The following is a 115,343-nucleotide window of genomic DNA, read 5'->3' on the forward strand; positions in this document are numbered from 1 at the left end:
CCTTTCAGGGACTGTCCCGGATGCGCGGATACTAAGACTTTCCAGCCCGGCTGGCGCCTTGGTTAGTAGCTAGGCGAAGGTTTCAAGGTCAAGCGCGCCGCGGTCGCAGCGGCCTCTAACGCAGCAGTTCGTCCACGATGTCGGCGGCGACCTGCTCCGGGGTGGAGAAGGGGCTGCGCTCGCGCATCATTTCCAGATACCGCTCATCAAAGGCCTTGAGCATCGGGGTCTCGGTATAGCCCGGCCGAACGCTGCGAACCGTCAGCCAGCCATAGTCGGCGGCCAGCGCGTCCAGCAGACCGGCCAGACCCGCCTTGGCGATGACATAGGCGCCCATCGAGCCCGCCGCGGGCTTGCCCGGCTCGGCCAGCGCCGAGGTCAGAACGCCCAAAACCCGGCCCGACTTGCGGGGGCGGAAACAGCTTTTCACCACCCCGGCCAGCAGGCGCTGGGGACCGGCGACGTTGACCTGCCATTGCAGGGCCATGGCCTCGGGCGAAATCTTGCCGAAGGGCTCGATCTCGGGCGGGGGCGAGCCGGCCAGCACCAGTCCGACCGGCGGCGACTCCATAGCGGCCAGCGCCGCCGTCGCGGCTGTGATCGAGGCGTCGGAGGTCAGGTCCAGATGCAGGATGCCTCCACCGGTGCGGTCCGCCACGGCCTCCGCCGCTTCACGGTTGCCCGCATAGCCGACGACCGGAATGAAGCCGCGCGCGGCCAACGCATCACAGACCGCCGCCCCGATGCCGCCGCTGCCGCCGGAAACCAGAATTGTCTCAGCCATTGCGCAGCACCGCCTCCACCGTCGCCTTGGCGACCACCTTGTCATTCGAGGTCATCCGGACCTTCATCACGATCAGCCCGCCGGCTTCCGAGGTGTCGGTGATCGTCGCCGTCAGGGTGACGGGGCGGTTCACATAGACCGGGTTCGAGAAGCTGACCTTCATGCCTGCGAAGACGCCGTGCAGGCCGGGCATCTCCATGCCGACCAGCCGCGACAGCTGGGCGCTGAGAAGGGCGCCGTAGACGACCCGCCCCTCGAACCCCTTGGACCGCGCGAAGGCGTCGTCCATGTGCAGGGGAGCCACGTCGCCGGACAGGCGCGCGAAGGCGGCCATGTCCTCGTCGGTGACGGTGAAGTGCCAGGACACCGACCGGCCTTCGGTCAGATCGGTCCATTGCAGTTCGGTCGCGGTGGTCATCGTCTCAGTCTTCAACGCGGGTGCAGATCAGGATGCACGAGATGCTGACGCCACGCTTGATCGCCCGCTCCAGCGTGTAGCCCGTGACCGGCAGGTTATGGGCGATGTCTATGCGGAATCCCTGCGCCTCGACGAAGCTGTGGAACTCCTCGATCTGGCGCCACAGATAGATGTGGTCGGGCGCCGGGCTGTTGATCGGCACATGGATGAAGATACGGCCGCCGCGCTTCAGGGCGGCATGCAGGCTGCGCAGCGCCAGATCTGGGCGCTCCAGATGCTCCAGCACTTCGCTGATGACGGCGGCGTCGAACTCGTTGTGGCGCTCAGGCGCCTTCAGGATGTCCTGCTGGACCAGAGCCACCTCGCGGGTGACACCGAGCGTGTGCAAAGCCTCGCGAGTCTCGATGATGCTGCCTTCAGAGACGTCCCACGCTTCCAGCGCGGCGACATTGGGCTGCATCGAGGCGAAGTACAGGAAAATGCCGTGGCCCGGCCCGATCTCCAGATAGCGGCTGTCGGGCGCCAGCGCCGTCAGGAACTCCTGCCGGAAGACGTCGAAGGCGCGGGCATGCTGGTCCCAGATGATCTGCGAAATCATCAGGCCGCGCATGTAGCGGCCCATGTATTCGACATTGCTGTAGACTTCGTCATAGGCCTCCTGGAACGTCGACAGCCGATAGCTGCCCTCGCGCTGGAAGTGGATTTCCTCCTCCAGAAGCCGTTCAGACACCCAGCGATAGTCCTCGACATAAAGGGGCAGTTCACCCTCGCCGATGCTGCGCAGGGAGACGGCGGCCAGTTCCTCGGTGCGGGCCAGGAAGGCGTCGTCATCGTCGGCGAAACGCTTCTCGACGTATTTCTGATGGTCTGGCCAGAAGGTCAGAAGGGCGCCGACGATGGCGCTCAGGCCGGGGTAGGGCGCGAGCTTTTCGGCCAGTTCCGTCACGGATATCCCCTCGTCTTTCCTGACCGCGTCTCCAGTCAGCCGGAAGGGCCTAACCGCTGCCCGCCGGTGGTGCAAGGCGAGGGGACGGCCCTGCGTCAGTTCAACGGCGATCCGTCGTGCCGTCCGCCGCCGGGCGGCATGAACCGGCCGTGCCAGTCCTCGCCGTCCGGGCCCAGCGCGCGCAACCGCTCGCCCAGCTTGCGGCCCAGCTCGGCGGTGGCCGGATTTGGCCGGGCCGGGTCGAAGCCTTTGAACGAGAAGAAGTCGGCGTCGAAGCTGCCCTTGAGCAGATTGGCGATAATGCGGGCCTGACGATCCCGCAGCGGCTCGGGCGACGCGCGCCCTGCGACGGTGGCGGGCAGGGTCTCCAGATCAGCGGTCCCGCGCAGGACCACGAAATCGTCGGCGGTGACGTAGTAGGCCTCGCCCGTCACCGAGATGTTACCCAGCAGGGCCGCCTGAAGTCCCAGCGTCCCGGTCGCGGTCACGTTGACGCCGCAGCGGGCCAGCAGGGCGTTTCCGCTGACCTCGTAGGGGACGATCACCACGTTCGGGAAGGCTTTGAGGCGGTCCAGCAACCGGGTCTGGCGGAAGCCGAATTGCAGCGGGTGATCCTTGACGATGATCTGGTAGCCGGCGGCGGTCATCCGGCGCGCGATCTCGACCAACATGTCCTCGTGGCGGACCAGATCGAGATCGTCGATCCAGTAGTCGATGGCGGCCTCGGGGAAGAGCTGCAGGCCGTAGAGGACGCGCCTGTCTTTCGGGAAGGTCTCGACCTTCGCTTCCCAGTCGCTTTCCACCATGCCGGTGACGCGCACGTCGGACCATTTCGCCTTGTGGCCGAGCCACGGCTGGGCGTCCATGTAGTGGGTATTCAGCCGGTCGCGCCGGGCCCAGGCGTAGAGCTGGAAGAAGGCGGCGCGGATGCGGAAATAGCCCAGCGTCTTCAGAAATCGCAGGGGGGTATAGGCGGCCTGCCCCTGCACATAGGCGGGGGTGAAAAGAGGGTCGGCGATCTCGCGGATGCGGGCCTCGACATCGGCGGCGTCCGGCTCGGCGCAGGCGGTGATCAGCTTGCCCCGGTGCATCAGCATGCACATGCCCGGCAGGGCGCTGGCCGTGACCTCGAAATAGGGCAGGCCGCGCTTTCGGGCGAGGCGGGCCAGAACGTCCTGATTGTAGTTGTCGATCGGGAAGCTGATCACATAGTCCGGCCGGATCGCCTCCAGTTGAATGTGCATGGCGTCCGCCATCGCCAGCGCCATGGCCGAGGCCTTGCGCACCGGCAGCCAGCGCAGCACCCTGCACCGGGCGATGACGTCCTTCACCTCGGCTGCGCTCAGCAAGGGAGAGGCAATGTCGCCCGCGGCGTAACGGCTCCGGTAGGCGGCGTAGTAGTCCTCCGTGATCGAGGCATCGCCCTGATCCCGGCGGTCTGTCAGCACCGTCACCTTGTCGAAGCCCAGATTGGCGCCGACATGGATCCACCAGTCCTGGGTGCGGTGGATGGCGTAGATCAGGGCGGTGGTCATGACTGCAGTCTTCGGACGGCCCGGCTGACGAGCACGAGGTAGAGGGCCGAGGTGGCGATGGTGGCGAAAGCGGCGCCGTATACCCCGAACCGCCAGGTCAGGGCCACCAGCAGCACCGCGCCCACCGCGAAGGCGACGCCCTGCGAAATCAGAATATGCCGTTCGTCATGGCGGGCGTTCAGGATCAGGGCGTGGAAGTCGGCGGCGGCCCGCAGCATGAAACCGATCAGAAGCACCCCCATCAGGGCCAGACTCAGATGGAAGCGCTCGGACCAGACGTGACCGGTCATGACATCGGCTCCCCACGCCATCAGCAGCAGCAAGGGGACGCCTACGACCGTTTTCAGATACTCGCGGAGCACCCGGCGACGCAGATGTGGAATGTCCTGCGTTTTCGCCTCGGTGAAGATGGCGGGGGTGATGCGATTGAACGAGGCGATGTTGAAGGCCTGATAGGCGAACGACACCAGCAGGGTGTGCCGGAAGTACTGGCCGGTCTGTTCAAAGCTCATCAGCCCGCCGACGGCCAGCCGGTCGAATTGCAGGATCAGGATGGCGATCAGGCCGATCAGGAAATGGGTCAGCGACGCCCTGTGCTGGCCCAGGATATCGACGTTGAACCGGAAGGGTTCGGTCCGCGCCGCGGCCGCGTTCAGCCGGGCGAACAGGACCAGCAGGGCCGTGGTGCACATCACCGCCCCGATCGCCCAAATCTCCATGACGAACATCAGGTCGAAGCCGTCGCGAGCGAAGATCGCGTGGTACAGGACCATCAACGCCAGCACGCTGTTCTTGGCCGCGACCACCACCAGCATCGGATAATAGCGGTGGTTGATCAGGGCGTACTGATAGGCCTGATTGGACAGGTGCTCGCCCAGCACCACGACCACAGCCAGCCCGATGACCAGCCAGCCGGGCTGGGTCCACAGGGCGATGGCCAGCACGAACAGCGGAACCATGACCGCCCAGTTGAACGCGAAAAATTTCAGCGCCTGCACGACATAGCGGTCGAAGACGCCGTGATCCTCGCCGGCCGAGCGGCGCTGGATGTCGATGTGGCGCTCGAAATTGAAGGCGAAGGCGAACAGGCCGACCAGGGTCGCGATCAGGCCGAACCGGCCCGCCTGCGCGATCTGCAGGCCGTAGGTGGCCGTCAGGATGAAGGCCGCGCGGGTGCCCACATCGACCAGCTTCACCCCGACCAGAAACAGGTCGCGTCGGCGTTGGGTGGTCACCAGGCGGTCCACCCGCCGTCCACCGCCAGCACCTGACCGGTGACATAGGAGGAGGCCTCGCTGGCCAGGAACAGAAGCGGCGGCGCCATCTCCTCGCCCCGGGCCATCCGGCCCATCGGGACCCGCGAGGAATACAGGTCTCCGAACACGGAGTTCTGGCCGCTGGAGACGCCGCCCGGGACGAGGCAGTTCACCCGGATGCCCTTGTCGGCCCAGTGGGTCGCCAGCCATTTGGTCAGGCCGACGACGGCCGCCTTGGACGCCGAATAGACGGCCGGGGTGTTGATCGGGCCGCCGAGATAGTCCGAGCCTTCGTAGATGCGGCTGTCAGGCCCGACGAGGCCATAGATGGAGGCGGTCTGGATCACCCGTCCGCCGCGTCCGGCCTTAAGCATCTCCCTGCCGACCGCCTGCGCCATCAGGAACATGCCGTCGATATTGACGCTCATCACCTCGCGCCAGACGTCGAGACTGTAGGTCTCGAACGGCTCGAAGAAGGCGCGCACGTCGGCGGTCTTGGTGGCCGCATTGTTGACCAGCACGTCGATGCGACCGAACCGGGCCATGACCGCATCCACCGCCGTCTGCACCGACACGGGATCCGACACGTCGCAGCCGAAGCCGGCGCAGGCGTCGCCGATCTCCGAGGCGGCGGCTTTCGCCGCGTCCTCGAACAGATCCACGACCGCCACCTGCGCGCCCGCCTCGGCCAGTGCGCGGCAGAACAGCCGGCCGAGGATGCCCGCGCCGCCGGTGACCAGCGCAACCTGTCCGTCCAGTCGCGTCACAGCGAAGGTGGGCGCGGTCATCAGTTATGCGTCCGGAAGACCGGCTTGATCGCCGGGCCGTTCAGCTGCGTTTCCACGCCTGCGTCGAGCGCCTTTTTGTAGACGCCCAGCGCGCCGTCGAAGGCATCCAGCGTCGTGGCCAGTTCTGCGTCGCCGTGGGCCTGCGAAATCGCCAGCCAGGGCATCATCACGCCGCGCTTCAGCATCTCCTGCGAGAACAGGGTGCGCATGGGCAGGGAGGGCGCGCCCGAGGCGTCGCGGGTCACATAGTTCAGGGCGACCGCCGGACCTTCCATGAAAACGTGGTCCTGCAGGCCGTGGCGGCCCGCGACATCGGCGAGACCCGCCTTCAGCTTCGCGCCGTAGGCCCAGATATGGCCCGGGACGTCGTCGGCGGCGTTGATGCGTGTGGCCTCGACGAAGGCGCCCAGGGCCGGCATTTCCGCGCCGTGGGTCGAGGACAGCAGGAAGGTCCGCTCCATCCCCGGCTTGTCGATGGAGCCGACCTCCATGAACTCCCGCTTGCCGACGACCGCGGCCAGTGAGAAGCCGTTGGCCATCGCCTTTCCGTAGGTGGCCAGATCAGCCTCGATCCCGAACACTTCCTGCGCGCCCTTCAGATGCCAGCGGAAGCCGGTGATCATCTCGTCCAGTATGAACAGGGCGCCGTTGGCGTGGGCCAGATCGCGCACCTGATGCAGGAATCCGCCGGCATGGTGGTCGGGCCCGGAATTCGGTTCGGGCGGCAGGCCCGGATCACCGTTGGCGAGGTGCGGCCAGATGTGGGTCGAGGGCTCCAGCATCACTGCGGCGATCTGGTCCGGATACTGGTCGAACAGGGCCTTCAGCGAGCCCATGTCGTTGTAGTCGAAGACCAGGGTGGTCGCCGCGTGATCATCCAGTGTGCCGCGCTTGATCGCGGTGACGCCGATGAACCAGTCGTCGAACGAGAAGAAGGGATGCTGGCGCGGCACGCAGACGTAGCGGCGGCCGGTGTAGGCGCGCGCGATCTTCACCGCGGCGGTGGTGACGTTGGAGCCGTTCTTGCCGAACTTCACCATCTCCGCGCAGGGGATCAGGTCGCAGATCAACTCGGCGGCTTCCAGCTCGATCTCGGTGGCGCGGGTCAGGTTCACCCCGTTCTCGATCTGGCGAATGGCGGCGGCGTTCACCCGGTCATCGGCATAGCCGATGGTCACCGCGCGCAGGGCCATCCCGTAGTCGAGATACCGATTGCCGTGAGTGTCCCAGACATGGGCGCCCTTGCCCCGGCTCAGGACCGGCGGCGCGATGGACGGAAACTGGTCGTCACCCCGCGAATAGGTGTGGGCGCCGCCCGGGATCGCCTTGTGCAGGCGCGCGCGCAGGGCGGCGAAATCGGCTTGGGTGTTGCTTTTCGGGTCGGTCGTCATCGTCTCGGCATCCTCACACCCGCCACAGCGGGTAGGGCTTGTCCTGGCGTTTCAAGGTCGCGGTCTTGGGGCCGCCTATGTAGAGCGTATGGTCGGGCAGGTCGCGGTCCAGCACCAGAGATTCCGTCGCGATCTGGCAATGATCCCCGACGGTGCACCCGCCCAGCACCGCGCTGCCCGGGCGCAAGGTCACATGCTTGCCGAAGGTCGGGTAGACGTCGTGGTTCGAGCCGACGCCGCAGCGCTGGTAGGCGACGAAGAAGTCGCTGTAGTTCCCGCGTCCCAGCACCGTCGCCAACGGGTGCACCAGCAGGAAGACCGACGGCAACGACACCTCATAGAAGGCGTCGATCCCGTGCAGCGCCTTGTTCAGCAGGAACAGTTTGGAGCAGGTCGAGGCGGGGCCGCCCTGCCGGAACAGTTCGTTCGACAGCAGGTACAGCCACATCGCGTACTGGTCGCCGTGCAGGTGGCTGAACACCGCCGTCTCGCCGTCGAAGAAGTACTTGTTGTCGACGTGGCTGAAGCAGTGCTCCAGCCGCGACAGGGCGACGATCACGGCGGACATCAGGTCGTCGGCCTCGACCACGTCCGGATCGGGGAACATGGCGTTGACCTGATGGGCGGCGTAGGCGGCCAGCCCGGGAGCGTCCAGACTGGAGCGAACACGCAGGGTCATGCGGCGGTCTCCATGTTCGGTGCGGCCTTCTTCGCCCGCGCCAGCTTCCACAGACCATGGATGGGCGCGATCTGACCGTAGAGGAAGCCCTGCGGAATCTGCTCGTGATGCAGACCGTAGCTCAGGGGCTTGTCGCCACGCGGGACATAGGTGCCGAACATCCGGTCCCAGATCGCGAAGACGCCCGCGAAATTGCGGTCGATATGCTCCGGCGCCCTGGAATGGTGGGTGCCGTGGAAGCTCGGCGAGACGATCAGCCAGCCCAGCGGGCCGTAGGTCCAGGTCTGCCCCGAGTGCTCAAGGCATGATCGCAGCACCATGAACAGATACAGCGCCAGCGGCACGGCCGCCGAGCCCGTGATGACGCCGATGGGAAACAGCATCACCATGTCCAGCAACCGGTCCAGCAGGGGGAAGCGGAAGCGGGTGAAGACATTCAGCTCGCTCTGCGAGTGATGCACCTTGTGGAACTGCCAAAGCACCGGCCAGGCATGCTTCCAGCGGTGCAGCCAGTAGGCGGCGAAGTCCGTGACGATCAGTGTGACGACGAGCTTCAGCCACAGGGGCGCGGCGGCGATGGCGTCCAGCCGAAGCCAGGGCAGGTCGCCGTCGATGGTCGCGTTCAGTCCCGCAGCCACCGGCGCGAGGATCAGCAAGGCCTCCAGATGGCTGAGCTCCAGCACGGCGTAGAGCATGTCGGTGCGGACATTGCGCGAGGTGTAGCGCTTCCAGACATTCCGCCGCTGGATCAGTTCAGCGACGACGACCGCCGTCAGCGCGACCGCCAGGATGATGTAGAAGGGAAGCTCGGCGCCGATGTTGCGCGCGGCGGCGTTCACCGCCTTGATCGCCAGAGCCTGTATCCCCCCGAAGTCCATCAGGACCGGCTGCCCTTCTGGTTGCGGACATAGACGCCGTTGGTGGCCAGATAGGTCCGCACCTTGATCGGGCTGTGATCGGTGAAGATGAACATGGAAGAGATGGTGATCGCCGAGGCGCCCGCGTCCAGCGCCGCCTTGCAGTCCGCCAACGACCCGGCGCCCGACGAGGCGATCAGGGGGATCGACAGCCTGTTCGACAGGTCGCCGATCAGATCCAGATCATAGCCGTTCATCATGCCGTCGCGGTCTATGGATGACATCAGGATCTCGCCTGCGTGCAGGTCCTGCATGCGCTGGGCGAACTCGATCGGATCCTGGCTGGTCGGGGTCGTGCCGCCACGCCCGACGACGCGCTTCTTTCCGAACTCGTCGGCCTGATAGTCGATGGAGACGACGATGCACTGGTCGCCGAACCGGCTGGCGGCCTGGGTGATGAAGTCCGGGTTCTCGATGGCGGCGCTGTTGATGCTGACCTTGTCGGCGCCGCTCTTCAGCAGGCTTTCGATCTGCTCCAGCGTGGTCACGCCGCCGCCGACGGTCAGGGGCACGAAGACCTCCTCGGCCACCCGTTCGATGACGTTGCCGGTGACGACCCGTCCCTCGTTGGTTGCGTCGATGTCCACGAACAGCAGTTCGTCCACGCCGTAGGAGTCATAGACCTTGGCGGTCGAGACCGGGTTCCCGGCCTCGCGCTGATCGTCGTGGAACCGGCGCATCTTCACCAGACGGCCGCCGCGGATCAGGAATTTCGGGATGATCCGTTTCTTCAGCATCAGAATTCGTGCGCCAGCCAGTTCTGCAACAGCTGCAGGCCATTGTCTTGGCTCTTCTCCGGATGGAACTGGGCCGCGACCAGATTGCCCCGCCGCACCGCCGCGGTGAAGGGGCCGCCGTGGTCGCAGGTGCCCGCCACGTCCGCCGGATCGGCGCAGACCATGTGGAAGGAGTGGACGAAATAGTAGTCGCTCTCGCCCGAAGGCAGGCCCTTGAACAGCCACTCGTCCGGGGCGAAAGAGACGGCGTTCCAGCCGACGTGCGGCACCTTGGCCGGGCGCTGCACCTGAAGCGGGCGGATTTCCGCGTCCAGCCAGCCCAGACCTTCATGCTCGCCGTGTTCGAAGCTCTTCCTGGCGAACAGCTGCATGCCCAGACAGACGCCCAGCACCGGCTTCTTCACCTCCAGCGCCAGCCGGTTCAGCACCGGGCGCAGGTTCTTGGCGTCGATGGCGGCCATGGCGTCGCCGAACGCGCCGACGCCGGGCAGGACCAGCCGGTCCGCCTCTTCCAGCTCGTCGAAGTCGGCGGTCACGACCGCGTCCTCGCCGATGTACTCGAAGGCGTTCATCAGCGAACGGACGTTGCCCATGCCGTAGTCGATGATGGCGATGGTCATCGGGCGCGCGCTCCTACTTCGGTGGGCCGACCTTGAGGTCGCTCAGGTCCGTGCGGTCCCATTTGTCGAAGTCCGGCATGACGTCGCCGGTCTCCAGATTTTTGCGATCAAACTTCCACGGGTGGACCTGGTGCGGGGCCAGGATGTCGTAGAACTCGTCTTCGGTGATCTGCAGGTGTTGCAGGAACCAGTCCATGGAGGCCGGGCGCTTGCCGTCGTACCTGGCCTCGATCTCCAGCGCCTCCTCGCGGGTCTTGCGACCGTTGCGGATGTCGATGGACAGCAGGTGGTTCGCCCGACCGTAGCCGCGCTTCACATATTTCGACCAGTCGCGCATGCCCTGGAAGGTGCACTCGATCTTTTCGTAGTCGTACTCGGGCGGCACGCCCTCGACTTCCTGCCCCTTCCAGCCGAGCTCCTTCTTGATCAGCTCGACGTTCGCCTTGGTGTCCCACTCGATGTAGTTGCCCAGGCAGATCGACTGGACCTTGAGTTTGATCAGGTCCTTGCGCTTCGGATAGTCGAACATCCACAGGTCGCGGCGCTCCACCCGCCCCTGCAGGAACTCATACATGTCGTCCGCCGTGATCCCCTGGTTCATCAGGCGGTTGAAGCGCTTCTCGTCGACCTCCTCCATCTCCTCGAAGGTGTACCAGCTGTGGTACTCGGCCGTGCTCTCGCCCCAGAACAGCAGCGGCACCTCGAAGCGGACGGCCATGTGCATGACGCCCGAATAGATGCCGGTGTGGCAGTGCCAGCAGAAGTCGCCCCGGCGCTTGAAGCTCTCCAGCATCAGCTCGCGCACGACGTGGAAATTCGGCGTGAACTCGACCACGTCGCAGCCCAGCTGCTTGAAGACCGAAGTGTTGTTCTCCTCGACCAGCGGCCGGTAGCCCCAGTGGTTATAGCGGACCACCAGCGGCTTAAGTTTCAGCACCTTGATGATGTAATAGAGCTGGAAGACCGAGTCCTTGCCGCCCGAATAGGGGACGATGCAGTCGTACAGGCCCTTGCCCTTGTGGGCGGCCACGATCTCGTCGAGCTGGCGGCCACGGTCGGCCCAGTCGATCTTGTCCTGCTTGAACTCGACCTGACGGCAGACCGAGCACACCCCCTCTTCATCGTAGGTGATGGTGTCGACCGTCTCGGGGGTCAGGCAACGGGTGCACTTGCGCATGGTCATTCCGCGCCGGACGCAGAGGCCCGGCTTTCTTCAAGGATCGTATCAAGGTTCGAGGCGATCGCCTCGATGCAGATGAAGTCGACCAGATCGTCGACCTCGTGCGCCTTGTGGCGCGCGCTCTCATAGCCGAGCGTCCGGGTGTGGCAGAAGCCCTGCTCGCGACGCAGGGCCTCGACGGTCGAGATGTAGAGCGTCCCGTCCAGCGAGAAGAGGGGCTCGATGTCCTGCCGGCGCGGCATCTCGCCGAAGGTGGCGGAGGCGTAGGGAGTGATGCCGCCCTGACCGTTCTTGCGGACGGCGAAGGCGGGGTGGGTCGCTTCCAGCTTCGACACGCCGACGATGGCGTCCGCGTCGGCGGCGACCAATCGGGCCAGCGCGGCGTCCACGTCCGATCCTTCGGTCAGCGGCGAGGTCGGCTCCAGCAGCACGACGTAGTCGTAGACCTCGCCCTCCGCCGCCAACGTATCGACGGCGTGCAGGATGAAGCCGATGGACGGGGCGGTGTCGCTGGCCAGTTCGGCCGGACGCAGGAAGGGGGCCTCGGCGCCGTGGGCGACCGCGATGTCGGCGAACTCCCGGCTGTCGGTTGAAATGATCACCCGGTCCACATGGGCCGAGGCGCGCGCGGCCGCGATGGGCCAGGCCAGCAGGGGCTTGCCCGCCAGCATCCGGACGTTCTTGCCCGGCAGGCCCTTTGAGCCCGACCGCGCCGGAACGATGGCCAGAACGCGCTTGCCGTCGATCATTTGCCACCGGCTCCCGCGATGTCCGGGGCCTTCACGAACGGGGCGCGGGCGCGCTGCACCGAACGGTCCAGCACCTTGTGCGCGAAGAACAGGGCCTTGGGGTAGTTGAGTCCGTGCGCCTGCTGGCTGGCGCGGATTTCGTCGTTCTGGCGGATGATGCTGGAGGCGTTGCCGCCGGTCGCGCCGCCCGAGCGCATCCGCACCCAGATGCTGGGGATGTAGAGCGACTTCACCCGCGCCACATAGAAGGTCCGCAGCATGAAGTCGTAGTCGGCCGCCAGCCGGTAGGTGGTGTCGAAGCCGCCGACCTTGTCGTACACGCTGCGGCGCAGGAACAGGGTCGGGTGGGCCGGGATGAATCCGCGGCGCAGGTTCTCGACCGTCGCCGGGCGCGACTTCCAGTGCCGCTCGATCTTCGAGGTGTCGACCGGGTCGACATAGACCAGATCGCCGTGCACGGCCTCCAGCTCCGGGTCCGCCTCGAAGGCCGCCATGACTTCCGACAGCGCTTCGGGCGTGCAGTAATAATCGTCGGAGTTGATGAAGCCGATGACCTCGCCGGTCGCTCGCGACAGGCCCTTGTTATAGGCATCGTAGATGCCCTTGTCGGGCTCGGACACGGCGGAGGTGACGCGCTGTCCCTCGCGGGCGACGATCTCCATCGTCTCGTCCTTCGAGCCGCCGTCCACGACCAGATATTCGAAGTCCGGCCAGGTCTGGGCGTTCACCGACCGCAGGGTGTCGGCGATGGTGCGCGCGCTGTTGTAGCTGGCGGTGATCAGGGAAAGCTTGGTCATCACTCTGCTCCGGGCGCCGGCAGGGGCGGCGCCGCGCGGTCCTTGTCCGACAGGATCACCGTCGTCACCCCCAGCAGGGCGGGCAGACGGTCGGCGATGGAATAGGCCGTCTCGGACGCCTCATCGTATCCGCCGTCGCAGACATACTCAAACAGGGTGTCTTCCAGCGCATAGAAGCCGTGGGCGTACTGCGCGTCGATGCGGACCCAGCCGTCCTCGGGTGTCAGGGTGGTGGTCTTCAACTCCAGCGCCGGATCATCCAGATCGACGATGATGTCGACGATCCGGCCCTCGACCACGCGGATGACCTTGGTCTGGGGTGAAGGATCGCGCTGGACATGCAGGCCGCGGAAAACGCCCTGTTTCGAGAACGAGCGCTTCAGCACCATGGCGTCGCTCTCGTAGAGAACTTCCAGCCAGCCGCGATTGTCCTCGCGGCGATGCGCCTTGCGGTCGAGGCGGATGAACGGACCCAAGGCGATCAGCTCCAGTCGGCCGACTTGAGCAGCAGGGCCTTGCGGGCGGCCAGCAGATCGGCCTCCATCATCTCGTCCACCATCTCCTCGAAGGTGATCTCGGGCTCCCAGCCCAGTTTCGCCTTCGCCTTCGAAGGATCGCCCAGCAGGGTCTCCACCTCGGTCGGACGGAAGTAGCGCGGGTCGACGCGAACGATCGTCTGGCCCTCCTTGATCGCCGGGCATCGGGTCACGGCGTGGGCGGGATCGACGGCGGCGACGACGCCGACCTCGTTCACCCCTTCACCTTCCCAGCGCAGGGTCACGCCGATACGCGCGGCCGAGACCTCGACGAAGCGGCGCACGCTGTACTGCTTGCCGGTGGCGATGACGTAGTCGTCCGGTTCGTCCTGCTGCAGCATCATCCACTGCATGCGGACGTAGTCCTTGGCGTGGCCCCAGTCGCGCAGGGCGTCCATATTGCCCAGATACAGGCAGTCGCTCAGGCCCTGGGCGATCTCACCGAGGCCCCGGGTGATCTTGCGGGTGACGAAGGTCTCGCCGCGCCGCTCGCTCTCGTGATTGAACAGGATGCCGTTGCAGGCGAAGATTCCGTAGGCCTCGCGGTAGTTCACGCACATCCAGTAGGCGAACATCTTGGAGACCGCATACGGGCTGCGCGGATAGAAGGGCGTGGTCTCCGACTGGATCGGCTCCTGCACCAGTCCGTACAGCTCCGACGTCGAGGCCTGATAGAATTTGGTCTTCTTCTCGAGACCCAGCAGGCGGATCGCCTCAAGCAGCCGCAGGGTGCCCAGCGCATCGACATCGGCGGTGTATTCCGGGGTCTCGAAGCTGACGGCCACGTGGCTCTGGGCGCCGAGGTTGTAGATTTCGTCCGGCTGCACCTCCTGAATGATCCGCACCAGATTGGAGGTGTCGGTCAGGTCGCCGAAATGCATCTGGAAACGCACGTCCGCATCGTGCAGGTCCTGATAGATGTGGTCCACGCGGTCGGTGTTGAACAGCGACGACCGGCGCTTGATGCCGTGAACCTCATAGCCCTTCTCCAGCAGGAGTTCCGCCAGATAGGAGCCGTCCTGGCCCGTGATGCCGGTGATAAGCGCGGTCTTCTTGGTCGTCATCAGGCCTTCCAGACAGTCTCAAACGGGAGGCGCGCGGACGCTGCAGCGTCGCCCGGGAGCCCCCGTTTCGGGCTTTGCCGACGCTCAACGCACAGCGTCGGTGCGTGATCCGTCGGCCGCGAACTGTCTAGGCGTGATTTGTGACAATGGCCAGCGACGGCGCCGCGGTGCAGCGTGACACCTTCTGACGCGGGCCCTAGGAGGCGCCCTCGGAGGAGACCCCCAGTATGAGTCGTCACAAGAGCCGCTCGATCGGCCAGCGTTCGCTTTCGCCTGAAACCCTGATGATGGGCTATGGCTATGATCCCGCCCTGTCAGAGGGCTCCATCAAAGCCCCGATTTTCCAGACATCGACCTTCGTCTTCCGCTCGGCGGAGGACGGCAAACGGTTCTTCGAGGTGGCCTACGGCCTGCGCGAAAAGGACCCCGAGGAGGCGCTGGGTCTGATCTATTCGCGGATCAACAACCCCAATCTCGAGATTCTGGAAGACCGTCTGGCCGTCTGGGACGGCGCGGACAAGGCGCTGGTCTTCTCCAGCGGCATGGCGGCCATCTCCACCACCATTCTGGCGCTCAGCCGTCCGAATGACGTGGTGGTCTACACCGCCCCGGCCTACGGCGGGACCGAGTATCTGTTTGACCGCATCCTGCCGCGCATGGGCGTCCAGACCGTCAGTGTCGCGGACTGCGGTGAGGGCGAAGGCCTGACCGGCGCGATCCATGAAGCGGCGGAAACCGCAAGGGCGCGGGGCGGGCGGCTGGCGGCGGTCTATGTCGAGACCCCGGCCAATCCCACCAACCAGCTGATCGATCTTGAAGCCGCCGCGGCGGCGATCAAGGCGTTGGGACAGGCCGAGCCGCCGCCGCTGGTCGTGGACAACACCTTCCTCGGCCCGCTCTGGCAGAAGCCGCTTGAGCATGGGGCGGACCTGATCCTCTACTCCCTGACCAAATATGTCGGCGGCCATTCGGACCTGATCGCGGGCGCCTGTCTCGGCCGCGCCGACCTGATGGGGCGGGTGGCCGAGATGCGGACCATCTGCGGCACGATCAGCGATCCGCACACCGCCTGGATGCTGATGCGCAGTCTTGAGACGCTGCACATCCGCATGGAGCGGTCGCAACAGAACGCGGTCGAACTGGTGAACCGCCTGCGCGGCCATCCCGGGATCGAGGCGGTGCTGGACGCGGGCGGGGCCGAAAGCTCTGCGGCCCAGCAGGCTATCTTCGCGCGCCAATGCTCGGGTCCCGGCTCGACCTTCTCCCTGCGGCTCAAGGGCGGGGAGGCGGAGGCCTTCCGCATGCTGAACGCCCTGCAACTGTTCAAGCTGGCGGTGTCGCTGGGCGGGACCGAAAGCCTGGCCTCCCATCCCTCCAGCACCACCCACTCGGACTATTCACCCGAGGCCAAGGCGCGCTGCGGCATCGGCGACAATCTGGTCCGCTTGTCGGTCGGCATCGAGAATGTGGACGACCTGTATGCCGACCTGACGCAGGCGCTGGGAGCGGTTTAAGCCGCCCCGGCCCTGTTCGTGACGAGGTCGTCGACGACGGAGGGGTCGGCGAGGGTTGAGGTGTCGCCCAGGGCGGTGATTTCGTTCTCGGCGATCTTGCGCAGGATGCGGCGCATGATCTTGCCGGATCGGGTCTTGGGCAGGCCGGGGGCCCACTGGATGACGTCGGGGGCGGCGATGGGGCCGATCTCGTGGCGGACCTGGGCGATCAGGGCGGCCTTCAGATCGTCGGTCGGCTCGACGCCCTTGTTCAGGGTCACATAGGCGTAGATGCCCTGACCCTTGATGTCGTGGGGGAAGCCGACGACGGCGGCCTCGGCCACGTCGTCGTGCAGGACCAGCGCGCTCTCGACCTCGGCGGTGCCCATCCGGTGGCCCGAGACATTGATCACGTCATCGACCCGGCCGGTGATCCAGTAATAGCCATCCGCGTCGCGGCGGCAGCCGTCGCCGGTGAAATACTTGCCCGGATAGGTGCTGAAATAGGTGTCGAAGAAGCGCTGGTGGTCGCCATGGACGGTGCGCATCTGGCCCGGCCAGCTGTCGGTGATGACCAGATTGCCCTCGGCCGCGCCCTCCAGCACCCGCCCTTCGGCGTCCACCAGTTGCAGCTCGACGCCGGGCAGGGGTCTGGTCGCCGAGCCGGGCTTCAGGTCGGTCGCGCCGGGCAGGGGAGAGACCAGTATCCCCCCGGTCTCGGTCTGCCACCAGGTGTCCACGATCGGGCAGCGGCCCTCGCCGACCACCTCATGATACCAGCGCCAGGCCTCGGGATTGATCGGCTCGCCGACCGAGCCCAGCAGGCGCAGGGAGCTTCGGCGGGTCGCCTTCACCGGCCCGTCGCCCTCGCGCATCAGGGCCCTGAGCGCGGTGGGGGCGGTGTAGAAGATCTCCACCCGGTGCTTGTCCACCACCTGCCAGAAGCGGCTGTGGTCCGGATAGTGGGGCACGCCCTCGAACATCAGGGTCGTCGCGCCGTTGGCCAGCGGGCCATAGACGCAATAGCTGTGGCCGGTCACCCAGCCGACGTCGGCGGTGCACCAGAAGACCTCGCCGGGGCGATAGTCGAACACCAGCTCGTGGGTCCATGACGCCCAGAACAGGTATCCGCCGGTGGTGTGCAGCACGCCCTTGGGCTTGCCGGTCGAGCCGGAGGTATAGAGGATGAACAGCGGGTCCTCGGCGTTCATCGGCTCGCAGGGGCAGTCGGCGCTGACCGTCGCCTTCGCCTCATCATAGAGAATGTCGCGGCCGGCGATGATCGGCACGTCGGCGCCGGTGTGCCGGATCACCAGCACCTTCTCGACCTTGGCCTCGGGCGCCACCTTCTCCAGCGCCGCGTCGACATTGGCTTTCAGCGGGATGCGCTTGCCGCCGCGCACGCCCTCGTCGGTGGTGATGACGACCCTGGAGCCGCAGTCCTCGATCCGGCCCGCCAGACTGTCGGGCGAGAAGCCGCCGAACACCACCGAATGCACCGCCCCGATGCGGGCGCAGGCCAGCATCGCGACAGCCGCGGCGGGGATCATCGGCAGATACAGGGTCACCCGGTCGCCCTTCACCACGCCCATGTCCTTCAGGACATTGGCCATGCGGCAGACCTCGGCGTGCAGTTCGCGATAGGTCAGGCGCCCGTCGTCGGTGGGGTCATCGCCTTCCCGGATGATCGCCGTCTCATCGCCGCGCTCGGCCAGATGCCGGTCCAGGCAGTTCCAGGCGACGTTCAGCACCCCGTCGGCGAACCAGCGAATGCGGAAGTCCGCCTGGTCAAACGACACGTCCTTGATCTGCGTCGGCGCCCTCATCCAGTCCAACCGACGCGCCTGCTCCGCCCAGAAACCCTCCGGCGTCTCACGCGCCGAGACACGGGCGGTGTCATAGCCGTGCGCGGTCATGCGCGCGCGCTGGGCCCACTCGGACGGGACGGGATAAAGATCAGGGCCTTCGGTCACGGCTTTCCTCACTCAATGTTCTTGTCGGACCATTCCGGCCCCGCCGACGGGTCGAGCCGCCGGACTCCGCCACCGAACAGCAAGCCGGAGCCCCGGTCTATCCCGCAGCGACAACATGGGGCGCGCCATCTGTCGCGAAAGTGCGCCAGTCCCCCATCGGCGCTCGCAAAAGTAGGTCTTGGATTTACGTCTGGGTTGTGGTGCCGTCTTCGGCGCCGCACGGGCGACTCAGGAAACGGCAGGACGGCCCCGCATGGCCCCGGTGAAGAACGTCACGATCTCGAACGGATCGGTCACCTATTACGATGAGGTGGAAGCGGGCCTCGTGGACTTTGAATCAGCCCCGGCCTTCTTCGAGGCGTCCTTCATGCTGGACGCCGAATCCGAAGCCGACGGTCTGAAGGTGCGCAACATCTTCCATCTGCGCACCCGGGTCGCGGGTTTGCCGGAAGAGACCCCCTACGCCGAGGTCGAGGCGCGGGCCTTTGAGCAGCTGGCGCCGATGCTGGCTGATCTGGCGCGTCAGATTGAGGCCGGGCGCGGCAAGGCCTAGCGGACGGCGGCTGCGCCCCGTCCCGCGACCAGACCCTTCACCTCGGCCAGAGAGGTCATGGTCCTCCCCGGACTCTGTCGGAACGGAGCGTGACCAGATTTTTGAGCGTTGCCAGTCACGGGCTTTCAGTGATGGCTGATGGGCGGATAACAAGGGACTGGAAGGCTGCGAAGGATTCCACGATGTCGGTAATCTTAGAAAAAGAATCGCAAATATACATGAGGCTGATGGAGGAGGTAAAAGGGAGAAGCCGAATAGCAGCAGACAAGATTTTGCAGGTCCGTTCACTGCCGATGTCCGAAGGGCAAAAAATGGTCGAGACCGAAAGCGCTATACTCCAGATTCGTTTTATCTGTGAGCTATTGGCGCTATCATCTCTGGCTCTTCACAGTGGGTTGGGTCTGTCCAATACCCTGCGGAAAAGTTGGCACGCTGATAACATTTTTACCATGTTATCGGACGTAAATCCCAACTCATTCCAGACCCCAATTGTCCTTACAAGGAAAGACGACGGTACGTTTCTATACGATAACAGAAAAATTCCGCTGGATCGATATGGCGTAAAGAAAATCTATGAGAGATGTGGTGGGCTGTTACACCGGGGAGTCTTGAAGCAGGTGCTTGAGGGCAAGGATAGAGCCTACAACCTCGATCAGCTTGATATCTGGATTAACCGCATCGTAGAGCTTCTTTCACCCCATAGTATTTTGTTCTCAAAACAAAATACATGTATGATCGTCATGATGAGCGTGCCTCCGAACGATCGTGTCCAAGCCTATATTGTTGTTGGGAAACAGCCGGGGCCGCTTATTCTGCCTTAGCTTAAAATCTAGCGGACCGCCGCGGCGCCCTTGCCTTCGACCCGTCCCATGACCTCGGCCAACGAGGTCATGGCGTTGTCGCCGGGCGTGGTCATGGCGATGGCCCCGTGGGCGACGCCGTAGTCGACCGCCGCCTGCGCGCCGAGGCCCTGCATGAAGGCCCAGGCCAGCCCCGAGACGAAGCTGTCGCCGCCGCCGACCCGATCCAGCACGGCGATCTCCGACACCGGCGTGGCGTAGCGCTCTCCGCCGATCCACAGCACCCCGCCCCAGCGGTTGATCGAGGCCGAGATCGGGTCGCGCAGGGTGGCGGCGAAGACCTGCACATCCGGCAGTTCCGTCGCCAGCCGCGCCACGAGGGCGTCGAAGGGGCGGCTGTCGGCCGGGTCAGTGCGGGTGTCCGGCGTCTCGATGCCCAGGCAGGAGGCGTAGGCGTATTCGTCTCCGACCAGCACATCGACCAGTCCGGCGATCTCGCGGTTCACCCGGCGCGCGGCGTCCGGGTCCGGATGGCTGGACCACAGGCTGGCGCGGTAGTTCAGGTCATAGCTGACCACCACCCCATGCCGCTTCGCTGCGCGAATGGCGGCCAGCGTCGTCTCGGCGGTGTCTTCCGACAGGGCGGCGAAGATGCCGCCGGTGTGCAGCCAGCGCACACCTTCAACGCCGAACAGATGGTCCCAGTCCACCTCGTCCGGTTTGATCTGTGAGGCCGAGGAGTTGGCTCGGTCGGAGCAGCCCAGCGCCCCGCGCGGGCCGAAGCCGCGCTCGGTGAAGTTCAGGCCCACGCGGGTGTTGCGTCCGACGCCGTCCGCCTCACGCCACAGGATGTGGGACACATCAACACCGCCCTGCAGGATCAGGTCCTCGACCAGCGCCCCGGTCTCGGTGCGGGGCAGGGCGGTGACGACCGAACTGCGCAGGCCGAAGGTCTTCCGCAGGCCACGGGCGACATTGTACTCGCCGCCGCCTTCCCAGACCTGGAAGGTCCGGGCCGTGCGGATGCGACCCTCGCCGGGGTCGAGACGCAGCATGACCTCGCCGAGCGCGACACAGTCCCAGCGACAGTCTTCGGCGGGCCTCAGGCCCTTCAGGTCAGTCATCTATTTCAACAGCGAGGGCAGCCAGAGCGAGATCGCGGGCACGAAGGTGACCAGCATCAGCACGGCGGTGCAAGCCAGATAGAAGGGCCAGATCGAACGCAGGCTGTGGGTCATCGGCACCTTGGCGATGGCGCTGCCGACGAACAGCACCGAACCCACCGGCGGGGTGATCAGGCCGATACCGCAGTTCAGAAGCAGGATCACGCCGAACTGAACCGGGTCCACGCCGAAAGCCTTGGCCACCGGCAGGAAGATCGGGGTGCAGATGATGATCAGCGGCGCCATGTCCATGAAGGTGCCGAGCACCAGCAGGATGATGTTGATCAGCAGCAGGATCAGGATCGGGTTGTCGGTCAGGGTCTGCAGCAGGCTGACCATCATCGACGGAACCTGCAGATAGGCCATCAGCCAGCCGAAGGCGCCCGCGCAGCCGATGATGAACAGCACCGCGCCTGAGGTGCGCGCCGCGCCGGTGCAGGCCGCCTTGAACGCCGACCAGCTCATGTGACGGTAGACGATGCCGGTCACGACGGTGGCGTAGACCACCGCGATCGAGGCGCTTTCCACGGCGGTGAAGATGCCCGCCCGGATCCCGCCGAAGATGATGCCGACCAGCAGCAGGCCCGGAATGGCGGCGACCAGTCGCGTCAGCACCGCGCGGAAGCCGGGGAAGGGCTCGGCGGTGTAGCCCCGGCGGCGGGCCAGCACATAGGAGACGATCATCAGCGACACGGCCAGCAGGCCCGCCGGGACGATGCCCGCCGCGAACAGGTCCGAGATCGACACCCCGCCCCCGGCCGAGGCCGAGTAAAGGATCATGTTGTGCGACGGCGGAACCAGCAGGGCGACCAGCGCCGCGGAGATGGTCACATTGACGGCGTAGTCGCTGTCATAGCCGCGCTTCTGCATCTGCGGGATCATGGTGCCGCCGATGGCCGAGACGTCGGCGATGGCGCTGCCCGAGACGCCGCCGAACAGGGTCGAGCCGACGACCGTCACCTGGCCCAGGCCGCCGCGCACATGGCCGACCAGCGAACCGGCGAGGGTGATCATCCGGTCGGACAGGCCGCCCTTCATCATCAGTTCGCCGGTGAAGATGAACAGGGGGATGGCCAGCAGGGCCACCGAGGTGATGTCCGAGCCCATCTGCTGGAACACCACGATAGGCGGCAGGGCCAGATACAGCACGGTCGCCAGCGTCGCCGCCAGCAGGGAGAAGGCCACCGGCACGCCGATCGCCAGCAGGATGGCCAGCAGGCCGAACAGGATGATGTATTCCATGATCAGTCCTCCGCCTCGACGGCCTCAGGGGCGCGATAGTCGCCGGTCAGAAGCCGCTCGATCGCGAACAGCAGGATCAGGCCGCCGCCGACGCACAGGCCGGCGAATTTGAGACCAGAAGGCAGGGGCGCGCCGGCCATGTTGACGGACCAGTCGTCGATCATCAACGTGCCGCCCAGCCAGAACAGTCCCGCGCCCGAGGCCGCCGCGATCAGGCGCGTCATGGCTTTCAGCGCCGACAGCACCTTTTCGGGCAGGGCGTGCTGCAGGGTCTGGAAGGCGAAATGCGTTTCGCGCCGCACGGCCACCGAGGCGCCGAACATGACGGCGAAGCTCATCAGCAACAGGGCCAGGGGTTCGGTCCAGCCGGGGCTGTCGTTCAGCACATAGCGGGCGAACACCTGCCAGGCCTGGATCAGCGCCATGAGCACCAACGCCACGCCGGCGAGGCCCAGCACAGCTGTTGCGAGTCCGTCCAAGGCGCGGACAATACCGCGTCGGGCTTCAGTCATTCCCGGTTCCCCTCCCAGAGCGCCGATGGTGTGTGCGCGGTCGTTCAGGCGACCGCTGCGATACGTTCGTGGAGCGCGCGCAGGCGCGGCTCGGCAAGATACTTGTCCAGGACAGGCCGCACGGTGGCGGCGAAGGCGTCTCGGTCGACCTGCGCGACCTGTACGCCGGCGGCCAGAACCGTGGCGCGGGCCTCGGCTTCGCGCTGGTCCCAGGCGGCGCGCATGATCGGCACCGACCGGCGGGCGACGTCGCGGACCAGCTCCTGATCCTCGCTCGACAACCGTTCAAGGCTGGCCTTCGACATCAGCAGGGCGTCCGGCGAGAAGGAATGTTCAGTCTCGCTCCAGTACCGCGCCACCTCGAACTGACGACTGGACTGATAGCTGGGCCAGTTGTTCTCGGCGCCGTCGATCAGATGCGTCTGCAGCGAGGAGAAGACCGCGCCGAAGGTCAGCGGCGTCGGGTTGGCGCCCATGGCCCGGATCGAATCCAGGAAGATGTCCGACTGCGGCGCCCGCATCTTCAGCCCGCGCATCTGGCCCGGCTCGGTGACCGGATGACGGACGTTGTAGAAGCTGCGCGGCGCCGCGTCGTAATAGGCCAGCCCGACAAGGCCGCGTCCCTCGAACACGTTGAGCAGTTCGCTCCCGATGTCCCCGTCAACCACGGCGCGGACGTGCTGCACCGAGCGATAGACATAGGGCAGGGCCAGCAGCCGGGTCTCGGGGAAGGCGTTGTTCAGGGCCGCCACGGCGACACGACAGATGTCCACCGCCTGGAAGCGGGTCAGGCCGATGGAGTCGTCTTCGGTGCCCAGTTGGCCCGCCGGAAACTGACGGATGCCGATGCGGCCGTCGGTCAGGCGCCCCAGTTCCTCACCCATCCATTTGACGGCGGCGACCGTGGGGTAGTCGGCGGGGTGAACGTCTACGGCGTTCAGGATCGTCTGGCCGCCGGTCGCGCGCGGGGAACAGGCCGAGAGGCCCAGTCCGGCGACGCCCGCAAGGGCCAGGGTGCGACGGGTCAGACTCATGCGGCGTCTCCCTTCGCCGTGATCGCCACGCAGGCGATCCGGCCGTCGGCGCCGAAATCGGCGACCGCCGATTGGCCGACGAAAATCTGATGCACCCCGGTCGCGGCGCCGGTCGAGATCAATTGCCCGGCTTCCAGCCGCCGCCCGCGCCGATGCATCAGGTTCAGCAGGAAGGCCAGCGAGTCCAGCGGGCCGTTCGGAATGGAGGCCGCGCCGCCGGTCCCCATCACTTCGCCGTCGATCAGGGTCTTGCAGGTCAGGCCCGCCAGTCGCGACCGCCAGTCGGTGATCTCGGCGCCCAGGATCAGGCCGGCGTTGTTGCCGAAGTCCGAGGCTGTGACCGCCGGGCCGTGACCGTTGATCCCGGCGAAGGGACTGCCCGCGATCTCGACGCCGGTGAAGGCCCGTCCGACCAGTCCGGCGGCGCTCTCAGGCGTCCAGCCGTCCTGATCCGGCGCCGTTTCCGCCAGTTCGAGCACATACTCCGCCTCGACCGCCGCGAAGCCGCCGTCGATGACGCCGAACGAGGTCGGCTGGCCGTCGACGGCCTTCCAGACATTCCTTGAAAAGATCGGCCCCGCCAGTCGCCCGGCGCCGAATTGCGCATCGAACGGCGGCGGGACGCGGCCCAGCTTCCAACCCGCGATACGGTCCGGCCACAGGTTGATCGCCTCGTCCTGAACGGTGTAGGCGGCGGCCAGAGAGTCCGGCTTTTCGCCCGGATAGGCGGGCACAGCGGTGGCCGTCCGGCGCGCGTCCGTGAAAGTCCGCGCGATCAGCGAACTGCTTGAATTGTCGTGTGCGTGTTTCACGCATCCTCCCATTTGCGATGGACATTGCGCAGGAAGGAAACCGGTGTCAATTTGAATCCGGCGTCGCGATGGGCGACGTTGTCAGCACAAGGCCGCGGTCACAGTCGGTCAGGCTACAGGATGGAAACATGACCCTCGCCCGTTTGATCGCCGTCGCGGCCGCGCTTGTCCTGCCGCTCGCGGCGCCCGTGGCCCCGATGGCCCAGACCGCATCGCCCGCGGCGATGGAGGCGGCCTTGCCGGCCTTTCCCGGCGCGCTCGGCTGGGCGGCACAGACCCCCGGCGGACGGGGCGGTCGCATCATCCGCGTGACCAATCTGAACAGCGAGGGGCCGGGCTCCCTGCGCGAGGCGATCGAGGCCGACGGTCCGCGCATCGTGGTGTTCGAGGTCGGCGGGGTGATCGATCTGGATCGCAAGACGCTGAAGATCACCAATCCCTTCATCACCATCGCCGGCCAAACCGCGCCTTCGCCGGGCGTCACCCTGATCCGGGGCGGCATCGACGTCGGCGGCCATGACGTCATCATCCAGCACATCCGTGTGCGCCCCGGTTCGGCCGGTCAGGAGTGGATGAGCGGCTGGGATGAGGATTCGATCTCAACCCAGGCGGCCTACAACGTCATCGTCGACCACTGCAGCCTGGAGTGGGGTACGGACGAGAACCTGTCTGCCTCAGGCCCGCGCTTCACCGGCGACACGCCCGAGGAATGGCGTCGCGGCACCAGCCACAACATCACCTTCTCGAACAACATCATCGCCGAGAGTCTGGCCTATTCGACCCATTCGAAGGGCGAACACTCCAAAGGCTCGCTGATCCACGACAACGTCACCGGCCTGCTGATCGTCAACAATCTGTACGCCCACAACTATGAGCGCAGCCCCCTGTTCAAGGGCGGTGTGCACGGTGTGATCGTCAACAACCTGATCTACAATCCGGGCCCGCGCGCCATCCACTACAACCTCGCGCCCGAGGAGTGGCTGAATCATCCTTATGAGGTCGGCAAGATGACGGCCATCGGCAATGTCCTGCGCGCCGGTCCCTCGACCCCGACGGACCATCTGGCCTTCCTGATGATCGGCGGCGCGGGTGATCTGGAATACTATGGTCGCGACAATATCGCCGTGGATCAGGTGGGCGAGCCGCTGCGCATGTTCGGGCGGTACACCACCACTTCGGCTCGCATTATCGAGACCCGCCGTCCGCCGGTCTGGTGGGAGGGGCTGACCCCGATTCCGGCTGTGCAGGTTCAGGTCTCGGTCCTGTCGCAGTCGGGCGCCCGTCCGTGGGACCGCGACCAGCGCGACGTCCTGCTGATCGCCGAAGTGGCCGAAGGCCGTGGGGAGATCATCGACCACGAGCGCGAGGTAGGCGGCTACCCGCCGGTGGTCGAGGCGACCCGCAAGCCCTTCAACCCCGATGACTGGGATCTGCGCTTCATGACCCCCCTGCGGGACGAGGTGCTGGACCGCCCGGCGCGTCGTCGGACCACCTGACCGCTGACAGGCGGAGCGACGCGGTCTAAAGACGGTGTTCGATCAGAGAGACTCAACCGCGTGAACGATACCCGGCGACCCGGCGGCAAACCCGCCACCATCAACGACATCGCTCGCATGGCGGAGGTGTCCAAGAAGACGGTGTCGCGTGTCATCAACAACTCTCCCTTCGTGAAGGAGGAGACGCGCAAGCGGGTTGAGGCGGTGATCGCCGAGCATGGCTTCACCCCCGATCCGCAGGCGCGCGGACTGGCCTTCCGCCGGTCCTTCCTGGTTGGAATGATCTACGACAACCCCAGCCCCAACTACGTCGTGAACATGCAGCAGGGCGTGCTGGACGGGGTGCGCGGTTCGGGTCTCGAACTGGTGGTCCACCCCTGCAACCGGGCCTCCGAGACCTTCCTGGACGACGTGCGCGGCTTCGTCGTGCGGCAAAAGCTGTTCGGCGTGGTCATGCCGCCGTCGGTGTCGGAAGACGACCGGGTCATCCAGATTCTCAAGGAGGTCGACTGTCCCTACGTCCGCATCGCCTCGGTGTCGCTGGACGAGCCGGCCTGCATGGTGGTCACGCACGACCATCGCGGCGCCGCGCAGGCGGCGCGGCATCTGGCGGAACTCGGCCACACCCGGGTCGCCTTCATTTCCGGTCCTGATACCTTCCGCTCGTCGTTCGAGCGGGGCCGGGGCTTCCGCGAGGGGCTGGCCGACCACGGCCTGACGCTGGACGATGCCTACACCCGCAAGGGCGCCTATACCTTTGAGTCCGGTGTCGAGGCGGCGCAGAGCCTGCTGGCCATGGACGCCCCTCCGACCGCCATCTTCGCCGGTAACGACGAAATGGCCATAGGCGTCATGAAGGCCGCGCGTGACAACGGCCTCGACGTGCCGCGCGATTTGTCCATCGTCGGCTTCGACGACCTGCCCATGGCCTCGCGCGTCTGGCCCAACCTGACCACCGTCCGCCTGCCCATCCGCGACATGGGCCGGATGGCGGCCGAAAAGCTGACGGCCGGCCTGCGTGGCCTCGACCCGGCGACACTGGCCCAGCCGGTGGTCGATCCCTCGCTGATCGTGCGGGAATCGACGGCGGCGCCGAAGGCTTAGGCCGACGCCCCCGCCACATAGCTGAACCGGTCCAGCACCACTGCGCCCTCACCTGTGCAGAAGATGGCCGGGCGCAGGCTCAGGAAGCCGCCGAAGACGTTGTGGTTCAGGCCCGAGACCTCCATCCGCGTCGGGTGGCGGACCCAGCTCGCGCCGTTGTCGGTCGAGTAGCGATAGGTGATCACATTGCCCCGGTTCTCGATCCGCAGACGCACATGGTCCCCCGTCAGCGGCACATCGGCCCAGTCCTGGGTCTCGGCGTACTGCCATGACCGCAGCGCCCGTCCGTTGAAGCTGACCCCGACGAAGGCCTTGTGATTGTAGAACAGCAGCAGGCCTGCCTCGGCGCGCCCTTCCAGCCGCAGCCCGACCTCGACCGTGTAATCCCGGTCGCCGGCCAGACAGGCGAGCGGGGATGAGTCCGCTGGCGATGTTCCGCTACCCGCCAGTCGCAGGCCGCCCGCGACCCGTTGCATCCGCCTGTCCTCGTGCTCGCCCGGCTGGTGGAAGCTCCACTGGGTTCCCATCCGGGCGGTGCTGAAGTCGTCCGACAGGGGCATTCCGGCCGGGGAGGGCCGACCGCCGCGCGGCTTGGACAGGGGGCGGGACAGGTCGCCGCCCAGCGCCCGGAACCAGCCGTCCGCAGTCCACTCGATGGGTTCCAGCAGAGTCTGGCGGCCCAGCGTCCGGAAGCCGTTTTCATAGCCGTGGTAGATCATCCACCAGTCGCCCGCCGGACCCTCGATCAGGGTGGCGTGGCCGCGCGACCACCACGGCTCATCCTCCGACAGGGTGCGGACCAGCGGATTGTTCGGGCAATGCTCCCACGGGCCGTGCACGGACCTGGAGCGCGCGGCGATGACCATGTGGCCGGTGACCGGACCCGCGGTGCCGCCGACTGCGGTGACCAGATAGAACCACTCCCCGCGTCGCAGCAGCTTGGGGCCTTCGGGCGCGAAATTCTCGGTGATCCATTCATCAGGGAAGCGCCAGGGATCGTAGGCGTTCTCCAGCGCGCCGACGGTGGCCAGCCCGTCGTCGGTCAGCCGGATCTTGCGGATGCCGTTGACGAACAGATAACGCTTGCCGTCCTCGCCGACGATGTGGCCGGGGTCGATACAGCCCCGGATGCCCAGATCGACCGGATCGCTCCACGGCCCGGCGATGTCATCGGCCCAGATGGCGTAGATCGACCAGCCGCCGCCGGTCGGATTGGCCGGGATGTAGATGAAGTACCGGTCGCCGTGTTTGCACAGATCAACCGCCCAGATGTCCCCCAGCGGCTTGTGCAAGGCCGGGCCTATCGGCGACCAGTTGACCAGATCGGTCGACCGCCAGATCACCAGTCCCGGATAGGACAGGAAGGACGAAGAGGTCATGTAATAGGTGTCGCCGTCCTTCAGGACGGTGGGGTCCGGATGGTCTCCGGCGACGATGGGGTTCAGATAGGTCCCGTCCCCCAGATCGGCGCGCCGCTGCCCCTCGATCCCCGGCGTCCAGACCGGTGTCGCCTGCGGTCGGGCCTGCGCCTGTCCGCCCGCCGCCAGCAGGGGCGCAGCGGCCACGGCGCCCGTGGCGCCGAACAGTTGTCTGCGGTCGATCATCCTGCCCTCCGTCACCCCGTCAAATGCGGGGTGTTAGCGCTACCATAGCAGCGCTTTCGCGGAAGGGCAGGGGGATGATTGCGGTGGTCGGCCTCGGACAATCCCCGCCGTGTGAACGCCCTTAAAGGACGCTCTTGATGTAGTCGCGGATGGCTTCGTCGGTGGCGTTGGCGAAGAAGTATTCCTGGAATTTCTCGCCCGCGATGGCGGCCTTCAGCAGGTCATGATCGACGGTCTTCAGCACCGTCAACATGTCATGGCAGGTCACGGCCTTTAGATCCTTCAGAATGCCGCGGTTCTTGCGCATGATCTCGGCGCGTTCCTTCGGATACCCTAGGCCCCGCTCACCCTCGAACAGCTTGCGGTAGACGTCCTGCAGGTTCAGCTCGGCCGCCCAGCCGAAGCCCTTGGCGTAGGGCATGGCGATGGCGTTGCCGTCATTGATCTGGCCGAACAGGAAGGCGTCCGTCGGATCGATGATCAGGCCGCAGAAGACGCCCGGCATGGCGTTGGCCGCCAGCATCGAACCCGTGCCCGTGCCGCAGCCCGTGACCACGAAATCCGCCGCGCCCGAGTTCAGCAGGATACCCGCCAGCAGGCCGTTCATCACATAGGTCAGCGAGGCTTTGTCCTCTGCCGAGTACATGCCGTAGTGGAACACCTCATGGCCCAGCGGCTCGGCCACCGCGGTCAGGGCGTTGTGAACGATCTCGCTCTTGGCGGCCTGGCTGTTCTCGATGATCAGGGCGATTTTCATGGTGTTCCTCCGGGCGGGATAGTGGGCGCAGCGGCGAGGCCGCTCCAGTCTTGTGCCCGTTTGCATCGGCTTATGACACCGGTTACCTATGCATTCAATCCGCATCAAACAAGTCGGGGAGGGAAGCATGTCGGCCAGAGCGCATCCGTGCGACACCCCTCGTCTGACCGGTGGTGCGCCCACCCTTCACGAGGCCTGCTGACATGACTCCGTTCGATCTCTCCGGCCGCGCGGCCCTCGTCACCGGCGCCAATACCGGTCTGGGGCAGGCGATCGCCGTTGGCCTTGCGAAGGCGGGGGCGGACATCGTCGCCGTGGGTCGCTCGGCCCCGACCGAGACCGCCGAACTGGTCAGGGCCTCGGGCCGCACCCTGCACGCCGTCTCCGCTGACCTGTCCTCGACCGCCCCTATCGCTGATTTGGTGGCTCAGGCCGTCGCCGCCGTCGGCGAGATCGACATTCTGGTGAACAACGCCGGCATCATCCGCCGCAACGACAGCCTCGACTTCACCGAAGAGGACTGGGACGCCGTCATCGACACCAATCTGAAGACAGCCTTCTTCCTGTCTCAAGCTGTGGCCCGCACCTGGGTCGAGGCCGGGCGGGGCGGCAAGATCATCAACATCTGCTCGATGCTCAGCTTCCAGGGCGGTATCCGCGTGCCGTCCTACACCGCCTCCAAGAGCGGTCTGGCGGGCCTGACCCGTCTGCTGGCTTGCGAGTGGGCGTCGAAGGGCATCAACGTCAACGGCATCGCGCCGGGCTATTTCGCCACCAACAACACCGAGGCCCTGCGCGCCGACGGGGTCCGCAGTCGCGACATCCTCGCCCGTATCCCGGCCGGGCGCTGGGGCGATCCGTCCGACCTCGGCGGCGCGGCGGTTTTCCTCGCGTCCGACGCCTCGGCCTACGTCCACGGCACGGTGCTGGCCGTCGATGGGGGCTGGTTGGCGCGCTAGCCCGCCAGTTCGTTCAGCCAGTCTTCCAGATTGGTGAAGCCGTCGCCGTTGCTGTCGTTCGACCCATCGGCCGCGCTGGCCGGGTTCAATCCGTGGGCGCGTTCCCAATCGTCGGGCATTCCATCCCCGTCGCTATCTATCCAGGGCGTGCCCGGCTCCAGCTCCGGCCAGCCGCCGACCTGCTCCTGACTGTCGATGATCCGTCCCGTGCGGTCGCGCACCCCCGCGATCACCCGCGCATCCACGGCGTCCCGCACCCGGCCGGCTCCCGCGCGATCCAAGACGGACAGCGCTGCGGCCTCGGCCGTCTGGCCCGCCGCCTCCGCCCAGTCGGGGCGCGCCGCCAGCCGATAGTTGGGCCGGTCCGAATCCTTCACCAGCGACCAGGGATCGGCAGGCGTCACCCCGTCCATGCTGTTCCCCTCGAACCAGGCCCGCCCCAGCGGGTTCGATTCCTCGAACGCCCGGCGGCCCGTCGAATCCGGCCCCGGAATGTAGGCGTTGCCGATAAAGGCGTAGGTCGACAGGCTTTCGGTGTCGGCGTTGTAGCCGGCGTGTGAGCCGCCCCAGTCGTAGAAGACGTTCGAGCGAAACTCGAATCGCGGGCCCTGCGGATCGACGGAGGGCGGATTGTAGTTGCCGGGCCGGGGCATCCGCGCCCGGTGCATGGCCCACAGATTGTGGTGGAAGGTGAAGTGCGCGCCGTGCCCGCCACGCACCAGCGAGCCGTAGCCGTGATCCCCCTTTGCGTGGCCCGAGTGGTTCAGCGACTCGGCGATCACCGACCACTGCACCGTCACGTCGTACAGGCCCCGCTCGGGCGGATCATAGCGACTGCCCGCCGACAGGGTCTCGTCCACCGACCAGCTGGCCGAGACGTGGTCGAGGATGATCCGGCGGCCCCGCTCCAGCGAGACGGCGTCCGATTCGATGCGGCTCTCGTCGCCCAATCGCGAGCGGATGTGGCGCACTACGACATCGTCGGCGGCGATGACCAGCGCATGGTCGCGCAGGGTTATGCCCCCGCCGGGCGCCGTCTGGCCGGCGATTGTGATGCGCCCGCGCCGGATCCGTAGCGGGGTCTCCAGCCGGATCGTGCCGCCGATGTCGAAGATGATGGTGCGCGGCCCTTCGGCCTCGACCGCGGCGCGCAGGCTGCCCGGACCGGCGTCATTCAGGTTCGTCACCCGCAGCACCGCGCCGCCCCGTCCGCCCTGTGCGTACCGTCCCGCGCCCTCCGCGCCGGGGAAGGCGACGGTCGTCTCCTGTGCAACCGCGGTGTGTGTTCCGAAGGACACGACAAGCGCTGCCGTGGCGAAACCTGTGACGACTTTGTGTCGAAGTCCGCTTGCGAAACCATCGGTCATCGGGTTAGGCTCATTTTTGATACCGGTGTCAGCGCACATTGCGCACCAATATGACACCGGTGTCAAACGGGAAGGCCAACGATGCCGGACCGCAAAAACAGATAGACCGGGGCCACCCCGGCGTCCTGTATGCCCACTGGGAGGGAGCATATGTTGCAAGCCATTCGGCCGGGGATGACCCGCGCCCTTCGTCGTAGCCTGTTCGTCGGTGCGTCCGGTCTGGCTGTCGCCCTGTCGCTGGGCGTGGGAGCCGCCGCCGCGCAAACCACGCCGCAAACCACGCCGCAATCCGCACCGCAGGACGATGTCGCCGAGATCGACGAAGTCGTCGTCACCGGCTTCCGCGCCAGCCTGAACGCGGGTCTGGACGCCAAGCGTCGCGAAACCAGCATGGTCGACGTCATCGTCGCCGAGGACATCGCGGACTTCCCCGATCTGAACCTCGCCGAGTCCATTCAGCGGGTCCCGGGCGTGGCCATCGACCGTGACGCCGGCGAAGGCCGTTCGATCACGGTGCGTGGTCTGGGCTCGGACTTCACCCGCACCCGCATCAACGGCATGGAGGCCCAGGCCACCGCCGGCGGCACCGACTCCTCGGGCGGCGCCAACCGCGGTCGCGGCTTCGACTTCAACGTCTTCGCCTCCGAGCTCTTCAACTCTATCACCGTGCGCAAGACCGCCGCGGCCGAGACCGAGGAAGGCTCGCTGGGCGCCACGGTCGATCTGCAGGCGTCACGCCCGTTTGACTACAAGGACGGCTTCACCGCCGCCATGTCCGCCCAGGCCGGCTACAATGATCTGTCGGAGGAATATAACCCGCGCCTGGCCCTGCTGCTGAGCAGCACCTTCGGCGAGAACGATCAGTTCGGGGCGCTGGTCTCTGTCGCCTACAGCCAGCGCAATCTGCTGGAAGAAGGCTTCAGCTCAGTCCGTTGGGCGCCGGCTGTCGGCACCAACAGTTCGGGCGGCTTCTGCTCGCCGGTGGGTGTCACCCCTGTGAACCCGTCCGGTACGGCCAACGGCGCCAGCGCCGCCAACTGCGCCACGGGCGTGGCCCGCCCGGCCAATACGGCCTCGAACGTCGCCGCCTATACCACCGCCAACCAGAACAGCGTCTTCATCCCGCGCCTGCCGCGCTACGGTCGCCTGACCCACGAGCAGGAGCGTCTGGGCGTCACCGGCGCCTTCCAGTGGCGCCCGGCCGAGACCACGCTGTTCTCGCTGGATGTTCTGTACTCTTCGCTCGACGCGACCCGTCAGGAAGACTTCCTGGAAGCGCTGTCCTTCAGCCGTAACGCGGCCGCCGGCGGCCAGACCCAGGTCCACGTCCGCGATGCCGCGGTCGAGAACGGCATGCTGGTCTATGGCGTGTTCGACAACGTCGATGTCCGCTCCGAGAGCCGCTACGACGAACTGTCGACCGAGTACCTTCAAGTCAGCCTGACGGCCGAGCACGACTGGACCGACCGCCTGCACAGCCGCTTCTACTACGGCCGCGCGGAGTCGAATTTCGAGAACCCGATCCAGACCACGGTCACCCTCGATCGCTCGAACATCCAGGGCTATTCGTGGGACTTCCGCGGCAACCCGAACGCGCCGGTCATCGACTACGGCTTCGACGTCGCCAACCCGGCCAACTGGCAATGGCGCCCCTCGACCAACGCGGTGCCGCGTTCGGAAATCCGGATTCGCCCCAACGGCGTCGATACGGTCTTCGAGTCCTTCCAGACCGATATCAGCTATGACGCCAGCGACTGGCTGACCATCAGCGCGGGCCTGAACTGGAAGAGCTACACTTCGGACTCCTACGAGTTCCGTCGGGCGGATGAGACCGTCGTTCCGGTCCTGCCGGGCGGTACGACCGTGGCCGACATCACCAGTGTGCTGACCGGTTTCGGCTCGAACCTGATCCCCGGCGGCACCGCGTCCAGCTGGGTCCGTCCGGACCTCGGCGCCATCGCTGACCTGTTCAATATCTACTGCAACTGCAACACCGGCGTGCCGGGCGGGGACTTCACCCTGACCAGCATCACGAACGGCAATGCGCGCGGCGGGAACCGGTCGATCAAGGAAGACGATCTGGCCGCCTACATCCAGGCGGACTGGGACACCGATCTGTTCGGCCGTCCGTTCCGCGGCAATGTGGGCGTGCGTCAGGTCAGCACCACCCTGAACGCCACCGGCTACAGCTCGACCGGCGGCGGCACCTTGGTGACCGGCGAGAACCAGTATGACAACACCCTGCCGTCGCTGAACCTCAGCTATGAGCCGGTCGACGATCTGATCATCCGCTTCGGCGCGGCCTCGGTCATGGCCCGTCCGCAGATCGGCAACACCCTGGCGGGCACCAACTATCTGGTGCCGACCACCTCGCTGGCCGCCTCGGGCCCGAACTACACGGCCACCATCGGCAACGTGAAGCTCCAGCCGTTTGAAGCCACCACCTACGACCTCAGCATCGAGTGGTATTTCGCACGCGAAAGCCTGCTGTCCTTCGCCTACTTCTACAAGGACATCGACACCTACATTCAGATCGTGCGTCAGGACCTGGCCTATTCGGACCTGACCGCCCTGAACCCGTCGGCCTTCGCGCCGGGCTTCTGCACGGGCACCTGCTCGCCCTCGACCATCTTCCAGCTGACCGCCGCGGTGAACACCGAGGGCGGCCCGCTGAAGGGCTTTGAGATCAGCTACCAGCAGCCGTTCACCTTCCTGCCGGGGCCGCTCGAGAACCTCGGCGTGCAGGTCAACTACACCCACGTCGAATCCGAGATCGACTACTGCAACAACGCCCTGTGCACGACCTTCGTCACGGCGGACCTGATCAACCTGTCGCCGACGTCCTGGAACGCGACCCTCTACTATGAGGACGACAAGTTCTCGGCGCGGGTCTCGGGCGCCTTCCGCGACAGCTACATCCAGAACGTCCCGGGCCGGAACGGCAATGTGGTCGAGGGCAAGATGGAGACGTTCAACCTGGACGCCTCGGCCTCATACAATCTGACCGAAGACCTGGAGTTGACGCTGGAGGCCCTCAACCTGACGGACGAGGAGAACCACCAGTACGTCGGCGACGGCGCGGATCGTCAGAGCACATCCGTCTATCACCACACCGGCCGGCAGATTTACGTCGGCGCCCGCTATCGCTTCTGATCACTCCTGAACCGAAGCGCACTTTCGCCGCCGACCGGGCCCCCGGTCGGCGGCGTTTCTTTGACTGGGTGAGGCCAGCAGGTCAGTCAGGTCGGCCCAGACGCTTTCGGTCGTCGGAATGCGCCCGGCGCCGCGTCCACGCGCGGTGAAGACGCGACCGTCTCCGGTGGTCACGCGCAGGGCGTTCCACTCGTCCGGCAGGTCGGCGAACAGGCTGTCGCCGTCCACCGCCGTGAAGGCGACGGCGGCGCTGTCCGTTCGCACGTCCAGTCGGGAAAGCTGGCGGACGCGACCGGGGAGGAGCGCCGCGTCCGCCGACAGGGTCTCGCGAGCGATACGCTCGGGCGAGATCCCGCCGTCCAGGGCCTCATGCGCCAGAATGGCCAGCTTGGCCGAGGCGTCGAGGCCCGATAGGTCCGCGGTCGGGTCTTCCTCGGCGAAGCCCGCATCGCGCGCGGCGATCAGGGCCTCGTCGAAGGCCACGCCCGCGGCCAGTCGGTTCAGGATGAAGTTGCAGGTGCCGTTCAGAACGGCCTCGATGCGCACGACCGGGCCATGCGCCCGGGCCCGGCGCACCGTTTCGATCAGGGGCGAGCCGCCGCCGACGCTGGCGGAGTAGAGCAGGCGCGCCTCGTGCGCCTCGGCCAGTGCGGTCAGCGCCGCCGGATCACCGCCCACCGCCTGCTTGTTGGCGCTGACCACATCGACGCCGCGCGACAGGGCCGCCCGGATTAGGGCAAGGCCCGTCGAGGCGTCGGAGATCGCCTCGACCAGCACATCCGGCTCGCGCGCCAGCAGGGCGGCGGGGTCGGCCAGCAGAAGGGCCCCGGGAACTGCCGGGTCGCGGGGCTTTTTCGGATCACGCACCAGAACGCCGACCACCTCGAACCGGTCGTCTGTCGACAGGCGCGCCAGCACGCCGCCGCCGACCACGCCGCATCCGGCCAGCGCCACGCGCAGCGGACGCGCGGGTATCGTGCGCGGATGAGCGATGGCGGTCTCCGGACCCGCGACGATCGAAACCGGCGCATTCAGCAGGGCCTGACCCGGCTCCGGGCGCGCCGTCGTCACGCCGATCAGGTCCAGCGCCTCCGCCAGTCTCGCCGAAGCGTCGACGCCGCCCGAGGCGACGGCGACCACGCGACGCCCGCGACGGACCTCGCGATAGACCGCGCTGGCGGCCTCGGCCGTGTCGGAGACATCCAGTTGCAGCAGGGCGACGGGCTCATCAGAGACGTGAGCGGTCAGGTCCGCGCCGGAGACCGGACGGGGCAGGGGCAACGAAGCGGCGGTCATGTCAGGCGGCCTCGGCTTCCAGCGATGTACGGGCGACGACGGCGTCCAGCGCCGCCGACAGATCGGCCAGCAGGTCTTCCGGATGTTCCAGACCGATCGACAGGCGCAGCAGGCCGTCGGTGATCCCCGCGGTGGCGCGCGCTTCGGGCGTCATGGCGGCGTGGGTCATCAGGGTCGGGTGGGCGATCAGGCTTTCCACCCCGCCCAGCGACTCGGCCAGGGTGAAAACCTCCAGTTGGTCCACCAGCGCCCGCACCGCGTCCAGATCGGCCAGTTCAAAGCTCAGCATGGCGCCGAAGCCCTTCTGCTGGCGGGCGGCGATCTCGTGTCCCGGGTGGCTCTTCAGGCCCGGATAGTTGACGCGCTTCACCGCCGGGTGGGCGTCCAGCCATTCGGCGATCCGCTCGGCCGTCGCCTGCTGCCGCTCAACGCGGGCGAACAGGGTGCGCACGCCGCGCAGGGTCAGATAGGCGTCAAAGGGCGAGCCGGTCACGCCCAGGCAGTTGGCCCACCAGGTCAGCTGTTCCAGATCGGCCTGATCCTTCGCCACCACGGCGCCGCCGACCACGTCCGAGTGGCCGTTGATGTATTTGGTGGTCGAGTGGATCACCAGATCGGCGCCCAGGGCGATCGGGTTCTGCAGGGCGGGCGACAGGAAGGTGTTGTCCACCGCCGACTTGCAACCGACCGCGCGGGCGCGGGCGCAGATGTCGGCCACGTCCACCACGCGCATCAGGGGGTTCGACGGTGTCTCGATCAGGATCAGTTTGGGGTTCAGGGCGAAGGCGGCGTCCAGGGCCTCGCGATCATTCTGGTCCACGAACTGGACGTCGAAATGGTTGCGGCGCGCGCGGGCGCACAGCAGACGGTGCGTGCCGCCGTACAGGTCATGCGGGGCCAACAGCAGGTCGCCCGGCTCCAGCGACGACAGGGCCAGATCGACCGCCGCCATTCCGGTCGCCGTGATCACCGCGCCTGCGCCCCCTTCCAGCCTGGCCAGCGTCTCGCCCAGCACGTCGCGGGTCGGATTGCCCGAGCGCGTGTAGTCGTACTTCCGCTTACCCTCGAGGCCGTCGAAGCTGTAGTTCGACGACAGGTACAGCGGCGGCATCACCGCCCCGTGCGCCGGATCGTTGTTCACGCCGTGCCGGGCGGCGGTGGTACAGGGATGGGCTTCGCTGGAGCAGGTCATGCGGCGATCTCGTCAGGCTGGCGGGCGTACAGGGGTGAAAGGGCGTCGTGGAGCGTGCGGCCGACCAGCTCGCGCTCCTTCAGAAAGGCGTCGTGGCCGAAGATGGAGCCCGCTTCGTCGAAGCGACGCAGGGCGGGGGCGCGGGCGGCCAGCTCGCGCAGGTCTTCGATCGGGACCAGCCGGTCACTGGTGAAGCCCAGCAAGGTCAGCGGGCAACGGATGGCTTCGGGCGCGACCGCGTGGCGATCCAGAGAATCCGACAGGGAGATCCAGCGGTCCGCGCTGGTCGCCTCGGCGTAGTCGGCGCCGCGCGAGATCAGGTACTCGCACACCGGATAAGCCTCGCCGGCCTGCGCCGGGGCGATGGTGGCGAAGCGCCAGTCGAACTCGTCGGCGGTGCGATAGGTGGTCATCGCCAGTTCGCGGGCCAGCGACACACCCTCGGCCTCACGACCGCAATCGCGGGCGAAGGCCAGCACCCGGCGCTGCACCCCGCGCCAGGCGGTAGCCGCCGGATGGGCGCGGTGGGCGGCGGAGATCACGATCAGCTCACCGATCCGTTCGGGGAAGGTCGCGGCGAAGGCCTGACCCACGCAACCGCCGTAGGAGGCGCCGACGAAGGCGTCGATGCGCGCCTCGTTCAGGCTGTCGAGCAGCACGGCCAGCAGGCGGGCCTGATCCTGGGTCGTGATGGTGACGCCCGGCTCCGTCTTTCCCGGCAGAAGATCGAAGGCCAGCACCCGCACGCGGTCCAGATCGACCGGTCCGCCGTGACGCACGGCCCACGACCACCAGCGGGCGGCGAAGCGGCCGCTTGAGATGCCGCCGGTGATGACGACCAGCGGTCCCTTCGTCGGGCCATGGATGCGGCCGACCAGCGTGTCCGCCGACAGACGCTCGCCCGAGGCCAGCCGGAAGTCGGCCGGAATCGCGGCCGTCACGTCACGGCCGGGAGCCTCGTCGATGATCCATTCGGTGGTGGACGCCACTGTCCGCTCCGGTTCCACTCAGCGAAACCGATGGGGCGAACCAACATCTGCGAAGAAAGACCCGTGAAGTCGTCTGGCCCCGTGAGGGACCACTCGCTTCACTCATCTCTCGCGGCTTCCGAAGACGCCCCGCAGGAGTTGGCACCATCTCCAATGATCGGGTGGATCACTGGAAGGTTGCCCCGGCGTCAAAGGGCCTATCCCTCAGCCGGTCTTGATGAGTGTCTTTACGGTGACGAACGCGGGCGGGCTCGTCAATCCCCCAAAAATGCTGCGACTGCGAATTCGCAAGCTGAGCCGTAAATGAGCACGATTTTGATCGCTATGGATCGTATGGCGACAACAGTTTTTCGTTTGGCGAAGTCAAGTGCGTTGCGAACGCAACAAAAATTCCTGAATCTTCTTCCGCCCACTTGCGGATTTCGCAGGTGCGGTAAACAGTTTGCAAATGCGTAACGGCATCCTTTTGGGGGATTGAGATGACACGACTTCGCGGCGGCCTTGCTCTCGGGCTCGGTCTTTTGACATCGGTAATCGCGACCGCGGCCAGCGCCGCGCCCGCGCCGGCTCCGGGCCTGCTGGGCCATCAGGTTCCGCTGGAACTCGACGGCGCTGGCACCGCCTGGCTGCTGACCTCGGCGGCTCTCGTTCTGCTTATGACCCTGCCGGGTCTGGCGCTCTTCTACGGCGGCATGGTTCGCCGCAAGAACGTCATCGCCACCATCACCCAGTCAGTCGGCGTCTTCGCCGTCGCCACCCTGGTCTGGTTCATCGCCGGCTACTCCATCGCCTTCGGCAAGGCGGGCGCCCTGGGCGGGTTTGACGGCGACACCGTCAACCAGTTCATCGGCAGCTTCGACGCCTTCTTCCTGAACGGCGTGGGTATGGAGACGGCGCACAGCCTGCTGCCGGGCATTCCTGAATTCGTCTTCCTGTCGTTCCAGCTGACCTTCGCGATCATCACGCCCGCCCTGGTCACCGGCGCCTTCGCCGAACGTCTGAAGTACACCGGCCTGCTGCTGTTCACGGCCCTGTGGTCCCTGCTGGTCTATGCACCGATCGCCCACTGGGTGTGGGGCGGCGGCTTCCTCGGCGGCGCCGGGGTGCTGGACTTCGCCGGCGGCGCGGTCGTGCACGTCAACTCGGGCGTGGCCGGTCTGGTCTGCGCGATCTTCCTCGGCGCCCGGAAGGGCTACGGCAAGGAGCCGATCGTGGCCCACAACCCGGTTCTGACCATGATCGGCGCCTCACTGCTGCTGGTCGGCTGGATCGGCTTCAACGCCGGTTCGGCGGGCGGCGCCAACGCGCTGGCGGGCGTGGCCCTGATCAACACCATTCTCGCCGCCGCCGCCGCTTCCATCACCTGGAAGATCGTCGAGGTCATCGAGAAGAAGAAGGCGTCGCTGATCGGCGTGCTGTCGGGCATCGTCGCCGGTCTGGTCGCCATCACCCCGGCCGCCGGCTTCGTGGACCCGAAGGGCGCGGTCATCATCGGCCTGATCGCCGGTCCGGTCTGCTACGCCTCGTCGGTGTGGATCAAGAAACTGCTCCGCTACGACGACTCGCTGGACGCCTTCGGCATCCACGGCGCGGGCGGTCTGGCCGGCGCCCTGCTGACCGGCGTGTTCGCCTCGACCGCGATCAACAGCCTGTCGGAAGGCGCTGACGTCATGACCCAGCTGATCGGTCTGGGCTGGACCATCGCCTACAGCGCGGTGGGCACCCTGGTCATCCTGATCATCTGCAAGTTCACGACCGGCCTGCGTGTCAGCGCGGAGGCGGAAGAAGAAGGTCTCGACACCCACCTGCACGGTGAGGCGCTGGAGACCGTCTGAGCGATCGTCGGGGCGGGAGCTCTCTCCTCCCGCCCCGGCCCCAGTAAGCGTTTGCGTGCCGATCATCGACCGAACAAATTGGGGAACAAGAACAATGAAACTCGCCTATTGCGCCGCGGCCTTCGCCGCCGCCCTGCTCGCGACCGGCGCGGCCTCGTCGGCCAGCGCCCAGGATGTCAGCTTCAACGCCGCCGTCACCTCCGACTATGTCTTCCGCGGCTATAGCCAGACGGATGAGGAAGCGGCGATCCAGCTCGGCGTCGACGTCACCTTCGAGTCCGGCTTCTATGCCGGGGCCTGGGCCTCGAATGTGGACTTTGGTGACGACACCGACGCCGAAATCGACATCTACGGCGGCTATCGCACGGAAGCGGGCGGCTTCGGCCTCGACTTCGGGGTGGTCGGCTACCTGTACGTCAACGATCCGTCGGGTTCGGACTACAGCTATGTCGAGCTCAAGGCCGCCGCCTCGCGCGCGGTCGGTCCGGTGACCTTCGGCGGCGCCCTCTACTACTCGCCGGACTTCTTCGGCCTGGATGGGGAGGCGACCTACGTCGAGGCCAACATCGCCTACGCCCCCATCTCCAAGCTGAGCCTCAGCGCGGCGGTCGGCTACCAGTATCTGGACGTCAACGATGACTACAGCACCTGGAACGCCGGGGGCGCCTATTCGATCACCGACAACATCGCGATCGACGTGCGCTACCACGGCACCGAAGTGGACACGCCCCTGTCGGATGACCGCGTCGTCGGAACGCTGAAGTTCCTCTTCTAAAGATCCGGGCGTCCCTTCCGCCCGGCCGCGACCGGCAAGACCTTGCCTCTTTGGCGGGTCTTGCCGGTTTGTATTTTCCGGCGAACAGGATGAATGCGCAAGGACAGCATGGAAATTGCCTGATCTGCCTGAAGCCTCTAGAACTTGTGCAGTTGCGAAGAGGGCTTGCCTTGGCGTCCGTGAACCAGACTTTCGTTGTTGTCCCCAGAACCGGCCCGACCAAGGTGTCGGCGACCGATCGCGTGCACAACCACGCCGAAATTTACGCGGACTTCGCGCCTGACGCGGGCAAGGGGCAGGCGAGCCGCTGCGCCCAGTGCGGCGTGCCCTTCTGTCAGTCCGCCTGTCCGCTCCAGAACAACATTCCCGACTGGCTGCGCCTCGCCGCCGAAGGTCGCGCCGAGGAAGCCTGGCGCCAGTCCGAGGCCACCTCGACCATGCCCGAAATCTGCGGTCGCATCTGCCCGCAGGATCGGCTGTGCGAGGGCTCCTGCACGCTGGAACAGTCGGGCTGGGAGACGGTCACCATCGGTTCGGTCGAGCGCTGGCTCGGCGATCAGGCGTTCGAGAACGGCTGGGTGGATCCGATCCGCCCTCGCACCGAAAAGGGCCAGTCCGTCGGCATCGTCGGCGCCGGCCCGGCGGGGCTCGCGGCGGCCGACCGTCTGCGCAGCGCGGGCTACGCGGTCACCGTCTACGACCGCCATGACCGCGCCGGTGGCCTGCTGACCTACGGCATTCCCGGCTTCAAACTGGAGAAGCACGTCGTCGGCCGTCGCGTGGATCGCCTGATCGACGGCGGGGTCGCGTTCAAACTCGGCGCCGATGTCGGTGGAAGCCTGCCCTTCGCTGATGTGCGCGCCGCCCATGACGCCGTGCTGGTCGCCACCGGCGTCTATCAGGCCCGCCGCCTGACCGCGCCCGGCTGCGGCTCCGACGGCGTGGTCGCGGCGCTGGACTATCTGATCGCCTCGAACCGCAAGGGCTTCGGCGATGCGGTCCCGGCCTATGACGACGGCCCGCTGAACGCGGCGGGCAAGAAGGTCGTGGTCATCGGCGGCGGCGACACCGCCATGGACTGCCTGCGCACCGCCGTCCGTCAGGGCGCCACGTCCGTCACCTGCCTGTATCGCCGCGACCGGGAGAACATGCCGGGCAGCGCGCGCGAGACCGCCAACGCCGAGGAGGAGGGTGTCGTCTTCGAATGGCTGGCCGCGCCCCGCGCCGTGCTGGGCGGCGCCTCGGGCGTCACCGGCGTGCGCGCCCAGCGCATGGCGCTGGCGGCCCAGTCGGCGGACGGCCGCTGGTCGGTCGAGCCGGTGCCGGGCGGCGAGTTCGACGTCGCCGCCGATCTGGTCATCGAGGCCCTGGGCTTCGAGCCGGAAGACATGCCGACCCTGTTCGGGGAGCCTGATCTGGCCCTCACCGACTGGCGCACCATCCGCACCGCGGGCCACACCAAGGCCACCACTCTGGAGGGCGTTTTCGCCGCGGGCGACATCGTGCGTGGTGCGTCTCTGGTGGTCTGGGCTGTCCGCGACGGTCAGGACGCCGCCGCCGAAATTGATGCGTGGCTGTCCTCGCAACGGAGGGCTGCCGCGTGACCTTTGACCTGACGAAGTTCGAGGCCGACCGGCAGAAGCTGATCGACGCCCACGCCTATGATCCGGCGTCCGAGCGGGACGCCTGCGGTGTCGGTCTGGTCGCCGCCATCGACGGCAAGCCGCGCCGCGAGGTGGTCGATCTGGCGCTGAAGGCCCTGTCGGCCATCTGGCACCGGGGCGCCGTCGATGCGGACGGCAAGTCGGGCGACGGCGCCGGCATCCTGATCGGTTTGCCGCGCGCCTTCTTCGAGGCCCAGGTCCGCGACGCGGGCCACGACCCGCGCTCCGGCCCCATCGCCGTCGGCATGATCTTCCTGCCGCGCGTCGATCTGGGCGCGCAGGAGCAGGCCCGCACCATCGTCGAGCGCGAGGTCATGGCCTCCGGCTTCTGGCTGTACGGCTGGCGTCAGGTGCCGCACCGCGCCGAGGTTCTGGGCCAGCGCGCCGCCGCCACCCGCCCGGAGATCGAGCAAATCATGCTGGCCCCGCCCGAGGGGCTGGAGGGCGAGGATCTGGAACGCGCCCTGTACCTGCTGCGCCGCCGGATCGAGGCCCGCGCCACGGCCGCCGGGCTGCAGCATTTCTACGTCTGCTCCCTGTCGGCGCGGTCGGTGATCTACAAGGGGATGATGCTGGCCGAGGCGCTGGCCGACTTCTATCCCGACCTGGCCGACCCGCGCGTCGAGGCCAATGTCGCCCTGTTCCACCAGCGCTACTCGACCAACACCTTCCCCGAGTGGCGGCTGGCCCAGCCGTTCCGGATGCTGGCCCACAACGGCGAGATCAACACCCTGCGCGGCAACGCCAACTGGATGCGCAGCCACGAGATCCGCATGACCGCCGAGGCCTTCGGCGCCGACGACGAGACGGTCAAGCCGGTGATCCAGCCGGGCGGCTCCGACTCCGCCGCTCTGGACAATGTCTTCGAGGTGCTGGTCCGCGCCGGACGCCCCGCGCCCATGGTCAAGGCCCTGCTGATCCCCGAGGCGCCCATAGAGGGCGTTATCTCCGACGATCACCGCGCGCTGTACGCCTACTGCAACTCGGTCATGGAGCCGTGGGACGGTCCGGCGGCGATCTGCGCCACGGACGGTCGCTGGGTCGTGGCGGGCAAGGACCGCAACGGTCTGCGCCCCCTGCGCGCCGCCGAGACCGTCGATGGCCTGCTGATCTGCGGCTCGGAAGCGGGCATGACCGGCGTGTCCGACGACCGCATCGCGCGTCGCCTGCACATCAACGGCGGTCGCATGATCGCTGTCGATCTCGAAGCCGGGCAGCTGTTCGACGAGACCCAGACCATCGACCGTCTGGCCGCCAAGCATCCCTACCGCGAGTGGCTGTCCAACATGGTCGCGCTCGAGCCGCTGGTCGGTCCCGGCGACGAGCCGCGCAAGCTGCAGGGCGAGACCCTGACCCGCTTCCAGGCCGCGGTCGGCTGGACGCAGGAGGACATCGAATCCCTCCTCGACCCCATGGCCGGCGACGGCAAGGAGGCGGTCGGCTCCATGGGCGACGACACCCCGCCCGCGGTTCTGTCCGAACAGACGCGGCCCTTCGCCCACTATTTCCGTCAGGCTTTCGCACAGGTCACCAACCCGCCCATCGACTCCCTGCGTGAAGCGGGGGCGATGAGCTTGCGGACCCGGTTCAAGAACCTCGGCAACATCCTGGCGCAGGACGAGACCCAGACGCGGGTCTTCGTGCTGGACAGCCCGGTCCTGACCACCGGCATGTACGAGCGGATGCTCGATGTGGTGGGCGCGGGCGCGACCACGGTCATCGACTGCACCTTCCCCACGCCTGCCGAGGGCGAACGCGAGGGCGAGGCCCTGCGCGCCGCTCTGGATCGCATCCGCGATGAAGCCGTCGCGGCGGCGAAGGGCGGAGCCGGGCTGATCGTCCTGACCGACGAACGGGCGGGCGAGGATCGCCCCCTGATCCCGATGATTCTGGCGACCTCGGCGGTGCATGGCCGTCTGGTCGATGCGGGGCTGCGCTCCTACTGCTCGCTGGTGGTTCGCTCGGCCGAGGCGATCGACGCCCACGCCTTCGCGGTGCTGGTCGGCTGTGGGGCCACGGCGGTCAACGCCTGGCTGGCGCAGGAGACTTTCCTCGAACGTCTGGAGAGCGGCCGCTATCCCGGCCTGTCCCTGCGCGACGCCTGCCTGAACCACCGGGCGGCGGTCGAGGCCGGTCTGATGAAGATTCTCGCCAAGAAGGGCATCTCGGTCATCTCCGCCTATCGCGGCGCCTGCGAGTTCGAGGCTCTGGGCCTGTCGCGCGCGCTGGTGGCCGAGTTCTTCCCCGGCATGACCTCGCGCATCTCGGGCGTCGGTCTGGCGGGCATCGAGGAGCAGTCGGTGGCCAAGGCCGCGCGCGGCTTCTCCACCGACCGCGCCCGTCTGCGCATCGGCGGGGCCCACCGCATCCGGGCGGGCGAGGAGACCCACGCCTGGGACGCCGAGATGATCCACCGCCTGCAGGACGCCACCACGCGCGGCGACTACAAGCGATTCAAGGCCTACAGCCGTCGCGCACGGGAACTGCCCGCCACGGCCCTGCGCGACCTGCTCGACTTCCGCGAGGCGGTCCCGATCGCCATCGACGAGGTCGAGAGCGTCAACGAAATCCGCAAGCGCTTCGTCACGCCCGGCATGTCGCTGGGCGCCCTGTCGCCCGAGGCGCACGAGACGCTGAACATCGCCATGAACCGCATCGGCGCCCGCTCGGTATCGGGTGAGGGCGGCGAGGACCCGGAGCGCTATCACCCGCGTCCGAACGGCGACAATCCGAACAGCGCGGTCAAGCAGATCGCCTCGGGCCGCTTCGGCGTCACGGCCGAATATCTGAACCAGTGCCGCGAGATCGAGATCAAGGTGGCCCAGGGCGCCAAGCCCGGAGAGGGCGGACAACTGCCCGGCTTCAAGGTCACCGAGTTCATCGCCCGCATGCGTCACTCGACGCCGGGCGTGGGCCTGATCTCGCCGCCGCCGCACCACGACATCTACTCGATCGAGGATCTGGCCCAGCTCATCTACGATCTCAAGCAGATCAATCCGGTCGCGCGGGTGACGGTGAAGCTGGTGGCCTCGTCCGGCATCGGCGCGGTCGCCGCGGGCGTCGCCAAGGCCAAGGCCGACATCATTCTGGTCGCGGGCCACAACGGCGGCACCGGCGCCTCGGCCATGGGCTCGATCAAGCACGCGGGCATGCCGTGGGAGCTGGGTCTGTCCGAAGCCCATCAGGTGCTCAGCCTGAACGGCCTGCGCGGCCACGTCCGCCTGCGCACGGACGGCGGCATCAAGACCGGGCGCGACGTCGTCGTCGCCGCCATGCTGGGCGCCGAGGAATACGGCATCGGCACCGCCAGCCTGATCGCCGTCGGCTGTCTGATGGTCCGCCAGTGTCACTCCAACACCTGCCCCGTCGGCGTCTGTGTTCAGGACGAGCGCCTGCGCGCCATGTTCACCGGCACGGCGGACAAGGTGGTCAATCTGTTCAGCTTCATCGCCGAGGAGACGCGCGAGGTTCTGGCCTCGCTCGGCCTGCGCTCGCTGGATGAGGCCGTGGGTCGCACCGATCTGCTCAAGCAGATTTCGCGCGGCAGCGCGCATCTGGACGATCTCGACCTGAACCCCCTGCTGGTGCGGGTGGGCGAGGGGGATGCCCGTCAGGCGCCCGACGCCCCGCGCAATGCGGTGCCGGATGCGCTGGACGCCCGCATCGTGCTGGACGCCGAACCCTTCCTGGCCCGGCGCGAGAAAATGCAGCTGACCTATTCGGTCGCCAACACCCAGCGCTCCATCGGCACCCGGCTGTCATCGCACATCGTGCGCAAATACGGCTCGGACCTGCCGGACGGCCACCTGACCCTGAACCTGCGCGGCGCGGCCGGGCAATCGCTGGCGGCGTGGGGCATGACCGGCCTGCGGATCATCCTCGACGGCGAGGCCAACGACTATGTCGGCAAGGGGCTGTCGGGCGCCGAGATCATCGTCCGTCCGCCGTCATGGCAGGCGGGCGCGGCGGTCATCGGCAACACCTGCCTGTACGGCGCGACCGGCGGCAAGCTGTTCGCGGCGGGCGCGGCGGGCGAGCGCTTCGCCGTCCGCAACTCGGGCGCCACGGCGGTGATCGAGGGCTGCGGCGCGCACGGCTGCGAATATATGACCGGCGGCGCCGTGGTGGTGCTGGGTTCGACCGGCTGGAATTTCGGCGCCGGCATGAGCGGCGGCGAAGCCTTCATCCACGACCCCGAAGGCACCGCCCACCTGCGCCTCAGCGACGCCTCGGTGATCACCGGCGTGGTCATGGGCGAGGCCGGCCAACGCCTGCACGAACTGGTGACCCGTCATGCGGTCGAGACCGGCTCTCCGCTGGCCCGCAAGCTGCTGGAGACCTGGACGGTGGCGGTCACCCATTTCCGCCACATCCTCCCGCGCGAGGAAGCCGCGGCGGTGAAGGCGAAGCGGGCCTAGCGACCCGCCGCCTGCTCCCCCACCCACGCTTTCAGCGCCTCATCGTCCGCCATGGCGCCGGGGTAGGGGATGTCCGGCGTGTAGGGGCCGAAGTCGGGCAGGCCGACAGCGACCTTCTGCAAGGTCGAGAAGTCACGCAGGCCGGACGGGAGGACGATGGTCCGCACCTCCATGTAGCGGCTGGAAACATCGGTCGCCTCGCCGACGTGCAGGGCGCCCAATCGCCGGAACAGTTCGGTGGTCATCAGGCAGGAGCTGAAGCAGTGCCGGTCGGTGATCAGGACCACATGGCGGTCGATGGGCGCCCGCGCCGCCTCGTCGGCCAGATCAGCGGTCGCGGCGCAGGCGGGCAGGTCCGGCCAGAAGGCCTGACCATCCGTCAAGGCCGCCTCCATCCCCTCGACCACCTCGGTCATTCTTGCCGCTGTCTCCGGATTGCGGGTCGCCTGACTGTCCCGCAAGGCTTTCAGGGCGGCGGTGTTGTCTGCCGACACGCGCCAGTAGGCGCCCTGACAGTCCGAGCTGCGGCCCTTGGCCTGCCGGACATGATCCGGGCCGAACAGCGTTTCCGCAATGGCGTCGCCGTACCGGGAGTCGCCCCCGCCATTGCCGCGCAGGTCCAGCACCACGACCCGCGCGGTCTTCAGTGAGGCCTCGGCCTCCTGCACCGCCGTCACGACGGCCCCGGCGTTGTTGTCCAGTCCGCTCAGTCGGATCCAGTAGCCGCCGTCCCACGGCGTCAGGGCATAGCCGTCTGCGGCCCGGCTCTGGATTGCCTCGATCCGCTCCTCGACGAAGGTCACGGGACCGCGTCCCCAGCGGAAGCTGATCGTCTCGGACGATCCGTCCGTCTTCTCGAACACGCAATGCTCCGGGCGTTTCAGGAAGGGATTGCCGTCGTCGGTCAGCAGCCGCCCCGCCGCCTCCGCCCGTTGCGCTTCGTTCGGTGCGCCCGCCACGAAAGCGGTGATCCGTGCGTCGGCCCAGTGCTCCGCGTCCACGCCGTCGCAGCTCACCAGCCGGGCGTTCTCGATGTCTGGCAGACGCGCCTCGGGCAGCAGCGACCCGACCCGCCACGCCTGTCCTTCACGCTTCAGCAGGATGCCGGTCCAGTACAGGGTCTTTCCATCGACGCGCGGTCGGGACCAGATGTGGCCGTCGGCGAAATCGGCGGCCAGTCCGGCCATCAGGGCGCTGTAGCCCTCGAAGCTGCGCACTTCGGGCAGGCGCTCGTGCACGTGGGTCCTGGCGGCCGTCAGCCGCTGCTGGAAGACGGTGTCGCCCAGTTCGGGCCGCGCGCCGGGATGGTTGTCGGTGATCAGGCGCAGGGCCGCCGCGCTGTCCGCCTCGGCCATCTGGCGCCAAAGGCCAGCACTTTCGGAGGCTGTGTCCTGCGCCTGCGCGGGCATTCCCGTCAGGGCCATTGCAGCCGCCAGCGCCGTAAGCGTTCTCACCGTCTCTGTCCCCCGTCCACGTGGGGCCTTGATGGGGCAGTGCGCCCGGCGGGACCAGTTAAACTCCGGTAAGGACGAGGTTCCGACCATGAAAAAGGGGAGGCTGTTTCCAGCCTCCCCTTCGTCATTTCAGCCTGGACCGGAGGCCTCAGCTTTCGGTCTCCCATCCGCCCGCCAGCGCCTTGAACAGGGCGATCTGGTAGGTGGTGACCTGGGCGTTCGAGGCGGCCAGCTGGGCGTCGGCGGCGGCCAGCGTCCGCTCCGCGTCCAGCACCGTCAGGAAGCTGTCAGCGCCGGCGTTGAAGCGTAAACGCGACAGGCGGGCGGCGTTGGCGGCCTGATCCCGCGCCGACTGGAGGGCCGACCGGCGGTCCAGCTCGTTGGCGTAGTTGGCCAGAGCCGTCTCCGTCTCCTGCAGGGCGACCAGCACCGTCTGGTCGAACGTCGCCAGTGCGGCGTCCGAACCGGCCGAGGCCTGTTCGATGCGCGCGCGGGCGGCGAACACGTTCGGGAACGACCAGCTGATCAGCGGACCGACCGAGAAGCGGAAGTTCTCGCTGTCGCCCAGACCGCTGCCGTCCAGCGACGTCGCGCCGGCCGAACCGCCCAGGGTGATGCGCGGGAACAGGTCCGCGGTCGCCACATTCACCCGCGCCGCCGCGGCGGACAGGTTGCGTTCGGCCTGACGGATGTCAGGACGACGGGCCAGCAGGGCCGCACCGTCGCCGACCGGGATCGGCTGGCTCAGTTGCGGCGGGGTCATGCAGGCGCGGGCCGCCGTGCTGGCTTCCGCCGGGGTGCGCCCGGTCAGGGTGGCCAGACGGAACAGGGCGCCGTCGCGCTGGGCCCGCAAGGGCGGCAGGCTCGAACGGGTCGATTCCAGCGCCGAGCGGGCCCGGGCGACGTCCAGTCCGTTGCCCGAACCGGCGTCCAGCAGACCTTGCGTCAGGCGGACGGTGTCCGACTGCAGCTCGATGGTCCGCTCCGCCACGGCGATCTGGGCGTTGGCCGAGCAGGTGTCGGCATAGGCCCGGGCCGTTTCCGCCGCGACCGTGACCCGGACGATGTCCAGAGCGGCCTCGGCGGCGGCGGCGTCCGCGCGGGCGGCGCGGATGGTCGACTCGACCCGGCCGAACAGATCGACCTCGTAGGAGACGTCCAGACCGGCCGTATAGGTGTCCACGTCGGGCGCGTTCTCGCCGGGCGGGAGCGTCCCCGCCGGCAGGGTCGCGGCCGAGGCGCGGCTGTTGGTGTAGCCGGCCGAGGTCGTCGTCGTCGGGAAGCGGCCGACACGCGCCTCGCCCAGCGCCGCGCGGACGCGACGCAGGTTGGCGGCGGCGGCCTCAAGCTCGTTGTTCTCGGTCAGCGCCTCCTGGACCAGACCGTCGAGGGTCGGGTCGTTGTACAGGCGCCACCAGTCGTTGCGAGCCGAAGAAGTCGAGACCGCCGGTGAGGCGGTCCCGATGAAGGCGCCCGACGCTGAGGGGGGAAGGGTAGCGTCAGGCGCCTTCGGCCCGACCGCGCACGACGCCAGCAGGAGGCTGGCCCCGGCGGTTGCGGTCAGGAACCGGAGAGAGGGTCGAACAGTCATCAGGCGTCTCCCGAGCGGACGGTCGCGGTGTCCGCGTCTTGCGGGGGAAGGGGGGGGGGCGCTTCCTTGGTCGTCTTCGGCGCGCCCGGCAGCCTGGAGGCCACCCAGCGCATGACGACGTAGAAGACCGGCGTGAAGATCAGACCGAAGAAGGTCACGCCCAGCATGCCGGAGAAGACGGCGGTGCCCAGCGACTGACGCATCTCCGCGCCCGGACCCGTGGCCAGCATCAGCGGCACGACGCCGAAGATGAAGGCGAACGAGGTCATCAGGATCGGGCGCAGACGGGTCTGGGCGGCGCGCACTGCGGCATCCCAGCGGTTCATGCCCTCGTCCTCGGCCTGCTTGGCGAACTCCACGATCAGAATGGCGTTCTTGGCGGCCAGGGCGATCAGCACCACCAGTCCGATCTGGACCAGGATGTTGTTGTCCAGACCCCGAAGGTTGACCCCCAGGATCGCGGCCAGAAGACACATCGGGACGATGAGCACGACCGCCATCGGCAGGGTGAAGGCCTCATACTGCGCGGCCAGCACAAGGAAGACGAAGACCACGGCCATCATGAAGATCATGGTCGCGCCGCCCGACGCCTGCTTCTCCTGCAAGGCCAGACCGGTCCACTCGTAAGAGAAGCCCGGCGGCAGGGTGGCTTCGGCCAGTTTCTCCATTTCGGAGATGGCCTGACCGGACGACACGCCCGCCGCCGCCTGACCTTGCAGCTCGGCTGCCGGGAACAGGTTGTAGCGGACGATACGCGACGGACCGGAGTCCTCCCGCAGGTTAGCCACCGAGCCGATCGGCACCATGGCGCCCGTGGCGGAGCGGGTCTTCAGGTTGGCGATGTCCGCCATGTCGTCACGCGACGTCGGCTCCGCCTGCGCCGTCACCCGGAAGGTGCGACCCAGGAAGTTGAAGTCGTTGACGTAGGACGAACCCAGATAGACGCTCAGGGTGTCGAACACGGCCGACGGCTGCACGCCCATCATCAGCGCCTTGTCACGGTCGACGTCGGCGGCGATGCGCGGCGAACCGGTGTTGTAGGTCGAGAAGACCTGCTGCACCTGATCCGGCGCCTGGGCGGCGGCGCCCATCATGGCGAAGGTCGAGCCTTCCAGCGCGCGGTAACCCGCGCCGGAGGTGTCCTGCACCATCATCTGGAAGCCGTTGCCGTTGCCCAGACCCTGAACCGCGGGCGGGGCGATCACGAAGATCTGCGCGTCCTCGATGCCCATGGTGGCGCCGGTGATGGCCCCCGCCAGGGCGGCCGCGCTCTGCTCGGCCGTCTTGCGATCATCGAAGGCGTTCAGGCGGACGAAGATGGTCGCCGCGTTGGAGCCGAACGAGAAGCTGGTGCCGTCCAGACCGGCGAAAGCCACCATGCCCTCGACGCCCTCGGTCGACTTGATGATGTCCGAGGCGCGCTTCATCACGGCTTCGGTGCGGTCCAGCGACGAACCCGGCGGCAGTTGCACGACGCCGATCAGGAAGCCCTGATCCTGCTCCGGGATGAAGCCGGACGGGGTGTCGACCAGACGCCAGGCGGTCAGGCCCAGCAGACCGACATAGATCACCAGCACGATGCCGACGGTGCGCACGAGGCGGGCCGTCAGGCGACCGTACTTGTCCGACAGCCAGTCGAAGCCTTCGTTGAACTTACGACCGGCGAAGCCGACGTAGTAGACGATGGAGCCCCACAGGCCCGGCTTGCGGTGGTGGTCATGTTCCTTGTGCGGCTTCAGCAGCAGCGCGGCCATGGCCGGCGACAGCGTCAGCGACACCAGCAGCGACACGACCGAGGCGGTCGTGATGACGATGGCGAACTCGCGGTAGAAGATGCCCGGGATGCCCGGCACGAACATGGTCGGCACGAACACCGAGACCAGCACCAGACCGATCGAGATCAGCGCGCCCGACACTTCCTGCATGGAGCGGTAGGCCGCCTCCTTGGGAGACAGTCCCTCGCGGATGTAGCGTTCGACGTTCTCGACCACGACGATGGCGTCATCGACGACGATGCCGACCGCGAGGACGAGGGCGAACAGGCTCAGCGAGTTGATCGAATAGCCCAGCAGCATCTGGACGGCGAAGGTCGCCACCAGCGCCACGGGGATGGCCACGATCGGAATGATGGCCGCGCGCCAGGTCTGCAGGAAGACCAGCACCACGAGCACCACCAGGATGACCGCTTCGAACAGGGTGTGCTGCACGGACTCGACCGAGGCCGCGACGAACTCCGTCGGGTTGTAGGCGACCGAGATCGCCATGCCCTGCGGCAGTTCCGCCTTGAAGGCCTCGACCTCGGCCATGACGCGGTCAGCGGTGCCCAGCGCATTGGCGCCCGGTTGCTGCACGATGGCGATGCCGACGCCCTGCTGGCCGTCGAAGAAGCCCTTGATCCCGTAGTCCTGGGCGCCGAGTTCGACACGGGCGACGTCACGAACGCGGGTCACACGGCCTTCGGCGTCCGTCTTGATGACGATGTTTCCGAACTCGCCGGGATCGCTCAGACGGCCCTGGACCTGCACCGGCAGCTGGAAGGCCGCGGCGTTGGTGGGGAAGGGCGGCTGACCGATGGAACCGGCGGCGGCCTGGACGTTCTGGGCTTGCAGGGCGGCGACGATGTCCGGACCGGTCAGGTCGCGCGCGGCGGCCTTGGCCGGGTCGATCCAGACCCGCATCGAGTAGTTGCCGCCGCCGAAGATCGAGACGTTGCCGACCCCCTCGATCCGCAACAGGCGGTCCCGCAGCGTCGAGTTGGCGTAGTTCCCGACGTAGTCGTTATCCAGCGAACGGTCCGGGGACGTGAGCCCCAGGATCATCAGGAAGCCCGATTCCTGCTTGTTCACGGTCACGCCGATCTGGCGCACCTGAGCAGGCAATCTCGGCTCCGCCAGCGCCACGCGGTTCTGAACCAGAACCTGCGCGGCATCCAGATCGGTGCCCGGGTTGAAGGTCACGGTGATCGCCACCGTCCCGTCCGATGTGGACGAGGATGACAGGTACAACATGCCCTCGACCCCGTTGACCTCCTGCTCGATCGGGGCGGAGACGGTCTCCGCCACGGTCTCGGCCGAGGCGCCCGGATAGGCGGTGTTGATGGTGATGGTGGGCGGCGCGATCTCCGGATACTGCGACAGAGGCAGCAGCGGATACGCGAACACCCCGATCAGGGTGATGAACACCGAGATCACGGCCGCGAAGATCGGCCTGTCGATGAAGAAGCGTGAGATGTTCATTGTCGGATCAGTCGCCCGAGACGCTGGCGGTGAACGTGGCGGTGGAGGCCGGGGCGGCGGTGGTCACGGGCGCTTGCGCCTGTTGGGCCACCGGTTCGATGCGGCCGTTGCGGGCCTGCACCTTCACGCCCGGCTGCTGCACACGTTGCAGGCCGCTGATGATGACACGGTCGTTGGCTTGCAGGCCGCCGCGGACGACCCGCAGGCCGTCGACCAGCGGTCCGAGTTGAACCGTGCGCGGGGCGACCGAACCGTCGGCGGCCACGACATAGACGACGCGGCGGGCCTGATCGGTGGCGATGGCGGCGTCGGGCACCAGCATGGCCTGATACGAGCCGGCGCCGGCCAGACGGGCCTGACCGAACATGCCCGGCTTCAGGAAGCCGTCGGCGTTCGGCACCAGGGCGCGCAGGCGGATGACGCCCGAGGCCGTGTCGACCGCGTTGTCGGTGAAGTCCAGCGAGCCGGTGCGGGTGTAGCCGCTTTCGTCCTGCAGGCGGATCTGGATCGGCGCGGCGCCGTTCCGGGCCTGACGCTGATACTTCAGCAGCACGGCTTCAGAGCCGTCGAAGACGAAGTGGATCGGAGCACTGGAGACCACGGTGGTCAGGACGTCGGCCTGCGACGAACCGCCGGCGACCAGATTGCCCGGATCGACGCGCCGGTCGGACACGCGGCCCGAGATCGGGGCGGTGACGCGGGTGAACTCCAGGTCCAGCTGGCGGGCGCGCACCGCGGCGTTGGCGGCGGCGACCGCGGCTTCGGCCTGCTGCACGGCGCCGCGACGGGTGTCGACCTCGGCCTGCGAGACGGCTTGCGACGCCAGCAGGGTTTCCGAACGCGTCAGCTCCGTGCGGGCCAGGTTCAGTTGCGCCTGCGCCTGCGCCAGCGTCGCGCGGGCCGAGGCCATGGCCGCCTGGGCCGGACGCGGGTCGAGAGTGAACAGCAACTGGCCGCGCCGGACATAGTCGCCGTCGCGGAAGTGAACGCCCTGGATGTAGCCGCCGACGCGCGCACGCACCTCGACGGACTGGGTCGCTTCAAAGCGGCCCGTAAACTCATCCCAATCCTGCACCGCGCGCTGCAGCGGGACCGCGACGGTCACCTGCGGAGCGGGAGGCGTCTGCGCCTCGCTGGATTGAGAACAGCCATAGAGCGCGGCGGCCATCAGGGCCGACGCGGTCACGATCTTCACCGTGCGCATGAACGCAAATCTCCGAATGGGAGCAAATCCCTGTCCTTGTCGACATACGGAGTTCGGGGAGGAAAGCCGCTAGTCAACGCCCGGTGACTTAATGGTGATGCGCCTGCGCCTTGTCAACGGGTGATGACAAAGCCATATTCCCGCTGGGGCTATTCTGGAGTGCTAACCCATTGTTTTGTCATGCTGCGCCGCGACCAAGAAATGCTGAAGCGACTCGCGCGGCGATCCTGAGCGCGGCCCAGGAGCGCTTTTCGAAGGAAAGCTACGACGATGTGGGCATGCGGAACATCGCCGCCGACGTAGGGGTCGATGCGGCTTTGGTGTCGCGCTACTTCGGCTCGAAGGAGGACCTGTTCGCCGCCGTTCTGGACAGCTGCTCCAACGGCAATGAGCTGATGGAGGGGCCCCGCTCCGAGTTTGGCCGCCGCGTCGCGCACGAGGTCATCTTCAAGCCGGCCAAGGCGGGCAAGCTGAAGGGCCTGCTGATCATGCTGCGCTCGGTCGGCTCGGCCAAGGCGATGGAGATTGTCCAGCGCACCGGCACCGAGCGGTTCTTCAACCCGTTCGCCGACTGGGTCGGCGGCGAGGACGCCATGCTGCGCGCCCGTCTGGCCGCCGCGACAATCATGGGCATGGCGGTCAGCCGGGAAATCACCGGCGGCTTCGGCCTGACCCGCGAAGAGTGTGAGCGTATGGAAATGCGAATGGCTTCAATGCTTCAGGGCATAGTGGATAACTAAAGATGGTATAGAGATATCAATCTCGACGCGATTTTAGGACTTTCTTAAGCAACAAACGTTCGCGGCGCCGCAATATCGCCTTTGAAATCTCCGTATTTGCCACATTCTCAAAGATGTGGCCTGGAGTGGATTGGTGGTGGAAACTGAAAACGATTTCGGTACGCCGCCGGCCACTGATGAAGGCGCGCCGCCCTACACCTACTCGTGGGACTTCGATTACGGGCTTGGCCCGTGGACGACCTGGTTCTCGCCGTCGGTGGTCAACGAACCGGGCGGTCAGATCGAGAACTTCACCCGCCTTCAGGCCTCTGGCCTGCTTGACGCCAACCACATCGACGGCATCGGCGCCATCTGGCTGATGGCCCACCTCTCTACGCCGACCCTCGGCTCGCCCGGCGCGCTGAACCTTCAGGACGCCGAGTTCAGTATGACCGTGCGCAGCACGGACTTCGACCCCAACGGCGGTCAGCTGGCGATCTGGATCTGCCGCTATGTGCCCGAGACCGGGCTGATGGAGAATTTCACCGTCGGTCTGCAGGTCACCAACTGGGCCAACACAGGCACGGACCTGCTGGACCAGATTTCCGACGAGTGGACCACCGTCACGCTCCGGATCAGCAACGACCCCGCCGACTGGACCTACGCGGGCAACTATCAGTCCATGGAGGGGGACTGGGCGGACCGCTACATGCCGTTCGACCTTCAGGAGACCTTGTCGAACGTCAACGCGACCCTGCATCTGGTCGTGCTGAACCCTGATCCGGATAACGCCCCGACCGGCTTCCTGGATCTGGCCAACATCACCGTCAGCACCCACACCCCGGCCACCCCCGATGGTCTGGCGGGCTCCAACCCCGAGGTCCATCACGGGCTCGAGGATCAGGTCGCGACCGGCCGGCTGGCGGGCAGCGACAGCGTGGACATGGCCAATGCGACCTTCAGCCTGGTCGCGGACTCGGCCACGAACGGCGTGGCGACCATCGACCCCGCCACCGGCGCCTTCACCTTCACCCCGCCCGCAGACTGGTACGGCCCCACCTACAATCAGGGCTACGCCACCTTCCGCTATACGGTCAGCGACGGCGTCACCACGTCTGAGCCGATCACCGTCGTGGTCTATATCGGCGGCGTGAACGATGCGCCGGAACTGACGACCCGGTCCGAGGACGCCGAGCTGATCGCGGGCCAGCCCTTCTCGTTCAGCCTGTTCAAGGGTTCGGACGTCGACGGCGACCAACTGACCTTCAAGGTCGTGGCGGACTCCGTCGTCGGCGGCACGCTGACGCTCGACGCCCGCACCGGCCGGTATGTGTTCACCCCGGACGAAGGGTTCACCGGCGCGGCCTCGTTCCGCTACACCGTGTCCGACGGCCAGCTCGACAGCGCCGAAAAGACCGTCACCCTGAACGTCCACGCCGCCGGTGATCCGCCGCCGGTCATGACCTTCGATGACGCGGTCAACTTCCTCATCGCCGGTGATCTGGAGCAGTGGCAGTACTGGGTCGTCCGGCTGGCCGACACCGATCCCAACGCCGCCTACCACTACGCCACCTGGCTGAATGACGGGATCAACGGCGCCACCCTGAACTGGGATCTCGCCCGCCACTATTATGAAGCCGCCCTCGGCGCGACGCCGGATGTGAATCTGCGTCTGGCCACCCTCTATGTCGGCGGCATGGGGGGCGAGCGGGACTACGCGGGCGCCCGCGCCCTGCTGGAGGCGCTGCCGGACAATCCGGTCGCGATCTTCCGTCTGGCCATCCTGAACGACCTCGGCTTCGGCGCGCCCGTCGACAAGGCCCTGGCCGTCGAGGGCTATATCCAGGCCGCGAAGATGGGGAATATGGAGGCCGCCTGGAATCTGGGCCGCCGCTACCTCGCCGGCGAGGGCGTCGACGCCTCGCCCGAGGACGCCTATTTCTGGATCGGCCTCGCGGTGAAGTCCAACGTCGCGCCCAACTATGGCGTCCAGACCCTGCTTCAGGACAACATGGCTCTGGCCGCCGGCTCGCTGACCCCGGAACAGATCACCGCGCTCGACGCCGCCATCGCCGACTGGACGGTCGGAGACGCCTCCCCGGTCAATGATGCTCCGGTTCTCACGGGCGAGGACACGATTGTTCCGCCAGCCGCCGACGGCGGCCTCGTGACCGGAACCCTCGCCCTCGCACGCGACGCGGACGGCGACCGCCTGACCTATGAGTTGGTGGACGGCTCGGCCCTGAACGGAACCGTGACGATCAACCCGGCCACCGGCGCCTTCGTCTTTACGCCCACGCCCGGCTACAGCGGCTCTGCCGGTTTCACCTACGTCGTCAGCGATGGCCAGACGACCTCGACGCCGCGCACGGTCAACTTCCCGGTCGATACCGCCACCTTCGCCGCCGCCGACTCCGGTGATGTCGATGAGAACGCCATTCTGACGGTCGCCGCCGCCCAGGGGCTGCTGGCGAACGACAGTGCTGGGCAGGACGCGACCCTGGGCGTCACCGCCGTCAACGGCCTGAACACGAACGTCGGCGCCCCTGTCGTCGGAGCGTGGGGCGTTCTGATCGTCAACGCGGACGGGTCCTACGTCTTCACCCCGTCGGCGAAGGCCCTGACCCTGCTGCAAGGCCAGACCGCGACCGACACCTTCACCTACACCGCGACCGACTCCGAGGGAGTCAGCGTGGGCGCCACCCTGACCATCACCATCAATGGTCTGGCCGGAACGGTGATCGAGGGGACGGGTGTTGTCATCGGCTCGGCCTTTGACGACGCCTTGTTCGGCGGTGTCGGACGCGACGTGCTGATCGGACTGGACGGCGATGATCGCCTGATTGGCGGCGACGGCGTGCCGGACGAGCTCTACGGCGGTCGCGGCGACGACACCTATGTGGTCGACACTGTCGGCGACAGCATCGTCGAACTGGAAGGCGAGGGCTTCGATACGGTCGAAACCAGTGCCGCTGTCTATACCTTGCCGGCCAATGTCGAGGCCCTGACCTTCACCGGCGTCGGGGACTTCACCGGCACGGGCAATGCGCTGGACAACGTCATCACCGGCGGCGCCGGCGCGGACATCCTGTTCGGCCTGGACGGCGCCGACATCCTGCGCGGCGGCGGCGGACTGGACGTCCTGCACGGCGGCCGGGGCGACGACACCTATATCGTCGAGTCCGCGGGCGATGTGACCGTCGAGCTGGCGGGCGAGGGGATCGACACCGTCCTGACGGCCCTGCCCGAATGGACGCTCGGCGCCAATGTCGAGAACCTGACCTACCTTGGAACCGGCGCCTTTACCGGTCGCGGGAACGCCTCGAACAACACCATCACCGGCGGCGCGGGCGATGACGTCCTCAGCGGCGGGGCGGGGACCGATACGCTCATCGGCGGCGGAGGCCGCGACACCGCCGACTACGCCGATGCCCTGACCGGCGTGGATGTGCGCCTGAACGGCGGCGTCACCCGCAATGACGGCTTCGGCGGGACCGACACCCTGATCGGGATCGAGAACGTCACCGGTTCCGCCTTCGACGACCTGCTGATCGGCGACGCCGGAAGCAATGTCCTGCGGGGCGGTCTGGGCCGCGACACCCTGATCGGCATGGACGGCGACGACGTGCTGGACGGCGGCGCGGGGCTGGCCAACACCCTTCAGGGCGGGCGCGGCGATGATCTCTACATCGTCTCGGCGATCGGCGATTCCATCGTGGAGTTCGCGGGCGAGGGCTATGACACCATCCAGACCTCGCTGGGCTCGCTGCGCATGGCCGTCCATGTCGAGGAGCTGATCTACACCGGCTCGGGGACCTTCTTCGGTCAGGGCAATGCGGGCGACAACGTCATCCGCGGCGGCCTCGGTCGCGACACCCTGATGGGCCACGATGGCAATGACATCCTGATCGGCGGCGACGGCGCGCCTGATGAGCTGCACGGCGGCGCGGGCGACGACATCTATGTCATCACCTCGGGCGGCGACACCATCGTGGAATACGCGGACGGCGGCTTCGATACGGTCCAGACGACCCTGTCGTCCTACGCCCTGCGCCTGAACGTCGAGGCCCTGACCTATATCGGCGACGGTGACTTCACAGGCACGGGCACCAGCGAGGACAACGTCCTCACCGGCGGCGCGGGCAACGATTTGCTCAAGGGCGGGGGCGGAAACGACACCCTGATCGGCGGCGACGGGATCGACATCGCCGTCCTGACCGGCTTGCGCGATGACTATCTGCTGGAGCAGATCGACGGCGGCTGGCGCGTCACCGACCGCATCTCCAACCGCGACGGCGTGGACGTGCTTTACGGCATCGAGACCCTGCGCTTCGGCGACGGCCAGACCTTCGATCTGACCGCGCCGGCGACCAATGTCATCGCCGGGATGGACAAGGCCTCCGGCCCCCTGACCCTGCCGGGCGAGTCTGACCCGATCGACACCGGCGCGCGTCTGTTCGACAGGGCCGCTCATCAGATCGCTGCGCCGACCGGAGACACCATGGCGGTTCATCCCGGCGACGGTTGGGACGTCCTCATCTAGGGCGTCCCGGTCCTCGGGAGGGGGCTCAGCCGCGCGGTGTGAACTTCCGGATCACGCCCGAGAAGGTCATCAGGATGCGCTCGCCGGCGGTGATCTGGCCGCGCACGAAGATCAGGCTCTTGCCCGCGCGCACCACCTCGCCCGTCGCCTCGACCAGTTCGCCCACATAGGCGCCGTCGATGAAGGTCGAATCCAGCGACACGGTCACGCCCGACGCGCCCTCCATCTCCTGATAGGCCGTCTGGAACAGCGAGATGTCGGCGAAGGTCATCAGGCAGCCGCCGTGCATCCGGTCGCCCGCGTTCATATGCTTCTGCTCGGCCCGGAAGGCGCACCGCATCCGGCCGTCGGGGTCCGGCTTGAAGTAGAACGGCCCCACCACCTGATCAAAGGTGCCGTGCAGGTCATAGGTCTGCCACCCGGTGAACTCGCCCTCGGTGACGGTGATTTTCGCGACCATGATTGCCTCTTCGATACCCTGACGGCGCGCGACTTGAGCCGGACGCCTTCTTATCTCTCTCGCAATGCAGCATATAGGCCCGATGAGCGATCCAATCGAAGCCGCCATTTTCGAAAAACTGGCGAAGGCCGACCCCAAGAAGGTCGGTGGAAAGAGCATTGAGCCCTCGGACGTGGCCAAGGAACTGCAGCCCGAGCAGTGGCAGCGCATGCTGCCCAAGGTGAAGGCGACGGCGCTGGGCCTGATGCGTCAGGGCAGGCTGACCATCACCAAGAAGGGCAAGCCGGTCGATCCGAACGCGGTCAAGGGCGTCACCCGCCTGCGCCTGCCGACCCCGGAAGAGACCGCCGCCGCGCTCGCCGCCCTGCCGCCGAAGCCGGATGAAGACGAGGATTGAGAAATCCCGACATCCCTCCCCTTTATGGAGAGGGATGTCGATGCGGCGCGGCGACAGGGTGGGGTTTGTAGCCGAGCGCTCGGCTCCCCACCCGTCCCGCTTCGCGGTCCACCCTCCCCCTGAGGGGAGGGAGATTTGAGTCTCGAAACCGTTCTCACCGACATCCGCGCCTGCCGGGCCTGCCTCGGCCAGTTGCCGCATACCCCGCGCCCGGTGGTCCGCGTCTTCCCGGAGACGCGGCTGCTGATCTGCGGCCAGGCGCCGGGCCGGCGGGTGCATGAAAGCGGCCTGCCGTTCACCGATCCGTCCGGCGACCGCCTGCGCGACTGGCTGGGCGTGGATTACGAGACCTTCTATGCCGATCAGCGTATCGGGGTGGCGGCGCAGGCCTTCTGCTATCCCGGCACCGCACCGAAAGGCGGTGACTATCCGCCGCCGCGTAAATGCGCGGAGCTGTGGCGGCCTCAACTGCTGGCCGAACTGCCGAACGTCGAGCTGACCTTGCTGGTCGGCGGTTATGCGCAGGCGTGGGCGCTCGGCGATCGGGCGCGGGCGAACATGACCGAAACGGTCCGGGCCTGGCGCGACTACGCCCCCTCGATCCTGCCCCTGCCGCATCCGTCGTGGCGCAACACCGCCTGGCTACGCCGCAATCCGTGGTTCGAGGTCGAGGTCATCCCCTATCTGAAAGAGCGGGTTCAGGGCATCCTGTCCGCATGATCCGCAAGACCCTCGCCCTGCTGTTCACCCTGACGCTGACCTTGGCCTTGGCCGCCTGCGCCACGCCCACCGTCCAGCCGCCGCTGACGCCGCCGCCCGGCTTCACCGGTCCGGCGGTCGAGGGGCAGGCGCTCGTGATGGACGACGGCGCCCGCCTGCCGCTGTCCCGCTGGGCGCCTGAACAGGGCGAGCCGTGGGCCGTCATCATCGCCCTGCACGGCATGAATGACAGTCGCGCGGGCTTCCATCTGGCCGGGCCGTGGTGGGCGCAGAGGGGCATCGAGACCTGGGCCATCGATCAGCGCGGCTTCGGCGCCGCTCCCGGCCGCGGCGTCTGGGCGGGCGAGGCGCGGATGACCGAGGACCTGCGAACCACCGTCGCCCTGGCCCGCGCCCATCATCCGAACGCCGTCATCGCCGTGGTCGGCGAGAGCATGGGCGGCTCGGTGACCATCGCCGCCTTCGGTTCGGACCGTCCGCCCGCCGCCGACCGGATCGTCCTGCTGGCGCCCGGCGTCTGGGGCTGGAGCGCGGTCGGGCCGGTCAACGCCTCGGCCCTGTGGATCGCCGCCCGCACCATGGGGTCCGCCGCCGTCGATACGCCCGAGTGGGCCATCCGGCAGCACAAGGCCTCGGACAATATGGTCGAGCTCTACCGCAACGGCCGCGACCCCGGCAGCGTCATCTCGACCCGCTTCGACGCCGTCTATGGTCTGGTCAGCCTGATGGAGACCGCCTCGATCCGCCTGGGCTCGCTCGAGCAGCCGACCTTGCTGCTGTACGGCGCGAACGACAATGTGATCCCCAAATCGGCCATGCGTCTGGCCCTGCGCCGCGCCGGTGAGCGTCCCGGCTTCCGCACCGGCTATTACCCCGAGGGCTGGCACATCCTGAACCGCGACCTCCAGGCCGAGACCATGTTCCGCGACGTCGAGGCCTGGCTGCGCGACACCGCCGCGCCCCTGCCGTCCGGTGCTGGCCCTGTGCTGCCAGCGCTGGAGGGGTGATTGGTGATTGGTGACGGGTGGTTCGATGCGGCTGCCGTCGTCGCCTGACGGGCCGACACCGCACGTTGTCCCGGCCATCCACCAATCACCAATCACCAGTCACTTGCAGCCCCCGTCCGTTGCCGGATGCGCGCCGTCGACCGGGCCACGTCTCCCATCACGAAACCGCCATGCTTGCGGAGTATCTCCCCGGCGCGTAAGCAGCCGCGCAATAAAAATACACGGGAGTAACGCTTATGAGCATGACCCTTTTCGATTCGCCGTCGTTCGCGAACCACGAAGGCGTGCACGCGGTCTATGACGAAAAGACCGGCCTGCGCGCCATTATCGCTGTTCACTCAACCGCGCGCGGCCCGGCCGTCGGCGGCACCCGCATGTGGAACTACGCCTCCTCGGCTGAAGCACTCGAGGACGTCCTGCGCCTGTCCAAGGGCATGAGCTACAAGAACGCCGTGGCCGATCTGGAGATGGGCGGCGGCAAGTCGGTCATCATCGGCGACAGCCGCACCCAGAAGACGCCTGAACTGTTCGCCGCCTTCGGCCGCGCCGTCTCGACCCTCGGCGGTATCTACTACGCGGCTGAAGACGTCGGCGTGTCGGTCGCCGACATCGCCGAAGCCCGCAAGGTCACCCCCTATGTGCTCGGCCTGTCGGACGGCCCGGAAGCCTCGGGCGATCCGTCGCCGGTCACCGCCGAGGGCGTGTTCCGCTCGACCCTGACCGTCGCCCGTCGCCTGTGGAAGCAGGACGACCTGACCGGCCTGACCATCGCCCTGCAGGGCATCGGCCACGTCGGCGGCTATCTGGCCGACAAGCTGCACGCCGCCGGCGCCAAGCTGGTCATGACCGACGTCAACACGGCCCTGCTGGCCGAGGTCGCCGCCCGCACCAACGCCGAGATCGTCGCCCCGGACGCCATCTATGACGTGAAGGCCGACATCTACGCCCCGTGCGCCCTGGGCGCGACGCTGAACCCGCAAACCCTGGACCGCCTGTCGGCCAAGGCTGTCGTCGGCGCCGCCAACAACCAGCTGGCCACCCCGGAGATCGGCCGCATCCTGTTCGAGCGCGGCGTCCTCTACGCCCCTGACTATGTCGTCAACGGCGGCGGCATCATCAACGTCGCGTCCGAGCTGAACGCCCGCAACACCGGCGGCGCCTACGATCCGGCCTGGGTCGAGGGCAAGCTGTCGCGCCTGATGGAGACGCTCGACGAGGTTCTGGAACGCTCGGCCTCGGAAGGCCGTCCGACCCACGAAATCGCCGACTCGATCGCCGAAGCCCGCATCAACGCGGCCCGCGCCGAAAAGGCCGAGCAGCTGAAGGCGGCGTAAACGCTCCAGACGCATCGCGTTACCGACCGGCCGTCCTGCTCACGCGGGGCGGCCGGTTTGCGTTTCGGCCATACGACCAATTCTGACGTACCGGCCTGCTAATCTCTCCGAACCAACAATCCGGAGGCGCGCCAGCCGATAGACGGGATAGACGGCATAGACTCCATAGACGGTGTATTTCGACGGTCTCCACAGTCTCCACCGTCCATCGACGCCCGGATTCGCGCGACAGGCGCATCCGGCCCATCATCCCGCATTCCACCCGTTCTGATTCGGGCCGAGACGCATGACGACGACCACCGCCCGCCGCTCCATTGATCCGCTGCTGATCGTGATGGCGCTCGGCTTTGTCGTGGCGGTGGGGGCCATGGCCTATCCGGCCTTCCGCGCCGATCCCATGAGCACGCCGGGCCTGATCCTGATCTTCACCGTCGGGGCCGTGTCCCTGATCGGCCTGTTCACCTTCGCGCGCAGCGAAAGACGTCCGCCGACCGGCGACGCCGACGTGGACCTGCTCGACGCCATGGTCGAGCCCGCCGCCCTCGTCTGGTCCACCGGGCAGGTGCTGGCCTACAACGCCGCCTGGGCCAACGCCGGGGGCGCGACCGTGGCCCTGCCGTCCGCGCGTTCGGGCGGGGCCGCCTCGGCCCTCTACATGGCCTTCGCCCAGGCGCGGGCGGGCGAACATGGCCGCGCCATCGTCCCTGTCGGCGAGCGTGAGCTTGAAGTTCTGATCGGCCGGGCCGGGGAGGGACGCTTCCTCCTGCGCGCCGCGCCCGAGGCTGTCCTGCCCGTCGCCACGCCCGCCGCTGACCGTCCTGCCGCGGCCCAGAACGGTCCCGGTGGTCGCGCCATGGCCGCCGGTGCGCCCTTCGGCTCGGCCCTGATCCAGGCTGACGACCTGTTCGCCGGCAAGGTCGAGGAGGCCAACGCCGCCCTCGCCGTCCTGACCGGCCCGGCCGCCGCCCGCGACGCCGCTTTCGGCCACCTGTTCGAGCCGTCCGGCGTGGTCGAGGCCAAGGCCAAGCTGGCGGGCGGCTCCTCCGGCCCGATCGAGCTGGTCGCCCGCGCCCACCCCGACCGGATGCTCCACCTCTACGTCGCGCCCGAGAACGGCAAATGCCGGGTCTGGCTGTTTGACGTCTCGTCGCAGAAGTCGATGGAGCTCCAGCTCTCGCAAGCCCAGAAGATGCAGGCCGTCGGCCAGCTGGCGGGCGGCGTGGCGCACGACTTCAATAACCTGCTGACCGCCATCCAGATGCAGTTGTCCGAACTGCTGGAGCGCCACCCTGTCGGCGATCCGTCCTACGACGGCCTGAACCAGATCCGTCAGACCGCCATCCGGGCCGCCGATCTGGTGCGCAAGCTGCTGGCCTTCTCGCGCAAGTCCACCGTCCGTCGCGAGCGTCTGGACCTCGGTGAACTGGTCGGTGAGTTCGCCGTCCTGCTGCGCCGCCTGCTGCGCGAGGATGTGCGGCTCGAGACCGACTACGGCCGCGACCTGCCGGTGGTTCTGGCCGACAAGAGCCAGCTGGAAACCGCCGTCATGAACCTGGCCGTCAACGCCCGCGACGCCATGCGCGGCGTGGTCGAGCCGGGCGACGCCGTCGTCACCATCAAAACCCGCCGCCTGACGCGGGACGAGGCGCGCCAGATGGGCTGGGCCGCCGCCGAGACGGAGGCCGTCGCCCTGATCGAGGTGTCGGACACCGGCACGGGCGTCCCGCCCGAACTGCTGGACAAGATTTTCGAGCCCTTCTTCACCACCAAGGCGGTGAACGAAGGCACCGGCATGGGACTGGCCACGGTCTACGGCATCGTCGAACAGGCGGGCGGCCACATCAACGTCACCAACCTCGAAGGGGCCGGCGCCGCTTTCCGCATCTTCCTGCCCGAAGCCGCCGAGGCGGAACTGGCCGAGACCCCGGTGATCGAGAAGGTGGTCAAGGCGCCGCGCGACCTGTCCGGCGCGGGCCGCATCCTGTTCGTCGAAGACGAGGCCGCCGTGCGCGGCATCGCCGCCCGCCTGCTGCGTCAGCGCGGCTACGAGGTCATCGAGGCCGAGGACGGTGAACAGGCGCTGGAGCTGGCCGAGGAACACGCGGGCCAGATCGACATGATGATCTCCGACGTCATCATGCCCGGCCTCGACGGCCCCAGCCTGCTGAAGAAGGCCCGCAAATATCTCGGCGACGCCCCGGTCATGTTCATCTCCGGCTATGCCGAGAGCGACTTCTCCGACCTGCTGCAGGACGAGGTCGGCGTCTCCTTCCTGCCCAAGCCGCTGGACATCAAGACGCTGGCCGAGCGGGTGAAGCAGGAGCTCCACGCGGGCTGAACGATCCTTCACTTGTCAGGCGCCGATACTCGCGCCACGGTCCGCGCCGCGCTCTGGAGGGACCCCGCATGAAGTTCGCCGCCATCAGTCTGGCCGCCCTGTCGCTTGGCTTCGCGAGCCCTGTTCTGGCCCAGACCGCGCCGCCGGTCCGCTATGAGCTCAGCTTCGACAACGCCGTCCACCATGAGGCCCGGGTCACGGTCACCTGGCGCGAGATGGGCCGCGAGCCGGTGCGGTTCGAGATGTCCCGCTCCTCGCCGGGCCGCTATGCGATCCATGAGTTCGCCAGGAACGTCTATTCGCTGGCCGCCGTCGACGGCGCCGGCCGCCCGCTGGAGGTCGAGCGCACCGATCCCTACGGCTGGACGGTCTCGGGTCACGATGGAACGATCAGCGTCAGCTACACCCTGTTCGGCGACCGCGCCGACGGCACCTACGCCCAGATCGACGCCACCCACGCCCACCTGAACATGCCCGCCACCCTGCTGTGGGCGCGGGGTTATGATGACCGTCCGGTGGAGCTGACCTTCCGCTCGCCCGACCCGTCCTGGCGCATCGCCACCCAGCTGGCGCCCACCGCCGATCCGGCTGTCTTCACTGCGCCGAACCTCCAGTACCTGATGGACAGCCCGACCGAGCTCAGCGACCACCGGGTCCGCGAGTGGCAGGTCGATGATGACGGCGTCCCGCGCACCATCCGCATCGCCCTGCACGATCCGGGCACGGACGAGCATGCCGACATCTTCGCCGAGCGCGCCCGCAAGGTGGTGGACCAGCTGATCGCCGTCTTCGGCGACGTGCCCGACTTCGACTACGGGACCTACACCTTCATCGCCGACTACCTGCCCCACGTCAGCGGCGACGGCATGGAGCATCGCAACTCCACCATCCTCAGCGGCTCGCGCTCGCTGGCCGAGGGCAACTACAGCCAGATCGGCACCCTCAGCCACGAGTTCTTCCACTCCTGGAACGTGGAGCGCATCCGCCCTCGCGAGCTGGAGCCCTTTGATTTCACCCGCGCCAACCCGACCCCGTCCCTGTGGTTCGCCGAGGGCTTCACCAACTACTACGGCCCGCTGGCCATCCGCCGCGCCGGGGTGTCGAACATCGACGCCTTCCTCGCCAACGTCGGGGGCCAGTTCAACGCCGTGCTGAACAGCCCGGCGCGCGGCTATGGGAACCCGCGGGAGATGAGCCTGCGCGCGCCCTTCGTCGACGCCGCCGCCTCCATCGACCCCAACAACCCCAACATCTTCGTCAGCTACTACACCTGGGGCGCGGCTCTGGGCTTGTCGCTGGACCTGACGCTGCGCGACCGGTTCCGCAACGTGACGCTGGACGACTACATGCGCTGGATGTGGCGTCACCACGGAGTCAACGAGGTCCCCTACACCACCGACGATCTCCGCAAGGGTCTGGCCGCCGTGACCGGTGATCAGGCCTTCGCCGACGCCTTCTTCGCCCTCAGCATCGAGGGCAGCGAGCTGCCGGAGATCCAGCCCATGCTGGCGCAGGCGGGCATCCTGATGCGCCCCCGCAATCCGACCGCCGCCTGGCCCGGTCCGGCCCGGCTTCAGGTCACCGGCGAGACGGTTCGCCTCGCCTCCGCCACCGTCCCCGGCACGCCCCTCTACGTCGCCGGTCTGGAAAGCGGGGACGAGATCGTCGCTCTCGGCGAGACCGCCATCGACAGTCAGGCGGATTGGGATGATGCGCTCAAGGCGCTGAAGCCCGGCGACACCGTCGCCGTCCGCTTCATTCAGCGGGGGATCGAACGCACCGGCCAACTGACCCTCGGCAACGATCCGAACGTCGAACTGGTCCGCATAGAGACCACCGGCGTCACGCCGACGCCGCAACAACTGGCCTTCCGCACCGCCTGGCTCGGCGCCGAGAGCGAGCAGCCCTGAGCCCTCGGTCGAACGCCGCTTGCCAGCGGGGGCAGGGGGCGTTCAGTGTCGGGGTACGCAAATCCATGACCACCGGGAGTCCGTCATGCTGGATCGTCGCCGTTTCCTTCTGAGCACCGCCGCCGGGGCCGGTCTGGCCGCCACGGGAGGCGCGGTCTTCGCGCAGGAGGCGGGGTCCGCCGACGCGGCCCTGTCGACGGTAATGGACAAGATCACGCAGGAACACCTGCTCAGCTCGCCTGAGCTTCTGACCATGCTGGGCCTCGACAAGGGGCCGGGCGCGGCGATGAAGGGCCGGCTGGATGACCGCTCGCTGGCGAAGCAGCAGCAGGACAAGGTCAAGTTCGTGGCGTCGATGGCGGCCCTGAACGGCATCGACCGCGAGGCCCTGTCGCCGCGCTTCAAGGTCTATCACGACACCGTCCGGTTCTTCGGCGAGACGGCGATTCAGGGCTACGACTTCCCCTATGGCGGCGGCATGTGGCCGTCGCCCTATACGGTCAGCCAGCTCGGCGGCGCCTACCAGAGCATTCCCGACTTCCTCGACAGCCAGCACTCGATCGACACGACCGAGGACGCTGAGGCCTATCTATCCCGCCTCTCGGCGCTGGCGACCGTCTTTGATCAGGAGACCGAGCGGATGCGCGCCGAGTTCGCGGCGGGCGCCGTGCCGCCCGACTTCGTCATCCAGCGCGCCACCGGTCAGATGCAGTCGATCCTCGGCGCCGATCCCTCGAGCCTGACCCTCGTTTCCTCGGTCGCCCGCCGCGCGGCGGAGAAGGGGCTTCAGGGCGACTGGGCCGCCCGCGCCTTGGCCATCGTCAACGGCGAGGTCCTGCCCGCCCTGACCCGTCAGCGCGACACCTTGGCCGCCGCCCTGCCGTCGGCCGTGCACGACGCCGGCTGCTGGCGCCTGCCGGACGGCGACGCCTATTACGGCTACGGGCTGAAATTCTACACCACCTCCGCCCTGAACGGGCAGGAGATCCACGATATGGGTCTGGAGCAGGTGGCCGAGTTGAGCGCCCGGGCCGATGAACTTCTGAAGGCTCAGGGGCTGACGCAAGGCACGGTGGGCGAGCGCATAGCCTCCATCGGCAGCCTGCCGGGCCAGCTCTATCCCAACACCGACGAGGCCAAGGAACAGTTGCTGGCGGACCTCAACGCCCAGATGGCTACGGTCATGGCGCGGATGCCCGAATACTTTGGCCGCCTGCCGACCTCGGCCTGCGACATCCGCCGTGTGCCCAAGGAGATCGAGGCCGGCGCGCCGGGCGGCTACTACCAGTCGCCGTCACTGGATGGCTCGCGACCGGGCGCCTACTACATCAACCTGCGCGACACGGCCGAGTGGCCGAAATTCACCCTGCCGACCCTGACCTATCACGAGGCGGTGCCGGGCCATCACTTCCAGATCGCTCTGCAGCAGGAAAAGGTCGACACGCCGATCCTGCTCAAGGTGCTGGGCTTCTCGGCCTATGCCGAGGGCTGGGGCCTCTACGCCGAGCAGCTGGCCGACGAGATCGGCATGTACGAGAACGACCCGTGGGGCCGGATCGGCTGCATCCAGTCGCTGATGTTCCGCGCCGCCCGCCTCGTGGTCGACTCCGGCCTGCACTACAAGCGCTGGAGTCGCGAGCAGGGCATTCGCTACATGGTCGAGACCTTGGGCGATCAGGAAAGCTCGATCACCACCGAGGTCGAACGCTACGCCGTCTGGCCGGGTCAGGCTTCCAGCTACAAGGTCGGCCACACCACCTGGGTGCGCCTGCGCGAACAGGCGAAGGCGACGCTGGGCGACCGTTTCGATATCAAGGGCTTCCACGACGTCGGCCTCGACGCGGGCGGCGTGCCCCTGACGGTACTTGAACGGGTCATCGACGACTGGGTCGCCAGCCGGCGGGGCTAACCCCCCGCCCGCGCCTCGATCACGGCGGGGTCCGCGTCGGCGACGGACATCAGCCATTCCCGGAACCGCCGGATCTTGGGCGAGCGCCGCCGCCCCTCGGGCCAGACCAGATAGTAGCCGGTGTGGAAGGACACCGTCTGAGGAAACGGCCGGACCAGCAGCCCGGCCCTGAGCTCCCGCGCGAACAGGATGGGCGAGCCCAGCGCCACGCCCTGATCGCCCAGCGCCGCCGCCACCTCCAGCACCTGATAGTCGGCGGTCAGGCGGATCGCCGGGCGGCGGCCCTCGCTCAGGCCCGCGACCGCGAACCACTCGGCCCACTCCTTCTCCATCCCGATCCGGGGCGCCTCCAGCAGGTCGCACGGCTCTTTCAGGTTCAGCCGCTCGGCCATCGCCGGGCTGCACAGGGGTGTGAAGATCGACGGCATGAACAGCTGGCTCTCCAGCCCCGGCCATTCCCCGTGACCCGAACGGATGCCGACATCGAACCCTTCGCGCGACAGGTCCAGCAGGGCCGGATTGGTGTCCAGCCGCACCGCCAATCCGGGGTTCGCCAACTGGAAGGCCCCCAGATGCGGCGCCAGCCACTGGCTCGCCAGCGTGGCCAGCGTCGTGATCGACAGGATGTGCTCGTCCGCCTCGGTCAGGTCGCTGATCGCCCGGCGCAGCAGGGTGACGGCCTCAGTCGCGGCGCTCGACAGGCGCTCTCCGGCCTCGGTCGGCTGCACCTCTCGCGGCAGGCGGCGGAACAGGCTCTGGCCCAGCCGACCCTCCAGCGCCTTGATCTGCCAGCTGACCGCGGCCTGGGTCATGCCCAGCTCCTCGGCGGCGCGGGTGAAGCTTCTCAGGCGGGCGGCGGCCTCGAACACCCGGATGGAGGCGAGGGGAATGCCGGACAGGGGATCGGCCATAAGCGAGCCTTATGAGGTGGCCGGCCAATCTGGTTTGTCCCGCCGACCTGTCAAGCCGATAGTCCTCTCACCGCCGACGCCGGACAGAGGAGGCCGCTATGGAAGAGATGCACCACACGCATAAGGAACCCGCATGGGGCTGGATCTCGGTGCTTGAGGACTGGCGCCGCAGCCGCGCTCGTCGGCGTCTGCGCGCACAGCCCCGGTCCGACGCCGCGCACCGCCGCTGACCCTTTCCAACCCGGTACGCTACGGGGGAGCCTCCGCCCCCTGTCTCTGCCGTAGGGCTCCCGTCTCCGCGGGAGCCATGGCCCGAACGCCGGGGTTCCCCTACGCCCGGTGTTCGGGCCGACCCGCTTTCGGCGGCACGATCAGGCCGTCCGCCTGCCGCAGCCGATTGTGGATGTCGGTGGCCGCGACGGCGGCTTCGGCGCTCGCCACCGCGATCTGGTTCAGCCCGCGCACCACATCCCCGGCGGCATAGAGCCCGGGCGTCGTGGTCTGTTGATGGGCGTCCACGAACAGCCGCCCGTCCTCTCCGGTCCTGGCGCCGAGGCCCTCCGCCAGCCCGGCGTTCGGCGAGGTCCCCAGGGCTGAGTAGACCAGGTCGAAGCTGCGGAAAGTCCCGCCCCAGCTCAGCGCCGTGACCCGATCAGCCTCCAGCCGCACATTGTCGATCGGGGCGCGGATCAGTTCGATCCCCAGTCGCTCCAGCTCATCGCCGCAAGCCAGGTCCTCCGGGCGCCCGATATGGATAAGCGCCACCCGGTCCGAATAAGTGCGCAGGAAGGCCGCCTCCCGGGCGCCCTTCTCGTCGGTCCCGATCACTGCCACGGCCTTGTCGATGGCTTCATAGCCGTCACAGATCGGACAGATGCGAACCAGCGACCGTTCGATGGCGCGCTCGACACCGGGCAGATCGGGATGGTGGTCGGTCACGCCGGTGGCCAGCAGAACGGCCCGGGTTCGCATCTCCCGTCCGTTCAGCCGGGCGACGAAGTCGCCGCCGTCGCGCGCCAGAGCGTCAACACGCCCGGCTTCGATCACGGCCCCGTACTCGACCGCCTGCTCCGTCATCCGTCTCAGGATGGCGTCGCCGGTGATGCCTTGGGGAAAGCCGGGCATGTTGTGGCTGACGGGTATCCAGCAGGCGCGGGACTGGCCCCCGTCGGCCACCAGCACACGTCGCCGGAACCGCGCCAGATAGGTCGCCGCCGTGAGCCCCGCGGGGCCGGCCCCGACGATCAGAACCTCCGCGTCGCTCACCCGCGCGTCCGCCACAGTGTCGGCCAGACGTCCGGGGTCATGCCCCAGCAATCGCCCATGGAGCGTTCCTCGGACAGGGCGAAGCCGCCGGTGGTCCAGGTCCAGGTGGTGATGGTTCCGCAGTCGCCGAGGCCGCGTCCACGCGGGAAGACGGTCAGTGTCCGGCGCTCCGCGTCATAGACCGGGTTCACCAGCCACGGACCCTGACCACCGATGTCGCCTTCCTTGCGGGGTGTGCGTTCGGGCAGGGGCGCCGGGCGAACATTCGAACCGTCCGGGCGGCTCAGGTACAGGACATAGGTGGCGTTATAGGCGCCGCTGCCGCAGGGCACGCCCCACAGCACCGTCTGCCCGTCCAGTCGCGCGCCGAGGATGGCCTGATTGAGCGTGTCGTTGCCCTCCGCCCGGCAGTCCTTGACCGCCTGCAATCCCTCGATGTTGGCGGGCAACTTCAGTCCCCTGGCGTCGTCCTCCAGCGGATTGGCGGCGCCTTCGAAGCCGCGCTGCGAGATCGCCGGAGCCGGTGTGGCTTGCGGCAGGGGCGGCGGCGCCGGAACGGCGGAGGCCGGACGGTCGCCGCGTCGGATCAGGGCGGTGGGGGTGTTCAACCGCCCCTGTCGCTCGTCGATCCACAACAGGGCCGCCGAGATGCCAGACGACGGCAGGTCCGCCGTCTGTGCGCCCGATGCCAGCGCCAGAAAGCGCGAGGCGGGCAGGGCGGCGATCACGGTCCGCGCCCGCTGCGCCTCGGTCTCACGACCTCCCCCGCGCAGGGCGTAGTCCCGTCCGTCGATCTTCAGCTTCAGCGTTTCGGGCGCCTTGTCCACGTCGCCGAAGGCCCAACTGCCGGCGGTCACGGTCGGCACGGCGTCAGGACCGGCGTCGATGGCGATGCGGAGCCAGCCGCTATCCGATCCGCTCCAGGCCACGCAGGCGTTGCCGTTGTCGCAGGCCGCGCGCCACTCCCGGAACTCGCGCATCTCCGGGACCGCCGCGACCGGCGTGGGCGACGGCGCGCCCGGAGCGTCGGCCGGCGCCTGGCTCGCGGCGCCCGCGACCGGCGTCGGGGCCTTGTCCGCCTCGTCCCGCCCACAGGCCGCCAGAGTGGTCGCCGCCGCCGCCGTCAGGATCAGATATCGCACGGGTCTTCCCCCCTGAATGTCAAAGCTTCGACGGGTTTCAGGACATGCGCGCCGTCCGGACCCCGATCTCCCTGATAGACGCGGGATCGCCCCGACCGGTTCCGTCCGGTCTTTCGCGGATGCGGACGCCGGCCGGTGCGCAGGTCCCGCTCGTAGTCCGCCAGCACCCGCCGCATCAGTTCAGGGTCTATCAGAATCGGGGTCTCGCAGAAGGTGAGTATCCATTGCTCGGTGAGCGTCTCCACATCATCGTTCATGCGCCCCGTCGGTCTTGGTAAGCCAGTCACTGAAAGGCCAACGAGCCTTGACGATGCGGCGTTCAGCTTGGCCGCAGGCGGCTTTTTCAGGGCAGGGTGAACGGCGATAATCTGCCGCGTCCCCGCACGGGCTTTGCGCCCCGGCGCGACGGGGCTATACCCCCGCCGACCCTTTCATATTCCCCAAGGCAGAGGCAGCATCCGCATGGCCAAGATCAAGGTCGAGAACCCCATCGTCGACATCGACGGCGACGAAATGACCCGCATCATCTGGCAGATGATCAAGGACAAGCTGGTCTTCCCGTTCCTGGACCTGGAACTGGACTACTACGACCTGGGCATGGAGCACCGCGACGCCACCGACGATCAGGTGACCATCGATGCGGCCCACGCCATCCAGAAGCATGGCGTCGGCGTGAAGTGCGCCACCATCACCCCGGACGAAGCCCGGGTGAAGGAATTCGGGCTGAAGAAGATGTGGAAGTCGCCGAACGGCACCATCCGCAACATCCTGGGCGGCGTCGTCTTCCGTGAGCCGATCATCTGCTCGAACGTGCCGCGTCTGGTTCCGGGCTGGACCCAGCCGATCGTCGTCGGCCGTCACGCCTTCGGCGACCAGTACAAGGCCACCGACTTCCTGATGCCGGGCGCCGGCACCCTGTCGATCAAGTTCGTCGGCGACGACGGCGAGGTGATCGAGCACGAGGTCTTCAAGTCGCCGGGCGCCGGCGTCGCCATGGGCATGTACAACCTGGACGCCTCGATCACCGAGTTCGCCCACGCCTCGTTCGCCTACGGCCTGCAGCGCAACTACCCGGTCTATCTTTCGACCAAGAACACGATCCTGAAAGCCTATGACGGCCGCTTCAAGGACATCTTCCAGGCTGTATTCGACGAGCACTACGCCGCTGAATTCAAGGCCCGCGGCCTGACCTATGAGCACCGTCTGATCGACGACATGGTCGCGGCCGCGATCAAGTGGTCGGGCGGCTTCGTCTGGGCGTGCAAGAACTACGACGGCGACGTGCAGTCGGACATCGTCGCCCAGGGCTTCGGCTCGCTGGGCCTGATGACCTCGGTCCTGATGACCCCGGACGGCAAGGTGCTGGAAACCGAAGCCGCCCACGGCACCGTGACCCGTCACTACCGCCAACACCAGAAGGGCGAAGCCACCTCCACCAACTCGATCGCCTCGATCTTCGCCTGGACCCGTGGCTTCAAGCACCGCGCCAAGCTGGACGGCAACGCCGAGCTGGACCGGTTCGCCGACACCCTCGAGAAGGTCGTCGTCGACACCGTCGAGGCCGGCTACATGACCAAGGACCTGGCCCTGCTGGTCGGTGACACCCAGTCGTGGCTGTCGACCGAAGGCTTCCTGGACAAGGTCGCCGAGAACCTGACCAAGGAACTGGCGGCTTAATTGCCCTTCTCCCCTGCGGGGGAGAAGGTGGCATGCGAAGCATGACGGATGGGGGGATGCCGGAAACGGCGTCCCCCTTTCCAATTGTGGCGCGGACAGAGCCCCCTCAGCCGAGCGGCTCCGCCGCCCACCTTCTCCCCCGAGGGGAGAAGGCCTTGGCCACCGACCCGGCCCGTGCATATCTGGTCCGGTTAACGGAGGGCGGGCGTGAAACTCATCGGGCGGCTTATTCTGGCGGCGATCATCATCGCGGTGATCAGCTTCTTCGCGGCGCCCGGCGTGGCCTTCTTCGCCGTTCGGTCGGCGGCGGACGCCAATGATGCGGCGGCCCTGTCGCGGCTGATCGACTACACCGCCGTGCGCCAGTCGCTGCGGCCCCAACTGACCGGGAATCCGGCGGCGCAGGCGCCGGCTCCGTCCTTCCTCGAAGACCCCATCGGCGCGGTGAGGCGTCAGTTCGAGCAGGCGGTTCCGGCGCTGGGGCCGACGCCCGACGCCTATCTGACCCCCGCCGCCGTCGCCGCCCTGACCCGGGGCGAGGGCCGCTACGCCTCCCAGCGCACCGCCGCGCCGTCGGAGGGCGAGCGCCGTGATCCCTTCCCCGAGCCGGTCTTCTGGGGCGTGAACCGCGCCCGGATGGCGGTGACGGACGAGGGCGGCTCGAAGACCGTCTTCACCTTCGAGCGCAAGGGGCCGTTCGAATGGCGTCTGGTCCACATCGGCCTGCCGGAGGGCGTCTCACCGGCGGCCCCGGGCGCGCCTGCCGACGACCCGGCGCCCGAGCTCCCTCCCATCGCTGGCAAAAGCGGCAAGACGGGCGGCTGATCTTCCGCCCACTGGCTAAGCAGGCTCGACTCGGGCAACCGTAGCGGTGGGGAGGCGTTACGACGCCAGAGGGAAGAGTATGACCAAGAAACTGCTGACCGGCGGTGTGCTGGCGGCGGCGTTGCTTCTGGCCGCTGCATGGGGCCTGGCGCCGGTGTTCGCCGGGCAGGCGTTGATCCGCGCCGCCAAGGCGGGGGATGCCCGCAAGCTGGAACGGCTCGTCGACTTCCCCGCCCTGCGTGAGAGCCTGAAGGACCAGTTGAGCCTTGAGGTCGCCAGCCGCATCGGCCGCGACCCCCGCCTCGCCGAGAAGGGGCTGGGCGGGCTGGGCATGATGCTGGCGCCGATGATCCTGGACGGCGCCATCGACGCCGTGGTCACGCCCGAGGTGGTGGCCCAGATGGTTACGACAGCCGAAGCGCCCCGCCCCGCCGGCGCTCCCGAGCCCAAGTCACAGGCAGGCGACCGGAAGGGCGGCAAGGACCTGCATCAGTCATGGGGATACCGCGACCTCAACCATTTCGCCGTGACCCTGACCGACCGGGAAAAGCCGGACCAGCATCTGGCCCTGATCCTCGAACGCCGGGGGCTGTTCCGCTGGCAACTGGCGGCGGTGGACCTGCAGACCGACGGCGGTTAGGCCCCCAGCGCCGCCCGCACCGCCGCCAGACCGTCCTCGGCCTTGCCGCCGTCCGGGGCGCCGCCCTGGGCGAAGTCGGGCTTGCCGCCCGCGCCCTGACCGCCCATCGCCAGCACCGCCGCGCGGGCCAGATCGGCCGCATTGACCTTGCCGACGACGTCCGAGGTCGCGGCGACGGTGACCGCCGCCTTGCCGTCCGTCACGCCGATCAGGGCGACGACGCCCGAACCGACCTGCTTGCGGAAGTCCTCGGCCACGCCGCGCAGACCCTTGCCGTCGACGCCGTCGAGGACGCGGGCGATCAGCTTGACGCCGTTGATCTCTTCCGGGGCCGCGTTCGCGCCCGAACCGCCGCCCAGGGCCAGCTGCTTCCTAAGCTCGGCGACCTGCTTCTCCAGCGCCTTGACCGAGGTCTGCAGGCCTTCGACGCGACCGGTCACGTCGCCGGTCTGGACCTTGAAGTCGCGGGCCAGCTTGCGCGCCACCCCGGCCTGACCTTCGAGGTACAGGCGCGCGGCCTCGCCGGTCAGGGCCTCGATGCGGCGGACGCCGGAGGCCACGCCGGTTTCCTGAATGACCTTGAACAGGCCGATGTCGCCGGTGCGGGCGACATGGGTGCCGCCGCACAGTTCGACCGAGTAGGGGGCGTTGTCCGACACCAGCGAACGGCCCAGCGTCAGGACGCGGACTTCCTCGCCGTACTTCTCGCCGAACAGGGCGATGGCGCCGGCCTCGATGGCGGCCTCGGGGGCCATCAGCCTGGTTTCCGCCGGGACGTTCTGGCGAATGACCGCGTTCACCTCGGCCTCGATGGCGGCCAGTTCGTCCTCGGTGACCGGGGCGGCGTGGCTGAAGTCGAAGCGGGCGCGTTCGGCGTCGACCAGTTGGCCCTTCTGCGCGACCTGCGGCCCCAGCACGTTCTTCAGCGCGGTGTGCAGCAGGTGGGCGGCCGAGTGGTTGGCGCGGGTTGTGGTGCGCTTGTCAGCATCGACCAGCTGGGCCGCGCGCATGCCGATCTCAAGCTTGCCCGCGGTGATCTGGGCCGACAGGACGTGCAGGTCGCCGGCGTGCTTCTTGACGTCGATGACCTCGGCCTCGCCGCCGGGCCATTCGAAGCTTCCGTGGTCGCCCGCCTGACCGCCGCTCTCGGCGTAGAAGGGGGTGGTGTCGAACAGGACCTCGACGATGTCGCCGGCGTCCGCCGAGTCCACCGGGGCCCCGCCCTTCATGATGGCCAGGACTTCGCCCGAACCGTCGATGTTGTCGTAGCCGGTGAAGACGGTCGGCCCCAGACGGTCGCGCACGGCCAGCCATTCGGCGGCGTTGGCGGTCTGGCCCGAGCCCTTCCAGTTCTCGCGCGAACGCTGGCGCTGCTCGGCCATGGCTTCCTGGAAGCCGTCGACGTTGACGGCGTAGCCGCGACGACGGGCCTCGTCCTGCGTCAGGTCCAGCGGGAAGCCGTAGGTATCCGACAGGGTGAAGGCCGTCTGACCGTCCAGCATGTCGCCGGGGTTGAAGCCCTGAACCGCCGTGTCGAACAGGGCCATGCCCTTGGACAGGGTGGTGCGGAAGCGGATCTCTTCCTGCTTCAGCGTGTCCTCGATGAACGGCTGGGCGCGCTTCAGTTCCGGATAGGCCTCGCCCATCTCGCTCACCAGCGTCGGCACCAGGCGGTGCATCAGCGGGTCGTTGGCGCCCAGCAGGTGGGCGTGGCGCATGGCGCGGCGCATGATGCGGCGCAGGACATAGCCCCGGCCTTCGTTCGACGGGGTGACGCCGTCGGCGATCAGGAAGGACGACGAGCGCAGGTGGTCGGCGATGACCCGGTGGCTGGAGGCCCGCTCACCTTCGGACTTCGTCGAGGTGGCGTCTTCCGAGGCCGCGATCAGGGTCTGGAACAGGTCGGTGTCGAACACCGAGTTCTTGCCTTGCAGGACCGAGGCGATGCGCTCCAGACCCATGCCGGTATCCACCGAGGGCTTGGGAAGGCTGCGAACGATCTGGTCGTTCTCCTTCTCGAACTGCATGAAGACGTTGTTCCAGATCTCCACGAACCGGTCGCCGTCCTCATCGGGCGAGCCGGGAGGGCCGCCGGGGACGTGTTCGCCGTAGTCGTAGAAGATCTCGGTGCAGGGACCGCAGGGGCCGTTGTCGCCCATGGCCCAGAAATTGTCGCTGCCGGCGATGCGGACGATCTTGTGGTCCGGGAAGCCGGTGACCTTTTTCCAGATGTCGAAGGCCTCATCGTCGTCGATGTAGACGGTGACCATGAGGCGGTCGGGCGACAGGCCGAAGTCCTTCGTCACCAGCGACCAGGCGCGGTCGATCGCGTGTTCCTTGAAGTAGTCGCCGAAGCTGAAATTGCCCAGCATTTCAAAGAAGGTCAGGTGGCGCGCGGTGTAGCCGACGTTGTCCAGATCGTTATGCTTGCCGCCCGCGCGGACGCATTTCTGCGAGCTGGTGGCGCGCGGGAAGGGCGGGGTCGCCGCGCCGGTGAAGTAGTCCTTGAACGGCACCATGCCCGCGTTGACGAACATCAGCGTCGGGTCGTTCTGCGGCACCAGCGGAGCCGAGTGGACCTTCTCGTGGCCGTCGGCCGCGAAGAAATCGAGATAGGTCGAGCGGATCTGTTTCAGGCTGGTCATGGGCGAGCGTCAGACGTGCGTAAAAATTGCGGAACGGGCGTCATATAGGGGTTTAAGCGCAAACGCATCACTCCTTCGCCGTTCAGTCCGGCCGCCGCTTCTTGCGAGGCGGGCGCCGGCGCGGGGATTGGCCGCACGGCCGCAATCCCGTCCGGCCCGTTCTCTCTCCAGACAAGCAAAAGGGAGAGACGCCGTGATCGACTACAATGACCCCGTCTATGTCGACTGGGACAAGGCGCTGGAGGCGCTTCAGGCGGCGCATCACAGTCTGCGTCGCCGACTGGACCAGCCGGAGGAGCGGGATGAAGCGCGCGCTGCGCTGGACAACACCCGCCGGCTCTATGAGGAGGCGCTGTCTCGCTTGCCTTGAGCGGAACAGGCAAGGACCGGTCGCTCCGTCCGATCGGGTCAGGGCGCGTTCCATTTGAGTTCGGTGGCGTCCACGGTGTCGGCGCCCATTTTTCGGATGAACACCGGGAGCAGTTGGGCGCGCCACTGTCTATGGTCCTGTGGATGGCTCAGGGCCGTGAAACCCTCAGCCTCCAGAAGCCAGTCCAGGAACTGTTCGGCGGTGACCGGCCCGGCCTCGGGAATAAAGAAGTCGACGTGGCTCGGCTGGCCGTTGACGGTCCCGCCGCCCCAGCCCAGCCCGACACAGAGTTCATCCATCAGGGCGTTGTAGCGGGAGGTTTGCGTCATCCGGGCAGTCTGTGGCCCTGATCGTCGTGCACCAAGGAAAAAAGGCCGCCCAACGCCGGCGGGGCGTTGAGCGGCCGCTCCGTCCGGTCCCGGCCCGGCGGGGTCGGATGGCGGGTCGCCGGACCTGATCGGAGAAGGTTCGGTGTCTGCGTCCGGCGAGGCCGGACTCAAAATTCAGCGGACATATCGGACTCTGCGGCCGCTCGCCGGATGGCGACGAGCAGCCTCAGTGCGGAGTCTAGCCCTCGAGGTCCTGGCCTTCGTCGGGCTCGGGCGTGCCCAGCAGTTCGTCGGCGATCTTGTTGGTCGAGGCGCGGACAGCCTTCTCGATGGCGGCGGCGACGTCCGGATTGGCCTTCAGGAAGGCGCGCACGTTCTCGCGGCCCTGACCGATGCGGGTCGAGTCATAGCTGAACCACGACCCCGACTTCTCGATGATGCCGGCCTTCACGCCCAGATCGATGACCTCGCCCAGCTTGGAGATGCCCTCGCCGTACATGATGTCGAAGATAACCTCGCGGAACGGCGGGGCGACCTTGTTCTTGACCACCTTCACGCGGGTGGTGTTGCCGACCACTTCGTCGCGGTCCTTGATCGCGCCGGTGCGGCGGATGTCCAGACGAACCGAGGCGTAGAATTTCAGCGCATTGCCGCCCGTGGTGGTTTCCGGGGAGCCGTACATCACGCCGATCTTGTGACGGATCTGGTTGATGAACAGGACGATGCATTTCGACTTGGAGATCGAGGCGGTCAGCTTGCGCAGGGCCTGCGACATCAGGCGGGCCTGAAGGCCGGGCAGGCTGTCGCCCATCTCGCCCTCGATTTCGGCGCGCGGCGTCAGGGCGGCGACCGAGTCGACCACCACGATGTCCACGGCGCCCGAACGGACGAGGGTGTCCACGATTTCCAGCGCCTGCTCGCCCGTGTCGGGCTGCGACACCAGCAGGTCGTCCAGGTTCACGCCCAGCTTCTGGGCGTAGACCGGGTCCAGCGCGTGTTCGGCGTCGACGAAGGCGGCCACGCCGCCCTTCTTCTGCACTTCCGCGACGGTGTGCAGGGCCAGGGTGGTCTTGCCCGAGGATTCCGGCCCGAAGACCTCGATCACCCGCCCGACCGGCAGACCGCCGATGCCGAGCGCCATGTCGAGACCCAGCGAACCGGTCGAGACGCTTTCGATTTCCGCGACGACGCCGGCCTTGCCGAGCTTCATCACGGAGCCCTTGCCGAAGGCGCGATCAATCTGCGCGATCGCCGCCTCCAGAGCGCGTTGCTTGTCGCCGTCTTCCTTGCCTACCAACTTCAGAGCCGCCTGTGACATTGCCTTCGTCTCCCTTGCCATGATTCCCATCTGGTTTCGGGAGAGACCCGCCACGGACCCGCCCCCTCGTTGTGTGAGGCGGACTATGTGCACGGTTTGTTCCGGTTCACAAGATGTTCTTGTTCTGTCCGCCCGAAGTTCCGGTTTCATACGTCCAAAAATGACGCATCCGTTCATAAAGGGCGTGTTCAGGCCGTCGCGGCGGCGATCATGGGCTCGGTGATCGCCGCGTAGCCGGACAGGCCCGCGCCCAGCAGCAGAACCGCGAGGGCGACCATCAGCAGGGGGCGGCGACCGGCCGTCTCCGGGGCGAACGGGCGGACCAGCATCAGGCCCAGCAGGCCGAGCAGGGCCAGAACGCCGGGCAGGTCCATGCCGATGCCCAGGAAGACCGGGTGCGCCATGCCGACCAGCCAGGCGCCGCCGACCGCCGCCGTGACCGCGACCGGCGCGAGGCCGATGGGGCGGGTCAGGCCCGGATTCAGCGCCGCCACGGCCACCGCGGCGACTGTCGCCAGCAGGGCCGGCCACAGGAAGAGGAAGGCGATTTCCGGCGCCGCCGTCTGTGCGGCCGCGGCGCACACCAGCACCAGCGCGATCAGTCCGGTCCAGCCGCCCCAGACGCTACGCGCCGCCAGATGCGGGACCAGCGACAGGCCGACCGCGACCGCCCCGGCGATCAGGATCATGACGTTGACCCCCGCCAGCGGGATGGTGGCGAGGGTCAGAACGGTCAGGGCTCCGGCGGACACGCGCCGGTCCGGACGCGCCCGGCCGCCTAGCACCGCGAGGATGACCGCCAGCACCGCCAGCGCCACGCCCGCCTCCAGCCAGGGCAGGCGGGCCAGCAGGACATAGTAGGCGGCGTCGCTGTCGACCCGGTCCGCCATCGGTCCGCCGAGAGCCCGCACCACATGGGTGACCACCAGACCGGCGCTGAGGAACCACAGGCCGTCCACCATGCCCCGGCCGACCTCGGCGAAGGTCAGTCCCGCGCGCTTGCGGGCTAGGGCCGCCGCGATGCACAGCAGGACCGCCGCGACGCCCCACAGCGCCCAGCCCACGACCGGCGGATACTGGACGATGACCCGGCCGAACACGTCGGCGTAGACGGCGTTTGTCGTTTCGCGCGGCAGAGCCGGCGCGCGCAGCAGGGCGTCGGCGCTTTCCAACGCCTGTGAGCCGAGGTGCTGCACGCTGCCCTGATCGAGTGTCGCGGGGGTCGAGTCGGCGGCGTGATACTGCTCCGGGCGGCCGATAAAGGCGAAGTTCAGCCCTTGCACGCCCCGGCCGGCCGGGACGGTGAAGTCGGTGCCGTTGGGCATGACCTTGTAGACGAAGATGGCCAGAGAGTTGGACGTCACCCCGCCGTCGGCCCGGCGCGCGGCCTGTCCGAACAGGGCGATGGTTTCGGCGTTGCCGCGCCCGGTCTCGAACATCATGGCCCGCCCGCCGCCGCCCCGCGCCTCGAGGTTGACCACCGCGCCGATGCGGTCGCGCAGGGGATGGCCGCCCCAGAAGACCCGGGCGCCGTCCAGATCCAGTTCCTCGCCGTCGGTCAGCAGGACCACCAGCGTCCGGTCCGCCGGACCCCGCGCCCGGATCGCGCGCGCGGTCTCCAGCGCGGCCGCCACCCCGGTCGAGTCATCCGCCGCGCCCGGCGAAGTCACCGTGGTGTCGTAATGGGCCATCAGGGCCACGGCGGGCAGGGCCGGATCGCGGCCGGGCAGCACGCCAATCAGATTGGTGGCGCTGAAATTCGCTGCGGCAGGGTCGCCGCCCGCCCGCTCCAGCCGCCGGATGGCTCCGGGCGACAGGGGGCCGGTCTGGGTCGAGGTTTGCAGGCCCAGCGCGCCCATCCGCTGCATCAGATACGCCTGCACCCGTGCATGTTCGGCCGAGCCGACCGGATGGGGACGCTGCGCGATGGCCCGGATGTCGATCATGGCCCGGTCGCTGGAGAATTCGGTCGCCGGGGCCGTGGCCGGAGCCGGTCGCGGAACCTGCAGGGTCAGGACGCCGACGCCCAGCGCGACCACCAGTGATCCGATCAGCCACCAAAGCCGCATGAAGACGCCTCCCCCCGGTCCAGATGACAGGGAGGCTAGGGCATCCGGGCGGATTAGCGAAGGGGGATCAGGCCGCGCGGCGGATCGCCGAGGGCGCCTTCACGAACAGGCCGCGACGGCCGGAGACCGCGCGGAACGCCACGCTGTCGCCGTCGATTCGCTCGTCGGGGCCGAGGAACAACACGCCGTCATCGACCAGGCGGCGCTCCAGATTGTCGAGCACCTGCGGCCGGCGGGCGGGGTCCACGTCGTCCAGCAGGTTGCGGCAGAAGATGATGTCGAACCGGGTGTCGTCGGTCGGCGGGTCCAGCAGGTTGGCGCGGGCGAAGTGGACGGCGGCGCGCAGCTGCGGCTTGGCGATCCACGCCTCCTCGGTCTGCTCGAACCAGCGCAGCATGGTCTCGGCCTTGAGGCCGCGCTGGATTTCGAAGCCTGTGTAGGCGCCCGTGCGGGCCTTCTCCAGAGCGCGCTGTGACAGGTCGGTGCCCACGATCTCGACCGGCGACCCGGCGTCCAGCGCGGCCATGGCGATCGACAGGGGTTCCTGCCCGGTCGAGCAGCCCGCCGACCAGATGCGCACCGGCTGGCCGCCGCGCGCGCGGCTGAGCGCCGGCAGGAGTTCGCCGCCCAGGGTGTCGAAGGTGGGACGGTCCCGGCGGAACCAGGTTTCGGGATTCAGCAGGGCCTCGATGATCGCCCAGCCCAGGCTTGCGACGGGCCTGGCCCACAGCGAGGCCAGCATGGCGTCGACGGTCTCGAACCCTTCACGTCGGGCCACCGGCCCCAGACGGTGCTCGGCCAGCTTCATCCGGTCGCGCGAAAGCCTGAACCCCGCGCGCGAGGCCATCAGCGATTGCAGGCGATCGAAGTCCTCAGGCGACATGGGTTCAGACGGCCCCCACCTCGGCGAATTTCGAGCTCAGGATCTCACCGTCGAACGGCTTCATCACATAGTCGTCGGCGCCCGCGGACAGGGCCTCGGCGATGCGGTCGGCACGGGTCTCGATGGTGCAGAACAGAACCTTGGGCTCCCGCCCGCCCGGCAGGTCGCGCAGGCGGCGCAGGAAGGTCAGGCCGTCCATGACGGGCATGGACCAGTCCAGCAGGATCACTTCGGGCATCAGGCCGGCGCAGAAGGCCAGCGCCTCCGAGCCGTCGGCGGCCTCGTCGACCTCGAAACCAAGGCCCTCGATGATGCGTCGCGCGACTTTCCGGATGATCCGGCTGTCGTCGACGATCAGACAGGTCCTGGGGGTCAAGCGCGTATCCTGCAGGCGAATCGGGCCGCAACGCCCGCGTGTGCACTATCCTCTATGATCGCTTCGCGCCGGTTAACGAGTCCTTGGGAAACCGGCTTAAGCGTCAGTTAGGCATGCGCGCCGTGAGCGACACGCGGCCTTCCTCGGCTTGTACATCAAGTGCGCCCCCCGCGTCATGTGCCGTTAACCACAGCCAGTAGGGCTGGATCCACTGGCCCGGAAGGCCCTCGGTCAGGGGGCGGCCCGCCAGCCCGGCGACGGCCTCGCCCTTCAGACGCGCACGGGCGCCTTCGGACACCCCTTCGATCACCACGCCGTCGCTGGCGATGTGGGTGCGGATGGTCGCCACGCCGCCCGACGGCAGGGCCGCCATGGCCATATAGGCCAGGTTCACCAGCGCCCGGGCCTGCGGCTTGGAATAGGTCCCCTCGGTCACGGCCCAGTTCAGGGTCGCGCGGCCGCCCTCGGTCAGGCCCGACACCAGTTCGCCCAGCTCGGCGCCCGAGAAGCGCTCGGCCGAGGTGGCGGCGCCGAAGGCCACGCGGGCGAAATTCACCAGCGCGATCATCTTCTTCGAACTGGCCTCGATCAGGCTCATGGCGTCGTCGCGCATGTCCTGGGCGGTCGGGTCCTTCAGCAGGTCCAGACCCGAGCTGATCGCCCCCGCCGGGCTGATGAAATCGTGGCACAGCTTGCCGGCGATGAGGGTGGCGAGGGCCTGTCCGTCGGGCAGGGCGGGGGTGGGCGCGGTGTCGGTCATCGGGTCCGAAAGGCTGGCGTGCGGAGTATCCCCAAGGCTGACCTGATTTGCCGGTTCTTCAAACCGCCGGGATGTTCTATCGGTCGCCCATGAGCAAACGACTGACCGCCGACCTCGCGTCGGGCGCGCTGGCCGAGACCCTGGCCGACATCGCCGAGGATGCGGCGCGCGTGATCCTGCCCTACTGGCGCAACGGCGTGGTGGCCGAGACCAAGGCCGATGACAGCCCCGTCACCCGGGCCGATCAGGAGGCTGAAGCCCTGATCCTTGAGCGGCTGGAGGCCCTCTATCCCGGGGTGCAGGCCGTGGCCGAGGAGGCGGTGTCCGCCCACGGCGTCCCGACCTCGCTGAAGGACTGGTTCTGGCTGATCGACCCGCTGGACGGCACGCGCGGCTTCGTCGAGGGCCGCGAGAGCTATACGGTCAACATCGCCCTGATCCATCGCGACACGCCGGTGGCCGGGGTGGTCTCGACGCCCGCGACCGGGATCACCTGGCGCAGCGGCGCGCCGGGCAAGGGCGCTTTCCGCCGTCGTTTCGGCGAGGGCTGGACGCCGATCCATGTGCGCGAGCGTCCCGCCGCGCCGGTGGCCCTGATGAGCCATAGCCTGACCGACGAGGAAGCCGACCGGCTTGGCTCCCGCTACGGCTGCAAGCAATGGCAGGGCATGGATTCGTCGCTGAAATTCTGCCTGATCGCCGAAGGGCGCTTCGACGCCTATCCGCGCGTCGGCCCGACCTCGGAATGGGACACGGCGGCGGGGCAGGCGGTGCTCGAGGCCGCCGGTGGTCGCGTCATGGCCGAGGACGGCTCGCCCCTGCGCTACGGCAAGCCGGGGCACGCCAACGGCGGCTTCGTGGCCCTGGGCGGCTAAACGGCGGCTTCCGGCATCGCCAGAACGGCCCGATCGGCCAGAGCCCCCGCGCCGAGCTCACGGGCGGTCTCCAGCGCTTCGGCCAGCATCAGGCCGACGGCCCGGGGCGCTTCGCCGGTCAGCCGCGCGCGCGCCAGCACCAGCCGCGCCATCCCGATCTGGTCGGCGGCCCAGTCCAGCGGCTGGATGCGGCCCGGCTCGGCCAGACGGCGGCGCACGGCGGCTTCCAGTCCGTTCAGCCCCCTCACGTCCGACAGTGTCTCGGCCACCGCGACCTCGGCGGACAGGCGGCGCTCGCGCACCAGGGCTCCGATCAACAGACCGGGCTCGCAGGTCATGGCCTCGGCCTGGGCCAGGACGATCAGCGGCGTCGCCTCGCTCGCGCTCGCCAGCAGAACGGTGGCCCAGTCCAACGGGCTGTGATCGGGGGTGAATTGGTCGGCGGCGGCGTCGAACAGGGCGCGGCCCTGGGCGGCGGCGGTCTCGTCCTTCGCCAGCGCGGCCAGCGCGGCCATGCCGGCTCCGGCCAGCGCCAGCGCGCGGGCGCGGGTCAGGGGGCGCTGGTCGGGCGAGGCGGCCTCGACGAGGGCGCGCAGATCACGACCGGCCTGATCCAGCATACGCGCATCCCGACGGGCCACGCCCGCCTCCAGGGACATCGCCGCGCGGTCCAGCCGCAGTTCGTCAGCCACCGGCGGCGGCAGGCTGCGCGCATCGTGCACGGCGGCGTCCAGCAGGGCCCCGGCGTCCAGCAGGGCGTTGGTCTCGCCGCTCAGCCGGGCCCGCCGGGCCGAGAGGCGAGCGTGCAGCGCGGCCGCCGCCGAACGGGTGACGGCCCGTTCGCAGGTCAGGCTCTGAAGGTCGGACAGGGCGGCGGTCAGGGCCGCGGGGCCGCCGAACAGGTCGAAACGCAACAGGTGGATGGCCGCCGACTCGATCGCGGCGGCGGCCGTCTGGTCCGGGTTGCTGGTGTGGCGGGCGGCGTCGGAAGCGGTCGAGGCGGCGCGGTCCAGACTGGCCCGGCTGCCGGTGCGCCGCGCGTGCTCGCGCCACAGGGCCGAGGCGCGCATCCAGCCGTCGAACGGACGCGGCGCCGAGACCCGGCCCGCATCAATCCCTTCGCGGCGGGCCTCGATCTGCACCAGCTCGGGACCGACCAGCTCCAGCCAGCCGAGGTCTTCGCTTTCGCGCGCCTTCTCGAACAGCTTTCTCAGATCGCGGCCGAATTCAAACATGCACGCAAGCTCCGGAACCGTCCCGCTTCGGGACGGACGAATGGTCCCCGGACGGTCTCCAAGCAAACGCAGCGCCGCGCCGCTGGTTCGCCGTGACTTTCGGGAGCGCTCAGCGACCGACAGCGTCGTGCAGGGTCTCGCCCAGCCGATCCATCATCAGCAGGAAGGTCATCGCCTCTTCCCGGATATGGTCCTGCGTCACGCCGCCGTCGGTGGTGACGTACCGCTCGGCCCGGACGTGGTCGTTCAGCACCAGCGCCTTGCCGATACGATACTCGTCGTTGAACTTCTCGATCGCGGCGGCGACCTTGGGGCGATCATTCGGCTGAAGGCCCCAGCTGGTGAAGAACAGGATGCCGAAACATCCCGGCGTGCCCCCTTCGGTGTCGCAGGCGGCCATTTCCACCGAAAAGCGGAACCCCTCGCGGGTCTCGATGTCGAACACTGTCTCGCCGGCCTTGCGCACGCTGGCGTAGTCCGAGGTGTTCAGCAGGGTGAACATCTCGGAAGTCAGGATCGAGCGATACACCTGGGCCCGTTCGATCCGCGCGGACTGGGCCGCCGCGGGCCCGGGCAGGGCGACGGCGGCGAGCCCCAGCGAAATCGCGGTCGTCAGAAACAGGCGCATTGGTACTCCCCGGTCATGCGGTGCTGCGACCCTAGCCGCGTGTCGGGTGAGCCGACAACGGGGATCAGTTCAGACGGGGCGCGCGAGCGCGGCAGCGTTGCAGTTCGGTGCGGGCGTCGTCGTCGTCGGCGCTCAGTTCCCGCACGGCCCGGATGCGGGCGCGGGTCTGGTCGCCCTCGGCGACGGTCGGGGTGCGCCCGACGCGACTTGCGGCCTGAATGGCGGTCAGCGACCAGTACAGGGCGGCGTCATACAGGGACCGGCCCTCGCTGCTTTCGCCGCCTTCCAGCTCCGAGGCCGCCTGGGTCAGCCCCGTGCAGCGCACAGCCTCGTCATACGACGGCTGCTGGCCCGACGCGGCTTGCGCGCCCGACAGGGACAGAATGGCCAGCAGGGCCGCCAAAGACATCGAATCCTCCACGGCACGCCCCGGCCGTCTGATGCGGACAGAGAACCATGGGCGCGTGACGGAAGGAAGACCGCGAAAGGGTCAGGGCGTGACCGGGGTGTTGGCGGCTTCACCGTTTCCCGCCGCCCGCCGGGCGTGGATCGCCGCCAGCCTGTCCCGCGCCCAGTCCGTGCTGCGTCCGCCGTGCGGGTCGTTCGCCATCGGCAGAAGATAGGCCTCGGCCTCGACGTCATGGCCGGCGGCGATCATGGCGTCGGCGGCCTGTCCTCTCAGATTGAGCACCTGCGGCGCGTGCTCGACGGCCAGACGCCAGGTCTCCAGATCGTTCTCGTTCGGATAGTCGTCGGCCATCCGGCGGATGCCGGCCAGTTCGGCGAGGACGCGATAGTCGGTCGGGTCGGCCGCATAAGCGCGCCCCAGCAGGGTCTGGGCCTCGCGGTACAGGGCGAACATCTGCGCGTCGTCCGTGGCTTGCCCGGCGTCGTCGATCCGGCGCCGGGCCGCCATCAGCAGGGCCTCGACATTGTTCGGCTCCAGCGCCAGCACCTGCTCGAGGATCGGCTCCGCCGCCGCCGGATCGCCCAGCGTGATTTCGGCATTGGCCAGGACGGTCAGGGCGAGGGCGTCTCCGGGATGACGGGCGGCGGCGGCGCGGGCCTGCGCCAGCAACGCCGGGTTCTCGCTGTCCCGCCCACGCTCCCTGATGTTCAGCCCGATCAGAAGCACATCGTCCGCGCTGTCCGGCAGCAGGGTTACGGTCATCTGCGGGTCCAGCGGCGGCATGCTCAGTTCGGCGTATCGCAGCCCCTGATCCATGTAGGTCCGCAGATCGCGTGTGAAGGCCTCCGGCGTGGTCTGGAACCGGGTCAGGAAGGCCTCGACCGGATCGGCCCCGTTGCTCAGGTCCGTGAGATAGGCGCCGAACCGTTGCAGCCGTTCCGGATCGGAAAGCAGATAGTGTGTCAGCAGCCAGGCCTGGGCGTAGAAGGTCCAGCGTTGTTGCTGTCCCTCCAGCGTCATGGGCGAGGCCGTCAGCAGGTTTCCGAGCGGCAACCAGCGCTGTTGTTGCAACGTCCGCAGGCGGCCGAGGTGGGGATAGCCGACCGTCGACTTGCCGCGTGAGTCCACGGTCGCCGTGGCGAAATACTCGGCGTAGCCTTCGCGGAACCAGCCCGGATAGCTGCCGGGCGAGGTCTGTGACATGTAGTGGTGGGTGTATTCGTGCAGCAGGAGGTCATCGTCCTGCCCGCGGATCAGAATGGCCCGGATGTCATAGGGGCTGGCGCGATAGAAGCCGTCCACGCCCTCGGGCAGGTCGGGCTGGACGACCCGCAACTCCCGTCCGTTCTCGACCAGATAGACCGGCAGCTTGCGCAGGCCCTCGATGTCGGTCGGGCCGTTGGCGACATGGCGCAGCAGGGCGTCGAACCGCTCCAGCCGGGCGGCGTAGTCGCGCAGGTTCCGTTCCGAGCCGTTGCTGTAGACGACGAAGTGGGCGGTCTCGGCCCGGCGCCAGTCGGCCAGCGCGGCCTGTGGCGCGGACAGGGCCAGAGCCAGCGTCGTTCCGACCAGCCACGCCGCCCGTCTGATATGCCTGCCCATGCTCTCACGTCCTCCGGATAGCCGAAGCTAACTGCACGGAGCGGATGACAACCTGACGAAAAGTGACGCACCGGGCCCGTGGGGCCGGATCAGCCGACGAACACGCCCGCGAGCGCAATGGCGAAAGCGATCAGGATGCTGACCGCCGAGATCGCCGCCGCCGCCGCGCCGATCACCAGCACGATCATCAGAATGCGATCCTTGGTCGAGGTTTTCATGCGCTCATCTACGGCGAAGGTCGTGGTCGCGTCGATGGCTGTCTGACTGCGTCAGGCGATCAGGGTCAGCCCCGTTCCTTCGTCTTCGTGAAGGCCACCTTGGGGAAGCGTTCGCCGACATAGCCGGTCTCCCAGCTCGACTTGGCCAGGAACACCGGGTCGCTGTCGATGTCGGTGGCCATCTGGGGGCGGTATTTGCCCATGAAGTCCTCGATGTCGGCTTTGGAGCCCCCCGATCCTGGCATGATCCAGCGGGCCTCGGCGTAGGGGCTGGGCTCGAAGATGACGTCCAGCCCGTACTCCTCGCCCAGACGGTCGGCCATGACCTCGAACTGCAGCTGGCCCACGGCGCCGACGATGAAGTCTGACCCGATCTCGGGACGGAACAGCTGGGTCACGCCTTCCTCGGCCAGACCCTCCAGCGCCTTCTTCAGGTGTTTGGCCTTCAGCGGATCCTTCACGCGCACGCGCTGCAGGATTTCCGGGGCGAAGTTCGGCAGGCCGGCGAACCGGATCATTCCGCTTTCCGACAGGCTGTCGCCCACACGCAGAACGCCGTGGTTCGGAATGCCGATCACGTCGCCGGCGAAGGCGTCCTCGGCCAGTTCACGGTCAGAAGCGAAGAACATGATGGGCGCGTTCACCGACAGCTGCTTGCCGGTGTTCTGGACCTTCAGCTTCATGCCGCGCTTGAAGCTGCCGGACGCCATGCGGAACATGGCGATGCGGTCGCGGTGGTTCGGGTCCATGTTCGCCTGGACCTTGAACACGAAGCCGGTGACCTCGGCCGAGCCCGGCTCGACGGTCAGGTCGACCGGGGCGGGGGCGTTGCGGGTCTCGGGCGGGGCTTCCTTCCGGGCCTTCATGACCTTGGGCGCGGGCGCCCAGTCGCCGATGGCCTTCAGCAGTTCATCGATGCCGAAATGGCGCAGGGCCGAGCCCCACAGCACCGGCGTCATATGGCCTTCGAGGAAGGACTGGACGTTGAACGCCGGGTATCCGGCCTCGACCAATTCCTGCGCCTCCAGCAGGGCCTCGTGCTCGCGTTCCTCGAAATACCGCGCGGCGTCGGCCAGCGGCAGGGCGTCGGGATGGGGCACGTCTTCCTTTGAGCCCGCGGGCTTCTTCGCATAGGGCTGGAACCGGCCCGTGCCCATCTCGACCATGCCGCGCAGGCGGTTGCCGCTCTCGGCGGGCCACCAGATCGGAGCCGGGTCCAGCTGAAGACGCGATGCGATCTCGTCCAGCAGGGCCATCGGGTCCTGCGCCTCGCGGTCCAGCTTGTTGATGAAGGTGATGATCGGAATGTCGCGCAGGCGACAAACCTCGAACAGCTTCAACGTCTGCGGCTCGATCCCCTTGGCGGCGTCCAGCACCATGATGGCGCAGTCGGCGGCGGTCAGGGTCCGATAGGTGTCTTCCGAGAAGTCCTCGTGCCCCGGGGTGTCCAGCAGATTGAACATCTTGCCGTCGTGCTCGAACGTCATCACCGACGCCGAGACCGAGATGCCGCGCTCCTTCTCGATCTTCATCCAGTCGGACTGGGTGCGGCGGTTCTCGCCGCGCGCCCGCACCGCGCCCGCCGCGCGGATCGCGCCGCCGGACAGCAGGATATGCTCCGTCAGCGTCGTTTTACCGGCGTCCGGGTGGGCGATGATGGCGAAGGTGCGACGGCGCGCAGCTTCCTCGGGCAGGGAGAGCTTGGACATTGGACGGGCGACCTAGACCAGCACGGGCTGAAAGTCACTCAGCGACGGGACTTTCCGGGGTTTGGTCTGTCACCGAAAGTGAATACCCCTTGGCAACGAAGGGATAATGGGATCATTGTTCAGTCAGGCGAGACGGTCCGGTCACGCAATCGGGCCCCGCCTTTGGAAACGAAGGAACGGACATGGCCCTGCATCACCCCATCGACGACCATCCTCCCGCCCGTGAAGGCGGCCCGCACCCGGCGATCTGCCTGATGCTCGGCTTCGCCGTCATCGCCGCCGGCGCGACGATCGTGCACATCGTCTTCAATACGCTGGTCTAGGCGGTCTGAAGTCCAAGGGGGCTTCGCGGCGTCCTGCGCCGGAGCCCCCCCTTTTCCGGGTCGTGCCTGTCGTCAGGGCGCGGCCACGGCCTCGTCGTCGTTCACGACCTGTCCGGTCGCCGTCGCGATGGCGGCGAGCAGGGTTCTGGCCCGGACGCGGTCGGCGCCGGGGTGTGGCGCGTTGGCGACCGGAGTGAGCATGGTTTTCGCCTCATTCCACAGGGACTGGGCCATATAGGCCTCCGCCAGCCTCAGCCGGTTCTCGTCAGCCTGGGGGGCGAGGGCGGTCGCGGCCTCCAGCGTCCTGATGTCGTTGGCGTTGGGATAACCCGGCTGCCCGCGCCGGGTGTCGTTCAGGCCCAGATAGATGCGGAAATCCAGCGGATCGAGCTCCATCGCCTGACCCAGATAGGACATGGCCAGCCGACGCCGGGAAAGCGCGGTCGCCGGGTCCGGCTCCGCGCCCGCCTGATCCATCAGCAGCGCGGCGGCGATGCGCAGCGCGTCCGCGTCCGTGGAGTCGACGGCCAGCAGCGGTTGCAGAGCGGCCAGACCCGCCCCGGGATCGCCCTTGAGCCGGTTGGCGCGGGCGGCGACCAGCATGCCCATGCGATTGTCCGGGCGGCGCGCCGCCGCCGCGAGGGCGTTGGTGATCAGCTCTTCGCGGTAACGTGCCGCGTCGCGGGCCATCTGGGCCTTTACCTCGGGCGAGCGGGGATCATCGGGATCGTTCTCCGACGCGACGACGAGGGGCGTGTCGTCCAGGCGAAGATCGAACCAGGTGAAGGCGCCTTCGTCGGCGCCGATGGTCGAGACCGTGACCTCGGGCATCGGGATGTCGATCTGGAGCGTGTAGTAGGTGATCCGTCCCAGCAGATAGCGCCGCATGTCGTTCTGGAGCTCGGCCGAGGTGCGTCCGGTCGCCGCCTGCATCGCCGCCTCCGGGTCGCCGCCCCGGATCACGCCGGTCAGATACTGGTTCAGCATCTGTCGCCGCTCGGGCGTGCTCATCAGATAGTGCGTCAGCGCCCAGGCCTGGGCATAGTAGTCGCCGATGCGGGCGCGACCGGACCGGCTGACCCGCCATTTCAGCACGTCGGCCATGGGCGCCCATTCGTTGGCCCCCAGGTGCGTGAAGTACATCATCCGTCCGCGGTCTTCCCGGCCGACCTCGATCTTCTCCGGCTCCATGACCACGGTGGAGTAGTACTCGGCGAAGCCTTCCACGAACCACGACGGATAGGCCGCCGCCGACATCTGGAACATGAAATGGTGCGCGTACTCGTGGAACAGGGTGCTCAGCGCCTCCGGGTTCGCGATGTTGGTCACCGTGTAGATGCGACCCGCGTCAGCGGAGTAGAAGCCGGCGATGCCCTGCGAACCGTCGGGAAGGATGCGGCGCATGTCGCGCGCGCCGTCCGCCAGATAGATTTCCAGCTTCGGAATCTGGACGTCGCTCTGGATCGGATAATAGGTCCGCAGCAGGGCGTCGAAACGTTCGATCTTGCTGGCGTAGGTCCGCAATGTGCGCTCGGACACATCCCCGTACAGAATGAAGTGTTCGGTCTCGGCCTTGCGCCATTCCGCGTGCGCGGGCGAGGCCGCGAACAGGCAAAGCGTCAGGATGGCCAGCGCCAGCGTCCTGAAAAGCGTCGAAACAGGCATGGTTCTGGGTCCCCCGGCTCAGGGGTTCAACCCTAACCAGTGCGGCGGGGGATATTCAAGCTGCGCCGGTCAGGCGGCCAGACGCATCCACACGGCCTTGTCGGCGGCGACGGCGTCCAGCTTGCCCCTGGTCGCGCGGGTCCGCAGTTGGCGCATGACCGGGTCGGGCAGGGCGCAGAACTGCGGCTCGACCAGATCGGGATGGCAGCCGGCTTCCGGCGCGGCGAACAGGGCGGCATTCACGTCCGGCGAGCGGTCGTGGATCAGCCAGGCCAGACGACGCGCGCGCTGCGGGTCATTGTGATGCAGCAGCGGGTCCTCGGCGAACAGCTCGCAACCCAGCTCCAGGACATAGTCCAGATCCAGCGCTTCGAAGCGGCGCGCGTCGCCGGGCGTGACCGGGCAGGCCTCGTCCAGATCAAACACGACGTCGTTCAGAAGAAACAGCATCCGGAAACACCCACCATCAGTTCGGGCTCATCGCGGCCCGTTGAAGCTGACCATAGGCGCCCCGGCTTGAGGTTCCGTGTGCGAACGTCGTTAAGGATTTTGCACCGCGCCGGGCGGCGTTAACCGGTCGGTCGCCATGTCGGCCGAGCAACTGCGTTACGGATGTTTAAGTTGCCCGGAGATGCGCGGGTCGCGACGGTTCTAACGAACACGGGGACGGCTATTTTGAAAACGCTCATACTGTGGCTGTCCGTAGCGGCGGCTATTCCGGGCCTTTCGCTCGCGCAAGACAGGCCGTCACGCTCTTTCTTCGAGGTTGGAGCCTGCGCCGTCGAAGTCGCGACCGACGAGAGAATTGAATGCGGCACGCTGAGCGTTCCGGAGAACCGGGCTGTAGCTGACAGCCGGATGATCCGGCTGCCCGTGATCATCTTCCGCAGTCGTGCGGCCGAGGCCTTGTCGGACCCGATCATGTTTCTCACCGGAGGCCCCGGTAACAGCGCCCTGACCGGCCAGCGATCGGGGCGGAATAATCCCTTTCTCGAGGCGCGTGATCAAATACTGCTGGAGCCGCGCGGGGCACGCCTGTCCCGGCCGGCTCTTGAATGCCCGGAGTTCAACGCGACAAAAGGCGAGATCAGCGCGGGCAGGATGAGAGCAGGCGCGGCGCAGGCAGGGCTGGCTGCGGCCGCCCGGACTTGCCGAACCCGATTGGTCGAATCCGGCGTGGACCTGAATGGCTACACCTCCGCTGAGGCTGCCGATGACATCGAGGATCTCCGCTTGGCGTTGGGCTACCCCAAGCTCAATCTCTATGCGCTGTCCTACGGAACCCGGTTGGCGCTGACGGTCGCCAGAAGGCATCCCGACTCGGTGCGCGCCATGGTTCTGGACTCCGCCCTGCCGCCGGAAGTCAGCTATGACGAGACCGCAAGCGCCAATACGTGGCGCGCCCTGAATGCAGTGTTCGACGGCTGCGCAGTGGATGCTGTCTGTGCCGCGGCATGGCCGAACCCTAGGGCGGACTTTGAAGCCCTTGTGGCTCGCGCGGATAACGAGCGGCTTCCGTTCGGCATAACGGATACTTCTATTGACGCCCGAGGCGCCGAGGTTGTGCGGGCTGTCGGCGGAGCCCTTCAGGACCCTCGTCGTATTCCCCTTATTCCTCGCGCGGTCGGCGAGGCGCGTGCCGGTCGCTACCAGGAACTGGCGGGCTGGATCACGCAGGCGCAAGCACCGACCCCTTTCACATGGGGACTGAGGTTGTCGGTGTGGTGCGGCGAAGAGGCCCCGTTCGAGGATGCGGACCGTGTGCGGGCGCAGACGTCGCCTGACCGAGGCCTCGGCGGAATGGACACCCGGGCGGCGTCGCCGGAAATATGCGCGGCGTGGAGCGTCGCTGCATCTTCGGCGGACGCCAATGAACCTGTCCTCACCGATATCCCAACCCTCATCTTCGCCGGCGAGTTCGACCCATCCACACCACCGCAATGGGGCCGGCGTTTGCTGACGAATATGCCCAAGGCGCATTTCGTCCTGATGCCCGGCCTCAGTCATGGTGCCAGCTTCAACCCTTGCGGCGGTCGGATGGCATTCGACTTCATCAATGATCCGGCCACGCCTCCGGAACTGGCTTGTGTGGCGAAGCTTCCAGGTGCGGACTTTGCCGCCAGTGCGGAGGACGCCGAATAATGTGGATGTACGCGACGCCAGTCCGGGAAACGGCAACCGACGGCCGAGCTGCGCTCCCAACAGCCTGAACGTTCCTTTCCGGGCGCCGGTGTCCCTACCCCGCCACCTTCTCCGTAATGAAATGCCGCCCCTCCCGGTCCTCGATCTCGACGATCCAGAGGTCGGGGTCGTAGCGAACCTGCCGCTGCAGATAGTCGTCCAGCTCACTCTCGAACTCGCTTTCGACCGGCTGCATCCAGAGGCGCTCGCCGTCGGGGCCGAAGGCCTCACTATAAAGTCTGGCGCGGCGTTCGGCGGTGTTGAACACCTTGACGATCACCGTGCCCGCGCGCGCGTCGCCCTTGCGCGCGACCGTGGCGAAGCCGCCGCCGATCTCGGCGCGGCGGATCAGGGCGGCCACCCAGACGTTACTTGATAGAAGCAATTCGCTAACCCTGCTCGGACACCGGACCTGAACGCTCCATGCGTAGGGTGCGGGGCATGACGATACGGCAAATCGCGCTGAAGACCCAGGCCGCCCTGCTGGCTGTCGCGACCCTCGTCGCGCCCGCGAGCGCGTTCGCCGGTCCGGCGGATACCTATTATGAGCGGGCGTTCGTCGTCGCCGCAGATGCCCGCTGCAACCTGTTCCAGCCGGAACTGGCGCGCGCCCTGACCGCCGCCACCGCGCAGGCGCGCGGCGCGGCCCTGCGTTCGGGTGTCGCCGCCGCCGACCTGACGGACGTGGCCTACCGCGCCGGCGCGCGCGCCGGTTCCGTCGCCTGCGCCGACCCTCAGTTGGCGGTGGTCAAGGACCGTGTAGACGGCGCCTTCGCGGGCTGGACCCGCCTGTCGCGCATGACCTTCCCCGGCGACCGGTTTGACTGGGTCGCCAACCGCGCCGCCTACAAGCGCCCGACCTGGCGTTTGCAGCAGGCCTCGATGGTCGGCTCCTCGCCGGTGGCGTTCGGCTATGCGGGCGAGGGCGAGACCGCCGCCCTGACCGCCGTGGTCAGCTGGTACGGCGATCCCCGCCCGACCTCGGCCCGTCTGGTCTTCCGTGATCCGGCCAGGGCGCCGCGCCCCTGGCTGGCGGGCGACAGCCTGATCCCCGCCTCGGCCCGCGCCAGCCTCTGGTCCTCGGGCGTGACCGCCGCCGCCCCGACCTTGTTGGCGAAGGACAAGCGCGCAGGCGACGCCTGGACCTTCAGCTCCGCCGCCGCCGAGGGGCTGGAGCAACTGGACCCGCGCGAGACCTTCGCCCTGGAGTTCCACTTCCGCGACGGCAGCGTCGCCACCGTTCCGTTCGAGGCGGGCGACTTCGCCGCCGGGCGGGCCTTCATCGCGATGGGGACGGTCTAGACTTCATCATCAATGCCGCGCCGGCTGGAGAGCCCCCGGACAAGATTCCTGCTGGCGCATCACTCGCCGAGGTCGCGGATCGCCTGACGTTCCGCAGCAGACTCAACGGTCTTCTCCAACGCCGTTGTCGCGGATCGATGCATGGCCTCGACGACCTCCTCAATGGTCTCCCGGACTTGCTGGAGACCGGCGGACAGTTTCAGGACCGCCTTGGCCTCGGGGTGATGCAAGGCGGACATCGGCGGCGTCACCGATAGAATTTTGTCCGTGGCGATATAAACCGGCAGGTCATTCGGGGTCGTCAGCTTCACAACCGCCAAGGGTGCGTCAAAGGCTGCGCCGAGAGCATTCGGCTCATCCTTGAGCAGTATCCGGCTCGCGGCGTCCAGCACAGTGACGGCTCCGACGTCCAGTTCCCCCGGCGTGGAGGCGGGGCGGAGGCGAACAAAGGTGTTCGGTGCGACATAGGCGGTCGATTGATCGAGCAGCGTGACGGCGATCATGATGACGTCTTCCCCCTTTGGAACGTTCAAAAGATCGTCGTTCTTTGGCGAGATTTGGTCAATCTATGATTGCGGTTCAGCCCCCGTTCGCCACCGGCAGCTGGATGATCTCGGCGCCGCCTTCGGGGGCGGGCGCGCGGGCGATGACGGCGACCGGCATGCGGACCGTCACGGCGGTGCCTTCGCCCAGGGTGCTTTCAATGCTCATCCGCCCGCCGTGCAGTTCGGCGAACGCGCGGACCAGAGACAGGCCCAGACCCGTGCCCTGACGGCGTTGCTCCGGACCGCCGGCCTGTTCGAACGGGCGGCCCAGACGCTTGACGTCCTCCGGCGCGATGCCGACCCCGGTGTCGGCGACGACGATCTCCAGATAGGGGCCGATGATCTCGGCCGTCACTGTGACCGACCCGCCGTCCGGCGTGAACTTCACGGCGTTGGACAGCAGGTTCAGCGCCATCTGCTTCAGGGCCCGGCGATCCGCCGACACCTCGACCGCATCCGGCGGCAGGACGCCGGACAGGCTCACGCCCTTGTCCTCGGCGTTGACGCGAACCAGCGCCATGGCGTCGGACACCACCTCGCGGGCGTCGAACTTCTCAACCGAAAGGGTGTACCGCTCGGCCTCGATCTTGGAGACGTCCAGCAGATCGTTGATCAGGTCCAGCAGGTGACCGCCCGCCTGATGGATGTTGTCCGCGTACTCGGCGTAACGATCCGGGATCGGGCCGAACAGGCGTTGGCGCATGATGTCCGAGAAGCCCAGCACCGCATTCAGCGGCGTGCGCAGTTCATGGCTCATGTTGGCGAGGAAGCGGGTCTTGCCCCGCTCGCGCGCCTCGGCCTCGTTGCGGGCGACCTCCAGACCCAGTTCCCGGGCGTACTGGCTGGTGGCGTCAAAGGTCTGGGCGATCAGGCGCGGCCCGGCGGGATCGTCCAGCCGGCGGATCACCACTTGCACGCGCCGGTCCAGCGCCAGGCGCGGCGCCAGGGTGGCGGCGCCTTCGTGTCCGTTCAGGGCGCGGTCCATGGCGGCCAGCAGGCGCGGCCGGTCCGGGGCATGGATCGCGGCAACCAGTCCCTGCTCGAACAGGGGATCGATCGGCAGGGAGGCGGGCGGCGCGCCATAGGCGGCCAGCACCCGGCCGGAAGGCTCAAGGATCAGGGTCAGACCCGGCTGCGCCGCCATCAGGCCCTCGACCCGGCGGACCTCGGCTTCGGCGGCGGACAGTCTGCGCTCGCGCTGCAGCCACGACAGGCGCACGGCCAGTGCGGCGGCGGCGGCGGTCAGGACGGCGGACAATGCCGCCAGCGCGGGCAGATGGGGGCCGGGTCCGCCCAGCATCCAGCTGGTCGCCAGTCCCGCGACGGCCGCCACGCCGACGCCCAGAGCGCCGACCTGCACCGGGCGGGGACCGCCCAGCGCGATGCCCGCCGTCAGCGGCAGGAAGACAAAGCCCGATAGTGGGCCGGTCAGGCCGCCGGACAGGGCCGCGGTGGTCGCGGCGGCCGTGCCCCAGACGCCCAGCAGGATCATCCGGTCCCGGAAACTGTCGTGCTTGATCAGGTTCAGGCCGATCAGGCCCGGGACCACCATGGCCAGCACGCTGTAGAAGACCGGCCCGTCAACCCCGCCGAGCCAGCGCACGCCGAACGCCAGCAGGGCGGCCGCGACGGCCCAGCCCGCATGCCAGGCGGCCAGCGCGGCGCGGTCGCCGTCCCCGTGTCGGGCGGCGCCGTCTGTCTGCTCGGGGCGGCGGTGGGCGTTCAAGGGCGGCGACGACGGTGAGGAAATGGCGGAATTACCTCGTCCAGCCTATCCGCAGCGGTGAGTCGTCCAAAGTCCGCACCCCCATCAGGCGACTTGTGGAGACGGGCGACTGACGATTTCCGGGGATGGACCGCATGGTTGTCGTTAACGCGCGGGCGGCCTATCTGGCGCCGATGAGCACTCCGCCCCCCATCGACGCCGTCCTCGCCGAACTGGTCGAGGAGTTCGACCTGCTCGGAGACTGGGAAGGCCGCATCGAATACGTCATCGATCTGGGCAAGGAACTGGAGCCCTTGCCGGAGGCTGACCGCATCGAGGCCAACAAGGTGCCCGGCTGCGCGGCGCAGGTCTGGCTTGCTGTCCGCCGCGACGGCGAACGTCTGCATTTCATGGCCGACAGCGACAGCGCCCTGAGCAAGGGCAACATCGCCTTGTTGCTACGGCTTTATTCCAACCGCACGCCGGCCGAGATTCTGGGCTTCGATGCCCGCTCGGCTCTGGACCGGCTGGGCCTGCCGTCCGCCCTGACCCGCCAACGCGCCAACGGCCTGAACAGCATGGTCGGCCGCATCAGGGACGCGGCGGCGGCGGGCTGATTTCGGCCAGTCCGGGGAAGGCCGCCAAAGCGGCGGCCACCGCCTGCGCCTCGCGCGCAGCCCAGTCTGCGCCCTCGATCAGGGTCCAGCTTGCGCCCCTGCGTTCCAGCGCCTCGATGCACAGCGAGAGGAACCGCTGTCGGTCCGCCAGGTCGGGGAAGTAGCGCGTACCGTCGTCGGTCCACGGCGCGCGGACGTCCAGCAGCAGATAGTGGTCGGCCAGTTGATCGAAGGCGTCGAGCGCCGGATCACGACGCCCGGTCAGCATCTCGCACCAGACGGAGGTCAGCACAGGATCGGTGTCCTCGATCAGGATGCGCCGGGCCTGTCGCGACGCCGCCGCGACCGCCGCCCGGTGTCCGGCGACGATGTGGTGCAGGTCTTCGACGCCGACCTCCCCACCGAACATCTCCGTATAGGTCCGACCGTACTCCGGGACGCTGATCGTGCCGAACCGATCCGCCAGCCTCGCCGCCAGCGTCGACTTGCCGGTCGATTCCGGGCCGAACAGGCACAGGCGTTTGACGAACCAGGGACGAACCGGGGCGGGCAGGGCGTCCCAGCAGGCGAAGGGATTCTCGCGCACCGCGGTTCCTGACATGGGCACGGCGATCCGGTCCGGATCGACGGGCGCGAAACGGGCGCCGACCTCTTGCGCCAGACGCAGGCCGTAGGATTCCGAGGCGAAGACCACGTCGGGCGCGCCGCCGTAACGGTGCACGACATCCTTCCAGATCGCCCAGAAGTCGGGGTGGTCGGCGGGCTCCTGCGGCAGGTCCTCCTCGCACCAGCGCACGTCGCAATCCGGGAACAGCGCCTGCATCCATTCATGGCGCAGTCGCCCGGGGATCGGATCGTCCGGCAGGGAGCAGACCAGGATGGTCAGCCGCTCGCAGTAGGCCCGTCCGAAGTCGCACAGGAAGACATGGCCGTTGTGCGGAGGCATGAATTTGCCCAGCACGAACCCGCGCGCGGGGCGGGGCGTCACGCCTCGGCCGCCTGTTGCAGGCGCAGGGCGCGCCGCCAGCGCATCCATCCGTATCCGACGTTGATCAGCAGAAGCACGTACAGGCCGGCGGTGATCCACAGACCCTGCGCGCCATAGACGCCGATGGCGATGACGTCGGTGACGGCCCACACCGCCCAATGCCGCATCTGCTTGCGGTCCAGCAGGAACTGGGCAAGCACGCTCAGCGACAGGATGGCGGTGTCGCCGACCGGCATGGCGGCGTCGGTCAGTCGGGCCAGAAGCAGCGAGACGATCAAAGTCAGCAGGGTCGCGGGGATCAACAAGGCGGCGACCACGCCCCAGCCCCAGGTCCCGATGCGCGGTTCCCGCCCCCTGTCACCCCGGCTCCAGAACCACCAGCCGTACAACTGGATGGCCACGAACCAGACCTGAAGGGCTGCGCTCGCGTAAAGCTGGGCGTTCCAGAATACGACGGCGTACAGGCCGGTGGCCAGCAGGCCGACCGGATACAGCGCCTTCTTCAGGTGCGACGTCAGCAGGACGCTGATCAGCGTCAGTGCGGCGGCGAAAGCTTCAATCAGGGACAAGGACAAGCGTCTGGCTCCCTTGTCGGGCTGATCAGAAATACAGTCCGCGGATACGCAGGGCCGGGCGTTGGCCGGGTTCCTCGATCACCTCGACTTCCAGCCGACGCTCTTCCGGATTGCGGTACCGGCGCTCCCACCGGGTTTGGCTTGCCTCGTCCGCCGCCCAGTAGCGCTCGTCCGAGAAGGCGCGGCGGCCCAGGACCGCCAGCTCACGCGCGCTGGCCCGGGTCGAGGACAGCAGGCAACTCACATAATAGGCTTCGCGGTCGCCGTACTCGACGCTGCCTTCTTCCAGCCGGACCCGCCAGGCGCCGTCGTTCGACACCAGATTGATGTCCGACGCATACTCATCCATCGGCTGGTCGCGTTCGTCGGCGGGGCGGCGGAATTTGAGATCGCGGGCGACGCGGATCGAGCGCTCGAAACTGAGAGAGCGGCCCGCATAGGGCAGGCAGATGTCGGCCAGAACCGTTCCGGTCAGATTGGCCTGCGCCATCGCCGGAGCCGCCGGCGCAACAATTGCAACCATGAACAGCCCCACGGCGAGGCTGGATGCCACCAAAGTTTTCACGCCATCCCCCGAACGCGGCGTCGGTGAGAGCGACGCCGAAAAAACAGGACGCGCCCGTTGCGGAGCGCGTCATCCCGGCACCCTAGAACCGATGTTCGACGGGCGAAAGTTACGAGCCTGTAACGTAGGGTGGCGGACGAAATTCGCTGTTTCAGGTGAGGCGATAATGCCGCGCCAGCGCCGCCAATCCCAGTCGCAGGACCGTTTTGCCGGTGCGGCGGCGCAGGCCCAGCGTCTGTTCGGCCGCCTGCAGGGGGGCGCCGCGAAGGCAGATCTGTTCAACCATCGCGCGGGCAGGGCCGCAGGCGGCCAGCGCGGCCTCCACTCGCCGGGCGGCCGACAGGACGTGGTCACCGGGCGCGCCCGGACGACCGCCGCCGCGCCCCGCCCGGGGCAGGCCGTCCCATCGCATGGTCAGGCCCGGACCGCGTCGCGCCGCCTCCGCCTCCAGCGCCAGCCGCCCGGCGGCGGCGCTTTCGGCTTTCGACAGCAGCGGCCTGCCGCGCGCATCGGTGCGCCCGGCCAGCCAGGCGACCGGCGAGGTGGCCAGGTTGGCCGCCCGTTCCACGATCTCCCCGTCAGGCTGAATGACGGGGCGCAGCCCCTCGGCATGGCCGGGTCGTCCCGGCGCGGGGGCGGGCAGGGCCGTCGGCGCGGTCTCCCGCGCGACCCAGCCGCCTCCGGGGCGGGTGCGCAGGCCGGGCGCCTCGGTCAGGGCGATGAAGTCCGCCTCCTCCAGCCGCATCATGATCCGCGCCCGCCGATCCGCCCCGGTCCGCAGGGCGTAGGTTTGGGGACCGGCCGCCTCCAGCCAGCCGGTGGGCAAGGTCAGCAGGCGGCGCGCCCGCTCCAGTCGACGCCCCTCCGTCATGCCCGCAACTCGTAGCGCGGGCCGTCCAGCAGATCGTGGACGGAGCGCTCCATACGGTTCAGCAGGTCGTCCAGACCGGGGCGGTCGCGCTCATCCTCGGCCCAGCGGCAGGCCTGCGCCGCCGTCGCCCGGTTCAGGCCGAAGGCGTGGGCGACCCGCTCGATCGGCCAGCCGAAGGTCACATGCGCCAGATACATGGCCAGCCAGCGCGCGCGGCAGGCCTGCCCGGTGCGACGGGCGTTGCCGCTCATTCGCTCCACCGGCACCCCGGTCGCCGCGGCCACCATCTGCAGGGCCAGCCCGGCCTTCAGTTGATCCGCGCCCGACGTCGGCGCCCGATACAGGTCGTCCATGCCTCTCTCCATCATCATCGTTCAGCCGGTCTGAAGGCCGGTCTTGATGTAGGACTATATTCCTGCGATGCGTCGATATTGGACGTATGGGCTCCCGGATGACCGATGTTTTTCGAAAAAAATCGACTCGCTTGACTCGGGACTCTCGACGCCGATTCGCAAATCAGCCTAGATTCGCTGTTAACCAATCCCATTAACCCTTCTTAAGGTTTTGGGGGATTAACGTCCGAACAAGGTTACCCGGAAACGGGTCAGTAATATCTACGGCCAAGCTCTGCCTGGAGGGGCATCCATGCGCGTCCTGCTTATCGAAGATGATCACGCGACCGCGCAGAGCATCGAACTCATGCTGAAGTCGGAAGGCTTCAACGTCTATACGACGGACCTCGGTGAAGAGGGCATCGATCTCGGCAAGATCTACGACTACGATCTCATTCTTCTTGACCTGAACCTGCCGGACATGAACGGTCTGGAAGTCCTGCGCCAACTGCGCGTCGGCAAGGTCAACACGCCGGTCATGATCCTGTCGGGCACCTCGGAGATCGAGACCAAGGTCAAGACCTTCGGCGGCGGCGCCGACGACTACATGACCAAGCCCTTCCACAAGGACGAGCTGATCGCGCGCACCCACGCCGTGGTCCGTCGCTCGAAGGGTCACGCCCAGGCCATCATCCATACCGGCGAGATCGCCGTGAACCTGGACGCCAAGACGGTCGAGGTGAACAATCACCGCGTTCACCTGACGGGCAAGGAGTACCAGATGCTGGAGCTCCTCTCCCTGCGCAAGGGTACGACCCTGACCAAGGAGATGTTCCTGAACCACCTGTACGGCGGCATGGACGAGCCCGAGCTGAAGATCATCGACGTCTTCATCTGCAAACTGCGCAAGAAGCTGGCCACGGCCGCGGGCGGCAAGCACTATATCGAAACCGTCTGGGGCCGCGGCTACGTCCTGCGCGACCCGGCCGAAGGCGCGCAACCGGCTTCCGCCGCCGCCTGATCCTTCAGGGAAGAAACGTCAGAATACAGAGCGCCCGCCGGTCCTCCGGCGGGCGTTTTGCTGTTCGCGGGGCAAAAATGGTCAGCTTTGCCTAATTCTGTTCGCCGATCAGGTGAACATTGATCACATTTTTGAAACAGACCGCCTGAAGCATTGCAGCTTTCCGGCCTCGAGCGCATTTCCGTTTCGCCTCCCCGGCATAGTTGGAAACGCCGCCCCCCAAAGGGGCCACCGAAAGTAACAACAATGATTACCTCCAAGTCGCTGTTCACCAGCGCGGCCCTCGCCGCGCTGGCGTTTGTCGTCGCCACACCGGCCGCGGCCCAGTCCTATTATCTGCAGGAGCAATCCGCCCGCGGCGCCGGTCGCGCCTTCTCCGGCGAAGCCGCCGACACCGGCGTGTCCTCGCTGTGGTGGAACCCCGCCGCCATCGCCCGCAGCGGCCGTGAAGTCACCGTCGGCGTCCACGCCGTCGCCGTGAACTCGGAAGTCAGCAACGCCGGCTCGACCATCACCTATCCGGGCGGCGTCACCGTTCCGGTGGCCGGCGTCAGCTCGACCCAGAATCCGATCGAGAGCGGCATCGTGCCGAACTTCGCCATCTCGACCCCGATCGGCGACCGCTTCGCCGTCGGCCTGGCCATCGCCGCGCCCTACAACTTCACCACCAAATACGAGCCGACCTCCTTCGCTCGCTATGACGCCCTGACCTCGGAGCTGCGCTCGGCCAACGTCGGCCTGGTCGGCGCCATGCGCGTCACCGACTGGCTGGACCTCGGCGTCGGCGTCGACGCCCAGTATGTGAAGGCCAAGCTGACCTCGGCCCTGCCGAACCTGTCGCCGGCCCTGCCGGACGGCCTGTCCTCGCTGGAAGGCGACGGCTGGAACTACGGCTGGAACGTCGGCGCCCAGGCTCACTTCGGCAAGCTGGACCTCGGCCTCAGCTACCGCTCGGCCATCGAGCATGAGCTGGACGGTGATGTCGTGATCTCGGGCCTGCTCGGTCCGCTGGCCGGCAGCAACATCGCCACCGACGGCGTGGCGGGGTTCAGCACCCCGTCCTACATCGCCGCCTCGGTCCGTTATGCGGTCAATGATCGCCTGACCCTGAACGCCCAGGTCAACCGCATCGGCTGGTCCGAGTTCGACAACATCGACGTCGTCTATCCGGGCGGCGGCCAGACCCTGCGTCTGGACTACAAGGACGTCACCACCGGCGCCGTCGGCTTCGACTACGCCGCCAGCGACAAGCTGATCTTCCGTGGCGGCGTCGGCTACACCCCGACCCCGACCCGCGAGAACGAGCGCACCGCCCGCATTCCGGACTCGGACCGCTGGCTGATTTCGGGCGGCATGTCGGCCCAGGCGACCGAGCGCATGTGGGTGGACTTCGGCCTGACCTACATCGCCTTCTCGGACGGCGATGCCCACAGCGACCGGACCATCTACGGCGGCACCCCGGCGGCGGTTCAGTCCAGCCTGCGCGGCACGACCGAAGGCTACGGCCTGGTCTGGTCGCTCGGCACCCGGATGGCCTTCTGATCGAAGGCTGTCCTGCGGGCCGTTGATCGGCCCTCGGATGCAAAAACGCCCGCCGGAGTGATCCGGCGGGCGTCTCTGTTTTCAGCTCAAGCCGAGGGATCAGCCCTTGGCGGCGTAGCCCTTGCCGCCGTTCGACGGCTTGCGGCGACGCGGGCGACGCTTCATCTCACCGACCGGCTTCGGCTCCCGGGCCGGCGGGGCCGAGGTGTGGCGCGGGTCGTTGTTGGTGTTGCGCGGCCGGTCGCGGGCCATCGGATCGAAGGCGCGTTCCGGGGTCGGGCGAGCGGCGGCGTCGCGGGCGCCGGCCTTGCGGACGCGGTGCGGCTGGCCGCCGCCTTCCAGCTTGATGCCGTCGCGACGCGGGTTGCGCGGGCCACGTTGCTGCTGCTGGCGATCCCCACGACCGTCATCCGGCATCGAGGCCTTGTTCTTCACGCCCGACGCCATGATCGACTGGTCCAGCAGGGCCAGCGACTTGTCGTTGCGGCGGTCGCTCGACGGAATCTTCTGACGCGTGACCTTCTCGATGTCCTTCAGCAGCTTCATCTCGTCGCCGGCGACGAAGCTGACGGCCGAACCGTCCTTGCCCGCGCGGGCCGTCCGGCCGATGCGGTGGACATAGGCTTCCGGCACATAGGGCAGCTCGAAGTTCACGACGTGCGACACGCCGTCCACGTCGATGCCGCGCGCGGCGATGTCGGTGGCGACCAGCACGCGCAGCTTGCCGGCCTTGAAGGCGGCCAGCGTGCGTTCACGCTGCGGCTGGGACTTGTTGCCGTGGATGGCGCCGGCCTCGACGCCGCCGGCTTCCAGATAGGCAGCGACCTTGTCGGCGCCGTGCTTGGTCTTGGTGAAGACCAGGCAGCGCGTGTACTCGGGATCGGCGAACATCTCGGTCAGCAGGGCGCGCTTGCGGCCTTGCTCGATGTGGATGACCGACTGGTTGATGCGCTCGACCGTGGTCGACTGCGGCGTCACCTGAACCTTGACCGGCTCTTTCAGCAGTTCACCCGCCAGCTTGCCGATCTCCGTCGGCATGGTGGCCGAGAAGAACAGGTTCTGACGCTTGGCCGGCATACGGCTGACGATCTGGCGGATCGGCTTGATGAAGCCGAGGTCCAGCATCTGGTCGGCCTCGTCCAGCACGAAGATTTCGGTGGCCGACAGGTCCAGGTTCTTCTGCTGGATGTGGTCCAGCAGACGGCCCGGCGCGGCGACCAGGATGTCGAGGCCCTGGTTCAGCGAACGTTCCTGCCCGCCGTACTTCACGCCGCCGAAGATGACGGCGACGCGGAAGCCCAGATGCTTGCCGTAGGCCTTGAAGCTTTCAGCGATCTGGGTGGCCAGTTCGCGCGTGGGCGACAGGACCAGGCAGCGGGTGGTGCGCGGCACAGGCGCGACGCGGTTGGCGGCCAGACGGTGCAGGATCGGCAGGGCGAAGGCGGCGGTCTTGCCGGTGCCCGTCTGGGCGATGCCCAGCAGGTCCTTGCCCAGCATCACGTCCGGGATGGATTTCTGCTGGATCGGGGTCGGGGTCTCATAGCCTTCCGCCTTCAGGGCGGTCAGCAGGGCCGGGTTCAGGCCCATGGAGTCAAAGGTGGTCTTGCTCACGGAGCGTCTTCTTTCGCATGCGGCGACACGCATCAGCCATGGCTCGAAAGCCGTCAGGGCCGCGCACCGCCAGTCCCGATGGGGCGCCTGAAAGGGGCCTTCGGGGTGGATCGGGCGCTACCCCGCGTGTCCGGGCAGCGAATGAATATGAGAGTCCGGCGGCTTCTACAGACAGGCTTCCGGGGAGGGAGGCCCACACGCGCTGGAGACGCCGGTAATCGCAAAATGCTGCGATGCAGCAGGCAGATGGGCCTGAAAGGTGTTCAAGTCAAGGCGCGGGCTCAGTTCGAAGGCGCTGGAGGCTGGCTGGCCACATCCGACAACACCGGGTCGATGCCGTTGAAGCTGGCGTCGGACTGCAGGCTTTCCCCGTCGCAATACCAGCGCCTGAGGTCCCCGAAGTATGTGTCCGGGTCGGCCTCTCGGAATTCCATCATGATCATGCGTGTCTCACTCATCTCCCCATTCGGTGAGATCGACCTCCATGCGCTCGCCATGAACTTTCCGGGCGGGCAGTAGAAGTGCGTCAGATACACATCCAGGGTCCGGGTCTGGCGATTTATCTGGCCGGTGATCGCGCCGACATTGTCCCCGCGTCGGTAGGCTGGCTCCGTCCGGACATAGTTGGGTAGCGAACCGGGGAAGGGGATCCGAATCCACTCACCGGCGAGATCAGAACGTTCCAGCCCTGCCACGGTGATGCCGCCGCCTTCCTGGGCGCTTGCCGCTGCCGGAATCGCGACGGCAAGCGCCAGACACAGGGACCCGAGCGTCTTCATCATACTGTTCCCCGTCAGCGACGTTATGCTTGCTTCTGAATGGCTTGAACTGAATGGGTGGAAAATCCGATCAGCTGAGCAATCCTACCGCCATATTGACTGTCAGGGCCACCACCACGGTGTTGAAGACGAAGGCCGTCAGGCTGTGCACGGTCGAGGTCCGGCGGATGCCCCGGTCGGTGATCTGCACGTCCGCCGTCTGCGACGCCACGCCGATGACCAGCGAGAAATGCAGGAAGTCCCAGTAGTCCGGCTCGGGGTCGTCGCCGGGAAACAGCAGCCCGCCCCGGTCGCCCTTATCCCCCGGCGAATAGAAGACGTGCGCGTAGTGGAAGGCGAAGATGACGTGGACGAACAGCCACGACAGGGCGACCGTCACCAGCGCCAGCACCGCCGGACCGCCGCCTCCGCTGGCCGCCTCGCCGACCACGACGACCACGCTGCCGACCGCCGCGATCAGCGCCAGCGGCAGGATGGCCGGACCGGCTTCATCCAGCGCCGACGCCCGCTTGCGGATGGCGTCGGCCGACCGGGTGCGCAGCACCTTCACCGCACTCTCCAGCAGGAACAGCCCGACCCCGATGTCCCACGCCAGCGCCACCTTCGACGGCCAACCGCCGGGCACGGGCCACAACACACCCGACGCGGCGATCAGGACCAGCAGGGTCAGCGGCCAGTGAAGGCGGAACCAGTTCATGAGGGGAGAGTGCGTGTTGTCGTGCTGCGCGCAAGTCCTTCTCCCCTTGAGGGAGAAGGTGGCCCGGAGGGCCGGATGAGGGGTAAGTCGGCTTCAGGCTGACTAGCGACCGGTTCGCGTCAAACATCCCCCTCATCCGAGCGGCTTCGCCGCCCACCTTCTCCCTCAAGGGGAGAAGGACGCAGAGGCATACGTCCAATTCTGACGCACCCATCTGATACCCTGCTGCCTACTGCCTTCCGCCCCCTCCGCCGATAGACGCCATAGACGGCATAGACTCCATAGACGGTGTATTTTCGCCGTCTCGACCGTCTCCGCCGTCTCACTTCGATTACACTCTTCACACCCGGTTTTTCACGCGCACGAATTCCTCCCGCATCTGCGAAATCCGCTCGACTTCCCCGACGTGATCACGGAATGTTACAGCCTCACTTTGGAGACGCCCATGTCGATGACGCCGCGCGCAGGCCTGCAGGTCGCACAGGAACTGGCGGATTTCGTTGAACAAGAGGTGCTTCCCGGCATTGGCGTGGAGGCGGACCGGTTCTGGTCCGGCGCGGCGGACCTGTTCAACTGGGCCGCCGTCGAGAACGCGGCCCTGCTCAAGGTGCGCGATGAGCTTCAGGCCCGCATCGACGACTGGCACGCCGCTCGCGCCGGGCAACCGCAGGACCCCGCCGCCACCGTCCGCTTCCTGACCGACATCGGCTATCTGGTCCCCGAGCCCGCGCCCTTCGCCATCGCCACGACCCATGTGGACGCCGAGGTCGCGACCTTGGCCGGGCCGCAACTGGTGGTGCCCGCGCTCAACGCCCGCTTCGTGCTGAACGCCGCCAACGCCCGCTGGGGCAGCCTGTACGACGCACTGTACGGCACGGACGCGCTGGGCGACCTGCCGCCGCCCGGTCCCTATGACGCCGCCCGCGGCACCCGCGTCGTGGCCCGCGCGAAGGCCTTCCTCGACGAGGCCGTGCCGCTGGAGAGCGGCTCCTGGGCCGACCTCGGCGACCCGTCGAAGGGCATCGCGCTCAGGGACCCCGCCCAGTACGTCGGCCAGACCGACAAGGGCCGCGTCTTCCGCCACAACGGCCTGCACATCGAGGTCGTCTTCGACCCGTCCCATCCCATCGGCGCGACCGATCCCTCGGGCATCTCGGACGTCGTGCTGGAAGCGGCCCTGTCGACCATCGTGGACCTTGAGGACTCCATCGCCGCCGTCGATGCCGCTGACAAGGCCGCCGCCTACCGCAACTGGCTGGGCCTGATGACCGGCGAACTGGTCGAGACCTTCTCGAAGGGCGGGCAGTCCCTGACCCGCGCCCTGAACCCGGACAAGGTCGTCACCGCGCCGGACGGCTCTACCGTCACCCTGCCGGGCCGGTCCCTGCTGTTCGTCCGCAACGTCGGCCACCTGATGACCACCCCCGCCATCCGGCTGGCGGACGGCTCGGAGGTGTTCGAGGGCGTGCTGGACGGCCTGATCACCTCGGCCATCGGCGCTCATGACCTGAAGGGGCGGGGCCGCTTCCGCAACAGCCGTGAAGGCTCGATCTACATCGTCAAACCCAAGATGCACGGGCCGGACGAGGTCGGCTTCACCGACGCCCTGTTCGGTCGGGTCGAGGACATTCTGGGCCTGCCCCGCCACACCCTGAAGGTCGGGGTGATGGACGAGGAGCGCCGCACCTCCGCCAACCTCGCCGCCTGCCTGAAGCAGGTCGCGAACCGGCTGGTCTTCATCAACACCGGCTTCCTGGACCGCACGGGGGACGAGATCCACACCGCCATGCGCGGCGGCCCCGTGGTCCGCAAGGCCGAGATGAAGTCATCGGACTGGATCAGCGCCTATGAGGCCCGCAACGTCGCCATCGGTCTGGCCTGTGGCCTGAACGGCAAGGCCCAGATCGGCAAGGGCATGTGGGCCGCCCCGGACCAGATGCAGGCCATGCTGGAACAGAAGGCCGCCCATCCGAAGACCGGCGCCAACACCGCCTGGGTGCCGTCGCCGACGGCGGCGACCCTGCACGCGCTCCACTACCACCAGACCGACGTCTTCGCCCTGCGCGAGGCCATCGCCGCCAGGCCGACGCCCGGCCTCGAACCCCTGCTGACCGCGCCTCTGGCGTCAGGCCGCAACTGGTCGGCGGAAGAGGTGACGGAGGAGCTGGAGAACAACGCGCAAGGGTTGCTGGGCTATGTCGTCCGCTGGATCGATCAGGGCGTCGGCTGCTCCAAGGTGCCCGACATCCACGACGTCGGCCTGATGGAGGACCGGGCCACCCTGCGCATCTCGTCCCAGCACATGGCGAACTGGCTGCTGCACGGGGTGTGCACGGCCGAACAGGTGGACGCCGCCCTGCTGAAGATGGCCGCTCGCGTGGACGCCCAGAACGCGGGCGATCCGCTTTACGAGCCCATGGCGACCAACCCGTCCGGCAGCATCGCCTTCAGGGCCGCGCGCGCGCTTGTCTTCGAGGGCGTCCAGCAGCCCAGCGGCTACACCGAGCCCCTGCTGCACCGGTTCCGGGCGGAGAAGAAGGCCGGGTAGGGACAACCTGAGGCCGAGCGCCATCCCTCCTCTCCGCCGAACTAATCCCTAATCCCTTGTCCCTAATCCCTCGACCCTACTGCTCGCTCCCCGAGCGCCACAGGTTGTTGGTCAGCGGCTCCAGCAGATAGGCCAGCGCCGTGCGCTTGCGCAGCAGGATGACCACCTCGACCGGGGCGCCGGGACGCAGGCTGTCCGCGGTGCGACCCAGCTTGTGCAACTCGGCCGCCGGGACGACGATCTCGGCGCGGTAGAAGGCGCGTCCCGTCTCCTCGACGGTGAAGCTGTCGCCCGAGATGTTGGTCACCCGGCCGCGGATGATCGGCGGATTGCGCTCGCGCAGGCCGGTGAACTTCACCTCGGTCTCCTGACCGACCTGAAGGTTGTCGATATCGGTCGGCTCGACCTGGGCCACGATGACCTGCGAGGCGTCGCGCGGGACGATCTCCATCAGGGTCTGGCCCGCCTGAACGACGCCCCCCTGGGTGAATATGGTCAGGCCCACGACCTGACCGGTCGCCGGGGCCCGCACCTCGCTGCGCGCGATCTGGTTGCGCAGCTCGGTCATGCGCGGGCGCAGTTCGTTCAGCTGGATGTCGATCTGGCGCAGCTGGTCGGCGACGTCCTCGCCCATCTTGGTGTTGACCCCGGCCATCTGCAGCCGGGTCTCGCCGACGGCCTCGCGCGAACGGGCGATCTGGGCGCGCAGCGAGCCCAGTTCCCCGTCCAGCTGGGCCGCGGTGCGTTCCAGCGCGCGCACGCGGGTCTGGGGCGCATAGCCCTGCGCGGCCAGCCCCCGCATGCCGGTCAGCTCTTCCTGGATCAGGCGCTGCTGCTCGATGTTGGATTCGATCTGCCGCTCATAACCGTCGATCTGGTCGTTCAGCTGGGCGATCCGCTGGACCAGCACGCCGGTCTCGGTCGAACGTCCGGTGCGACGCGCGCCGAACTGCAGCTGCTGGATACGCAGGGACTCCTGCGCCAGCGCCGCATCCTCGGGCGGCAGGTTGGCGAACTCGGCGGGCGTAGGGATCGAGCCCAGACCGTCCCGTTCGGCCACCAGACGCGAACGCTGGGCCAGCAGGGCGTAGACCTGGCCGGCGACGCCGCGCTCGGTCGCCCGCAGTTCGCCGCTGGACAGGGTCAGCAGGATCTGGCCGCGCTGGACCGTATCGCCTTCGCGGACATGCAGGGCGCTGACCACGCCGCCCTCGCGGTGCTGCACCGCCTGCCGGTTGCCGGACACCGAGATCTGGCCTTGGGCGAAGGCGCCCGCATCCAGGGGCGCCAGGGCGGCCCAGCCCATGAACAGGACGAAGAACAGGACGATGATCGCCCCGCCGATCCGCAGCTCCAGCCTGGGGGCGTCGGTGACGATCAGCGGCTTCTCGGGCGCGCCGGCGCCGGGGATCGCGATCGGCGTCGCCGAGGCGGCGGCGCCCGGCGGCAGGGTGGCCGGGGTCCGGGGCGGGGCGGCGTCGGTCATTGGCTACGTCGCGGCGGCTGCGGCGCGGCAGATGCCGGAGCCTGTTGTTGCGCCGGGGCCGAAGTCGGGGCGGCGCCCGGAGCGGCGGGGCGTTGCGGGGCGGCGCCGGGCTGTCCGGGCGCGCGCGGCGCGGTGGCGCGCATCTTCTCCAGCACCTCCTCGCGGGGGCCTTCCAGTTGAACCATGCCGTCACGCATCATGAGCAGGCGGTCGACGCGGGCCAACACGCCCGCGCGGTGGGCGATGATCACCACAGCCGCGCCGCGCGCCGAGGCGCCGATGATCGCCTGCATCAGGGCGGCCTCGCCCTCCTGATCGAGATTGGAGTTCGGCTCGTCCAGCACCAGCAGGACCGGGTCGTCGTACAGGGCGCGGGCCAGCGCCACCCGCTGCGCCTGACCGGCCGACAGCCCCTGACCGAACGGTCCCAGCAGGGTGTCATAGCCGTTGGGCAGGCGCAGGATCAGTTCGTGCGCCCCTGCGGCCATGGCGGCCTTGACCGCGCCCCGGTCGGCGATCTCCTGATCCACGCCGACGGCGGTGGAGAAGCGCGAGATATTGTCCTTGATGGTCCCCGCGAACAGGCTGGGAACCTGCGGCAGGTAGCCGATCCAGCGCGCCAGCTCATCGCCCTCGCGGGCATCGTATTCGGCGCCGTCCAGACGGATGGCGCCGGCCTGCGGCTTCAGCGCCCCGGCCAGCACGCGGGCGAGGGTGGTCTTGCCCGAGCCGCTGGCTCCGACGACGCCCAGCGTCTGACCCGGTTGCAGGGCGAAGGCGACACCACGCAACTGCGGGTTTTCGGTGTCGGGGAATTTGACCGAAACCCCCTCGACCTGAAGCCGCCCGCGCGGGTCAGGCAGGGCGGTGCGCTCGCGCTCGACCGAGGCGGTGCTGGCGAACAGGTCGGTCAGGGTCTTCCAGCTGGCCTTGCCCTGAACCAGCGACGGCCAGACGCCGACCAGCAGCTCCACCGGCGCGACCGCTCGGCTGAGCAGCACCGACGAGGCGATGATTGAGCCGGGCGAGATCTCGCTCTTCACGGCCAGATAGGCGGCCAGACCCAGGGCGGCCGACTGCATGACCAGCCGCAGGAACTTGATCGCGCCCGAGTAGCGACCGCCGGCCAGCTGGGCGTCTGCCTGGGCCGCGGTCGCCTGACGGCGCTGCTCGATCTGGCGCGAGATGGACGACTGGCGCATGCCCAGGGCCCGGACGACCTCGGCTTGCCCGGCGATGGCCTCCTGCGCGGCGTAGGCGTGGTTCTGGGACTGGATCGACTTGGCCAGACGCGGGCGGGTGTCCCGCTCGTTCAGCCAGGCGAGGGTGAACAGGATGCCGCCGCCGACCAGCGTGAGCAGGCCGATGGCGGGGTGCAGCAGGAAGCAGCACAGCAGATAGATCGGGGTCCAGGGCGCATCGAACAGGGCCAGCATGCCCTGACCGCCGATGGCGCCGCGCACATTATCGAACTCGCGCAGGGCCTGGGTGGAGGGCGCCTTGGCCTGCAGGTCCATGACCCGCTGCAGCACCCTGGCCGACAGCAGGCGATCCAGCCGCAGACCGGCGCGCAGCATCAACCGCCCCCGCAGCCAGTCCAGCCCGGCCAGTGAGGCGAGGGCGAACACGGCGACCGCGGTGACCAGCAAGAGGGTCTCGATCCCGCCGGTCGGCACGACCCGGTCGTAGACCTGCATCATGTAGAGGGTCGGCGTCAGGTAGAGCAGATTGACCAGCGCCGAGAAGACGGCCGCCCAGATGAAGTGCGACTTGCACGCCTTCAACGCTTCGGCGAGGGGCTCGGTCCCCGGCTTGCTGGGAAGCAGGTTTTTCAGCACGGGCGGGGTCGGGTCCTGCGGTTGTCCGGGCTCATTCTAACCCGTTGGCGGTTCAAGACATAGTGGTCAGGCTCAAACGCCTGCAAGGCGCGCGCCGAACCGGTTCGGGACAGCGTTTGTGACCCAACTTTAACTTGCCGCTCACCCGTCCGCGCGACACGGTGCAGGCCGTTATTCTGAGGGGGACGCCATGCTGACCATCGAGAACCTGACCCACGTCTACGGGAACGGGACCCACGCTCTGGACGGCGTCAACCTGACGATCCCCAAGGGCATGTTCGGCCTGCTGGGGCCCAACGGCGCGGGCAAGTCGACCCTGATGCGCTCGATCGCCACCCTCCAGACCCCGACCTCGGGCTCCATCCGGTTCGGCGACATCGACGTCATCGCCGAGCCGGAAAAGCTGCGCCGGGTGCTGGGCTATCTGCCGCAGGACTTCGGCGTCTATCCGCGCGTGTCGGCCTACGACATGCTGGACCACATGGCCGTGCTGAAGGGCATCGCCAACGGCAAGGAGCGCAAGGCGACCGTCGAGGCGCTGCTGAATCAGGTGAACCTGTGGCCGGTGCGCGGCAAGGCGCTGGCCGGCTTCTCGGGCGGCATGCGCCAGCGCTTCGGCATCGCCCAGGCCCTGATCGGCAACCCCGAACTGATCATCGTCGACGAACCCACCGCCGGTCTGGACCCGGAGGAGCGCAACCGCTTCCTGAACCTGCTGGCCGAGGTCGGCGAGAACGTGGTCGTCATCCTGTCGACCCACATCGTCGGCGACGTGACCGACCTATGCCCGCGCATGGCGGTGCTGGCGGGCGGCAAGATCCAGCTGGAAGGCGTGCCGACCGATCTTCAGCACAC

The 115,343-nt window shown here is 67.8% G+C and carries 98 protein-coding genes and 1 riboswitch (1 of these 99 cut by a window edge); of the genes, 33 read left to right on the plus strand and 65 right to left on the minus strand.

Annotation, left to right across the window (positions count from 1 at the left end):
- Positions 1-115: 115 nt before the first annotated feature.
- The 16 genes from FKQ52_RS02980 to gmd form a co-directional block, all read right to left on the minus strand.
- Positions 116-784, minus strand: coding sequence for an SDR family oxidoreductase (locus FKQ52_RS02980; RefSeq protein WP_168196775.1), 669 nt, complete (start codon positions 782-784; stop codon positions 116-118).
- Positions 777-1,202, minus strand: a complete 426-nt coding sequence (locus tag FKQ52_RS02985) for a MaoC/PaaZ C-terminal domain-containing protein (RefSeq protein WP_141625813.1) — start codon at positions 1,200-1,202, stop codon at positions 777-779. The genes FKQ52_RS02980 and FKQ52_RS02985 overlap by 8 nt, the downstream gene beginning before the upstream one ends.
- Positions 1,203-1,206: 4 nt before the next feature.
- Positions 1,207-2,148, minus strand: a complete 942-nt coding sequence (locus FKQ52_RS02990) for a class I SAM-dependent methyltransferase (protein WP_141625814.1) — start codon at positions 2,146-2,148, stop codon at positions 1,207-1,209.
- A 95-nt stretch (positions 2,149-2,243) separates the two neighbouring features.
- Positions 2,244-3,683: a hypothetical protein gene (locus FKQ52_RS02995; RefSeq protein ID WP_141625815.1), complete on the minus strand. Its 1,440-nt coding sequence runs from the start codon at positions 3,681-3,683 to the stop codon at positions 2,244-2,246.
- Entirely contained in the window at positions 3,680-4,918 is a 1,239-nt protein-coding gene (locus FKQ52_RS03000) for a lipopolysaccharide biosynthesis protein (protein ID WP_141625816.1), read from the minus strand. The genes FKQ52_RS02995 and FKQ52_RS03000 overlap by 4 nt, the downstream gene beginning before the upstream one ends.
- A complete protein-coding gene (locus FKQ52_RS03005) occupies positions 4,915-5,727 on the minus strand; it encodes an SDR family oxidoreductase (protein WP_141625817.1) in 813 nt (270 codons plus the stop codon). Before FKQ52_RS03005 ends, FKQ52_RS03000 begins: the two co-directional genes overlap by 4 nt.
- Positions 5,727-7,118, minus strand: coding sequence for a glutamate-1-semialdehyde 2,1-aminomutase (locus FKQ52_RS03010; RefSeq protein ID WP_141625818.1), 1,392 nt, complete (start codon positions 7,116-7,118; stop codon positions 5,727-5,729). The genes FKQ52_RS03005 and FKQ52_RS03010 overlap by 1 nt, the downstream gene beginning before the upstream one ends.
- 13 nt (positions 7,119-7,131) lie before the next feature.
- A complete protein-coding gene (locus tag FKQ52_RS03015) occupies positions 7,132-7,797 on the minus strand; it encodes a serine acetyltransferase (RefSeq protein ID WP_141625819.1) in 666 nt (221 codons plus the stop codon).
- Positions 7,794-8,675 (minus strand): sterol desaturase family protein, encoded by an 882-nt coding sequence (locus FKQ52_RS03020; protein WP_141625820.1) that lies wholly within the window; start codon positions 8,673-8,675, stop codon positions 7,794-7,796. Before FKQ52_RS03020 ends, FKQ52_RS03015 begins: the two co-directional genes overlap by 4 nt.
- Positions 8,675-9,451, minus strand: a complete 777-nt coding sequence (gene hisF, locus FKQ52_RS03025) for an imidazole glycerol phosphate synthase subunit HisF (RefSeq protein ID WP_141625821.1) — start codon at positions 9,449-9,451, stop codon at positions 8,675-8,677. Before hisF ends, FKQ52_RS03020 begins: the two co-directional genes overlap by 1 nt.
- Entirely contained in the window at positions 9,451-10,071 is a 621-nt protein-coding gene (gene hisH, locus FKQ52_RS03030) for an imidazole glycerol phosphate synthase subunit HisH (protein ID WP_141625822.1), read from the minus strand. The genes hisF and hisH overlap by 1 nt, the downstream gene beginning before the upstream one ends.
- A 13-nt stretch (positions 10,072-10,084) precedes the next feature.
- Positions 10,085-11,248: an N-acetyl sugar amidotransferase gene (locus tag FKQ52_RS03035; RefSeq protein ID WP_141625823.1), complete on the minus strand. Its 1,164-nt coding sequence runs from the start codon at positions 11,246-11,248 to the stop codon at positions 10,085-10,087.
- 2 nt (positions 11,249-11,250) lie between these two features.
- A complete protein-coding gene (locus FKQ52_RS03040) occupies positions 11,251-12,000 on the minus strand; it encodes a cytidylyltransferase domain-containing protein (RefSeq protein WP_141625824.1) in 750 nt (249 codons plus the stop codon).
- Entirely contained in the window at positions 11,997-12,797 is an 801-nt protein-coding gene (locus tag FKQ52_RS03045) for a glycosyltransferase family 2 protein (protein ID WP_141625825.1), read from the minus strand. The genes FKQ52_RS03040 and FKQ52_RS03045 overlap by 4 nt, the downstream gene beginning before the upstream one ends.
- Entirely contained in the window at positions 12,797-13,273 is a 477-nt protein-coding gene (locus FKQ52_RS03050) for a dTDP-4-dehydrorhamnose 3,5-epimerase family protein (protein ID WP_141625826.1), read from the minus strand. Before FKQ52_RS03050 ends, FKQ52_RS03045 begins: the two co-directional genes overlap by 1 nt.
- A gap of 5 nt (positions 13,274-13,278) precedes the next feature.
- The gene (gmd, locus tag FKQ52_RS03055; protein WP_141625827.1) at positions 13,279-14,397 is read right to left on the minus strand and encodes a GDP-mannose 4,6-dehydratase; all 1,119 of its coding nucleotides are present in this window, start codon (positions 14,395-14,397) and stop codon (positions 13,279-13,281) included.
- A 227-nt stretch (positions 14,398-14,624) separates the two neighbouring features.
- Between gmd and FKQ52_RS03060 the strand changes: the two genes are divergently transcribed.
- Positions 14,625-15,911 carry a cystathionine gamma-synthase family protein gene (locus tag FKQ52_RS03060; RefSeq protein WP_141625828.1) on the plus strand — a complete coding sequence of 429 codons (1,287 nt, stop codon included), beginning with the start codon at positions 14,625-14,627 and terminating at the stop codon, positions 15,909-15,911.
- Here the strand turns inward: FKQ52_RS03060 and acs are convergent.
- Positions 15,908-17,806, minus strand: coding sequence for an acetate--CoA ligase (gene acs, locus FKQ52_RS03065; protein ID WP_240811786.1), 1,899 nt, complete (start codon positions 17,804-17,806; stop codon positions 15,908-15,910). The two genes, FKQ52_RS03060 and acs, sit on opposite strands and share 4 nt — an antisense overlap.
- A 310-nt stretch (positions 17,807-18,116) precedes the next feature.
- Here acs and FKQ52_RS03070 point away from each other — a divergent pair, with 310 nt between their 5' ends.
- Together FKQ52_RS03070 and FKQ52_RS03075 are read left to right on the plus strand one after the other, a co-directional pair.
- On the plus strand, positions 18,117-18,416 hold the full coding sequence (locus tag FKQ52_RS03070; protein WP_141625830.1) for a hypothetical protein: 300 nt from the start codon (positions 18,117-18,119) through the stop codon (positions 18,414-18,416).
- Positions 18,417-18,505: 89 nt separating this feature from the next.
- Entirely contained in the window at positions 18,506-19,237 is a 732-nt protein-coding gene (locus FKQ52_RS03075) for a hypothetical protein (protein ID WP_141625831.1), read from the plus strand.
- An 8-nt stretch (positions 19,238-19,245) separates the two neighbouring features.
- Here FKQ52_RS03075 and FKQ52_RS03080 read toward each other — a convergent pair whose 3' ends face one another.
- From FKQ52_RS03080 to FKQ52_RS03100, 5 genes are read right to left on the minus strand one after another with little or no spacing between them, the layout of a single operon-like run.
- Positions 19,246-20,340 (minus strand): sugar kinase, encoded by a 1,095-nt coding sequence (locus tag FKQ52_RS03080; RefSeq protein ID WP_141625832.1) that lies wholly within the window; start codon positions 20,338-20,340, stop codon positions 19,246-19,248.
- Positions 20,341-21,621, minus strand: a complete 1,281-nt coding sequence (locus tag FKQ52_RS03085) for a TRAP transporter large permease (protein ID WP_141625833.1) — start codon at positions 21,619-21,621, stop codon at positions 20,341-20,343.
- A gap of 2 nt (positions 21,622-21,623) precedes the next feature.
- A complete protein-coding gene (locus tag FKQ52_RS03090) occupies positions 21,624-22,133 on the minus strand; it encodes a TRAP transporter small permease (protein WP_141625834.1) in 510 nt (169 codons plus the stop codon).
- A 44-nt stretch (positions 22,134-22,177) separates the two neighbouring features.
- Positions 22,178-23,167, minus strand: a complete 990-nt coding sequence (locus FKQ52_RS03095) for a TRAP transporter substrate-binding protein (RefSeq protein WP_141625835.1) — start codon at positions 23,165-23,167, stop codon at positions 22,178-22,180.
- The gene (locus tag FKQ52_RS03100) at positions 23,164-23,979 is read right to left on the minus strand and encodes a 2-keto-4-pentenoate hydratase (RefSeq protein ID WP_205750840.1); all 816 of its coding nucleotides are present in this window, start codon (positions 23,977-23,979) and stop codon (positions 23,164-23,166) included. The genes FKQ52_RS03095 and FKQ52_RS03100 overlap by 4 nt, the downstream gene beginning before the upstream one ends.
- A gap of 128 nt (positions 23,980-24,107) precedes the next feature.
- On the opposite strand from FKQ52_RS03100, the gene FKQ52_RS03105 reads away from it, so the two are divergent.
- Together FKQ52_RS03105 and FKQ52_RS03110 are read left to right on the plus strand one after the other, a co-directional pair.
- On the plus strand, positions 24,108-25,475 hold the full coding sequence (locus tag FKQ52_RS03105) for a polysaccharide lyase family 1 protein (protein WP_141625837.1): 1,368 nt from the start codon (positions 24,108-24,110) through the stop codon (positions 25,473-25,475).
- Positions 25,476-25,592: 117 nt separating this feature from the next.
- The gene (locus FKQ52_RS03110; RefSeq protein WP_141628203.1) at positions 25,593-26,579 is read left to right on the plus strand and encodes a LacI family DNA-binding transcriptional regulator; all 987 of its coding nucleotides are present in this window, start codon (positions 25,593-25,595) and stop codon (positions 26,577-26,579) included.
- Here FKQ52_RS03110 and FKQ52_RS03115 read toward each other — a convergent pair.
- Together FKQ52_RS03115 and FKQ52_RS03120 are read right to left on the minus strand one after the other, a co-directional pair.
- Positions 26,576-28,183, minus strand: a complete 1,608-nt coding sequence (locus tag FKQ52_RS03115) for a family 43 glycosylhydrolase (RefSeq protein ID WP_141625838.1) — start codon at positions 28,181-28,183, stop codon at positions 26,576-26,578. The two genes, FKQ52_RS03110 and FKQ52_RS03115, sit on opposite strands and share 4 nt — an antisense overlap.
- A gap of 121 nt (positions 28,184-28,304) precedes the next feature.
- The gene (locus FKQ52_RS03120; RefSeq protein WP_141625839.1) at positions 28,305-28,940 is read right to left on the minus strand and encodes an RpiB/LacA/LacB family sugar-phosphate isomerase; all 636 of its coding nucleotides are present in this window, start codon (positions 28,938-28,940) and stop codon (positions 28,305-28,307) included.
- A gap of 203 nt (positions 28,941-29,143) precedes the next feature.
- Between FKQ52_RS03120 and kduD the strand changes: the two genes are divergently transcribed.
- Positions 29,144-29,899 carry a 2-dehydro-3-deoxy-D-gluconate 5-dehydrogenase KduD gene (gene kduD / locus FKQ52_RS03125; protein ID WP_141625840.1) on the plus strand — a complete coding sequence of 252 codons (756 nt, stop codon included), beginning with the start codon at positions 29,144-29,146 and terminating at the stop codon, positions 29,897-29,899.
- On the opposite strand, the gene FKQ52_RS03130 is transcribed toward kduD, so the two are convergent.
- Entirely contained in the window at positions 29,896-31,197 is a 1,302-nt protein-coding gene (locus tag FKQ52_RS03130; protein WP_141625841.1) for a pectate lyase, read from the minus strand. The genes kduD and FKQ52_RS03130 overlap by 4 nt on opposite strands.
- 243 nt (positions 31,198-31,440) lie before the next feature.
- Between FKQ52_RS03130 and FKQ52_RS03135 the strand changes: the two genes are divergently transcribed.
- Positions 31,441-34,419: a TonB-dependent receptor gene (locus tag FKQ52_RS03135; RefSeq protein ID WP_168196776.1), complete on the plus strand. Its 2,979-nt coding sequence runs from the start codon at positions 31,441-31,443 to the stop codon at positions 34,417-34,419.
- Here FKQ52_RS03135 and FKQ52_RS03140 read toward each other — a convergent pair whose 3' ends face one another.
- Genes FKQ52_RS03140 through FKQ52_RS03150 form a run of 3 tightly spaced genes read right to left on the minus strand, consistent with a single transcriptional unit; the run spans position 34,420 to position 37,896 of the window.
- A complete protein-coding gene (locus FKQ52_RS03140) occupies positions 34,420-35,715 on the minus strand; it encodes a homoserine dehydrogenase (protein ID WP_141625843.1) in 1,296 nt (431 codons plus the stop codon). It abuts the gene before it with no gap.
- Between the two features lies 1 nt (position 35,716).
- Positions 35,717-36,907, minus strand: a complete 1,191-nt coding sequence (gene metB / locus FKQ52_RS03145) for a cystathionine gamma-synthase (protein WP_141625844.1) — start codon at positions 36,905-36,907, stop codon at positions 35,717-35,719.
- The gene (locus FKQ52_RS03150) at positions 36,904-37,896 is read right to left on the minus strand and encodes a homoserine O-succinyltransferase (RefSeq protein WP_168196777.1); all 993 of its coding nucleotides are present in this window, start codon (positions 37,894-37,896) and stop codon (positions 36,904-36,906) included. The genes metB and FKQ52_RS03150 overlap by 4 nt, the downstream gene beginning before the upstream one ends.
- A gap of 99 nt (positions 37,897-37,995) precedes the next feature.
- Positions 37,996-38,120: riboswitch (SAM riboswitch) on the minus strand.
- Between the two features lie 255 nt (positions 38,121-38,375).
- Between FKQ52_RS03150 and FKQ52_RS03155 the strand changes: the two genes are divergently transcribed.
- The 4 genes from FKQ52_RS03155 (at position 38,376) to gltB (ending at position 46,588) form a co-directional block, all read left to right on the plus strand.
- A complete protein-coding gene (locus tag FKQ52_RS03155) occupies positions 38,376-39,731 on the plus strand; it encodes an ammonium transporter (RefSeq protein WP_141625846.1) in 1,356 nt (451 codons plus the stop codon).
- 94 nt (positions 39,732-39,825) lie between these two features.
- Positions 39,826-40,506 carry a TorF family putative porin gene (locus tag FKQ52_RS03160; RefSeq protein ID WP_141625847.1) on the plus strand — a complete coding sequence of 227 codons (681 nt, stop codon included), beginning with the start codon at positions 39,826-39,828 and terminating at the stop codon, positions 40,504-40,506.
- 170 nt (positions 40,507-40,676) lie between these two features.
- Entirely contained in the window at positions 40,677-42,110 is a 1,434-nt protein-coding gene (locus FKQ52_RS03165; RefSeq protein ID WP_370451020.1) for an NAD(P)-dependent oxidoreductase, read from the plus strand.
- Complete coding sequence (gene gltB / locus FKQ52_RS03170) at positions 42,107-46,588, plus strand: glutamate synthase large subunit (protein WP_141625849.1); 4,482 nt, start codon at positions 42,107-42,109, stop codon at positions 46,586-46,588. The genes FKQ52_RS03165 and gltB overlap by 4 nt, the downstream gene beginning before the upstream one ends.
- Here the strand turns inward: gltB and FKQ52_RS03175 are convergent.
- The 4 genes from FKQ52_RS03175 to FKQ52_RS03190 all read right to left on the minus strand — a co-directional run bounded on the left by FKQ52_RS03175 (position 46,585) and on the right by FKQ52_RS03190 (position 54,073).
- A complete protein-coding gene (locus FKQ52_RS03175; RefSeq protein ID WP_168196778.1) occupies positions 46,585-48,012 on the minus strand; it encodes a S41 family peptidase in 1,428 nt (475 codons plus the stop codon). The genes gltB and FKQ52_RS03175 overlap by 4 nt on opposite strands.
- 178 nt (positions 48,013-48,190) lie before the next feature.
- Positions 48,191-49,633 (minus strand): efflux transporter outer membrane subunit, encoded by a 1,443-nt coding sequence (locus FKQ52_RS03180; RefSeq protein ID WP_141625851.1) that lies wholly within the window; start codon positions 49,631-49,633, stop codon positions 48,191-48,193.
- A complete protein-coding gene (locus FKQ52_RS03185) occupies positions 49,633-52,869 on the minus strand; it encodes an efflux RND transporter permease subunit (protein WP_141625852.1) in 3,237 nt (1,078 codons plus the stop codon). Before FKQ52_RS03185 ends, FKQ52_RS03180 begins: the two co-directional genes overlap by 1 nt.
- A gap of 7 nt (positions 52,870-52,876) precedes the next feature.
- The gene (locus tag FKQ52_RS03190) at positions 52,877-54,073 is read right to left on the minus strand and encodes an efflux RND transporter periplasmic adaptor subunit (RefSeq protein ID WP_141625853.1); all 1,197 of its coding nucleotides are present in this window, start codon (positions 54,071-54,073) and stop codon (positions 52,877-52,879) included.
- Between the two features lie 278 nt (positions 54,074-54,351).
- On the opposite strand from FKQ52_RS03190, the gene FKQ52_RS03195 reads away from it, so the two are divergent.
- Both FKQ52_RS03195 and FKQ52_RS03200 read left to right on the plus strand, forming a co-directional pair.
- Positions 54,352-54,813, plus strand: coding sequence for a TetR family transcriptional regulator (locus FKQ52_RS03195; protein WP_240811725.1), 462 nt, complete (start codon positions 54,352-54,354; stop codon positions 54,811-54,813).
- A gap of 133 nt (positions 54,814-54,946) precedes the next feature.
- Positions 54,947-59,335, plus strand: a complete 4,389-nt coding sequence (locus tag FKQ52_RS03200; RefSeq protein ID WP_141625854.1) for an Ig-like domain-containing protein — start codon at positions 54,947-54,949, stop codon at positions 59,333-59,335.
- Between the two features lie 25 nt (positions 59,336-59,360).
- On the opposite strand, the gene FKQ52_RS03205 is transcribed toward FKQ52_RS03200, so the two are convergent.
- Positions 59,361-59,795, minus strand: coding sequence for a PaaI family thioesterase (locus FKQ52_RS03205; RefSeq protein ID WP_141625855.1), 435 nt, complete (start codon positions 59,793-59,795; stop codon positions 59,361-59,363).
- A gap of 82 nt (positions 59,796-59,877) precedes the next feature.
- On the opposite strand from FKQ52_RS03205, the gene FKQ52_RS03210 reads away from it, so the two are divergent.
- The 7 genes from FKQ52_RS03210 to FKQ52_RS03240 all read left to right on the plus strand — a co-directional run bounded on the left by FKQ52_RS03210 (position 59,878) and on the right by FKQ52_RS03240 (position 69,410).
- Positions 59,878-60,192 (plus strand): DUF3253 domain-containing protein, encoded by a 315-nt coding sequence (locus FKQ52_RS03210; RefSeq protein ID WP_141625856.1) that lies wholly within the window; start codon positions 59,878-59,880, stop codon positions 60,190-60,192.
- Positions 60,193-60,327: 135 nt separating this feature from the next.
- The gene (locus FKQ52_RS03215; RefSeq protein ID WP_141625857.1) at positions 60,328-60,912 is read left to right on the plus strand and encodes a uracil-DNA glycosylase family protein; all 585 of its coding nucleotides are present in this window, start codon (positions 60,328-60,330) and stop codon (positions 60,910-60,912) included.
- Entirely contained in the window at positions 60,909-61,919 is a 1,011-nt protein-coding gene (locus FKQ52_RS03220) for an alpha/beta fold hydrolase (protein ID WP_141625858.1), read from the plus strand. Before FKQ52_RS03215 ends, FKQ52_RS03220 begins: the two co-directional genes overlap by 4 nt.
- A gap of 242 nt (positions 61,920-62,161) precedes the next feature.
- Positions 62,162-63,253 (plus strand): Glu/Leu/Phe/Val dehydrogenase, encoded by a 1,092-nt coding sequence (locus FKQ52_RS03225; protein WP_141628205.1) that lies wholly within the window; start codon positions 62,162-62,164, stop codon positions 63,251-63,253.
- A 286-nt stretch (positions 63,254-63,539) separates the two neighbouring features.
- Positions 63,540-65,591, plus strand: a complete 2,052-nt coding sequence (gene cckA, locus FKQ52_RS03230) for a cell cycle histidine kinase CckA (RefSeq protein ID WP_168196779.1) — start codon at positions 63,540-63,542, stop codon at positions 65,589-65,591.
- Between the two features lie 68 nt (positions 65,592-65,659).
- Entirely contained in the window at positions 65,660-67,501 is a 1,842-nt protein-coding gene (locus FKQ52_RS03235; RefSeq protein WP_141625859.1) for a M61 family metallopeptidase, read from the plus strand.
- Positions 67,502-67,586: 85 nt separating this feature from the next.
- Positions 67,587-69,410, plus strand: coding sequence for a DUF885 family protein (locus tag FKQ52_RS03240; RefSeq protein WP_141625860.1), 1,824 nt, complete (start codon positions 67,587-67,589; stop codon positions 69,408-69,410).
- Here FKQ52_RS03240 and FKQ52_RS03245 read toward each other — a convergent pair.
- The 4 genes from FKQ52_RS03245 to FKQ52_RS03260 form a co-directional block, all read right to left on the minus strand.
- Positions 69,407-70,321, minus strand: a complete 915-nt coding sequence (locus FKQ52_RS03245; RefSeq protein ID WP_141625861.1) for a LysR substrate-binding domain-containing protein — start codon at positions 70,319-70,321, stop codon at positions 69,407-69,409. The genes FKQ52_RS03240 and FKQ52_RS03245 overlap by 4 nt on opposite strands.
- A 330-nt stretch (positions 70,322-70,651) precedes the next feature.
- Positions 70,652-71,587: an NAD(P)/FAD-dependent oxidoreductase gene (locus tag FKQ52_RS03250; RefSeq protein ID WP_240811726.1), complete on the minus strand. Its 936-nt coding sequence runs from the start codon at positions 71,585-71,587 to the stop codon at positions 70,652-70,654.
- Positions 71,584-72,729 carry a DUF1176 domain-containing protein gene (locus FKQ52_RS03255; RefSeq protein WP_141625862.1) on the minus strand — a complete coding sequence of 382 codons (1,146 nt, stop codon included), beginning with the start codon at positions 72,727-72,729 and terminating at the stop codon, positions 71,584-71,586. Before FKQ52_RS03255 ends, FKQ52_RS03250 begins: the two co-directional genes overlap by 4 nt.
- Positions 72,717-72,986 carry a hypothetical protein gene (locus tag FKQ52_RS03260; RefSeq protein WP_141625863.1) on the minus strand — a complete coding sequence of 90 codons (270 nt, stop codon included), beginning with the start codon at positions 72,984-72,986 and terminating at the stop codon, positions 72,717-72,719. Before FKQ52_RS03260 ends, FKQ52_RS03255 begins: the two co-directional genes overlap by 13 nt.
- Positions 72,987-73,191: 205 nt before the next feature.
- Between FKQ52_RS03260 and FKQ52_RS03265 the strand changes: the two genes are divergently transcribed.
- The 3 genes from FKQ52_RS03265 (at position 73,192) to FKQ52_RS03275 (ending at position 75,871) form a co-directional block, all read left to right on the plus strand.
- Positions 73,192-74,406 carry an NADP-dependent isocitrate dehydrogenase gene (locus FKQ52_RS03265; protein ID WP_141625864.1) on the plus strand — a complete coding sequence of 405 codons (1,215 nt, stop codon included), beginning with the start codon at positions 73,192-73,194 and terminating at the stop codon, positions 74,404-74,406.
- Between the two features lie 207 nt (positions 74,407-74,613).
- Positions 74,614-75,231, plus strand: coding sequence for a DUF2939 domain-containing protein (locus FKQ52_RS03270; protein ID WP_141625865.1), 618 nt, complete (start codon positions 74,614-74,616; stop codon positions 75,229-75,231).
- A gap of 79 nt (positions 75,232-75,310) precedes the next feature.
- On the plus strand, positions 75,311-75,871 hold the full coding sequence (locus FKQ52_RS03275) for a DUF2939 domain-containing protein (protein ID WP_141625866.1): 561 nt from the start codon (positions 75,311-75,313) through the stop codon (positions 75,869-75,871).
- Here FKQ52_RS03275 and alaS read toward each other — a convergent pair.
- Complete coding sequence (gene alaS / locus FKQ52_RS03280; protein ID WP_141625867.1) at positions 75,868-78,516, minus strand: alanine--tRNA ligase; 2,649 nt, start codon at positions 78,514-78,516, stop codon at positions 75,868-75,870. The genes FKQ52_RS03275 and alaS overlap by 4 nt on opposite strands.
- 193 nt (positions 78,517-78,709) lie before the next feature.
- Here alaS and FKQ52_RS16350 point away from each other — a divergent pair, with 193 nt between their 5' ends.
- Entirely contained in the window at positions 78,710-78,886 is a 177-nt protein-coding gene (locus FKQ52_RS16350; RefSeq protein WP_168196780.1) for a hypothetical protein, read from the plus strand.
- A gap of 38 nt (positions 78,887-78,924) precedes the next feature.
- Here FKQ52_RS16350 and FKQ52_RS03285 read toward each other — a convergent pair whose 3' ends face one another.
- From FKQ52_RS03285 to chpT, 6 genes are all read right to left on the minus strand, one after another.
- Complete coding sequence (locus tag FKQ52_RS03285) at positions 78,925-79,215, minus strand: hypothetical protein (protein WP_141625868.1); 291 nt, start codon at positions 79,213-79,215, stop codon at positions 78,925-78,927.
- A gap of 238 nt (positions 79,216-79,453) precedes the next feature.
- Positions 79,454-80,533, minus strand: coding sequence for a recombinase RecA (gene recA / locus FKQ52_RS03290; RefSeq protein ID WP_141625869.1), 1,080 nt, complete (start codon positions 80,531-80,533; stop codon positions 79,454-79,456).
- 188 nt (positions 80,534-80,721) lie between these two features.
- The gene (locus tag FKQ52_RS03295; protein ID WP_141625870.1) at positions 80,722-82,602 is read right to left on the minus strand and encodes a M28 family peptidase; all 1,881 of its coding nucleotides are present in this window, start codon (positions 82,600-82,602) and stop codon (positions 80,722-80,724) included.
- Positions 82,603-82,669: 67 nt separating this feature from the next.
- Complete coding sequence (locus FKQ52_RS03300) at positions 82,670-83,485, minus strand: protein-glutamate O-methyltransferase CheR (protein WP_141625871.1); 816 nt, start codon at positions 83,483-83,485, stop codon at positions 82,670-82,672.
- A gap of 4 nt (positions 83,486-83,489) precedes the next feature.
- Positions 83,490-83,861 carry a PleD family two-component system response regulator gene (locus tag FKQ52_RS03305; RefSeq protein WP_141625872.1) on the minus strand — a complete coding sequence of 124 codons (372 nt, stop codon included), beginning with the start codon at positions 83,859-83,861 and terminating at the stop codon, positions 83,490-83,492.
- Between the two features lie 103 nt (positions 83,862-83,964).
- Entirely contained in the window at positions 83,965-84,621 is a 657-nt protein-coding gene (gene chpT, locus FKQ52_RS03310; protein ID WP_141625873.1) for a histidine phosphotransferase ChpT, read from the minus strand.
- A gap of 89 nt (positions 84,622-84,710) precedes the next feature.
- On the opposite strand from chpT, the gene cysQ reads away from it, so the two are divergent.
- On the plus strand, positions 84,711-85,496 hold the full coding sequence (gene cysQ, locus FKQ52_RS03315) for a 3'(2'),5'-bisphosphate nucleotidase CysQ (RefSeq protein ID WP_141625874.1): 786 nt from the start codon (positions 84,711-84,713) through the stop codon (positions 85,494-85,496).
- Here cysQ and FKQ52_RS03320 read toward each other — a convergent pair.
- The 6 genes from FKQ52_RS03320 to FKQ52_RS03340 all read right to left on the minus strand — a co-directional run bounded on the left by FKQ52_RS03320 (position 85,493) and on the right by FKQ52_RS03340 (position 91,297).
- On the minus strand, positions 85,493-86,731 hold the full coding sequence (locus FKQ52_RS03320; protein WP_141625875.1) for a hypothetical protein: 1,239 nt from the start codon (positions 86,729-86,731) through the stop codon (positions 85,493-85,495). The genes cysQ and FKQ52_RS03320 overlap by 4 nt on opposite strands.
- Before the next feature lie 109 nt (positions 86,732-86,840).
- On the minus strand, positions 86,841-87,359 hold the full coding sequence (locus tag FKQ52_RS03325) for a YbjN domain-containing protein (RefSeq protein ID WP_141625876.1): 519 nt from the start codon (positions 87,357-87,359) through the stop codon (positions 86,841-86,843).
- A gap of 64 nt (positions 87,360-87,423) precedes the next feature.
- Positions 87,424-87,768, minus strand: coding sequence for a hypothetical protein (locus FKQ52_RS03330; protein ID WP_141625877.1), 345 nt, complete (start codon positions 87,766-87,768; stop codon positions 87,424-87,426).
- Between the two features lie 81 nt (positions 87,769-87,849).
- Positions 87,850-89,370 (minus strand): tetratricopeptide repeat protein, encoded by a 1,521-nt coding sequence (locus tag FKQ52_RS03335; RefSeq protein ID WP_141625878.1) that lies wholly within the window; start codon positions 89,368-89,370, stop codon positions 87,850-87,852.
- A gap of 89 nt (positions 89,371-89,459) precedes the next feature.
- Complete coding sequence (locus FKQ52_RS16735; protein WP_255431440.1) at positions 89,460-89,588, minus strand: hypothetical protein; 129 nt, start codon at positions 89,586-89,588, stop codon at positions 89,460-89,462.
- A gap of 65 nt (positions 89,589-89,653) precedes the next feature.
- Positions 89,654-91,297 carry a peptide chain release factor 3 gene (locus tag FKQ52_RS03340; protein ID WP_141625879.1) on the minus strand — a complete coding sequence of 548 codons (1,644 nt, stop codon included), beginning with the start codon at positions 91,295-91,297 and terminating at the stop codon, positions 89,654-89,656.
- A 182-nt stretch (positions 91,298-91,479) separates the two neighbouring features.
- Between FKQ52_RS03340 and FKQ52_RS16355 the strand changes: the two genes are divergently transcribed.
- Positions 91,480-91,620 carry a hypothetical protein gene (locus tag FKQ52_RS16355; protein WP_168196781.1) on the plus strand — a complete coding sequence of 47 codons (141 nt, stop codon included), beginning with the start codon at positions 91,480-91,482 and terminating at the stop codon, positions 91,618-91,620.
- Positions 91,621-91,692: 72 nt separating this feature from the next.
- Here the strand turns inward: FKQ52_RS16355 and FKQ52_RS03345 are convergent, their stop codons facing one another.
- Entirely contained in the window at positions 91,693-93,285 is a 1,593-nt protein-coding gene (locus FKQ52_RS03345) for a DUF1570 domain-containing protein (RefSeq protein ID WP_141625880.1), read from the minus strand.
- Positions 93,286-93,354: 69 nt separating this feature from the next.
- A complete protein-coding gene (locus FKQ52_RS03350) occupies positions 93,355-93,735 on the minus strand; it encodes a hypothetical protein (RefSeq protein WP_141625881.1) in 381 nt (126 codons plus the stop codon).
- A 162-nt stretch (positions 93,736-93,897) separates the two neighbouring features.
- Here FKQ52_RS03350 and FKQ52_RS03355 point away from each other — a divergent pair, with 162 nt between their 5' ends.
- Positions 93,898-95,427: an alpha/beta fold hydrolase gene (locus tag FKQ52_RS03355; RefSeq protein WP_141625882.1), complete on the plus strand. Its 1,530-nt coding sequence runs from the start codon at positions 93,898-93,900 to the stop codon at positions 95,425-95,427.
- A 94-nt stretch (positions 95,428-95,521) separates the two neighbouring features.
- Here the strand turns inward: FKQ52_RS03355 and FKQ52_RS03360 are convergent, their stop codons facing one another.
- Positions 95,522-95,851 (minus strand): DUF1491 family protein, encoded by a 330-nt coding sequence (locus FKQ52_RS03360; RefSeq protein ID WP_141625883.1) that lies wholly within the window; start codon positions 95,849-95,851, stop codon positions 95,522-95,524.
- A gap of 56 nt (positions 95,852-95,907) precedes the next feature.
- On the opposite strand from FKQ52_RS03360, the gene FKQ52_RS03365 reads away from it, so the two are divergent.
- A complete protein-coding gene (locus FKQ52_RS03365) occupies positions 95,908-96,768 on the plus strand; it encodes a hypothetical protein (RefSeq protein WP_240811727.1) in 861 nt (286 codons plus the stop codon).
- A 59-nt stretch (positions 96,769-96,827) separates the two neighbouring features.
- On the opposite strand, the gene FKQ52_RS03370 is transcribed toward FKQ52_RS03365, so the two are convergent.
- Together FKQ52_RS03370 and FKQ52_RS03375 are read right to left on the minus strand one after the other, a co-directional pair.
- Complete coding sequence (locus FKQ52_RS03370) at positions 96,828-97,271, minus strand: hypothetical protein (protein WP_141625884.1); 444 nt, start codon at positions 97,269-97,271, stop codon at positions 96,828-96,830.
- A 76-nt stretch (positions 97,272-97,347) separates the two neighbouring features.
- Positions 97,348-99,039 carry a HAMP domain-containing sensor histidine kinase gene (locus tag FKQ52_RS03375; RefSeq protein ID WP_240811728.1) on the minus strand — a complete coding sequence of 564 codons (1,692 nt, stop codon included), beginning with the start codon at positions 99,037-99,039 and terminating at the stop codon, positions 97,348-97,350.
- Positions 99,040-99,173: 134 nt separating this feature from the next.
- On the opposite strand from FKQ52_RS03375, the gene FKQ52_RS03380 reads away from it, so the two are divergent.
- Positions 99,174-99,635 carry a SufE family protein gene (locus tag FKQ52_RS03380; protein ID WP_370451024.1) on the plus strand — a complete coding sequence of 154 codons (462 nt, stop codon included), beginning with the start codon at positions 99,174-99,176 and terminating at the stop codon, positions 99,633-99,635.
- On the opposite strand, the gene FKQ52_RS03385 is transcribed toward FKQ52_RS03380, so the two are convergent.
- From FKQ52_RS03385 to FKQ52_RS03405, 5 genes are all read right to left on the minus strand, one after another.
- Entirely contained in the window at positions 99,610-100,623 is a 1,014-nt protein-coding gene (locus FKQ52_RS03385; protein ID WP_168196782.1) for an AAA family ATPase, read from the minus strand. The genes FKQ52_RS03380 and FKQ52_RS03385 overlap by 26 nt on opposite strands.
- A complete protein-coding gene (gene pnuC, locus FKQ52_RS03390) occupies positions 100,620-101,192 on the minus strand; it encodes a nicotinamide riboside transporter PnuC (protein ID WP_168196783.1) in 573 nt (190 codons plus the stop codon). Before pnuC ends, FKQ52_RS03385 begins: the two co-directional genes overlap by 4 nt.
- A 31-nt stretch (positions 101,193-101,223) precedes the next feature.
- Positions 101,224-101,763, minus strand: a complete 540-nt coding sequence (locus FKQ52_RS03395) for a hypothetical protein (RefSeq protein WP_141625887.1) — start codon at positions 101,761-101,763, stop codon at positions 101,224-101,226.
- A gap of 151 nt (positions 101,764-101,914) precedes the next feature.
- Positions 101,915-102,634 (minus strand): DUF6456 domain-containing protein, encoded by a 720-nt coding sequence (locus FKQ52_RS03400; RefSeq protein ID WP_141625888.1) that lies wholly within the window; start codon positions 102,632-102,634, stop codon positions 101,915-101,917.
- Entirely contained in the window at positions 102,631-102,987 is a 357-nt protein-coding gene (locus FKQ52_RS03405) for a helix-turn-helix domain-containing protein (RefSeq protein WP_141625889.1), read from the minus strand. Before FKQ52_RS03405 ends, FKQ52_RS03400 begins: the two co-directional genes overlap by 4 nt.
- A gap of 292 nt (positions 102,988-103,279) precedes the next feature.
- Here FKQ52_RS03405 and ctrA point away from each other — a divergent pair, with 292 nt between their 5' ends.
- Positions 103,280-103,987 carry a response regulator transcription factor CtrA gene (ctrA, locus tag FKQ52_RS03410; RefSeq protein ID WP_141625890.1) on the plus strand — a complete coding sequence of 236 codons (708 nt, stop codon included), beginning with the start codon at positions 103,280-103,282 and terminating at the stop codon, positions 103,985-103,987.
- A gap of 246 nt (positions 103,988-104,233) precedes the next feature.
- Positions 104,234-105,529, plus strand: a complete 1,296-nt coding sequence (locus FKQ52_RS03415; RefSeq protein WP_141625891.1) for an OmpP1/FadL family transporter — start codon at positions 104,234-104,236, stop codon at positions 105,527-105,529.
- A 99-nt stretch (positions 105,530-105,628) separates the two neighbouring features.
- Here FKQ52_RS03415 and FKQ52_RS03420 read toward each other — a convergent pair whose 3' ends face one another.
- The 3 genes from FKQ52_RS03420 to FKQ52_RS03430 all read right to left on the minus strand — a co-directional run bounded on the left by FKQ52_RS03420 (position 105,629) and on the right by FKQ52_RS03430 (position 108,616).
- Positions 105,629-107,140, minus strand: coding sequence for a DEAD/DEAH box helicase (locus FKQ52_RS03420; RefSeq protein WP_370451025.1), 1,512 nt, complete (start codon positions 107,138-107,140; stop codon positions 105,629-105,631).
- A 281-nt stretch (positions 107,141-107,421) separates the two neighbouring features.
- Positions 107,422-107,922, minus strand: coding sequence for a hypothetical protein (locus tag FKQ52_RS03425; RefSeq protein WP_141625892.1), 501 nt, complete (start codon positions 107,920-107,922; stop codon positions 107,422-107,424).
- A gap of 67 nt (positions 107,923-107,989) precedes the next feature.
- On the minus strand, positions 107,990-108,616 hold the full coding sequence (locus FKQ52_RS03430) for a DUF1345 domain-containing protein (protein WP_141625893.1): 627 nt from the start codon (positions 108,614-108,616) through the stop codon (positions 107,990-107,992).
- Between the two features lie 445 nt (positions 108,617-109,061).
- Here FKQ52_RS03430 and FKQ52_RS03435 point away from each other — a divergent pair, with 445 nt between their 5' ends.
- Positions 109,062-111,164 (plus strand): malate synthase G, encoded by a 2,103-nt coding sequence (locus tag FKQ52_RS03435; protein ID WP_205750844.1) that lies wholly within the window; start codon positions 109,062-109,064, stop codon positions 111,162-111,164.
- A gap of 76 nt (positions 111,165-111,240) precedes the next feature.
- Here the strand turns inward: FKQ52_RS03435 and FKQ52_RS03440 are convergent, their stop codons facing one another.
- Both FKQ52_RS03440 and FKQ52_RS03445 read right to left on the minus strand, forming a co-directional pair.
- Positions 111,241-112,650 carry an HlyD family type I secretion periplasmic adaptor subunit gene (locus FKQ52_RS03440; protein WP_141625894.1) on the minus strand — a complete coding sequence of 470 codons (1,410 nt, stop codon included), beginning with the start codon at positions 112,648-112,650 and terminating at the stop codon, positions 111,241-111,243.
- Positions 112,647-114,488: a type I secretion system permease/ATPase gene (locus tag FKQ52_RS03445; RefSeq protein WP_141625895.1), complete on the minus strand. Its 1,842-nt coding sequence runs from the start codon at positions 114,486-114,488 to the stop codon at positions 112,647-112,649. The genes FKQ52_RS03440 and FKQ52_RS03445 overlap by 4 nt, the downstream gene beginning before the upstream one ends.
- A gap of 190 nt (positions 114,489-114,678) precedes the next feature.
- On the opposite strand from FKQ52_RS03445, the gene FKQ52_RS03450 reads away from it, so the two are divergent.
- Positions 114,679-115,343, plus strand: the 5' portion of a protein-coding gene (locus FKQ52_RS03450; protein WP_141625896.1) for an ABC transporter ATP-binding protein. The gene runs 214 nt beyond the window's last position; only the first 665 of its 879 coding nucleotides appear in the window; its start codon is at positions 114,679-114,681; its stop codon lies beyond the right edge, outside the window.

The sequence above is a fragment of the Brevundimonas sp. M20 genome, from assembly GCF_006547065.1.
Classification (GTDB): Bacteria; Pseudomonadota; Alphaproteobacteria; order Caulobacterales; family Caulobacteraceae; genus Brevundimonas.

Coding starts and splice junctions, on each gene's coding strand:
- alaS (WP_141625867.1), bottom strand. CDS start 78,516: ATGACCAGCCTGAAACAGATCCGCTCGACCTATCTCGATTTCTTCGCG.
- FKQ52_RS03265 (WP_141625864.1), top strand. CDS start 73,192: ATGGCCAAGATCAAGGTCGAGAACCCCATCGTCGACATCGACGGCGAC.
- FKQ52_RS03345 (WP_141625880.1), bottom strand. CDS start 93,285: ATGCCTGTTTCGACGCTTTTCAGGACGCTGGCGCTGGCCATCCTGACG.
- FKQ52_RS03415 (WP_141625891.1), top strand. CDS start 104,234: ATGATTACCTCCAAGTCGCTGTTCACCAGCGCGGCCCTCGCCGCGCTG.
- FKQ52_RS03035 (WP_141625823.1), bottom strand. CDS start 11,248: ATGCGCAAGTGCACCCGTTGCCTGACCCCCGAGACGGTCGACACCATC.
- hisF (WP_141625821.1), bottom strand. CDS start 9,451: ATGCTGAAGAAACGGATCATCCCGAAATTCCTGATCCGCGGCGGCCGT.
- FKQ52_RS03080 (WP_141625832.1), bottom strand. CDS start 20,340: ATGACTGACCTGAAGGGCCTGAGGCCCGCCGAAGACTGTCGCTGGGAC.
- FKQ52_RS03225 (WP_141628205.1), top strand. CDS start 62,162: ATGACCCTTTTCGATTCGCCGTCGTTCGCGAACCACGAAGGCGTGCAC.
- FKQ52_RS03320 (WP_141625875.1), bottom strand. CDS start 86,731: ATGTTTGAATTCGGCCGCGATCTGAGAAAGCTGTTCGAGAAGGCGCGC.
- FKQ52_RS03045 (WP_141625825.1), bottom strand. CDS start 12,797: ATGACCAAGCTTTCCCTGATCACCGCCAGCTACAACAGCGCGCGCACC.
- FKQ52_RS03190 (WP_141625853.1), bottom strand. CDS start 54,073: ATGCGCACGGTGAAGATCGTGACCGCGTCGGCCCTGATGGCCGCCGCG.
- FKQ52_RS03370 (WP_141625884.1), bottom strand. CDS start 97,271: ATGATCGCCGTCACGCTGCTCGATCAATCGACCGCCTATGTCGCACCG.
- FKQ52_RS03245 (WP_141625861.1), bottom strand. CDS start 70,321: ATGGCCGATCCCCTGTCCGGCATTCCCCTCGCCTCCATCCGGGTGTTC.
- FKQ52_RS03335 (WP_141625878.1), bottom strand. CDS start 89,370: ATGGGCAGGCATATCAGACGGGCGGCGTGGCTGGTCGGAACGACGCTG.
- FKQ52_RS03380 (WP_370451024.1), top strand. CDS start 99,174: ATGGTTGTCGTTAACGCGCGGGCGGCCTATCTGGCGCCGATGAGCACT.
- FKQ52_RS03425 (WP_141625892.1), bottom strand. CDS start 107,922: ATGATGAAGACGCTCGGGTCCCTGTGTCTGGCGCTTGCCGTCGCGATT.
- FKQ52_RS03205 (WP_141625855.1), bottom strand. CDS start 59,795: ATGGTCGCGAAAATCACCGTCACCGAGGGCGAGTTCACCGGGTGGCAG.
- FKQ52_RS03135 (WP_168196776.1), top strand. CDS start 31,441: ATGACCCGCGCCCTTCGTCGTAGCCTGTTCGTCGGTGCGTCCGGTCTG.
- FKQ52_RS03260 (WP_141625863.1), bottom strand. CDS start 72,986: ATGAACGATGATGTGGAGACGCTCACCGAGCAATGGATACTCACCTTC.
- FKQ52_RS03010 (WP_141625818.1), bottom strand. CDS start 7,118: ATGACGACCGACCCGAAAAGCAACACCCAAGCCGATTTCGCCGCCCTG.
- FKQ52_RS03300 (WP_141625871.1), bottom strand. CDS start 83,485: ATGTCGCCTGAGGACTTCGATCGCCTGCAATCGCTGATGGCCTCGCGC.
- FKQ52_RS03330 (WP_141625877.1), bottom strand. CDS start 87,768: ATGTCTTTGGCGGCCCTGCTGGCCATTCTGTCCCTGTCGGGCGCGCAA.
- cckA (WP_168196779.1), top strand. CDS start 63,540: ATGACGACGACCACCGCCCGCCGCTCCATTGATCCGCTGCTGATCGTG.
- FKQ52_RS03160 (WP_141625847.1), top strand. CDS start 39,826: ATGAAACTCGCCTATTGCGCCGCGGCCTTCGCCGCCGCCCTGCTCGCG.
- FKQ52_RS03090 (WP_141625834.1), bottom strand. CDS start 22,133: ATGACTGAAGCCCGACGCGGTATTGTCCGCGCCTTGGACGGACTCGCA.
- FKQ52_RS03140 (WP_141625843.1), bottom strand. CDS start 35,715: ATGACCGCCGCTTCGTTGCCCCTGCCCCGTCCGGTCTCCGGCGCGGAC.
- FKQ52_RS03110 (WP_141628203.1), top strand. CDS start 25,593: ATGGCGGAGGTGTCCAAGAAGACGGTGTCGCGTGTCATCAACAACTCT.
- FKQ52_RS03405 (WP_141625889.1), bottom strand. CDS start 102,987: ATGGACGACCTGTATCGGGCGCCGACGTCGGGCGCGGATCAACTGAAG.
- FKQ52_RS16355 (WP_168196781.1), top strand. CDS start 91,480: ATGGCCCTGCATCACCCCATCGACGACCATCCTCCCGCCCGTGAAGGC.
- recA (WP_141625869.1), bottom strand. CDS start 80,533: ATGTCACAGGCGGCTCTGAAGTTGGTAGGCAAGGAAGACGGCGACAAG.
- FKQ52_RS03070 (WP_141625830.1), top strand. CDS start 18,117: ATGGCCCCGGTGAAGAACGTCACGATCTCGAACGGATCGGTCACCTAT.
- FKQ52_RS03175 (WP_168196778.1), bottom strand. CDS start 48,012: ATGGCCCTGACGGGAATGCCCGCGCAGGCGCAGGACACAGCCTCCGAA.
- FKQ52_RS03195 (WP_240811725.1), top strand. CDS start 54,352: ATGCGGAACATCGCCGCCGACGTAGGGGTCGATGCGGCTTTGGTGTCG.
- ctrA (WP_141625890.1), top strand. CDS start 103,280: ATGCGCGTCCTGCTTATCGAAGATGATCACGCGACCGCGCAGAGCATC.
- FKQ52_RS03285 (WP_141625868.1), bottom strand. CDS start 79,215: ATGACGCAAACCTCCCGCTACAACGCCCTGATGGATGAACTCTGTGTC.
- FKQ52_RS03340 (WP_141625879.1), bottom strand. CDS start 91,297: ATGTCCAAGCTCTCCCTGCCCGAGGAAGCTGCGCGCCGTCGCACCTTC.
- FKQ52_RS03440 (WP_141625894.1), bottom strand. CDS start 112,650: ATGACCGACGCCGCCCCGCCCCGGACCCCGGCCACCCTGCCGCCGGGC.
- FKQ52_RS03020 (WP_141625820.1), bottom strand. CDS start 8,675: ATGGACTTCGGGGGGATACAGGCTCTGGCGATCAAGGCGGTGAACGCC.
- FKQ52_RS03060 (WP_141625828.1), top strand. CDS start 14,625: ATGAGTCGTCACAAGAGCCGCTCGATCGGCCAGCGTTCGCTTTCGCCT.
- FKQ52_RS03435 (WP_205750844.1), top strand. CDS start 109,062: ATGTCGATGACGCCGCGCGCAGGCCTGCAGGTCGCACAGGAACTGGCG.
- FKQ52_RS02980 (WP_168196775.1), bottom strand. CDS start 784: ATGGCTGAGACAATTCTGGTTTCCGGCGGCAGCGGCGGCATCGGGGCG.
- FKQ52_RS03180 (WP_141625851.1), bottom strand. CDS start 49,633: ATGACTGTTCGACCCTCTCTCCGGTTCCTGACCGCAACCGCCGGGGCC.
- FKQ52_RS03355 (WP_141625882.1), top strand. CDS start 93,898: ATGTTTAAGTTGCCCGGAGATGCGCGGGTCGCGACGGTTCTAACGAAC.
- FKQ52_RS03185 (WP_141625852.1), bottom strand. CDS start 52,869: ATGAACATCTCACGCTTCTTCATCGACAGGCCGATCTTCGCGGCCGTG.
- FKQ52_RS03120 (WP_141625839.1), bottom strand. CDS start 28,940: ATGAAAATCGCCCTGATCATCGAGAACAGCCAGGCCGCCAAGAGCGAG.
- FKQ52_RS03275 (WP_141625866.1), top strand. CDS start 75,311: ATGACCAAGAAACTGCTGACCGGCGGTGTGCTGGCGGCGGCGTTGCTT.
- FKQ52_RS03040 (WP_141625824.1), bottom strand. CDS start 12,000: ATGATCGACGGCAAGCGCGTTCTGGCCATCGTTCCGGCGCGGTCGGGC.
- FKQ52_RS03325 (WP_141625876.1), bottom strand. CDS start 87,359: ATGCGCCTGTTTCTGACGACCGCGATTTCGCTGGGGCTCGCCGCCGTC.
- FKQ52_RS03235 (WP_141625859.1), top strand. CDS start 65,660: ATGAAGTTCGCCGCCATCAGTCTGGCCGCCCTGTCGCTTGGCTTCGCG.
- acs (WP_240811786.1), bottom strand. CDS start 17,806: ATGACCGCGCACGGCTATGACACCGCCCGTGTCTCGGCGCGTGAGACG.
- FKQ52_RS03295 (WP_141625870.1), bottom strand. CDS start 82,602: ATGCGGCTTTGGTGGCTGATCGGATCACTGGTGGTCGCGCTGGGCGTC.
- FKQ52_RS03095 (WP_141625835.1), bottom strand. CDS start 23,167: ATGAGTCTGACCCGTCGCACCCTGGCCCTTGCGGGCGTCGCCGGACTG.
- FKQ52_RS03005 (WP_141625817.1), bottom strand. CDS start 5,727: ATGACCGCGCCCACCTTCGCTGTGACGCGACTGGACGGACAGGTTGCG.
- FKQ52_RS03365 (WP_240811727.1), top strand. CDS start 95,908: ATGACGATACGGCAAATCGCGCTGAAGACCCAGGCCGCCCTGCTGGCT.
- FKQ52_RS03015 (WP_141625819.1), bottom strand. CDS start 7,797: ATGACCCTGCGTGTTCGCTCCAGTCTGGACGCTCCCGGGCTGGCCGCC.
- FKQ52_RS03220 (WP_141625858.1), top strand. CDS start 60,909: ATGATCCGCAAGACCCTCGCCCTGCTGTTCACCCTGACGCTGACCTTG.
- FKQ52_RS02985 (WP_141625813.1), bottom strand. CDS start 1,202: ATGACCACCGCGACCGAACTGCAATGGACCGATCTGACCGAAGGCCGG.
- FKQ52_RS03210 (WP_141625856.1), top strand. CDS start 59,878: ATGAGCGATCCAATCGAAGCCGCCATTTTCGAAAAACTGGCGAAGGCC.
- FKQ52_RS03085 (WP_141625833.1), bottom strand. CDS start 21,621: ATGGAATACATCATCCTGTTCGGCCTGCTGGCCATCCTGCTGGCGATC.
- chpT (WP_141625873.1), bottom strand. CDS start 84,621: ATGACCGACACCGCGCCCACCCCCGCCCTGCCCGACGGACAGGCCCTC.
- FKQ52_RS16735 (WP_255431440.1), bottom strand. CDS start 89,588: ATGAAAACCTCGACCAAGGATCGCATTCTGATGATCGTGCTGGTGATC.
- cysQ (WP_141625874.1), top strand. CDS start 84,711: ATGAGCAAACGACTGACCGCCGACCTCGCGTCGGGCGCGCTGGCCGAG.
- FKQ52_RS03105 (WP_141625837.1), top strand. CDS start 24,108: ATGACCCTCGCCCGTTTGATCGCCGTCGCGGCCGCGCTTGTCCTGCCG.
- gmd (WP_141625827.1), bottom strand. CDS start 14,397: ATGACGACCAAGAAGACCGCGCTTATCACCGGCATCACGGGCCAGGAC.
- metB (WP_141625844.1), bottom strand. CDS start 36,907: ATGACCTGCTCCAGCGAAGCCCATCCCTGTACCACCGCCGCCCGGCAC.
- kduD (WP_141625840.1), top strand. CDS start 29,144: ATGACTCCGTTCGATCTCTCCGGCCGCGCGGCCCTCGTCACCGGCGCC.
- FKQ52_RS02995 (WP_141625815.1), bottom strand. CDS start 3,683: ATGACCACCGCCCTGATCTACGCCATCCACCGCACCCAGGACTGGTGG.
- FKQ52_RS03155 (WP_141625846.1), top strand. CDS start 38,376: ATGACACGACTTCGCGGCGGCCTTGCTCTCGGGCTCGGTCTTTTGACA.
- FKQ52_RS03430 (WP_141625893.1), bottom strand. CDS start 108,616: ATGAACTGGTTCCGCCTTCACTGGCCGCTGACCCTGCTGGTCCTGATC.
- FKQ52_RS03350 (WP_141625881.1), bottom strand. CDS start 93,735: ATGCTGTTTCTTCTGAACGACGTCGTGTTTGATCTGGACGAGGCCTGC.
- hisH (WP_141625822.1), bottom strand. CDS start 10,071: ATGACCATCGCCATCATCGACTACGGCATGGGCAACGTCCGTTCGCTG.
- FKQ52_RS03115 (WP_141625838.1), bottom strand. CDS start 28,183: ATGATCGACCGCAGACAACTGTTCGGCGCCACGGGCGCCGTGGCCGCT.
- FKQ52_RS03400 (WP_141625888.1), bottom strand. CDS start 102,634: ATGACGGAGGGGCGTCGACTGGAGCGGGCGCGCCGCCTGCTGACCTTG.
- FKQ52_RS03240 (WP_141625860.1), top strand. CDS start 67,587: ATGCTGGATCGTCGCCGTTTCCTTCTGAGCACCGCCGCCGGGGCCGGT.